We start from the raw sequence: 115,343 nt of genomic DNA, 5'->3' as shown, positions 1-115,343 counted from the left end.
GCCCGCGAGCTGGGCGTGAAGACGGTCGCGGTGTATTCCGAGGCCGACCGCGACACGCTGCCCGTTCGCTACGCCGACGAGGCGGTCTGCATCGGACCTGCGCCTGCCGGCAAGTCGTACCTGGTCATGTCGAATATCATTGCGGCGGCGAACACCACCGGCTGCGAAGCCGTGCACCCCGGTTACGGCTTCCTCGCTGAAAACGCCGACTTCGCTCGCGCCTGCGCCGACAACGATCTCGTCTTCATCGGCCCGTCGCCCGACTGCATCGAACGCATGGGCAACAAGGCGGCCGCCCGCGAGACGATGACCGCTTGCGGCGTCCCCACCGTTCCCGGCTCCGATGGCGTGATCGAAGACGTCGAGGATGCCCGCGCCTTCGCCGATCGCGTCGGCTACCCGGTGCTCATCAAGGCATCGGCCGGCGGCGGCGGCAAGGGCATGCGCGAGGTGCACGATCCGAAGGATCTGGACGGCGCGTTCTCGGCTGCCAAGGCCGAGGCCCAAGCGGCGTTCGGCAACGGAGACGTCTACCTGGAAAAGCTTGTGCTGCGCCCGCGCCACGTGGAAATCCAGGTTCTGGCCGACGACTTCGGCAACCATATCTCGCTCTGCGAACGCGACTGCTCCATCCAGCGTCGCCATCAGAAGCTGCTCGAGGAAGCGCCGTCGCCGGCGCTCACGCCCGAGCTGCGTCGCGCGATGGGCGTCGCCGCCATCAAGGCCGTGCGCGCGGTCGACTACCGCAATGCCGGCACGATCGAGTTCCTGCTCGACGAGTCCGGCAAATTCTACTTCATGGAGATGAACACGCGCGTGCAGGTGGAGCATCCCGTCACCGAGCAGATCACCGGCGTGGACATCATCAAGGAGCAGCTGCGTATCGCTGCGGGCGAACCGATGCGGTGCGCGTCGCGCGCGCCGTTCTCGCCGAACGGACATGCCATCGAGTTCCGCATCAACGCCGAGGATCCGGACAACGATTTCCGTCCGAGCCCCGGCACCATCACGCGTTTCGAGGTGCCGACCGGTCCCGGCGTGCGCATCGAGACATACCTCACCCAAGGCGCGAAGATCTCGCCCTACTACGATTCCATGGTCGCCAAGCTCATCGTCTGGGGATCCGATCGCGAAGAGGCGCTCCAGCGCGCCCGCCGCGCGCTCGACGAATTCGCCATCGAGGGCATCCCGACCACGATCCCGTTCCACAAGCGCGTGCTCGATACGGCCATCTTCCAGGCCGGGGAAGCGCGCACCGACTTCATCGACATCGCGTTCTAGCGCGCATGCGCGTCGAAGCGGCATCTTCGGACGGATAGTCCGTTTCCAGGTCGCCCCGTATCCTTCGAAAAGAAGAGGATGCGGGGCGGCTTTGCATTCACGGCCGCGGTCCAGGCATGGTCGCGGCTCTGCGTTCATGGTTGCGGTCCGAGTATGGTCGCGGTCAGGGCATGGCTGCGGTCAGAGCGTGGCCGTGGCCCGGGCGTGGCTTCGTTCGGCCCGGGCATGGCTGCGGGCGGGCATGGCCTCGGTCCGGGCGATTCGGCCTTATGCGGTTCAGGCGATCCGGCTCCTCATGGTCTTTCTTCATCGAACAGGCGCGCCTTCGATTGCGAGCGGCCGCGTGCGGTACAATGGGCAACTGCGTATATACGGGCTCCATGAAAGGACCAGCCATGAGCGAAGAACTGTATATCGACGGCCTCGGCCTCGCGCCGGGCGTCATGGAAACCATCGTTTCCCTCGCGGCGAAAGACATTGAAGGCGTGGCCAGCGTCGGCGCGTCGTCCCTTTCCGGGCTTCGTTCGCGCTTCGCGCCCAAGAGCGCCCAGCCTGCTCCTGCGGTCGACGTCACGATGGATGACGCGCAGCAGATCAACGTGGCCGTCCATATCGACGTCGAATACGGCAAGGTCATCCCCGAGGTGGCCGAAAAGGTCCGCACGGCGGTCGTGGATGCGGTCGCAACGCAGATCGGCTTCGCCGTCGCGTCGGTCGACGTCTTCGTCGACGGCATCGTCTTCGGAGAATAGGGTCAGCGCCACATGGGAAAAGCCAAGCGTCAAGAACACACCTTCGGCCGCCGTTCGGCCGCCTCGGTGCTGTATCAGAGCGAAATCATCGGTAAGCCGGTGGACCGGATCCTCGAAGAAGGCGATATCCCCGAGGAAGCCGGTCTCAATGAATACGGCCGTCTTCTGCTGCTGGGCTTTTCCGCCCATCGTGCGGAAATCGACCGCATCATCAGCGAACGCTCTGCGAATTGGGCCGTCAACCGCATGCCCATGGTCGATCGCGAGCTTCTGCGCATCACCGTGTACGAGATGAAGTACGTCGACGCGGTGCCGATTCCCGTATCCATCAACGAAGCCGTCGAAATCGCCAAGGAATTCGGCGGAGACGATTCCTACCGCTTCATCAACGGCCTGCTCGGTCGCGTCGCGCGCGATCTGGACGAGCAGGCATCCGGTTCCGGCTCCGATTCCGATGCGGCGTCCGCGCCCGATGATGCCGCGTCCGCCGAGCCGGCGGAATCCCCTGCGGCCGACGGGTCTGAAGATGCGGTCGAATCCGAACCCATCGAAACGGTCAAAGGAACCGCTGCAACTGCCGAACCCGAGGTATCGGCGGCTTTCGTCGCCGACGGCGCAGCTCCGGCTGCTCCCGAGGTCGCCGCCGTTGCGCTTTCGGTCGAGGACTAAGGACGTTTCCCATGGAAGATCAGCGTGGGTTCACGGAGATACGCGATCGTCTGACGGCGATCGACGGCCAGGTCAGGGAAGAGGGCGTGACTCTTGACGAAGCGCTTGCGCTCTATGACGAGGCCGTGAAGCTCGGCATGCAGGCAACTGATCTTCTTGAACAGCTGACCAGCACCGATGATGATGCTGTCGCCGGGAATCCTTCCCCCGCGTCGTCCGAAGCCATCGGCGACGATACGGCGTCCGGTCAATCCGAGAGGAGGGACGGCGACGCGGGCCTGTAGACCTGCCGAACCTTCCGCCTATGGTTATTCGCTTGCTTGACTCGATCGAGTCTCCGGCCGATCTTAAGACGCTCACGGACGATCAGCTCGCACGTCTCGCCCATGAGATTCGCGAGCAGATCATCTACACCACGTCGAACAACGGCGGCCACATCGGCCCGAGCCTCGGCGTGGTCGAGCTCATCCTCGCGTGCCACGCCGTCATGGATTGTCCGACCGACAAGCTCGTCTTCGACGTGGGGCATCAGGCTTATGCGCATAAGCTCGTCACCGGTCGCGCAAAGGACTTCGATACGCTCAGGACTCTCGGAGGCATCTCTGGCTTTCCGAAGCCGTCCGAAAGCCCCTACGACGTGCATCCCTCGGGTCACGCATCCGATTCGCTTTCGGTCGCGCTCGGCTGCGCGATGGCCCGCGACCTGCGCGGAAGCCATGAGAAGGTAGCGGCTATCATCGGCGATGCCGCGCTGTCGGGCGGTATGGCCTTCGAAGCCTTGAACCACATCGGCCAGACGCAGACCCAGATGGCCGTCATTCTGAACGACAATGAGATGTCCATTTCACGCAGCGTCGGCGCCATGGCCAACTACCTCGGCCGCATGCGCGCCTCGCGCGCCTACACCACGCGCAAGGACCAGCTGCAAGAGCGTCTGGAATCGGGCGGGAAGGCGTCGCGCGGCTTCCTGAACATCAGCCGCGGCCTGAAAGACTCCATCAAGCAGTTCATCATTCCCGACGAGATGCTGTTCGAGCAGCTCGGGCTCGTGTGCACCGCTCCTATCGACGGCCATGACATCCCGGCGCTCAAGAGCATCCTTTCCGCCGTGCTGGATTCGGACGTCCCCGTGCTCATCCACGTGGTCACGAAGAAGGGCCGCGGCTACGGCCCGGCCGAGAAGAACCCCAGCATATTCCATGGCATCAGCCCGTTCGACATACGCACCGGCAAGCCCCTTGCATCCAATAATGCCGCCCCGAAGTACACGAACGTGTTTTCCGATGCGCTCGTGCGCGAAGCGAAGGACAACGAAGACGTCGTGGCCATCACGGCCGCGATGAAGGACGGCACCGGCCTGGCGAAGTTCTCGTCCGAATTCCCCGATCGGTTCATCGACGTGGGCATCGCCGAGGAGCATGCCGTCGGTCTTGCGAGCGGTCTTGCCGCGAGCGGCAAGCTTCCGGTCGTTGCGCTCTATTCCACATTCCTGCAGCGCGCCATCGACCAGATGATCATCGACAACGCCTTGCCCGACCTGCACGTGGTCTTCGCCATCGATCGCGGCGGGCTCGTCGGCGACGACGGCCCCACGCATCATGGCGTTTTCGATCTGGTCTATACGCGCATGGTTCCCCATATGCGCGTGCTCGCGCCTTCAGACGAGGCGGAACTCGTATCCGCCCTGCATACGGCCCTGGCGTTGGACGGTCCCGTCGCCCTGCGCTATCCGCGCGGGGCCGGCCGCGGCGTCGCGCTTCCTTCCGAGCCCGAAACCTTCGAGCCGGGCGTGTCGCGTCTGGTGCGGGAAGGCTCCGATGTCGCGCTGCTCGCGTTCGGACGCATGGTGCAGGAGGCCGAGGGCGCGGCCGACGCGCTCGAGGCCGCAGGGCTTTCGGTGCGCGTCGTGGATATGCGTTGGGTGAAGCCGCTCGATATGGAGGCCGTCATGTCCGCCGCGCGCGACTGCAGGCTTATCGTGACCCTCGAGGAAGGCGTCATCCAGGGCGGCGTCGGCGAGGCGGTCATCCACGAGGTCGTCGATCACGCACGCGACCTGGCGCGCATTCCCGACATGATGACCATCGGCATTCCTGACGAGTTCGTTCAGCAGGGCAAGGTGCCGCTGCTGCATCATGCGATAGGCATCGATGCCGAAGGCATCGCGCGATCGGTCGCCGAACGCCTGTCGGTCACGCTCGCATAAGGCTCCTGCGATGTCGCCGCATGCATCGGGCGCGCAGAGCGCTGCGCGCAAGGCGAAGAAGCGCCGGCTGGATGACGAGCTCGTCGATCGCGGCATGTTTCCCGACAGGGAAGCCGTCCTGCGCGCGGTGCTCGCCCGCGAGGTCAAGGTGAACGATGCGTTCGCCGCGAGCGCCGCGGTTCCGGTCGCTCCCGATGCCGACCTATCGGTCAAGGGCCGGCGCAAGTACGTATCGCGCGGAGGCTATAAGCTCGAAGGGGCGCTCGATGCTTTCGAGCAGGCGGTCGAAGGATGCTCCTGCATCGATATCGGCAGCTCGACCGGCGGATTCAGCGACTGCCTCCTGCAGCGCGGCGCGAAGGGCGTCGCCTGCGTGGACGTGAACTACGGCATGCTTGCCTGGCAGGTGCGCACCGACCCGCGCACGCGCGTCTTCGAGCGCACCAATATCCGCACGGCCGACCCTGCCGATCTCGGCGCTCCGTTCGATGTGCTCGTGGCCGACCTCTCGTTCATCGGGCTCGCGTCGCTCGCCGGGGTGTTCGCCCGGCTGTGCCATGCGGGCAGCGTCCTTATCGCGCTCGTCAAGCCCCAGTTCGAAAGCGCGCACGGCGAGACCGACCATGGCATCGTCACCGACGAGGCGGTGCGCCTGCGCACGGTCGAAGAGGTGAAAGCGGCGCTCGCGAAGGCGGGCTTCACCGTCTCGGGCGTCGTCGAAAGCCCCATCACCGGCACGAAGGGAAATATCGAATACCTGGTGCGCGCGACGTTCGCCGTGTAGCGCGGCAGGTTCGAACGGGTAGTCTGTGCGGGTTATCGAAGGAAGCGAGACCGATGGCCATGCCAGCGGCATCGAGGGCGCTGCATAGAGAACGGCGCGGCTGAAACAGGCGCCGCCATCGCCATCGATGCCGCCTTCCCTCGATCCTGAAGCCGACTGAAGGCCGCCGAAGCCGTGCAGGCGGCCGTGCCGACCGATCTTAGATGACGTAGAACCAGGGGTCTTCCTGCTCGCCGGGCTGGCGCACGCGCACTTCCTGGTTCTTGAGCGCCACGCGCGAATTCTTCGGCACCGACGAGGTGACGAAGGCGTTGCCCGCAATGACCGATCCCTCGCCGATCACCGTTTCTCCGCCGAGGATGCTCGCGCCCGAATAGATGGTCACATGGTCTTCGATGGTGGGATGGCGCTTGATGCCCTTGAGCTTCTGCCCTGCGCGCGTCGAAAGCGCGCCGAGCGTGACGCCCTGGTAGATCTTCACGTGATCGCCCACCACGGTGGTCTCGCCGATGACGACGCCGGTTGCATGGTCGATGAAGAAGTATTCGCCGATCGTGGCGCCCGCGTTGATGTCCACGCCGGTGCCGCTGTGCGCGTACTCGCTCATGATGCGCGGAATCAGGGGCACGTTCTGCAGATACAGCTCATGCGCGAGGCGGTAGACGTAGATGGCGAAGAATCCCGGATACGAGAAGATGATCTCTTCCTTGCTCTGCGCCGCCGGATCGCCGTCGAAGGCCGCCTGCACGTCCTTCAGAAGCAGGTCCTGCAACGCGGGCAGGCGGTAGAAGAACGTCGAGCAGATCTCGCTCGCGCGCGTGTCGGCGTCGTGGTAGCCGATCGCATCGCCGTCGCGGAAGAGCAGCGCCTCCCGCACCTGTTCGTGCAGCGCGCATTCCACCTTCGACAGCGTGTCGCCGATGAAGTACTTGGGACCCGAGCCGCACGGGACCTCGTCTCCGAAATAGCGGGGGAACATGACGCGCCGGACGTTCTTCACGATGTCGATGATGGCGGTGCGGCTGGGGAAGTGACGCTGGGGATCGGTGAAGGAGATTTCCTGCACGTCGTATTTCCGGGCGATCTGGTCGACGATTCCGTCGAGCTTCTCATTGAACATCGTATGCTCGTTTCTTCTGGTAGGGAATACGGACGGTCGATGGTGCGAACGAATGCGGCGAAGGCCGGCGCGTCCGAGGCTCTTCGATCGGGCCGGCGCCTCGTCGCACGGGGTGCTACATGGAACGATAGTGCTCCATGACGATGTGCTGGATCTCCTGGATGTTCGGCGGGGTCCAGGAGATGGCGTCGGCGCCGGCTTCGATGGTCGTCAGGATGCTTTCGTCGGTCTTGCCGCCCGATGCGATGATAGGCACATCGGGCAATACGGCGCGCAGCTCGCGCACCACATCGGCCGTGCGCACGCCGGCGGCGACGTTGATGATGCGGGCCCCGGCCTCGATTTTCTCGAGGACGATGTCGTCGAAGTCGGTGACCGTCGCGATGACGGGGATGTCGATCAGCCGCGAGATGCTGCTGATGACCGCGACGGGGGTGGGAGAGTTCACGACGACGCCCGCCGCCCCCTGCATGTCGGATTCGAGCGCGAGCTCGACCGAGCGCGTGCCCGTGGTCTTTCCGCCGGACACGCCGGTGAAGACCGGACGCTCCGATGTCGCGATCAGCGCTTTGGTGATGATGGGCTGACAGGTGAACGGGTAGACGGACAGCACGGCATCGGCGTCGCAGTTGCGGATGACGGCGATGTCGGTTGAGAAGATCCAGGACTTGAGCGTGCGGCCGAAGATGGATATGCCTGCGCAGCGGTCGATGACTTCGGGCACCGGCAGCTCGGCCCTGCGATAGATGCCGCTGATCTGCTTCGGGGCCAGCGGGCGCAGGGTCGAGGCCTCGATGTCTTCGATCGTCTTGAGGTCACGGCGCACGGAATCGTATTCAGGGGCGATGAAATCAGACATGGGTCATCTTCTTTCGTTCGTGCAAAGGGTGCGTCGCCTGCGGCGGACGATCCCCGATCGGCGGGTTCATCAGGGGTCATCGAAGGCATGGCGTTGATGAGCACGTCTATCGGAAGGTGCCGTGCGCGCAGCGGCGCGTGGTTTGGAGGAGCATTATATAATGCGCGTTCGCCTGCGCAGGGCGTCCGTTGCGATTCTTCTCATTTCGTTACGCATCGTTTTCATGCGAAAAAGTGCTACGATTTGAAATAACGTAATACTTGAGGCCAAGCGGAGAAAGGGATGGTCAGAGGGATGCATAGGCGCTCGGTCAGGGAAGGGCCGCGTGCGTGCGCATCTCCGACGGCGCTCCCTCATTGCGCGAGGCCTTCCCGACCGGAAAGGGATGCGCCATGCATATTCCAGAGAACTACCTGAGTCCGTCCACCTGCGGCGTTTTCGGCGCCGTAATGGTCCCCATTTGGGGATTCGCCATCAAGAAGGTGCGCGAGACGGTGCCGCGCGAAAAGATGCCCCTGCTCGGCATCGCGGCGGCGTTCTGCTTCCTCTCCATGATGTTCAATATTCCCATTCCGGGCGGATCGACGGGCCATGCCGTCTGCGCGACGTTGGTCGCCGTGCTGTTCGGCCCCTGGGCCGCCACGATCGCGGTATCCATCGCGCTCATCATCCAGGCCGTGCTTTTCGGCGACGGCGGCATTCTGGCCCTGGGCGCCAACTGCTTCAACATGGCCGTCGTCATGCCGTTCGTGGGCTACGGCGTCTACTCGCTCGTTCGCGGCGGTTCCTCCGACCTGAAGCGCGAGCTCGTCGCCGCAGGCATCGGCGCATACGTCGGCATCAATTGCGCCGCTTTGTGCGCCGCGCTGGAGTTCGGCATCCAGCCCATTCTTTTCACCGATGCCGCCGGCGCGGCCCTGTACTGCCCGTACCCCCTTTCGGTTTCGGTTCCGGCCATGCTCATCGGGCACCTCGCCGTCTGGGGTCCGGTCGAAGTCATCTTCACGGCGGGCATTCTCGCGTTTCTGCGCCGCACGGTTCCCGGATTCGGCCTCGAAGATGCCGCCACGCCGTCCGGGCGCGCGCTCGCGCCGGCGTTCGCGCTGATCGCCGCCCTCGTGGTGCTGACCCCGCTCGGGCTTATCGCCACGGGCGATGCCTGGGGGGAATGGGGTGCGGAAGACCTCGCGGATCTTGTCGGCTACACGCCCGCCGGCTTCGAGGGTTGGGAATGGGCGGCCGCCATGCCCGATTATTCCATCGGCGCCATGCCCGAAGCCGTCGGATACATATTGAGCGCCATCATCGGCGTTGCGCTGCTTGTGATCGCATTCCGCCTGTTCGCGTTCGCGTCGAAGCCCACGGTCGATTTCGACGGCCCTTCGAGCCGCGCATAGCGGCTCGCGGGTTTTTCGCGTATGGACGCGCCGTGCCCGCGCGGCGTAGGTACAATCCGAGCGTGAGGCGCGGCATAGTCCGGCCTCACGCTCGGATACGGATGCGCAGGGGGAATCGTGAAAGATATGAGGGAAGGCGGGGCCGAGGCCGTCTGCGGCGCGCCGCGTATGCGGAACGCCCTGCCGCCATGGCTTCTTGCGTCCGAGGACTTCGTGCCTCCGCATGACCGCGATCGCTACATCTCGGGAAGCATGTCGTCCATCGCGACGGTGCTTTCCCAGTTCAGGCTTGATGACGGCGCATCGGCTCCGTTTTCTCCGACGGCGCCCGTGAAGCTCTTCGTCGCTTTCGCCTGCATTCTCATGACATCGCTTTCGACGAACTTCGTGTTCACGCTCATCGTGCTTGCGGGCGTGCTCGCGCGTCTCTGCCTGCTGCCGGCGGCGCATCTCAAGCGCGTCGTGGGCGTCGCGCTCGTTTCATCGGCGCTCACCTTCGCGCTCATGGCCCCCGCCGCCTTCTTCGGGCAGCCCCACTCGGCCGTTCTGCTGTCCGTCAAGGTGCTCGTATCGGTCTCCATCGCGTTGACGATGGCCGTGACCACGCCCTATAACCAGCTCACATCCGCTTTGCGTACGTTTCGCGTGCCGAGCCTCTTCATCCTGACCATGGATCTGGCGCTCAAGAACATCGTGCGTCTCGGGGAAGTCGCGCTCGAAGTCCTCACCGCGCTGAAGCTGCGCAGCGTGGGCCGTAACGCGCGCAAGGGCGATGCGGTGGGCGGCGTCTCAGGGGTCGTGTTCCTGAAATCGAAGGAATCCGCCGACGTCACCTTCGATGCCATGCGCTGCCGAGGATTCGACGGGGAATACGAGACGCACGCCAAGGGCCCTGCGCGGCCTGCGGTCGATGCATGCTGGATCTGTCTGATCGCGTGCCTTGCGGCCGCGTTCATGTACCTTCAAGGACTGATGCCCCGATGATTTCCGGAACCTATCCCGACGCGGACGCGGAGCCGCCGATCGCGTGGAAGGAATCGGCGCCGGTGCGCTCGACCCGTCCCGATGCGGACAGAGAGCCGCCCGCCCACGACCACGATGCGCCCCATGCATCGCGCACGCCGCTCATGGAATTCCGCGATTTCTGCTTCGCCTACGATGACGAGCCCGTCCTCTCGCACATCGACCTGTCGATCGCCATCGGTGACAGCGCGGTGCTGATGGGGGACAACGGCAGCGGGAAGTCCACGCTTCTGCGCGCGATGAACGGGCTCGTGTTCGCGCAACGCGGAAGCTATCGGTTCGACGGCGTCGAGGTGGATGCGCGCGCGATGAAGGACGCGTCCTTCGCCAAGCGGCTCCACCAGCGCGTAGGGTTCGTTTTCCAGGATTCCGACGCTCAGCTCTTCTGTTCGAGCGTCGAGGATGAGATCGCGTTCGGCCCTCGTCAGATGGGGCTTTCCGAGGCCGAGACCGCGCGCAGGGTCGACGATGCCTGCTCGATGATGGGTCTCGACCGCCTGCGTTCGCGCGCGCCGTACCATCTGTCCGGCGGCGAGAAGAAGAAGGTCGCGATCGCCTGCATCATGAGCATGAATCCCGACGCATACTGCTTCGATGAGCCTCTCAACGGGCTCGATCGGAAAACGCGCCGGTGGCTGCTCGGGTTCTTCAAGGAGCTGAAGGCGGCCGGCAAGACGCTCGTCATCGCGACGCACGATCAAAGCCTCGCGGACGAGGTCGCGGATTACTTCGTCTATATGGGCGCCATGCATGGGTATGTCGACGCGCCTCACGTGCATATCAACACGCGCGCCTGAGCGGGGCGGGGCGACCGCAGGGCAACGTTCCGCGCGCGACGGGCGGCGTTTCGCGAAACGGCGGGAACCGGCCTGCGCATTCGTTCGATCCTGGGAGACGATTCCTTCATAATCCCAGATGAATGATGGATGAAAGACGTTCATTCGATGTATGGCCGCCGCGTTCCCGTTCTTTCGGCCGGAATGTTCCTACTATGGTCGGGCCAACCACTCCTAACAGAAGAGGTAATTCGCATGGGTCTTTCTCGCAACGAGAAGGTCATGGTCATCGTGCTGCTTGCCGGCACGCTGCTCGTGGTCCTCAATCAGACGTTCCTGTCGCCGGCGCTGCCGACGATCATGGCCGACTTGGCTGTCGATGCGACGACGGTTCAGTGGCTGACATCGGGATATGCTCTGGTTGAGGCCGTCGTCATTCCCCTGAACGCATTCTTCGTCGGTCGGTTCAGCACACGCAGGCTGTTCATGGGAGGGCTGTCGATGTTCGCCCTCGGCTCCCTCGTCGCGGCTGCCGCCCCGGCGTTTCCCGTGCTGCTGCTCGGGCGCGTGATGCAGGCGTGCGGAACCGGCGTGGTCATGCCGATGGTCTTCACGCTCATCATCCTGCTCTTCCCGCGCGAGCGCCGCGGTTCGGCCATGGGCATCGTCGGCCTGGTCATCAGCTTCGCTCCTGCCGTCGGCCCCTCGATCTCGGGCATTCTCATCGATTCGGTCGGCTGGCGTGCGCTCTTCGTGATCGTGGTCGTGCTCGCCATCGCCGTCGTCATCGTCGCCGGGTTCTTCCTCGAAAACCGGAAAGGCTTCGAACGCGCATCGTTCGACGTTCCTTCCATCATCCTGCTCGCCTGCGGCATGGTGGGGCTGCTCTACGGGCTTTCCACGTTCGCCTCGGGCAACCCTGTCGTGTCCGCCCTGCTCATGATCGTAGGCTTGGCGCTTCTCGGCGTGTTCGCGCGTCGTCAGCTCGCGCTCGAGTCGCCGATGCTGCGCGTGGGCGTGCTGAAGACCCGCGAATACCGTATCGGCGTCATCGCGGTCGCGCTGCTCCAGGCCGCCGTGTTCGGAGGCTGCTCGGTCGTCGTGCCGCTCTACATCCAAGGCGTGCTTGGTGAATCAGCCACCGTATCAGGCCTGGTCATGCTTCCGGGTGCTGCCATCGGCGCTGGTATGAGCGTCGTTGCCGGCCGTCTGTTCGACAATTACGGCGCGCGCGCCATCGCGCTTTCGGGAGGCGCCGTCGCCGCGCTTGCGGCCTGCGGTCTTGCCGCGTGCGGCATCGACACCTCGATCATCATCGTCGCCGTGCCCTACACGCTCATGGTCATCGGCGTGCAGTGCGTCATGATGCCGATCAACACCTGGGGCATCAATGCGCTGCCCAACGACATGGTCCCGCACGGCAACGCGATCTCCTCCACGATCAATCAGGTGGGCATCTCGTTCGGAACGGCGTTCATCGTGAGCTTGACGGCTTTGGGCGCGACGGTCATGTCCGCATCCGACGCGGCCATGCAGACGTTCGCGGGCGACCGCATGGCGTTCATCGGCGTATCCGCGCTCATGGTCGTCGTCTTCCTCATCATCCTGCTTCTCGTGAAGGATGCGAAGGGCGAAGCTCCTTCCGCCGCCTTCTCAGACGAGGCGCCCGTCGCCGATCTCCGCTCCAAGCCGGCGCTCGAATGGGTCGTTTCCGACGTCATGGACCGCGCCTGCGCGAACGTCCCTGAGGATGGCACGGTGGGCGATGCCCTGGCGATCTTCGCCCAGAGCGGCACGAGCGGCCTGCCCGTCACGGACGGCGCCGGCGCGGTCGTCGGCTTCATCTCCGACGGCGATGTGATGAAGTATCTGGGCAGCGAGGACTTCACGTTCTCCGACGGCTCGACGGTCTTCCGCGTCGGCGAGGATCGCACGTTCCAGGATCGTCTGGATGCGATGCGCAGCCTGAACGTCATGGAAATCGCCACCAAGCGCGTGATCGCGGTCGATGCGGGCATGGCGCTGGAAGACGCCTGCAAGATCCTGGCCGAGCGCCGCATCAAGAAGCTCCCCGTCATCTCGGCCGGGCGCTTCGTCGGATCCATCAGCCGTCGCAACGTCGTGCGCGCGCTGGCCGCCGTGGATGCGGGCCGGCTTCCCGAATGGGTGAGCTAGAAGCCGCTTGAAGCAGGGCGGGCTCGAAGCGGAAACGGCATCGCGCCCGCATGCGCCCTGCGACCGCGCAGCCGCATCCCGGCCGCTTCGCGTAGGCGCCGCGCCTGCATGCGCGTCCTGTGGAACAACCGTGCCCGAACGGCGGGGCGCGGTTGTCTTTCCTTCCGGGAAGGGTATACTGCTTGAGTTTCTATATTTCACATGTCCGAGCGACCCGCCATCCGCGAGTGGCCACCCGAAAAAGGCTGCGGAGCGGGGAAGACCTTGGGCAGAGGCTTAACGAATGGAGAGAGCTATGACGAAAGTCGGCATCAAGACCCTGCTCGACGCAGGCGCGCACTTCGGGCATCAGACCCGTCGCTGGAACCCCAAGATGAAGCCGTACATCTTCGGCCATCGCGGCGATATCTACATCATCGATCTCAAGCAGACCCTCGTCGGCTTGGACAACGCGTACACGTTCGTGTCCAAGACCGCATCCAAGGGCGGCACCATCCTCTTCGTCGGCACCAAGAAGCAGGCCCAGGAATCCATCGCCACGCAGGCCGACCGCTGCGGCATGCCCTACGTCAACTCCCGCTGGCTCGGCGGCATGCTCACGAACTTCGTGACCATCCGCTCCCGCGTCAAGCGCATGGAAGAGCTCGAAGCCAAGGAAGCCGACGGCACCATGGCGCTTCTGCCCAAGAAGGAGCAGACCCTGCTGCGCAAGGAGCTCGCCAAGCTGCAGACCAACCTCAACGGCATCCGCAACATGGCCAAGCTTCCCGACGCCATCTTCGTCGTGGATACCAACCGCGAGCAGCTCGCCATCCATGAGGCCAAGCGCCTCGGCATCCCCGTGGTCGGCACGCTCGACACCAACTGCGATCCCGACGACGTCGAATACGGCATCCCCGCGAACGACGACGCCATCCGCTCGGTCAACCTGCTGTCCACCTTCGTGGCCGACGCCATCGTCGACGCCACGGGCATCACGGGCATCGAAGAGCAGATGACCGCCGCAGCCGAGCCCGAGGCTCCCGCTGCCGCGGAAGCCGCCCCTGCGGCCGACGCCCCTGCCGCCGAATAATCCTGCGGCGCCCTGCACGTCCGTACGTTCGAAATCGCGCCCCGAGCCTCGGGGCGCGTCTCCCTCTGAAAGGATGAAAATGGCAACTATTACCGCCGCTATGGTCAAAGAGCTCCGCGAAATGACCGACGCCGCCATGATGGAGTGCAAGAAGGCCCTGGTCGAAGCTGAAGGCGACATGGAAAAGGCCGTCGACGTCCTGCGTACCCGCGGCCTGGCCGCCGTGGCCAAGAAGGCCGGGCGCGCCACCAACGAAGGCACCGTCATGGCGCTCGTGTCCGATGACGCAAAGGTCGGCGCCCTGGTCGAGCTCAACTGCGAGACCGACTTCGTCGGCATGAACGACAAGTTCAAGGCGTTCGCCGAGAAGATCGCCCGCGCTGCCATCGCCGCCAAGCCCGCCGACCTCGAGGCCCTCAAGGCCGCCGAGCTCGAAGGCGAGACCGTCGAAGCCATCGTCACCGAATGCATCCACATCATGGGCGAGAACACGCAGCTCACCCGCTTCGCCGTCCTCGAAGGCGGCGTGGTCGCCTCCTATATCCACATGGGCGGCAAGATGGGCGTTCTCGTCTCCTTCGACGTGGACGGCATCGACGCCTCCTCCGCCGAGTTCGCCCAGTACGGCCGCGACGTTGCGATGCAGGTCGCTGCCGTCAACCCGATTTCCGTCTCCCGCGAAGACGTCCCCGCCGACGTCGTCGAGCATGAGATGGGCATCTACAAGGCCCAGGCGGCCGAATCCGGCAAGCCCGAGGCCATCCAGGAGAAGATCGCCACCGGTCGCATGGAGAAGTTCTACAAGGAGCAGTGCCTGACCGAGCAGGAGTTCGTGAAGGATTCCGATCAGACGATCGCGTCCTACACCGCCGCCGTCGCCAAGCAGCTCGGCGGTTCCATCAAGGTTACCGGCTTCAAGCGCTTCACGCTTGGGGAAACCGCCTAGGTTTCTTCGCCGGCGCATCGTCGCTGTTGTTTTTGGCGAGGGTCGACCGTCTGGGTCGGCCCTCGTTTCTTTTCTCGTACAATCATCCTATCCGTGCGCAGAAGGCCATGCGGCCTCATCGGGGCGATGCGGCGATGGGCCGACCATCTCGCGAGCTCGTTGCGTGCGAAAAGGGAATACCTAGAAGATAGGAAGGTCATGTCGAAAGAGATGATCGTCGTCGAGGGCGGTACCCCGCTTTCCGGCGAAGTCGAGATTTCCGGCGCGAAGAACTCCGCGCTCAAGCTCGTGGCCGCCTCCATTCTCGGCCAGGGCGAATCCATCATCCATAACGTTCCGCTCATATCCGATATCTCCGTCATGTCGAAGGTGCTCGAGCACCTGGGCGCGTCGGTGACGCGCGAAGGCCACACCCTGGTCATCGACACCGAGGACGTCGACACGTGGAAGACCCCGTACGAGCTGGTCTCCAAGATGCGTGCATCCATCGCGGTCCTCGGTCCGCTGCTCGCGCGTTTCGGACGGGCGCGCGTCGCCATGCCAGGCGGCTGCAACCTGGGCGCCCGCAAGATCGACATGCACATGGCCGGCCTCGAGGCGCTCGGCGTCCATTTCGAGACCGTTCACGGCGATATCGAAGCCACGACGCCGAACGGGCTGCATGGCGCCTACATCGCGCTCGACTTCCCGAGCGTCGGAGCGACTGAGAACACGATGATGGCCGCCGTCACCGCAGAAGGCGAGACGGTCATAGAAAACGCTGCCCGCGAACCTGAGATCGTCGATTTGGCCGACATGCTCAACGCCATGGGCGCGCGCGTCTTCGGTGCCGGATCGTCCACGATCACGGTGGAAGGTGTGACGCTTTCGTCCTTGCATCCCTGCGAGCACACGACGGTGGGCGACCGTATCGAAGCGGGAACCTTCCTCATGGGAGGAGCGCTCATGGGCGGCCCCGTCGTCGCGCGCGGCATCGATCCGAGCTTCCTGCGCATGGCGCTCATGAAGTTCGGCGCAATGGGTTGCGCGGTGGATATCGGCGACGACTGGATCAGCGTCGGGCGCACCCGTCCGCTGCGGGCGGTCGAAATCCAGACGCTGCCGCATCCGGGTTTCCCGACCGACCTCCAGGCGCAGTTCATGCTGCTCGCCGCCGTTGCCGAAGGCAGTTCCGTCATCACCGAGAACGTGTTCGAGAACCGTTTCATGTTCGCTGCGGAGATCGTCCGCATGGGCGCCAATGTCACGATCGAGGACCATCATGCGGTGGTGGAAGGCGTGAGCAGGCTCCAAGGCACAGGTGTGAAAGCGACCGACCTGCGGTGCGGCGCGGCGCTCGTGCTGGCCGGCGTCTTCGCCGAAGGCGCGACGCAGGTGCATAACATCCACCATATCGATCGCGGATACGAAGACTACGTGGGCAAGCTCGCAGCGCTCGGCGCCCGTCTGCGCCGCGAGCCCGACGACGAGTTCGAAGAATAGGCCGGGCCGGGTCCTCCGATGAAACGTCCCTCGAGCTCAGATTTCAAGCGCACGTCGCGCCTGGTTCAGAATGCGACGGTCGACAACACCAAGATTCCGCGCGCACGCAGCCGTCCGTCGATGCTGCCGGGCGATCGCGTCTTTCGCAACGAGCGGCGCGCCCGCGTGGCCCAGCGCGGGGAAATCAATCAGATGCTGCCGCGCGTCACATCGCGCGAGTCGTCGCGCGACTACGCCGAACGCATGTCTCGTCGCGAATACTACGAGCGCGAAAGCGCCGGACGTACGCGCCGCCGGGTGCTGGGAGCCGCGGCTGCGGTGATCGCGGCCCTGATCGTCGCGTCCGTCGTCGGATCCTTCACCTACCTGCGCTCCGTCGATGCCGATTTGAAGGCCCAGGACGCCGAGTCTCTTTCCGCGGCGCTTTCCGCGGACGGTGCGGCCGCCGAGGACGGCGCTCCGTTCTACACGTTGATCGCCGCCGACTTCGCTTCGGGCGAATCCGAGGATGCGACGCGCGCCCTCGTGCTTGCGCGCATCGACCGGGCATCCTCCACGATCACGCTTGTCAACATCCCGACGAATGTCCAGGCGACCTTGGCCGACGGATCCACGTCGACCATGAGCGCGGTGCGCGCCGCCGATGGCGATGCGGGCCTGGTGGATGCCGTCGAGAATCTGACGGGCGTCGAGATCGCGCACTACATGCATGCCGACGATGCAGGGCTTGCGTCCCTGATCGATGAGATGGGCGGCATCGATGCCGATCTGCCGGTCATGGAAGACGCCGGTGCGAAGGCTGCGGCCGACGGAGCCGGCATGGCGGTCGCGCGCACCGAGACCAAGCATCTGAGCGGCCAAGAGGCCGTTTCCGTCTGTCGGGCCCTCGATGTCGGTCGCGACCAGGCGGCGCAGGCGGGCAGCATCGATGCCGTGGCCATGGGGCTCTTCCGCGCGTTTGCCGATGAATCGTCGTTCGGATTCGTCATGAAGCTCGACACGGTCGGGCACAGCCTGACGTCGGACATGAACAGCAAGGATCTGCGCGCCCTCCATGCCGACCTGCGCGGCCTGCGCGATGCGACCGTCTACGAGGCGACGCTTCCCGTCTCCGCATCCGCCGCAGAGGGTGCCTCCACGTTGAAATCGTCCTCATGGGACGACATGCGCTCGCGCATCGACCGGGGGCAGAAGCCCGTGCTCGATGCCAAGGACGTGATCGCCTCGGTCGACGTCTCGTTGTTCACCGTCACGGTGAACAACGGCAGCGGCATCGAAGGCGCGGCCGCCGAGGCGCGCTCCGTTCTCGAATCCAACGGGTTCAAGGTGGAATCCGTCGGCAACGCGTCGCAGGCGGTGTACGACGAGACGCTCGTCGTGTACCAGAACAAGGACAATGCCGAAGAAGCCGCGGCCGTGGTCGCGGCGCTGGGCGTGGGGCGCGCCGTCTACGACCCCGTGTACTATTCCTTCTCGACCGATATCCTTGCCGTCATCGGCAAGGATTGGAATCCCGGTGCCGACCAGGCTGCGGCATCCGCATAGGAGTCTTATGCTGAACGATATCTACCAGGCGCTCGATCCCGTCGCCTTTGCGATCGGCCCCCTGCAGGTCAGGTGGTACGGCATCGCGTACATCCTCGGGTTCCTCTTCGCCGCGGTCGTCGTCTCGCGCATCTCCAAGCGCTGGCGCGTCGCTATCGGCGAAGAATCCCTGTACACGATCATCCTCTGCGTGTTCGTGGGCCTCTACGTCGGCGCGCGCCTCGGATACTGCCTCTTCTACGGCGACGGCGAATACCTGCGCAACCCGATCAAGATCCTCGCGGTCAACGAGGGCGGCATGAGCTTCCACGGCGGCATGGTAGGCGTGCTTCTCGGCGGCGCGGTGGCGGCGCACCTGACGCATATCCCGTTCATGACCCTTGCCGACCTTGGAGCCATCGCCGCGCCGATCGGCCTGTTCTTCGGGCGTTGCGCCAATTTCGTCAACGGCGAGCTTTGGGGATCGGTGACCGATCTGCCCTGGGGCGTCGTCTTCGGCGGCGCGGCGGGCAGCATGCCGCGCCATCCGTCCCAGCTCTACGAAGCGTTGCTCGAAGGCGTCGTCATCTTCATCGTGCTCATGATCCTCGCGCGCAGGAATCCGCCGCTGTTCCGCGGCACGTATCTGGGCGCATTCATGGTGCTCTACGGCTCCTTCCGCTTCTCGATCGAATTCATCCGCCAGCCTGACGTGCAGATCGGCTATCTGCTGGGCGATTGGTTCACGATGGGGCAGCTGCTCTCTCTGCCGGTGCTGGTCGCGGGCGTGGCGCTGCTCGCGTGGTCTGCGCGCATGCGCCTTCCGCAGCAGGGGGCGCCGCAGCCGGCGGAAGACGCGGGCATGACGGAGGCGTAAGGGCCGAGAGACTTCTTTTCCCGCGCCGCTTCGCTGTCGATGGTTTGTGTGCGGCATGCGGGGATGGGGGCGCACGTTCGCAAGTGTGATACAGTTGCCCACGAAATAATGCGGCGCCCCGCGAAGGCTTCGCGCACGGCGCATGAATCAGACTGGAGACGATCATGGAAATCGATAAGAAGCGCGTGTCTCGCGTGCTGGACATGGTGCGCCCGAGCCTTCAGGCCGACGGCGGCGACCTCGAACTCGTCGACATCACCGATGACGGCATCGTGCGCGTTCGCCTGCAAGGCGCGTGCAACGGCTGCGCGCTCAGCTCGCTGACTATCGCCAACGGTGTCGAACGCATCCTGAAAGAGCACGTTCCCGAGGTTGCGAAGGTCATCTCCATTTAATTTCGACTGCGTTTTGATACAGTTTGCGGGCCGGCGCCATGCGTTCGGCCCGTTTTTCGTTGCGGAGCCCTTTTCGGGTTTCGTGCGAATCGAACGGGCCGTCAAGGCAGCGCGTGCGGCGTATCCGATCGGCATTCCTGCGCCATGGACGCCCGAGGGCGCGCATGCATGCGTATGATTGACGTTCTTAATGGGGAAACACGATGTTCGCGAGGTGATTCGCATGGCATGTTGGGATGAGCGCGGATGCGACGCGGACATGCAGAGCTACTGCCCCCATTGCCTGGGACACGATTATTGCCCGGCCGACTGCAAATATGCCGCATGCAAGCTTCCGCAGCATCGCGTGGCCGTCGGTTTCGAGATACTCGACAACCCCGACGTCGATCGCAGCATTCCCGTGAAGGAGCAGTGCCGTTCGTGCATGTTCTTCATCAATCACGGTCCCAAGGTGGGAAGCGGGGCGGTATCCGCGCGCGGCGAAGGCATGCCCGAGCTCGAGGGCGTCTGGGCCCCTATCCGCCATTGATGTCGGCATAGTCCGCAACGAGGGCCGCCAGGCCCTCGTTTTCATGCAAGGAGTGACGTTCATGGATCAAGTCGCAGTCATCGGCGGAGGTGCATCGGGCATCATGGCCGCGATCTGCGCCGGCAGGCAGGGCGCCCAGGTCACCGTCTTCGAGGCGGCCGACCGCATCGGCAAGACCATCCTCGCGACGGGCAACGGGCGCTGCAACCTGAGCAATGCCGACATCATGAGCTCGGATTACAACCGTCCGGATTTCGTGCAGGCCGCCATGGACGCGCTCCCGCCCGAAGAGGTGCAGCTCTTCTTCTCGGATGCGGGGCTTCTGGCCATCCAAGAGGACGAAGGGCGCATCTATCCTTATACGCACAAGGCGGCGAGCGTGCTTGACGTGCTGCGCCTCTGCCTCGACGAGGCGGGCGTGCGCATCAGGTGCGGGCTGCCCGTGCGTTGCGCCGTGCCGCGCGAGGACGGCCGCTGGGATGTGGTTTCGGCCGATGGCGGCAGGGAATCCTTCGATTCCGCCATCGTCGCCGTAGGAGGCGGCCCTGCAGCCGGGCTCGTGCCGAACGATATCCGCGTCAAGAAATGCCAGCCGGTCCTTGCCGCCCTCAAGACCGACACGACCAATATCAAGGGGCTGTCGGGCATCCGTGTCCGGGCGCGCCTGTATATCGACGATGATCCGACGGATTTGCGCGACGCTTGGATGGATGTCGTCGATCCGGATTTCAAGAGCGATTATCACGGTCCTGAAACCTACGGCGAAGTGCTTTTCCGCGACTACGGCATCTCGGGCATCGCGGCCTTCGACATGTCGCGCTACGTCCGCCCCGGCCAGACGGTCTTCATCGATTTCCTTCCCGATATGGAACCGCAGGACAAGGTCGATTTCGTCTTCGGACAGGCGCAGGCGCATCCGACGCGCACGGCCGTCCAGGTCATGGGCGGGCTTTTGCCGTCGCATGTCGCGCGGGCCGTGGTCTCGGCGGCAGGGCTTAACCCCGACGAGCCGATCATCGCCGAGCAGGAGGCCGTGGTGCTCGCCATGGTGTCCGAATCGTTCGGCTTGAAGGTCAAAGGCATCGCCGATCCTAAGAAATCGCAAGTCACACGTGGCGGATACAACGTCAAGGACTTCAATCCGCTGACGATGGAATGCGCGCTGCATCCCGGTCTCTACGTGACGGGCGAAGCTCTTGACGTGGATGGGCGCTGCGGCGGGTACAACCTGCATTGGGCCTGGACGAGCGGCATGCTGGCAGGCAGTGCCGCCGCCGGTGCGCAGCTTCTCTTCGAATAGCGCGGAACCGCCATGCTGGAGATACGCAATCTTGCGCTGCCTCTCGATTTCGGTCTTGAAGGCGGGGAAGGAATCGCGCGTGCGGCCATCGCACGGGTGCTGGGCGTGAAGCCTGCGGCTCTCGGAGGCGTGAGGCTTATGCGTCGCAGCGTCGATGCGCGGAAGAAGGCGCATGTGCGCTTCGTAGGCACGTTCGCGGTCGATGTTCCGGACGCGGTCGAGCGTCGGGTGCTCGCCCGTCCATCGAAGGGTCCGGCGCGCATATCCGCGTACGAGGAACCGACGCCGTATCGCGTGGCCGACGTTTCGAATACGGACGCTCCTCGTCCGATCGTGGTCGGCTTCGGGCCTGCAGGGATGTTCGCCGCGCTTGTGCTTGCCCAGGCGGGGATGCGTCCGATCGTGCTCGAACGGGGCGACGACGCCCATGCGCGCACGAAGGCGGTGCGCGCGTTCGAGGAGGGCGGCGCGCTGGATGCCGAGTCGAACGTCCAGTTCGGAGAAGGCGGGGCGGGCACGTTTTCGGACGGCAAGCTCACGACCAATATCAAGGACCCGCGGTGTCGCACCGTGCTGGAGGCGTTCGCCGCGGCGGGCGCGCCCGAAGAGATTCTATGGAAGGCGAAGCCCCATATCGGCACCGACCTGCTGCCCGATATCGTGGCGAACCTGCGGTTCCGCATCGAGTCGCTGGGCGGAGAGGTGCGCTTCCGCGCGCGCATGACGAAGCTGCCGATGCGCGATGGCGCGGTCTGCGGCGTGGGCGTGCGCGACGGGCGGACGGGAGAGGAATGCACGATTCCCGCGCGCGACGTGATCGTGGCATGCGGGCATTCCGCGCGCGATACCTTCCGGATGATTCACGGCCGGGGATTCGTATTCGAGCGCAAGCCGTTCGCCATGGGCGTACGCCTCGAGCATCCGCAGAAGCTCGTGGATTCGATCCAATACGGGCCTGCGGCCGGGCATCCGGCGCTCGGTGCGGCCGATTACAAGCTTGCGGTGCACCTGCCGAGCGGCCGCGGCGTGTACACGTTCTGCATGTGCCCGGGCGGCCAGGTGGTATGCGCGGCATCCGAGGAGGGCGGCGTGTGCGTGAACGGCATGAGCCGCTTCGCGCGCGACGGCGCCAACGCGAATGCGGCCTTGCTCGTGGAGGTGAAGCCGGGCGATCTGCCGGGCGATGACGTGTTCGCGGGCATCGAGCTGCAGCGGCGCGTCGAGGCGGCGGCGTACCGTGCCGGCGGCGGAGACTATCGCGCGCCTGCGCAGACCCTGGGCGATTTCCTGGAAGGAAAAGGCGCGGCGGATCCACCTCAGACGGTCGTGCCGACGTACGCGCGCGGCGTTGCGTGGTGCGACCTGCATGACGTGCTGCCGGAATTCATTGTCGACGCCATCAGAGAGGCCATGCCTCTGCTCGATGCGAAGATGCGCGGATTCGGCGATCCGGACGCCGTTCTGACGGCCGTCGAGGCGCGCAGCTCGAGCCCCGTGCGCATCGTGCGCGATCGCGCTACGCTCCAGGCGCGCTTGCGCGATACGCAAGGTGCAAGCGGCTGTGCGGTTGGCGTTGCCGCCGACCGCGCCGAGTCAGAGGCAGCAGAAGTATCTTTCGCAGGGCGCACAGAGGTAGGACGCACAGGACTTTTCCCTGCGGGAGAGGGAGCCGGCTACGCAGGCGGTATCATGTCTGCGGCGGTCGACGGCATGCGCGCGGCGGAAGCCGTGATCGCGCAGTATGCGGAAGGATAGATGCGGGCGCATCTGGCGTCAGGCATGGACGCCGGGCGACGACGACCAAAGACGACCAAAGACGACGCGAAGGGATTGGCACCCATGGATGAGCTGGTCAAGAGCCTGAAGGCCATCGTCGGGGACGACAACGTCCTGATCGACGAGCCTATGAACGCGCATACGACGTTCGGAATCGGCGGTCCGGCGCGCTGCATGGTCGTCCCGCATGAGATCAACGAGGTCGCCGACGTCGTGCGCGCATGTCGCGATGCGGGCGTCGAGCTGCGCGTCGTCGGGCGGGGAAGCGACCTGCTCGTGGCGGATGAGGGGCTCGACTGCGTCGTCATGCGCATCGCGGAGAACCTTTCGGATATCCTGGTGACGAAGAACCGCATCTTCGCCAAAGCGGGCGCCACGAACGAAGAGGTCGCTCAGGCCGCGCTTGAGGCGGGCCTTGCCGGCTATGAATTCGCATGTGGAATTCCGGGAACCGTCGGAGGCGCGGCCATCATGAACGCCGGCGCGTACGACGGCGAGTTCATGGATGTGTGCGAGCAGGTCATCTGCGTGACGCCGGAAGGCGAGGTCGTGCCGGTCCCGCGCGGGGAAAGCCAATGGGGGTACCGCCACAGCATGATGGACGATCGCGGCTATGTGGTGGTGTCCGCGATGCTTGCGCTCAAGGAAGGCGATACGGATGCGATTCGTGCGCGCATGGACGATCTGCAGCAGAGGCGCGCGGACAAGCAGCCGCTCGACATGCCGAGCGCAGGGTCGACGTTCAAGCGCCCCAAAGGATATTTCGCAGGCAAACTCATCCAGGATGCGGGCCTCAAGGGATATGCGCATGGCGGGGCGCAGGTGTCCGAGAAGCACTCGGGATTCGTCGTGAATGCAGGCGGCGCGACGGCGTCCGACGTGCGAGCGCTTATCGGCGAGGTGCAGGACGCGGTGGAAGCCGATTCCGGCGTGCGTCTGGAACCCGAAGTCCGCATGTGGGGCTTCGAGGGCGATTCGGTGGCGAGAGGCTGATTCCGCAACGACTGCCGCTTTCCGCGCAGCAAGGAAGATGGTTGAGCTATTTACGATCAATTCGCCCATCGTGCTTTGCTGGCCATTCGAAAGGCAAGGAAATAAGGCTTCGCAAGAAGCGTGCCGAAAACCGTTTTAGAACAACGGCACATCGCCCGAGAGGAAGTCCTCAAGATTCGTTGCTGCAGAACCGACCACCATGGCGCGCGCATGCGGAAAGCGATTCATGAACTCGACGATTCCGCCCGTCTTTTTAACGCGTCCGCTCTTCACCTCTATCGCCAGCGTTTCTCCACCGAAGGACACCACGAAATCGACCTCATGATTCCCTTCGCGCCACCAGTTGACATCGAAGTTCTCCGACTTCGATCGGTTGAGGAGATAGGCACCGACGGCGCTTTCGACAAGATGGCCCCGAGCGCTCGGATCGGTGAGAAGAGTCTTCCTCTTATGACCGTACGTTGCCGTCATAAGACCGGTGTCATAGACGGCAAGACGCGGTGAACTCGCCTTTTGACGAACAAGCTTAGGGTCGTATTTCTGTAGGCCGCACAGCAGGCCTGCATCGGAAAGAAGGTCGAGATAGTGTGCAATCGTCGATGTGTTCCCCTTGTCATCAAGCTGTCCCAGTATCTTGCGATAAGCGACCTCCTGCGCAGAATACGGAGCGCCGAGGTAAAAAAGCCGGCGCATCAGCGCTGGGTTGCGAACATCGGCTAAACCGATGACGTCATTCGCGATGGCAGGATCGATGATCGATCCATTCATATAGGAATACCATCGGGGCTCATCTCCGATGAACGATGACGTTCCCGGATAGCCGCCGAAATATAGGAATTCGTCAAGAGAGTAGCCGAAGGCTTCCCGACATTCTTGATAGGTCCAGTGCGGACAGTGGATGAGTTCGAAGCGGCCTGCAAGGGATTCGCTGAGGCCATTCTGTATGAGCGTTGCCGATGAACCCGACAGCACCACGCGAAGGTCTATGCCTGCACGGGCGTCTTCATCCCACAGCTCCTTTACGACCGCGGACCAATTCGAAACATACTGAATTTCATCCAGCACGAGTACGGCGCGCTTCTGGTCTCCCTGAATGAGGTTGCGTGCCCGTTGCCAGTGTGCGCGCACCCAATCAGGTGATTCGCCTCGAAACGTCACCTCTTCGACGATACGGGGAATATCCGCATGCGCAAGAGCTTGCCAAATCGCCGTGCTTTTGCCCGTTTGACGAGGCCCCATGACGATCTGCATGAAACGGCGGGGTTCGTTCATGCGTGAGGCTATGGTCGATACTATTTCGCGTTCGTAATGCGGCATGGCGTACCCCCTGCCTTCTGGGTTCATGCCTGCATTGTACTCCTAGCTCGCAAATTTGCGAGATAAGCTCTCAAATTTGCGAGCTAGATTCACTATTTGCGCCGATCGAGGGACCTCCGTATACTTGCTCATACAGACTTAGAACTGCTTAGTTCTCTGTTCTTTGCATAAAGAAACGCGCAGGAAAGAGCGGAGCTCTCATGACATATCTCGAGAACCCATTCACGCCCAGCTTCGGCGAAGTTCCCGATCATCTGGCAGGACGGCACGATATCGTGCGGCGTTTCGATCGCGCGTTCTCGGCCCGCCTCCGTCGTCCCGAGCTCACGACCATCCTTACGGGAGCTCGCGGCACGGGCAAGACCACGCTGCTTTCCTGCATCGCCCGTAGGGCGGAGTCGTCGGGTTGGGTATGCGCGGAAGTGACGTGCGGGGAAGGGATGCTCGACGACATCGAGATTCGTTCAAGGCGTGCGGCGGCGCATCTCGTGCCTTCGCCCGATCGCGTTCGCATAACGAGCTTCGGCGTATCCGATGTCGCGTCCGTGGGTTTCGAGTTCGTTCCCGACAAGGACAACTGGCGCCGTCGCATGGAATTGATCCTCGACGATCTGGACAAGACGGAAACGGGCCTTCTCATCACGGTCGACGAAGTCAACGGCAGCCTGGACGAGATGATTCGCCTCGCGACGGTCTATCAGCACTTCGTGAGGGAGGGACGCAAGGTCTCGCTCGTGATGGCGGGGTTGCCGCACAACGTATCGTCCCTGATCAAAGACAAGACCGTTTCATTTCTCCGTCGCGCTCAACGAGAAACGCTCGGCAGGATCGACGATTTCGAGGTCAGAGACGCTCTCAAGAAGACCATTGAAGAGAACGGCAGGACGATCGGAGGTTTTGGCCTCGAACGTGCGGTTGAAGCGGTGGACGGATTTCCCTTCATGCTTCAGCTCGTCGGATATCGGATTTGGGATGAGAGCATCGAAAGCCAGGCCATTTCGGATAATGACGTCGAGCGGGGCATTGCGGCCGCGCGCAGCGAGATGGAATCGAGGATTCTCGGCGCCACATACAACGAGCTTTCGGACGGGGATATCGCATACGTGAACGCCATGCTGGAGGATGAGGGAGACAGCAAAACGGGCGATGTGGCCGCCCGCCTCGGCATCTCGACCTCTCTTGCCGCGCAGTATCGTCGCAGGCTCATCGATGCGGGGGTCATCGGGGGTCGGAGGCGCGGCGTGGTCGGGTTCGACCTCCCGTATTTCCGCGAATTCCTCGAAAGGCGGAGGTGAGCCTCGTGGCTGCTCTTGCAGTCTGCAACGTTTGCCTCTTCCGCGAATCCGAACGATATGGTTGAACATATTCGAAGGGCTTTTAACTCGCTTCCCGCCTTTCCAGAACCGCTCGCGTCGCGAATCCGCCGGCAAGGCCGACCGCGATGCCGAGCACGATGCCTGCCGCGACGTCGGTGGGGAAATGGACGGCGAAATATAGCCTTGAAAATGCGATGACGGCCGCAAGCGCGAACGGCGCGACGCGAAGCGCGGCACGCACAGCCGCGCGCACCTTCGCGTCGTTCGGCACGTCGAGGCCGATCGGCACGAGAGCCAGGAACGCGGCTCCCGCGAACGACGATCCCGCATGCATGGACGGAAACGACGGCGATGCGGGAATCCTCACCACGCTCGTGGCGAGTGCGGAATCGAATAGCGGCGGCCGCGGCCTCATGACGAGGTGCTTCAAGGCGATCTCTCCGAGAACGCCTACGGCCGCAAGCGTCACGAGCATGCCGATTCCCCAGATCCTCGTGTTCTTCCGTGCGGCGAGTACGAGCGCGATCGCGGCCCAGACGGCACCGGCGCTTCCGATGTGCGTGAAGAATGCCATGATCGCATCGAGCGTCGGGTTCGCGAACGCATCATGGATGGCGTGCAGGACGATCGCGTCCCAGGGCGTTATGGATTCAAGCACCGCGCCCCCTACATCGCCTCGAGCGCCTGGGCGACGTCGGCCACCAAATCGTCGGTTCCTTCGATGCCACAGCTCAGACGCACCATCGAAGGCGAGATGCCGGCGCGCACGAGCTCGCCGTCGGTCATCTGGCGATGCGTCGAGCTGGCAGGATGCAAGCAGCAGCTGCGCGCATCGGCCACGTGCGTCTCGATCGCGCACAGCTTGAGCGCGGCCATGAACCGTTCCGCATCGGCGCGTCCGCCCGCGACATCGAAGCTCACGACGCCGCACGTTCCGTTGGGAAGGTACTTCTGCACGAGCGCGTAGTCCGGGTCGCTCTCAAGCCCGGGGTAACGCACGACGGACACCTTGTCGGATGCCTCGAGGAACCGTGCGACGGCCAGGCCGTTTCTGCAGTGCTGCGGCATGCGCACGTGCAGGCTTTCCAGCCCGAGGTTCAGATAGAATGCGTTCTGAGGGCTCTGGATGGATCCGAAATCGCGCATGAGCTGCGATGTCGCCTTCGTGATGAAGGCGCCTGCCAAACCGAACTTCTCTGCATACACGATGCCGTGGTACGACTCGTCCGGCTGCGTGAGGCCGGGGAACCTGTCGCCCTGCGCCATCCAGTCGAATCGTCCGGCGTCCACGATGGCGCCGCCCACGCCGCAGCCGTGCCCGTCCATGTACTTGGTGGTGGAGTGCGTCACGATATCGGCGCCCCATTCGATCGGGCGACAGTTCACAGGCGTGGGGAAGGTGTTGTCGACGATGAGCGGCACGCCGTGGTCATGCGCGGCCTGCGCGAACGTCTCGATGTCGAGCACGGCGAGCGCAGGGTTCGCGATCGTTTCGCCGAAGACGGCCTTGGTGTTGGGCCGGAAGGCCGCGTCCAGCTCTTCGAGCGATGCATTCGGCGCGACGAAGGTGCATTCGATGCCCATCTTGCGCATCGTATGGGCGATCAGGTTGAACGTGCCGCCGTAGATGGTGGAGCTTGCCACCACGTGATCGCCGGCTTCAGCGATATTGAACAGCGCGAAGAAATTCGCCGCCTGTCCCGAGCTTGTGAGCATCGCCGCGCTGCCGCCCTCGAGCGCGCAGATCTTGGCCGCCACGGCATCGTTCGTGGGATTCTGCAGGCGGGTGTAGAAGTAGCCGGCTTCTTCAAGATCGAACAAGCGTCCCATCTGGTCGGACGTATCGTACTTGAAGGTGGTCGACTGGACGATGGGAATCTGGCGCGGTTCCCCGTTGCCGGGTGTGTAGCCGCCCTGGACGCAGGTCGTCTGGATTGATGCGGTCATACGGTCTCCTATCGATTCGAGCGGGTTGCGACGCGATGGGCGCGTGCCGCCTGCAGGTCCGGTTCATGAATACGCGCATTATACGCGCGCTGCCGGGCATGTGCGCGCCATCGCCGACGGTTGGACTACAATGTGCCGCAATGGCTCGGCCGCGCGTCCGGGCCGTGCCCGCCGCTCCTCGATGTGCGGTGCAGCAGGCGCGATGCATCATTCGAAAGGACATGCCATGCCCATCCGCATTCCCGACGCCCTTCCGGCGACGTCCATCCTCGAGAGCGAGAACATCTTCGTCATGACCGAGCATCGGGCCATGCATCAGGACATCCGCCCGTTGCGCGTTCTTCTGCTCAATCTCATGCCCACCAAGGTCACCACCGAAACGCAGATCATGCGCAAGCTTTCCAACACGCCGCTTCAGGTCCATATCGACCTCATGCGCATGAAGAGCCACGCGTCCAAGAACGTGTCCGCCGAGCATCTGGAGACTTTCTACCGCACCTTCGACGAGGTACGCGACGAACGCTACGACGGCCTGATCATCACCGGCGCCCCCATCGAGACGTACGATTTCGAGCAGGTCGATTACTGGGACGAGCTCTGCGAGGTGTTCGACTGGTCGGTCGACCACGTGCACTGCTGCCTCTTCATCTGCTGGGGCGCCCAGGCTGCCATGAAGCATTTCTACGGCGTGCCGAAGTACATGCTCGATGGGAAATGCTTCGGCGTGTTCGAAAACCGTCTGCTCAAGCCTTCGTCTCCGCTCGTGCGCGGGTTCAACGATATCTCCCGCATGCCTCATTCGCGCCATACCGAGGTGCACTACGAGGACATCGTCGCCAACCAGGACCTCGAGGTCGTCGCGTTCTCGGACGCATGCGGCGTGTCCATCGCGAAGAGCACGAACAGCAAGCACATCTTCGTGTTCGGCCATCCCGAGTACGACCGCGACACGCTGAAGCTCGAATACGATCGCGATGTGGCGGCCGGCAAAGACATCGCGGTGCCCGTCAACTACTATCCCGACGACGATCCGACCAAGCGCCCCGTCGTATCGTGGCGCGCAGAAGGCCAGCTGCTGTATTCCAACTGGCTGAACTACTACGTCTACCAGACCACGCCCTACGACCTGGCCGAGATGTAAGAGGCGCGCGTGGAGTTCATGTTCGGATGCGAAGGCGTCCATCTGGAATATCCGACGAAGAAGGTCCTCGACGGCGTGACGCTCGGCGTGCACGAAGGCGACAGGATCGGCGTCGTCGGTCAGAACGGCGAAGGGAAGTCGTCCCTGCTGAAGCTGCTCGCGCGCTCGATCGAGCCTGACGAAGGCGCAGCGACGCGCACGCGTGGGCTGCGCATGGGCGTGCTCGACCAGACCGATGCGCTCGACGATGCGTCCACCGTGAGGGAATCGATCGTCGGCGGCGCGCCCGAATACGTCTGGGCCTCCGACGCGCGCATTCGCGAGGTCGTGTCGAGCCTTGTCGCCGATATTCCGTGGAATACCCAGGTGAGCACGCTTTCAGGCGGACAGCGCCGCCGCGTCGATCTGGCGCGGCTGCTCGTGGGCGACGACGACGTCCTGCTTCTGGACGAGCCGACGAATCATCTGGACATGCGGGCCATATCCTGGCTCGCCGCCCATCTGGCGCGCCGTTGGCCGCGCGGTTCCGGCGCCCTGCTCGTGGTGACGCACGACCGCTGGTTCCTCGACGAGGTCTGCACGCGTATGTGGGAAGTGCACGCGGGGCGCGTCATCCCCTTCGAAGGCGGGTATTCCGCCTACATGCTGCAGCGCGTCGAGCGCGACCGCGTGGAGCGCGTGACCGAGCAGCGTCGCCAGAACCTTGCGCGCAAGGAGCTCGCCTGGCTCTCTCGCGGCGCCCGCGCCCGCTCGACCAAGCCCAAGTTCCACGTCGAAGCCGCCGAGGCCCTGATCAACGACGTGCCGCCGATGCGCGATCCTCTAGAGCTCAAGACGCTTGCGATGCAGCGTCTGGGCAAGCAGGTCATCGACCTGACGGGCGTGAGCGTGTCGTTCGGGGGACGTACGGTCCTCAACGGCGTCGACTGGTCGGTCGGCCCCGGCGACCGCGTCGGCATCCTCGGCGAGAACGGCGCGGGCAAGACGACGCTCCTGCGCGTCGTGCAGCGTTTGCAGCGCCCCGACGCGGGCTTCGTGAAGATCGGCAAGACGGTGAAGTTCGCCGTGCTCTCGCAGCGCCTGGACGAGCTTGCCGAACAGGATGCGTATCGTGTGACCGAGGTGCTTTCGCGCTATCCGGCGCGCGTCGTGGTAGACGGCAAGGAGACCACGCCCGCCAAGCTGCTGGAGAGGCTCGGGTTCTCGTCGAAGGCCCTGTTCTCGCGCGTGGGCGATCTTTCGGGCGGTCAGAAGCGGCGCCTGCAGCTCATGCTCACGCTCATTCAGGAACCCAACGTGCTCATCTTAGACGAGCCGGGCAACGACCTTGATACCGACATGCTCGCGATGCTCGAAGACGTGCTGGATACCTGGGCGGGCACGCTTATCATGGTGACGCATGACCGGCATCTGATGGAGCGCGTGACCGATGACCAGTATGCGCTCATCGGCGGAAAGGTCGTGCATTGCCCGCGCGGCGTGGACGAATACCTGCAGATGCTCGAAGAGCGCGATTCGTCGCGCGGCGTCTCGTTCGCAGACGTGATCGGATCGGGATCCGCCTCTTTGGGTGCGGCGTGTGCGGGTTCGGATGAGGCTGCATCTTCGGGTGCACGCCCGTTCCCAGGGGCCTTCGCATCGTCTGACGCATCCGTGTCCTCGAGTACGTCAGGGGTGCGCGCATTCTCGGATATGTCTGTGTCTTCAGGGGCTTCTGCGCCTTCGGGTGCACGTGCGTCCTTGGATGCATTCGCGTCTTCGGGCATGGCCGCATCATCGGGTGCGCCTGCGTCTCCGCGTCTCTCGAACGCCGAGATGCGCGAGCTGAAGAAACGGCTTTCAAGCCTGCAGCGCCGCATCAATACCGCGTCGAACAAGGTGGATGCCAAACGCGCGGAGATGAGTGCCGCCGATCCGACCGATTTCGTTCTTCTGGGCAAACTGCAGGCTGAGCTCGACGCGCGTGCTGCCGATAAAGAGGCCCTGGAAGACGAATGGCTGGAAGTTGCCGATGCGCTCGGCGAGACATGAGATTCGGGCACGGCGATCGTCTGCGAGATCCGTACGCGAGAAGGACCATCCGACGATTCACCGACATGGGATTCGAGCACGGCGATCGTCCATGAGATTCAAGCCTGATGCAGAACATGCATCATACCAGGTAAAAAGCTGCCGCAACCACTGGATGCGAAATTGAACGGTCGGATTGGTAGTCTGCAACCGCATGTTTTCCTACATTCAGACCATCGAAGGCGCCGAAGGATCCGCATCGTACGAAGCGATGCTGCGGGCAGGTGCGAAGCATCGCTTCGGGAGAAACGGCGCTATGGGAAGATGAAATGAAAGGGAACGATTGCCATGATCCTCGCGGATAAGATCATCATGTTGCGCAAGAAGGCCGGCATGTCTCAGGAGCAGCTGGCCGAGCGTCTCGGCGTTTCTCGCCAGTCGGTTTCTAAATGGGAAGGATCCCAGTCGATGCCCGACATGGACAAGGCCGTCAAGCTGGCCGACCTCTTCGGGTTGAGTCTTGATTCCCTCATCCGCGACGATCTCGATGTGGAGGATGGAGTCGAAGCGCCTTCCGTTTCCACAGATGCCGCCACCTCCGATGCGGACGATGCGCCTATCTCCGTTTCGTTCGACGAGGCAATGCATTTATCGACGCGACGGCTCGTGCGGCGTCTCGCGTGGCCTTCGGCGTCTGCCTGTGCATCCTCGCCTTCGTCCCCATGTTCCTCCTTGTGGGCGCGAGCGCGAACGGCAGCATCGCCCTGACCGAAGACCAGGCTGGTTCCATCGGCATCGCCGTCCTTCTGCCTGTTGTTGCAGTTGCTGTGGGATTGTTCATCGTATCGGGGCATGCGTTGAAGCGGTTCGAGCGCATCAAGAAGAATCCTATCGACACGGCATACGGCGTCGAGGGTATGGTTCGCGAGCGCAAGAACGCCTTTTCCGGAACGCATCTGCGCGAGATGGTGACGGGCGTCGCCCTATGCATCGCGGCGGCCGTTCCCGTGATTGCCGTGAACGCTCTCGAGGAGTCCGAAGCGAACGGCCTGTTTTCCATGGTCGTTCTTTTGATCATCGTTTCTTTGGGCGTCGCTCTCATAGTCCATGCGTCGATCATCTGGGGCGGTTTCGACGCCCTGCTCGAAGAGGAGGACTACCGTCGCTCCGTGAAAAGGTTCAACAGAAGCGTGGCGGGACCGTACTGGTCGGTCGTCCTGGTGCTCTATCTGCTTTCGAGCTTCGTCACGATGCATTGGGAGATCACGTGGATCATCTGGCCCGTCGCCGGCGTCGCGTATTGGATGATGTTCCAGTTCCGCCACGCGTTCAATCGCTGAATGCCCCGGGCGTTTCCGCATGCGGGGTCGAGCGAGTTGCGCGGGGCGTTTCCGCATGCGTTCAACCGTTGAATATCCGAGGCGTTTCCGCATGATTCCTGCCGCCGCCTCGCGGTATGTTGTTCAGTTTTCTATCTATGGGCAGGGGTATAGCCTCGACACCGAGCGCGCCTGTTGAGCCTGTTGTCCGCCGGACGGTTCCATCCATGGATGGGTATAAGATTTTGAGACGGGCAGAGTGGAGAGGGCTCGCAGTTCCATCCATGGATGGGGCGGGGCGTAAGACGCAAGCGTAGCTGATCGGCAATTCTGAATGTGCCATCCATGGATAAAAAGGGTATAGCCAGGATGCACAGGATGAACGTGATGGCTGAGATAGCCTTGATGACTGTGATGACTGTGATGACTGTGATGACTGTGATGACTGTGCAGTACCATCCATGGATGAAAAAAAGGGGGGTATAGCCCCTTTTCGACCATCGAATTCGACGCCGATGTCAAAAAATCGCTGTTTAGAGAATCTCGCGCATCATTTCTGTTGTACCCACAACGAAACTGCCCTTAATCAAGCGTCACTTCGTTGCAATAACAACATATGGACTGAAAATATACCCCTATAGGGTATACTAAGCTTCGATTTTTTGGCATCGAGGAAGGGTTTGACTTACGGCCTTCGGCGCATGACCGCATACGATCCGCACGACCCGCACGACCTGCGCGATCCGCACGGCCCACGCACGACCCGCACGACCTGCGCGGTCGGCACGGCCCATGCAGCCCGCATGACCCACACGCCTGCACGGCCCGCACGGCCACGCGCGACCGCAGAGTGGCCGACCGCAGTGCCTCCGCTAGAATGCGGCGTCGAACGGCTCGCCGACCTCGGGCATCACGGTTCCGCGGGAAAGCTCGGACACGGCGACGGAGAACGCGTCCTGCGTCCCGTCGAGCATGCGCACGCGGCAGGTGACGGCATCCGTCCAGGCGGCGTCCTGCATCTTCGCGCCGGATTCTTCCACGAGCTTCGCGAACTGGTCGTAAAGGGCATAGGGAACGCGGCAGGTCGCGTCCACGCAGCGCGAGATCGTCATGATCTCGGCCCGCGCGACGGCTTCCTGGGCCGCTTGGGAATAGGCGCGCACGAGCCCGCCCGTGCCGAGCAGCACCCCGCCGAAGTAACGCGTGGTCACGCAGACCACGTCCTGGAGCCCGGCACCCTGCAGGACCGAAAGCGTGGGAAGCCCTGCGGTCTTCTGAGGCTCCCCGTCGTCGGAATAGCGCGTCCGTCCAGGCCCTCCGTTCGCATCGCGCATCACGTAGGCGTAGACGTTGTGGCGCGCCATGCGGTTCGCGGCACGCACCTCCTCGATGAACGCGAGGGCTTCCTCTTCGGCCGCGACGTGCGCGAGGCTCGCGATGAAGCGGCTCTTCTTGATCTCGACCTCGGCCGTGGAACGACCGGATATGGTGGCGTATGCGTGCATATGCGGTACTATAGCGCACCGGCGGCAGTTCGACGCAATCTGCAGCGCAGACATGCGTCGTGCCGTTCCTCAGCATCCCCGCGAACGAGGCCGCATCGATTCTCGTGCAGAACGTGATACGTGGTACCATAGCGTGCGGCGCACGTCCTTCACGCCCGCCATCTTCCCAGACCATCGCGCCTTCGAGCGCACAGTAGATTGGATACGCGCATGCCCAACGAAGGCAGCTTCGACGCGAGCCTCAAACGCAGCAACGAGATTCGCGCAGACATCAAGGTCAATCCCGGCAACTATCGCATGCTCACGGGCGACCGCCCGACGGGTCGTCTGCACCTGGGGCACTACTTCGGCAGCATCCAGAACCGCGTCGCCATGCAGGATGCCGGCGTGAATTGCATGATCCTCATCGCCGACTACCAGGTCATCACCGACCGAGATACGACCGAGCACATCCAGGACAACGTCTACAACATGGTGATGGACTACGTGGCCGCCGGCATCGACCCTGCGCGCACGCCCATCTTCACGCATTCCGCCGTGCCCGCCGAAAACCAGCTCATGCTGCCGTTCCTCTCGCTCGTGAGCGAGGCGGAGCTCCAGCGCAATCCCACGGTGAAATCCGAGATGGAAGCCTCGGGCCACGAGCTCACGGGGCTGCTGCTCACCTATCCCGTCCATCAGGCCTGCGACATCCTGTTCTGCAAGGCCAACATCGTGCCCGTCGGCAAAGATCAGCTACCCCATATCGAGGTCACGCGCCAGATCGCCCGTCGATTCAACAAGCGCTACGGCAAGGTGTTCCCGGAACCCGAAGGCATCTTGTCCGACGCGATCGAGATTCCCGGGCTTGACGGCCGCAAGATGTCGAAGAGCTACGGCAACTCCATCATGCTCGGCGCCACGGCGGAGGAAACGGCGAAGCTCGTCAAGAAGTCCAAGACCGATTCCGAGCGCATGATCACCTTCGACAAGGAAGGGCGTCCGGGCGTGTCCGCGCTGCTGACCACGGCGGCGCTCTGCACCGGCCGCACCGAGGCGGACATCGCCGAAGAGATCGGAGAAGGCGGGTCGGGGCAGCTCAAGCGTTATGTCACCGAAAGCGTGAACGAATTCCTCGCTCCGCACCGTGAGCGCCGGCGCGCGTTCGAGGGCGACCTCGACTACATCAAGGACGTCATCCATGAGGGCAACAAGGCGGCCTGCGCCATCGCCGAACAGACGCTCGCGGAGGTCCGCGAGGCCATGGGCATGGTGTATTAGAGGAACGCCTCTCCTAGCCTAGCAGGTCGAGCAGGTCTTCCTTCGTAAGGGATGCGAGCGACGTTCCGCCGCCGCTGCCGACGATGCGGTCGGCCAGGTCGGATTTCGCATCCTGAAGCTTCAGGATGCGTTCCTCGATTGTGTCCTTCGCGATCACCCGGTACACGTTGACGATGCGCGTCTGTCCCATGCGGTGCGCGCGGTCGGTCGCTTGGTTCTGCGCCGCGGCATTCCACCAGGGATCCGCGTGCAGCACCACCGAGGCGCCGGTCAGATTGAGCCCCGTTCCGCCCGCCTTGAGCGAGATGAGGAAAACCGGCGTGTCATCGGCGTTGAAGGCGTCGACGAGCGCGAGGCGCTTCTTCTTGGGCGTCGATCCCGTGATAACGTAATGCTTCACGCCTTGCTCGGAAAGCTTCGCTCCGATGATATCCAGATAACTGGTGAACTGCGAGAATACGAGCACCTTCTCGCCTGAGGCGATGCAGGACGCGATGGTGTCCATGATCGCCTGCTCCTTCGCGCCGCCGCCGCGGTAGTCGGCATAGAGCAGGCTCGGGTCGAGCGCGATCTGGCGCAGGCGCGTGAGTTCGGCGAGTATCTCCACCTTGCTTCGGCCGTCGTCCCCCTCTTCGCCCTCGTGCGCGATCTTCGTGCGAAGCAACTGCTCGTGCGCCTGATAGAGCGCGCGTTGCTCGCCTTCGAGCCGGGCATAGACGACCGACTCCCATTTTTCGGGCAAATCGGTCAGGACGTCCGCCTTCCGGCGCCGCAGGATGAACGGGCCTACGAGGGCGGACAGCCGTGCGGCCGCCTCTTCGTCGCCGCCCATGATGGGCGTCTCGAACCGGTCGCGGAAGCGCGTGTACGATCCGAGCAGCCCCGGCATCAGGTAGTCGAAGATGCTCCAGACTTCGGAGACGCGGTTTTCGATCGGCGTTCCCGTCAGCGCGATGCGATGCGCGGCATCTATGGCCTTCACGGATGCGGCCGCCTGCGTCTCGTGGTTCTTGACGTACTGGGCCTCGTCGAGCGCCTCGCACCAGAAGCGCATGCCCGCATAGTCTTCGATATCGCGCTTGAGCAGATCGTATGATGTGATGAATACATCGGCGTCCGCGCGGCGGCGCGCTTCCGCCCGCGCGTCGGCGTCCCCCGCTACGACCGCGACGCGCAGATCCGGGGCGAACCGTTCGAATTCCGCCGCCCAGTTGTACACGAGCGACGCGGGGCAGACGACGAGGCTCGGTCCTGTCGTCCGCGCCTCGTCGCGGCGCGCAAGCAGCAGGCAGATGAGCTGGAGCGTCTTGCCGAGGCCCATCTCGTCGGCGAGGATGCCGCCGAACCCGAGGTCTATGAGGTGGGACATCCATCGGAATCCGGCCTCTTGGTAGGGGCGCAGCGTCGCGGCAAGCCCGACGGGCACGCGGTAGGCGTCTTCGTCTATGGTCTTGAAGGCGTCCACCCACGCGACGAACGAGGCATCCTTCGCGTCGTCGTCGGCAAGCGCGTCGAGCGCGAACGCATCGAAGGCCGGTGCCGTCGCGCGTCCGGCGTCGAGCTGCGCCTTCGAGGCGTTGATGAGACTCGCGGCCTCGTCGATGCGCGCCAGGTCCACGCCGGCGATGCGGATGAGCGTGCCGTCCTTGAGGCGATGGTAGTCCTTGCGCCTGCGATAGCTTGCAAGCAGGGCGGAAAGCTCGTCGGCGGGCATGCCTTCTACCTCGAAGCTGACGTCGATGAGCGACGACTTCAGCGAGAGGCCGACCGATACGCTCGGGCGGGCGGACGAGGCCAGGCGGTTGAATTCGGGTGTGGCGAACACCTCGCCGATGCGTTGCAGCTCGGAGACGCCCTCGAAGGCCAGGCGGCCGAGCGCGTCCGTCTCGTCGTCGGGGATGATGCAGACGCCGTCTTCCCTGATCTCGGGGAAGTAGCGGCGAACGATGTCGCGCGCGGGAGCCTCTGCCGTCTCATCGGCGTAATCCTGCCGTCCGAGCGTGGCGAAGAGCCCATGGGACTGCGATCCGTATGCTGCGACGGGGCGGCATTCCACGCCGCCGGCTCCGCGATCGATATAGAACTCGAGCGTGCAAGGGCGCGGGCGGAGCTCTTCGAGTTGAGGCGGAAGGTGCACGTCGATGGCTCCGTCGAGCGAGGCGGCGACGAGGGGGACGAAGCGTTCGGCGTCGTCTTCGGTCAACAGGAGCTGGCGCACGGGGCTTGCGTACACGTCGAGCAGGAAGTCTGCAGCTGCACGCATGGCGGGCGAGCAGCGGTAGAACGCGTCGCCCTTCCAGGCGTAGAGCGTTCGGCCGCAGTCCACGAAACGCACCTGGCCGGAACGGACGAGCTCGAAACCGTTTTCGCCAAGGGGTTTGACGACGATGGAAAGGGGCGGATCGGCTTCGACGACGTGCATGGCCCGTCCGCGCGAGGTTTCCTTCGATCCGTCGCGCAGCCGGAAGCCCTCTTCTTCGAAGAGCCGCACGAGCTCGTCTATCTCAGGCGGGGAGATGTGCAGGTCGCGCTCGATGCGGCGCAGGCCGAAACCCCATTGGGCGTGCGCATCCATCGTGCGGCGGGATGCAAGCGCACGGTCGAGGAACGCGAGCACGTCCCGTCCGTGTGCCGAGAACGCGTCGGGCGCATGGACGAATCCGAGCTTCTTGCCGTACGAGACGTACTCGCCCGCCTTCACGTTGTCGAGCACATCGGAGATGCTCGGCAGGATATAGGATCCGTGCGCGCCGCGGATCTTGAAGCGCGCGTTCCATGCGCCGAGGTCGTAGGCAAGTTCGAGAGAGAAGTCGATGCTGCCCCGATCGTCTCCGTCCGTGCCGGCGCGCACGCGCAGGGCGGGTGTCGCGCGGTCGAGATAGTCGGCGATGCACGACGACGTCTTGATGAAGCGGGTGGGGTCGTAGCCTTCGTACGATCTCATGTTGCGGTTGTAGTCGAGCGCGACGGCCATGCAGTGCTTGCAGGGGCCGGTCCTGTCGGCGCGGGCCGCCTCCGCGCATCCGCATGCGTATCCCGCGACCGATCCGTTCGATTCATCCACGGTGATGGATGCGTCCACCGACCCCGTCGACGTCGTCGCGTCGTCGATCGAAGCATGCAGGACGGTGAGATGCTTGCGGTAGGAAAGGCGTCGGTTGAAGATGGGATAGCCGCGCGCGGCGATGGTGCGTGCGCGGTTGAGCGCGAGCGATCCTCCCAGACGTTTAAGAATGTTCTCTGAAATCATCGGCGTCCGATTGCGAGGTCGTCGGTGTCGAGCCAGATGGTGAAAGGTCCGTCGTTTTCCAGTTCGACCTGCATGTCCGCACCGAACTCGCCGGTTTCCACGTGGTCGACGTCGGCGCGGGCCGCGGCGACGAACGTCTCGTAGAGCGGGATGGCCGCATCCGGACGCGCAGCGTTGGAAAACGAGGGGCGCGCACCGCGCCGGCAGTTCGCGTACAGGGTGAACTGGCTGACGATCAGGACGTCTCCTCCGATGTCGGCAAGGGAGAGGTTGGCTTTGCCGTTCCCGTCGTCGAAGATGCGCAGCCGCGCGATCTTGTTCCAGAGCACGCCGACGCAGGCTGCGTCGTCTTCATGCCCGATACCGAGCAGGATGACGTAGCCGCGCCCGATGGAGCGTTCGACATCGCGGTCGATCGTGATGCGTGCGTGCGAGACGCGCTGGATAAGAGCCCTCATGTGCTCCTCCTTACCGGCAAGCAACGGCGGCGTGCAGCCGTCTTCGTGATTTCTTGAACATGATACTCTGCTCGGTATGACCAAGGAGGTTCGCGCATGCAACGACCAGAAGCCGTGCTGTTCGACAACGACGGCACCCTCGTCGATACCTACGATTTGATTCTCGCGAGCTTTCGCCACTGTACCCGCGAGGTGCTGGGCGTCGAGCTTCCGGAGGATGAGCTCATGAGCAACCAGGGTCAGCCGCTCGACGTGCAGATGACGCATCTGAGCGACGACCCTGAGATTCAACGCCTGCTCCTCGACTCATACCGCGCGCATAACCATGCGCACCACGACGCCGCGGTCTCCGCCTTTCCCGGCGTGCGCGAGGGGCTGGCGCGCCTTGCGGATGCGGGCATATCCCTGGGCGTCGTCACGTCCAAGACGCATTGGCTCGCGCAACGCGGTTTCAAGATCCTGGGTCTGGACGGCTTCTTCTCCGCGCTGGTGGGAAGGGAAGACACGGCGCGGCATAAGCCCGATCCCGAGCCGGTCGCGTACGGCGCGACGCTTCTCGGCATCGATCCTCGTCGGTGCGTCTATGCGGGCGATAGCCCCTTCGACGTGCAGGCGGGGCGGGCCGCTCACGCCGCGACCATAGCTGTGAGCTGGGGGTCATTCTCCCATGAGAGGCTTGAGGCCGAGCATCCCGATGCGATCTGCGACACCTTCGACGAGCTTGCGGATATCGTCCTCGCCGGCTTCCCCCGCCATGGCGAGGAAGAAAGGGAGTGAAGATGGAACTGCTCGAACGCATGCGCCGCCATTCTCAGGACATCCCCGATGCGCTTGCGGTGAAGACGTCCGATGGGGAATTCGCCACGTATCGTGCGCATTGGAGCGCCTCCGAAGCCATCGCCGCCTTCCTGCGCACGGCCGATATCGCCGCCCATGAGCCCGTCGTGGTCTACGGGCATACATCGCCTCTTATGACCGAGTGCTTCCATGCCTGCATGAAGAGCGGTCATCCCTACGTTCCTCTCGACTGCCATACGGTTCCGAGCGATCGCGTCGCCAATATCGTCGGCCAGATCGGGAGCCCGACCGTGCTTGCGGTCGAGGATTTTCCCACCGTCGCGACCCGGGGCCTTGTCATTCCTCGCGCGGAGCTTGAGCGCATCGTGGCCGACGGCGTGCGCGCAGGTGCCGTATCCGATGAATCCGCCTGGGTTTCCGGAGAGGATCTCTGCTACATCCTGTTCACGAGCGATGCGACCGGCGCGCCCAAGGGCGTGCAGGTCACGGCCGATTGCGTGGATAGCTTCGCACGGTGGGCGCTGACCTTGGGCGGTATCGGCAAGGAGGGCCTGACCTTCTTGAACAAGGCATCCTTCTCGTTCGATCTCTCGATCTTCGGCCAGGTCATGTCGTTTCAGGCGGGCGGAACGCTCTATAGCCTGACGAAGTCCGCACAAGACGATTTCGTGAAGCAGTTCCGGGCGTTCATGGAATCGAAGGTGGACGTGTGGGTGTCGACGCCCTCGTTCGTCGACGCGTGCCTCGCCGAGAAGACGTTCGACGGCGCGCTGCTCAAGAACCTCAAGCTCTTCCTGTTCAGCGGCGAGACATTGACGAATGCGACGGCCTGTCGTTTGCTGAAACGCTTTCCGAAGGCGGTCATCGTGAACACCTACGGACCCGCGGAATCGACGGTCGCCGTGACGAGCGTCACGGTGACGCCCGAGATGGCCGAGGCCGATGCGCCCCTCGCCGTCGGGCTGCCGAAGCCGGGCACGCGCATCCGCGTCGTGGACGCGCACGGATCGGACGTGCCTGCCGGCCGGCATGGCGAGATCGTCGTCGAAGGCGACACGGTGGCCAAGGGGTATTTCGGTCGTGAGGATCTGACGGCGAAGGCCTTCGGCATTGCGGATCTCGACGGAAGGCCCGTGCGCACGTACCGCACGGGCGACGAAGGCTGGCTGGACGCCGAGGGAATGCTGCATTATCGCGGGCGTCTTGACCTGCAGGTGAAGCTCGACGGCTTCCGCATCGAGCTGGGCGATATCGAAGAGAATCTTCGGAGGCTCGATGCTGTCGAGACGGCTGCGGTCGTGCCTGCGATGCGGGACGGGCGCGTCACGCACCTCGTCGCGCATGTGGTGTCCGCCGAGGCGCGCGTCGAATCCGACTTCCGCGAAGGATTGAAGCTCAAAGGGGCGCTCAAGACGAATCTCCCGCCCTACATGATCCCCCGCAAAATCGTCTTCCACGACGCGCTCCCCATGACGCCGGATGGCGAGGTCGATCGCGTGGCCCTTGCGGCCCTGTAGACGAAGGGGGGCGCATATTCACCGACAACGCGCCTATTGGTTTCGCACGTGCAGCCCTGTAGACGAGGGGCGCCGTTCGGACAAGGCCGGCTGTGGCGCAGAGGGCAGGGAATGGCTTCGCAGGCGATAGGCCGGCTTGCAGGCAGGAAGAGGCTAGGCCCAGGGGTCGCGCTGGAAGACAGGCTCGGGCATGGGCGGCCGGTCGGAGTAGGGATCGTAGCCGTCGTCGTCTTCCTGCTCTGCGCGCGCGAAGGGATCCTGCCGGAGGGCGCTGCAGACGGCGGAGGGATTTGCGGTCTGTTCCGTGCGCGTGCGGGATCGCCGGGGTTCTTCCGCGCCGATGTCCCGTCGTCTGGATTCCTCCGCATGATCCGCCTGGTCGTCAGCTGCGCCGGCCCTGTCTTCGTCCCCGGCTTTGGCATGCAGGGGTTTGCCCGGCGTTTTCTTGCCACGAGAACCAGCGAAGTCCGGTTTTCCGTCTTTGCCGGTCGCAGGTGCGTTGTCCTCGCAGGCCATCCGTTCGAGCAAGGGTTCGACGTAGGCAATAGCGCCGATGCGCACCGTACCGGCCCATGCGAAGGCGAAAGGCGTCGAAAGACCCGGCTTCATCGCGAGCATGGTCACGGTCTCATCGGCCTTGATGCAGGGACGCACCGCGCGTCCCGTCTGGGCGGAAAGGCCGCTCGGCACGTCGGCGGCGATGATGAAGGCGCCCGCGTTCCGCGCGCGCACGGCCGCTTCGATCCACGCGTCGAAAGGCGCGGCGACGGAGCCGCCCGAAAACCCGGTGCCGAGGATGGCATCGATGATGACGGCAGCGCTTTCCAACTCGGATTCAAGCGCAGCGGGATCGGGGGAGACGAGGACGCGTGCGCCATGCTCCTCGAGCGCTGTCAGCGCTTCGATCGCGGCATTGCGTGCCGGCTGGGCGCGCAGGTCGTGCGGCTCTTTCGCGCAGATGACGCTTACAGGCAGGCCGGCATCGGCCAATATGCGCGCCGCGACCCATCCGTCTCCTCCGTTGTTGCCGTTGCCGCAGAGCACGACGATCTTGGATGCGTCGCACGCCCGACGGCGAGCACCGTCATGTCCGGCGCGGGGTTCGTCCGAAGGGTGCGGACAGGAGCGATCGTTCGTTTCGTTCGTCCCGGTCGTTTCGCTCGTCTTGTTAGTCTCGGTCGGTTCCTTCGCGTCGTCGCGCAACGCTTCTATCCTCGCGATGGCGCGATGTGCGATCCATGCCCCCGCTCGATCCATGAGGGTTGAAAGCGGCGTGCCTGCGTTGGCGATCGCCTGCTCGAGCCTCACGACATCGGGCACGTCGAGAAGGGGAGCCTCCGATGCGGCTGCGGCCGCAGCCAGCGGCCGGTATGCGTCCACGAGCGCATCAAGCCCCATGGCGGCGTTCGCGGGGCTCGTGGAGGGAAGCTGCACGCAGGCGATTCCCGTTTTCGGTTCGCTGAAGCGACGATAGGCTTGAGCAGCGGCGGTACCGGTGCAGAAGACGGCCGCGACGGGCGCCGCATCCATGATGCGCGCAAGGTCGTTCGGCACGGCGTCGCGGATGCTCGCATCCTTCGCGCCTGCGATGCGGCATGAGGCGAGCACGTCCCACAGCGCGATATGGTGGCGGAGCAGCTGGTCGATCCGTTCCTCGTTCGTGCGCGCCAACGGTTCGTCGAAGAGCTGCGCGATCACGCGCCAGAACCGGTTGCGCGGATGCGCGTAGTAGAAGCCTTCCTTGCGCGACCGGGGCGAGGGCATCGTTCCCAGCACGAGTACTTGCGACTGTTCGTCGAACACGGGTTCGAACGGATGCGTGACGTCCTGCGCGGCGGGCATGCAGAGCTCCTTCTACGAGATTCTCTTCTCCATGATGCAGTCATCCATGATAAAGCCTGAGCGGGCGGACAGGCTATGGTCGGATTTTCGGAAGGTTTCAGCATGCATGAAGCTTCGGTGCGCGCAGGCATCGCGAGGCATATAGAATGGTTGCGTAAGAATGCTTTGCGAGCGCGAGAGGCGCGGTTCCGTTTTCCGCCGCCTTCTTCCGCATGATCGTGTTTCAAAGGTCGTGGCCCATGCTTGATGAACTGCATGTTCGAAACATAGCCCTCATCGAAGACGCCGATTTCCGTCCGAGCGAGGGGCTGACCGTCGTCACGGGCGAGACCGGTTCGGGCAAGTCCGCCCTCCTGTCCGCGCTGAAGCTGCTGGTAGGGGAGCGGGCCGATACCGCAACGGTTCGCGAAGGGGCACCGTCTGCCCAGGTGGAAGGTCGGTTCTTTTTGAAGGGCGAAGCCGTCGCTCCCGACGGGCACGTCGTCGCGCGCCGCCTCGGCGCTGACGGACGCAGCCGCGTATCCGTCGACGGTTCCATGGCGAGCGTGCGCGAGCTGTCCGAGCGATTCGGCGTCACCGTCGATCTGTGCGGGCAGCACGAGCATCAGCATCTCATGCGCGCCGCGAACCATGCGGCCATGCTCGACGCCTGGGGCGCGTCGACGATCGCACCCGTTCTCTCCGAATACCGGAGTCGTTTCCGTGAAGCCGAAGCCGCCGTTGCGCGGCTCGAAGACCTGCGCGAACGCAGTAGGGTAACGTCTGCGCAAGTGGAAGAGGCCCGCTTCATCCTGAGGCGCATCGATGAGGTGGCGCCCCTGTCGGGAGAATACGAAGAGGTCATGGATCAGCTTCCGCGTGCGGAAAACGCCGAGGAGCTTGCGCGCGCATCCGCCGTGGCGTATGACCGCATCGCCTCGGAGGGCGGTGCGCTCGAGCTCATCAACGAGGCTGCAGGCGCGCTCGAGGCCATGGCCGGAGCCGATCCCGCCTTGGCGGGAAGCGCGGAGTCGTTGCGCGAGGCGGCGTATCTCATCGAAGACGTCGAACGCGACGTGCGCGCATACCGCGATGCGATCGACAGGGACCCGCAGTTGCTTATCGACCTGCAGGAACGAGCCTCGGCGCTCCAGGGGCTGATGCGGGCGTACGGCCCGCGCATGGAAGACGTCTTCGCCGCCCGAGCGCGAGCGGAGGAGATCGTGTCATCCGTGGATCACGGTGCGGAGCTCGTCGCCCGCGCGCAGGCCGACGTCGACGAGGCCGAATCCGCGCTCGTCTCGGCGGCCCATGCACTCGATGAGGCTCGCGAGGCGGCCGCGCCTCTCTTCGAAGCGCGCGTCAACGAGCAGCTCTCCAGGCTCGAAATGTCGGGGGCGCAGCTCGTCTGCCGCGTCGTGCGGCTTGATCGTGCGCGCTGGACCGGCTCGGGTTCGACATCGATCGAATTCCTTTACCGTGCGTCCGAATCCATGACGCCCCGGCCTCTGTCCCGCATCGCGTCCGGCGGCGAGATCAGCCGCGTCATGCTTGCCTGCAAAGTGGCGCTCGGTGCCGTAGACGATCGGGAAACGCTCGTGTTCGACGAGGTCGATGCAGGCGTCGGAGGGTCGGTGGCGACTGCTCTGGCCGATGTGCTCGCCCGCCTTGCGAAGACCCATCAGGTCATCGTCGTCACCCATCTTGCGCAGGTGGCCGTACGTGCCGATTCGCATTACGTGGTGCGCAAGAGCGAAGGCGACGACGGACTTCCCGTTACCAGCCTGTCTGCCGTGGAGGGCGATGCACGCGCCTTCGAGATCGCCCGCATGCTTTCGGGAGGTGCGAGCGCGGCGTCTCTTGCGCACGCGCGCGAGCTGCTTGAGAAGGCGTGATCCCTCGCGTATCGAAGCGCTGGCGAAAGGCAGAAGAAAGCGTCGCATCGAGAAGAATCCCGGCGCGACGCTTTCTATCGATCGACCTGTGCATTGGCTGCTGGGGCATAGGTTCCGAACAGGGAGGGGGCGATCGGAACCTATGAGGCTCTCAACTAGTCGACGCTCAGGCCGTCTTTCGAGTTGTAGCTTGCATGCGCACCGTCGACCGTCATGTCCGCGCTCGCAAGCGTGTATCGGTAGTTTTTCTGCTGGCTGTCTTCGCGGGCGGTGGCAACGTGCACTGCGGCGATGCGTGCCTCGAAGCTGCACGAGCTCAGCTCCATGCCGGAAAGCTGTTCGCTTCCCTTGAGGGCATCGAAGAACTCGCCGAACTTGGGGTCGTCCATGCTGATGGTCGCAGGGCTGTCTTGGTCGGTCAGTCCCAGATCCATGGTGGCGAACAGGTCGATTGCAGCCATGATGACCCTTTTCGCCTTCATGCGGGTGTCGGCCTCGACCTCTTCGGTCTCATGCACGCCCTTCTCCTGCACGATGTCATGCGCGTGCTTCGCGGCGGTCCTGCCTCCGTTGATACATTCGGCCGAAGCGGTTCCGGGTACATCGATCGGATACACGTCGCGGTACAGCATCATGGAGTCGAGGCCGATGCAGAAGACGTTTTCCATTCGGTCGCCATCGGTTTTGACGGGTCGGAAGCTGCGATCGATGGTCACGCCGCCGAGAGGCCCTTCCATGGCTTCGTGGATGCGGGCCAAGGTGAAGGGAGGGGTGACGATGGGGTCGAGGTATTCCGCGTCTTTTCCGAACCATGCGTCCTTGCCTTTTTCGCAGTCGGCATTGTATTCGTCGACGGCTGCCTGCAGCGCCTTGGCGTCGACGCCTGCTTTCTCGGCGAGCTCTGCGATTGAGTCGGCCTGCCAGGCATCTTCGCCTTTCTCGTAGAGGGCCTTCCACTGCTCATCGAGGTCGACCCCCCATTCGGCCGCCTGGTCGGCGAATTCCTTGCTGAGCGAGGTGATGATGTCGGCGTCGCACACCAGATAGGCGTAGCCGTCCTGCAGATGGATGGGTGCAGACTGCGTGATGTTGTTGCCCGTGCGGCGCGCGCAGCTTTCATCTACGAATCGTTCCATATCTTTGTTGACCCATATGCCCTTTCCGCCGGAGCAGAAGGCACCGTAGAAGGGACCGAACGTCGCGATGTCGGCAAGCCTGCCGATGCGGTTGTATTTCAGGTAGCAGACCCCGGTGTATTCCATGCCGCCCGCTGCAAGGATCATATTGATGCCGTCGCCCCAATGCCCGGGTGTGCCGATGAGCTCAAGCATGTCGAGGTTGAAGCCGTGCTTGAGCAGCCTCTTCTCGTCATTTGCGAAACCGCCGGTCGCGACGATGACGGCAGGAGCGCGGAAAACCACCAGGTCGCCGAAGGCGTCCTGTGCATAGACGCCGTTCACATCGCCGTTTTCGTCATAGTAGAACTCGAGTGCGCGACTATTCAGACGGATGTCTACGCCGAGCTCGCGTGCTTTGGCCTCCATGGGGACGAGGTAGCCGACGGCTGCGGCTCCGTCTTTGTACCAATGGAAGGTGTCCACCTTGCCGCCGCCAGCGCCGAAAGGATAATTATCGATGAGACCCGAGTATTCGACGCCGCACTCGTCGGCGAGCCATTCGAGGTTTCCTGCGGAATTGTTGATCAGGTCTTTGTAGAACAACCCATCCACATACCATTGCGGCTTGCCGAGCTCTTCCTGCATGACGACCGATTTGTCGACTTCGATGCCCTGTTCCTTCTGGAAACGGCTGTCGACGGCAAAGGTTCCTTCCACGCCCTGTCCGTTTCCGCCGACGACCGATTGGCCCTCGAGCGCGATGACGCGGTCTCCGTTCATGGCGGCCTGTACCGAGGCTGCAAGGCCGGAAAGCCCGCATCCGACCACGAGGACGCCGCAGTCGATGGTTTCGGTCACGTTGTTCGGGTCGACCACTATCCCCGAACTGTTGATGGTATCGACGGATGCTCCGTCTGCCTTCGCGCCATTCGTTTCCGGTGCGGCGCTTTCCGATTTCGCGCAGGATTGCAGCCCCATGCCGGCCATCGTCGCCCCGGCGAGCCCGAACGCTCCCGTGGCGAGGAAATTACGTCGTGTCAATTCGAATCCCATGATGTTCCTCCCTTTGTGTCGGATGCGTGCGAGGCGTTTCTCCTATGCGCGGCGGAGCTGTCAGCCGTCGTCCGAATCGCCTCGACGCCCTGTCGAGAGAAGCCTATCGAGGCGTGCAGGGGCGGAAAACATGCCTAAATGATGAGAATGGCCGCGAGGAAAAAATCACCCATAAGTAGTTACATGGCATTCACCAGGCGCTTCGCCTGCAATGTCCTGGACGAGCCATCGACCGTTCCCGCCGAAGCCTATACTGTTCGTTCAGCCGCAAGGGAGGAGGCGAGGTGGAATCGCGCATCGCAGACATCAAGAAGGCGTTCACCGGTTCGGCATCTCCGTTGGCCGTATCGGGTGCAAGTCTCTATTGGGCTTGGGTGGACCACGTCGCGTTCACGAACAGCTTCGTTGAAGACGGCGGATCGGGAATTTTCGCGCTCAGCTTTCTTTCTGTGTGCGCGTGCAGCATCCTGATTCTCGGCTTGTTCGCGCTCAGCTCTCGCTTCTCGGGTTTTCTCGTTGGAGGGGGCAACAGGCTTCTGTTTCTTCTGGGCGTGGGAGGAGTGGCGGGAAGTCTCGTGTCGTTCCTGAGCGGCGGAAGCGTCGTGCTTCTCGTATGCGCGTCCTTGCTTACGGGAGCCTGTTTTTCCGGTTATGTTATAGCGTGGGGTGAAATTTGCATTGCAGAGGGGCATCGGAAGGCCTTGCTGCATATTTCGTCTGCCTGGTCTGTAGGACTGGTCGTCAATCTTGCTATCGGGCTCTTGCAGCCTTTCGCTTCGGCATTCGTGCTTTCCCTGCTGCCGATCGCTTCGTACGGCGTGTATCGCATGCTTGCAGCTCGACGGGATGACCCGACGTGCAGGATCATCGTGCCTAAGAACCCTGGAAGGTCCAAGGCCGACCATGGCTTCGACAGCCGCCTTCTCATGCTCATCTGCGCATTCTGCGCGGCGTTCGGCATCATGTATTATTCCCAGATCGTCGTTTCGGCCGACGTTTTTTTCAGCATCCGCGGATTCGATGCCGTCGTGACGCGCGGGTGCATGGCCCTGTTCGTGCTTGCCTTGTATCTGGGCCCTTTGCGCGACAGAATGCATCTTCTGTTCAAGGCTTGCAGCTTCGCGCTTATCGTAGGTCTTGCAGCGATGGTCGTCGGTGTTTTCACCCCGCACGCGAACAGGCTCGGCAGTATTGCCATAGCCGCAGGGTATTGCAGCTTCGACATACTTGTCTGGACCATGATCGCAGCGCATGGGCGCAGCTCGAGGCATGCTCCCTGGAGAATTATCTGCATCGCCATGATTGCCGAGCAGGCAGGCATACTTGCGGGCGCTTCCGTCGGGGCGGCTCTATCTCTTCTCGACGTGTCTTCGGGGGTTCGGATGGCGATTCTGACGGGAATGAACCTGGCGGCCGTGGCCGCCCTTCTAGGATTTACGGAATATGGGTCGCGTCTGTGGATGTTGATGGTGCAAGGTGAGCAGTCGGATGACTCGGCGCCGAATGCGAATCGGGCCGACGACGGCATCCGTGCCTTCGCAGGGGCGTATGGCCTGACCGAACGCGAGACGGAGATACTCGGCCTGTTCGTTACCGGAAGAAGCATGTCTTACATAGCCGAAGAGCTGGTGGTCTCTACGAACACCGTGAAAACCCACATACGGCATATTTATGCGAAATGCGGCGCCCATGGCAAGCAGGAGCTCATAGACATGGTTCAGAAATACAGGCTTCGACCGGGCTCGACTTCTGCATCTCAGCCTGAAAAGTGATTTCTAAGATGAATCTTCCTTAGAAAAAAGTTGAGGCCCGATAGGGAGTCGGGCCTCGAAGGGAGGGGTGTACGGCGGTCATGCCGCCGCTTCTGCTTGGGAAAGCAGGCAAGGGGATAAAGGGATTTGAAAAGGAGGGAGGGAATCCCGCTTGCAGCACGTAGTATAAACGTCGGGTTTCAAGACCGTATGAACCGCCTGTGGACGTCTCATGGAAGCGGTTTCGTCATGAAGTGAAGACGCGTCCCGCCGCTCGCGTCCGGACGGCTGGGATACAATCGAATCCCGACCGGTTCCAGACCCTGCGTTGCATCCGCACGCATTCGATATGACGTCGGCACGTGCAACAGAGGAGGCCGCATGGCAGACATCGAGTTCAGATTCCATCGCGATATGCTGGTCCTTTCCGCTCCGATCGACTATCGTCTGGCCGAGCGCGGGGTGGACGTGGACGCCGACATGGAGTTCATGAGCCTTTTCGAAGACGACACCGTGTCCGATCTCCTGTCCATGGAGCAGATCGCAGGCGCCGCATGCCTGGTCACGAACACCGAGGGAATCTGCCGCGCACGCCTTGCCCATCGCCGCATGGAAGATGCGGCCGCGGATATCGCTTCGAGCGCGCTCGCCGCCGCAACAGGACTTGCCCCTCAGCACGTCATCTGCGCTATCGGACCTTGCGGCCTTCCGCTCGATCCATCTGACGAAGCGTCTCTCGAACGCACGCGCGCCCAATACGAAGGCGCGGTCAGGGCGTTCGGCGGCGCTCCCTTCGACGCTATCCTGCTCGACGGCATGCGCACCGTCCACGATATGGCCTGCGCCATCGAAGGAGCGCGCCGTGCGACGGATCGGCCCGTGCTCGCGTCGGTCACGCTCGGTGCGGACGGAACGTTCGACGGGGCGCCTCTGGAAAACGCCGCTTCATGCATGGCCGCCGCCGACGTCGTCGGCATACGCTCGTCGCTCGGCATCGACGCCTTGACGGATGCCGTCGCAACGCTCGCGCGCGTCTGCACCCAGCCTCTTCTCGTGCAGATCGACGTCGCCCAGCCGACGGAGGCCGAACGCCGCATGCGCAAGCTCGGACGTACGATCGAAGGGAATCCCTACCCCGATCCCGACAGCCTCGCCGATGTCGCCGTCGCCCTGCGTGCGGCCGGGGCCCAATTCCTGCGTGCGGTCGGCGAGGCCACGCCCGCCTACACGGGCGCGCTCGCCGTCGTCTGCGCCGGCGCGCAGTCGGTCCGGTAGGCATCGCCATGGCGCTGCTCGAACGAAGCGAATCCTACGGCGAACTGCAGAAGGTCGTCGATTACCTGTTCCGCGATGCGCGCGTCGTGCGCCGCCTTGACGTCATCATCGCCGCGGAGATCCACGACATCCATCCCGACCTCATGTCCATCTGCGAGCTGCTTCCTCCCGGATCGTTCACGCGCGATGCGCTCTGCGTGCAGCTGAACTCGTCGATCGCGGGGCATGCCTGGGGATACGTCTACGGGACCGTGGAATAGGCCGGCGCATCCATGAACGCACACTATGAGAAGGTCATCGTCGCCTGCGCGTTTCTGACGCTCTTCGTGAACATCGGTTTTCCGAGCACCTCGTTCAACGTCTACATGCCCTATGTGGTCGGCGAGGTGGGCGACGTCGGCGGCTCGCTCGTCCTTGCATTGCGCACCCTTGCCTCCATGGGTGCGGTCATCGTCGTCGATCGGTATTTCCATCTGTTCGACCTGCGGGTCGGGCTTGCGCTCGGGTTCGCGTTCACAGCTACGGGGTTCGCCGTGTACGGCTTCGCCTCCACCCTTCCCGTCTTCCTTGCCGGAGGCGTGATCACGGGCCTCGGTTACGGTCTGGGCGGTATGGTGGGCGTGACCATGCTTATTCGCCGCTGGTACGCATCGGGCTTCAGCGGCGCCATCGGCTTGGCGTCGGTGGGAAGCGGCGTCGCCTCGGTGGTCGTCCCTATCTGCGCGGTGCACCTGATCGAGGGCTTGTCGCTTTCTATCTCGTTTCGCATCCAGGCCTTCGTCGCCCTCGTTATCGGCGTCATCGTGTTCCTGGCCATGCGCAACCGTCCGGCGGACATGGGTATCAAGCCGTTCGAACGCGACGACGGCACCGGCACGGCGAAGCGCGGCATGTCGGGCGCCGGACGCAACGTGTCGCCGCGCACGCGGAAGCTGCTGCTGGTCGCGGTCACCTTCGTCGGCATGCTCTGCGTGGGTGGCCCCAGCTACCTTTCCATCCTCATGGGGGAATGCGGTTTCGATTCGGTCTTCGCCGCCGCCGTGCTCTCTGCGCTCGGCGTGAGCCTGACCATGGCGAAGTTCGTTTCGGGGAAGGTGTTCGACCGGTTCGGCACGGCGCACGGGTCGACCATCTTCTTCATGGCGTTCGTTTGCGGGCCGGGACTCTGCCTGCTCAGCCCTCTGCATCTCGAACCCGTCATGGTGCTTGCCGCGGTGCTCTACGGTGCCGGCGCCGCTCTCGGAACCGTGGGCGTGTCGGTATGGTCGGTCGAATTCGCCGATCCGAAGAACTATGCGCGATCCATCAAGAACTTCCAGCTCGCGTATTCCGCCGGCGGCTTCATCGCGAACACGTTTCCCGGTGCGCTTAAAGAGCTGACCGGCAGCTATATGGACACGTATGCGCTCTTCTTCGTGCTGGCGTCCGCCGCCATGGCCATCGTCGTCGGCATCTACGCGAGCCACAGGCTCAGGAACTGCGCCCGTCCGGCCGCGTAGGCGCGACATGTATGTGAGGAGCGAAACGGTTTCGTTCGCACCCGTCGGCGTCTGTCGAATGAACGAGGGATGCAGGCATGACGCATGCGCAAGGCGCGAACGATCGCGTGGCTTCGCAGTTCGGACGAGCCCCGGACCGCGGACGAGCCCCGGGCATATCAACGCTTTCGTAAGGGCCCGAGCGTCGCATTCGCGCTCGGGAAGGAATGCGGGTATGCTTGCAGGCGTTGCAATCGAGGATCGTCGCCGGAAGAAAGGGGAGGCGCATGCCTTCGTATGACTATCTGATCGTAGGGGCCGGGCTTTCGGGCGCGACGTTCGCGCGCGAGGCGACCGACGCGGGCAAGCGCGTGCTCGTCATCGACCGTCGTCCGCATGTCGCCGGCAACGTCTGCACCGAAGAGGTCGAAGGCATTCAAGTCCATCGCTTCGGCGCCCATATCTTCCACACCTCGTCGCGCGAGGCTTGGGATTACATGAACAGGTTCGCCGAGTTCAACAACTATGTGAACAGCCCCATCGCGTATTTCCGCGGCGAGGTCTACAACATGCCCTTCAATATGAACACGTTCTCGAGGATGTGGGGCGTGGTCACGCCCGACGAGGCGAAGGCGAAGATCGCCGCGCAGATCGCCGACGAAGGCATCGAGAACCCCGAGAACCTCGAGGAGCAGGCGCTTTCCCTCGTCGGGCGCGACATTTTCGAAAAGCTCGTGCGCGGCTACACCGAGAAGCAGTGGGGACGCGACTGCCGCGATCTGCCGGCATCCATCATCCGCCGCCTGCCGTGCCGGTTCACGTACGACAACAACTACTTCAACGATCGCTACCAGGGCATTCCCATCGGCGGCTATACGCGCATGGTCGAGCGCATGCTCGAAGGCATCGACGTGCGGCTGAACGTCGAGTACCGCGACCTCGTGCGCGATGAGCCCGACGTCGCCGCACGCATCGTGTACTGCGGGCCCATCGACGAGTTCTACGACTTCGATCTGGGAACGCTCGAGTACCGGTCCCTGCGCTTCGAGACGGAGGTTCTCGACGAAGAGAACCACCAAGGCGTCGCCGTGGTCAACTACACCGACCGCGAGGTTCCCCACACGCGCGTGATCGAGCACAAGCATTTCGAGTTCGGCCGGCAGCCGAAGACCGTCGTGACGCGCGAGTATCCTGCTTCATGGAAACCGGGGGACGAACCGTACTATCCGATCAACGACGCGCGCAACACGGCGCTGCACGAGAAGTATGCGCATCGCGCGGACGCCGACCCCAAGGTCGTCTTCGCAGGACGCTTGGGCGGATACAAGTACTACGATATGGACAAGGCGGTCCTTGCGGCCCTCGAGCTCGCTCGCACGGAGCTGGGCGCGGCGTCCTGAAGGCATCGCATGCTGAGCATCGAAGGAAGGCATCTATCATGATCAGGCCTGCTACGGCTGAAGACCTCGACGCCATCGTCGCTACCTATGCCGAGCTGCTCGACTATGAAGCCGAGCACGGCAGCTTCTCGAATTGGGAGAAGGGCATCTATCCGACCAGGGACTACGCATCCGACGTCATCGCGAACGGGGATATGTACGTGCTCGAAGAGGATGACGCCATCTGCGCGAGCATGGTGTTCTCGCGCACACAGGCGCCCGAATACGCGGACGTTCCGTGGAAGCACGCGGCTCCCGACGACGAGGTCCTGGTCAGTCGCACGCTCTGCATCCCGCCGTCCCAAGCCCACAAGCACTACGGCCTGCGCATGGTCGAATACGCCAAGACGTATGCGAAGATCCTGGGCGCGACGGTCATTCGCATGGATATATTCGAAGGCAACAGGCCTGCGCAATCGCTGTACGCCAAATGCGGATTCACGGTCGCGGGCACGGGAGAGCTCGCCCTGACTCCTTCCACGTCGCAAACGCAGACGTTCATGGAATGCTTCGTCGGCTGACCGACGTTTTCTAGAAAACCACCGGTCGTTCAAGTAGACTTAAGCGCTATGCCCGCCCCGAAGTGGGCAGAGCGCTTTTTTCGATGACACGACGAAGGGTTGGGAACGTGGACGGAACGCAGCGGGAGCAGTTCGGATCGAGGCTCGGCTTCATCCTCATCAGCGCAGGCTGCGCCATCGGCCTGGGCAACGTCTGGCGCTTCCCCTATATCACGGGGCAGTACGGCGGCGCGGCATTCGTCGTGATGTACGTGCTCTTCCTGATCATGCTGAGCTTGCCGATCATGGCCATGGAATTCGCCGTCGGCCGCGCGAGCCAGAAGAGCACGGCGCGCTCGTTCGACGCCCTCGAGCCGGCCGGTTCCGCATGGCATCGCTTCAAGTGGGTGAGCATCGTCGGGTTCTACCTGCTCATGATGTTCTATTCGACGGTTGCCGGCTGGATGGTCGCCTATATCTTCAAGAGCGGCTCGGGCGCGTTCGCCGGACAGTCCGCCGAAGCCGTCGGCGATGTTTTCAATGCGATGCTCGCAAACCCCGTCGAGCTGGTCTTCTGGACGCTCGTCGTGGTCGCCATCGGCGTCGCCTGCACCGCGGGCGGCCTGCGCGGCGGCGTCGAGCGCGTGACGAAGGTCATGATGGTGGCGTTGCTCGTGGTCCTCGCCGTGCTCTGCGTGCGCGCGGTCACGCTGCCGGGCGCCGAGGCGGGCCTTGAGTTCTACCTGGTGCCCGACTTCGGCAAGCTCTTCTCGGGCGACACGGCGCCGGAGCGGTTCTCGACGTTCATCCAGGCTGCGTACGCAGCATTGGGTCAAGCGTTCTTCACGCTTTCGGTCGGGCTCGGCTCCATGTCCATCTTCGGCAGCTACATCGGCAAGGACCATACGCTGTTCGGCGAGGCGCTGCGCATCGGCGGGCTCGACACGTTCGTCGCGCTCATGGCCGGGCTCATCATCTTCCCGGCCTGCTTCGCGTTCGGCGTCACGCCCGACAGCGGCCCCGGCCTCGTGTTCGTCACGCTGCCGAGCGTCTTCAACCAGATGTGGGGCGGCCAGATCTGGTGCGCGCTCTTCTTCGTGTTCATGAGCTTCGCGGCCCTTTCGACCGTCATCACGGTGTTCGAGAACATCATGAGCTTCACCGTCGATCAGTGGGGCATCTCGCGCAGGAAGGCCGTTGCGATCAACGGCGTCTTGCTCGCCGTGCTCTGCCTGCCCTGTGCGCTCGGCTTCAACGTCTGGTCGGGTTTCGAGGTTCCGGGCCTGGGGAACATCCAAGGCATCGAAGACTTCATCGTCTCCAACAACCTGCTGCCGCTCGGCGCGCTCGTGTTCCTCGCGTTCTGCACGTGGAAGCGCGGCTGGGGTTGGGGCAAGTTCATCGCCGAGGCCGATACGGGCGCGGGCGTCAAGTTTCCCGCGGTGCTGCGTCTGTACATGAAGTATTTCGTGCCCGTGCTCGTGCTTATCGTGATCGTCATGGGATGGATTCCCGTGGTGAGCGCTTGGGTCGGGGCGTAGCATCGGCTCCGTTCGCCAGCGGCAACGACGCAGGCGGGACCGCAGGTATGAGAGATGCGGCTGCGTCGTCTGCGGCTTTCGTCGCGTCGGGCGACGATATGCCGGGCCGCGGCGGCCGCATCGCGTCGGTCGACGGAACGTCGCGCGCGGCATCGGCAGTGGAGTGGTGCCGGTAACGGCAATGGCGCCGTCTCGGCAGTGGCGCCGGCAACGGCAGTTGCGCGGGCGGCGACGGCATCGGTGCCGGCATCGGTAAACGTTCGATTCCCCCTGGGTGCGCCCGGGGCGTTCGAAGGGTTGTGCAATGGAATCTCAAAGGGAACGTTTCGGCTCCCGTCTCGGCTTCATCCTCATCAGCGCAGGCTGCGCCATCGGCTTGGGCAACGTCTGGCGTTTCCCCTATATCACCGGCCAATACGGCGGAGCGGCGTTCGTGCTCATCTACATCCTGTTCCTCGTGATGTTCAGCCTTCCGCTGCTGGTCATGGAATTCTCCGTCGGCCGCGCGAGCCGGAAGGGCATCGCGCGCAGTTTCGACGTGCTCGAACCCGCCGGCACGAGGTGGCATGCGTTCAAGTGGATCGGCCTTGCGGGAAACTACCTGCTCATGATGTTCTATACCGTCGTCGCGGGATGGATGCTCTCGTATGTGCGGCGCAGCGCGGCGGGCACTTTCGAAGGCCTTGACGCGGCGGGCGTCGGCGCCGTGTTCAACCAGCTGCTCGCCAGCCCCCTCGAGCAGGTGTTCTGGCTTGCCGTGGTCGTGGGGATCGGCCTTGCCGTCACGGGAGCGGGGCTGCAGCGGGGCGTCGAACGCGTGACGAAGATCATGATGGGCGCGCTCTTCGTCGTGCTGCTCATGCTCTGCGTGCGCGCGGTCACGCTGCCGGGCGCCGAGGCGGGCCTTGAGTTCTACCTGGTGCCCGACTTCGGCAAGCTCTTCGCAGGGGACGGTCTGGGCGCACAGCTCTCGACCTTCTCGGAAGCTGTGTACGCGGCCATGGCCCAGGCGTTCTTCACGCTGTCCATCGGCATCGGCTCCATGTCCATCTTCGGCAGCTATATCGGCAAGGACCGCTCCTTGTTCGGCGAGGCCCTGCGCATCGGCGGTCTGGACACCGCGGTCGCGCTCGTGGCCGGGCTCATCATCTTCCCGGCCTGCTTCGCGTTCGGCGTCACGCCCGACAGCGGCCCCGGCCTCGTGTTCGTCACGCTGCCGGGCGTCTTCAACCAGATGTGGGGCGGTCAGCTCTGGGGAACGCTGTTCTTCCTGTTCATGAGCTTCGCGGCCCTCTCGAGCGTCATCGCCGTGTTCGAGAACATCATGGGGTTCTCCATAGACCAGTGGGGCTTTTCGCGCCGTCGTGCCGTCATCGTCAACGGCATCGCGCTCTTCGTGCTGTCGGTGCCGTGCATCCTCGGATTCAACCTGTGGTCGGGCTTCGAAGTTTCCGGCATCGGCAACGTCCAGTCTCTCGAGGACTTCCTGCTGTCCAACAACATCCTGCTCGTCGGCGCGCTCGTCTTCCTGCTGTTCTGCGTATCGAAGCGCGGCTGGGGCTGGGAGAGCTTCATCGCCGAGGCCGATACGGGCGAAGGCGCGCGGTTCCCGAGGGCTGCGTATGCCTATATGAAGTTCGTGGTGCCTGCCCTGATCGTCGTCGTGTTCGTGGCGGGCTGGATTCCCGTGCTCGCAACCTGGATGGGGTAGGGAAGCGCTATCATGCACGCGTGGGCGCCATTCCGGCGCGTGCGCATCTCGTCGGAGACGAGCGAGGGGTGGGCTGCTCTCGCGTATCGCAGGCTCTGCTTTCGGGGGATCTCATTATATGAAGGTGAACGCATGAAGGCGCAGAAGGATTCGTTCGCATGCATCGGGCATGCCGTTTCGGCCGTGCTGGTCGTGGCGACCTTCGTTCATGTGGCCGTGTCGTGGGACACGATGCCCGATTCCATTCCCGCTCACTACGGCTTGGACGGAACGCCCGACGCATGGGGCGGAAAAGGTTCCACCCTCGTCGCCCCGTGTGCAATGCTTCTGATATTCGGGATCTTCTTCATCGCCAGTCGTCATCCCGGCTCGTGGAACACGGGCGTGAACATGACCGAAGAGAATCGCGACGCCGTCTACCGCGTGCTCGGCAGGCTGATCGCGTCCATCGAGGCCGTTTCCGCGTTGTGGCTTGCCGCCGTTTCGTTCATCCAGGTGGAAGAGGTTCGGCAGCCGTGGTTCCTGCTGCCTGCGATGCTTATCCTGCTGATCGGCGCGCTGGCGTTCTGGATTCGAAGGCTCTATCGCTTGAAGTAGGCGCTATTCCTCGTCTTCCGCATGGATCTCCGCAAGGCTCTTCGACTTCCGGCCGTTGACGCATGCGGCTACGGTGCCGGACAGCGCGATGAGCGCGATGGCGTTCGGCAGCACCATGAGCTGGTTGAACATATCGGCAAGCTCCCAGACCAGATCGTTCGAGAGCAGCGATCCCAGGAAGATGAAGGCGAGCGCTATGACGAAGAACGGCATGACGCCTTTCTTGCCGAACAGGTATTCGACGTTCAGGCGGGCGAACAGGTTCCAGCTCAGGATCGTCGAGAACGCGAAGAACAGCAGGCAGATGGCGACGAATGCGTTTCCGAAGCCGGTGCCGAAGAATTCGCTGAATGCGTACTGGGCCATGTTGGTCTTATTGATGCCGGCGGCAAGGCCCGTGGCATCCACGGTCAGGGCGCCGTCGCCCACGTAGAGCGCGGAGATGACGACGAGCGCGGTCATCGTGACGACGACGAAGGTGTCGACGAAGACGCCGACCATGGCCGTGACGCCTTGATCGTGGGGATCTTTGACGTTCGCCATGGCGTGCGCGTGCGGGGTGGAGCCCATGCCGGCCTCGTTCGAGAACAGGCCGCGCTTGGCGCCCTGCGAAAGGGCCGCGATGATTCCGAAGGTGACGCCGCCGATGGAGGCGTCGGGGTTGAAGGCGCATTCGAAGATGAGGCCGATGGCGGGAAGGATCTCGTGCGCGTTCATGATGAGCGCGACCAGGCCGCCGACCAGGTAGATGACCGCCATGACGGGCACGAGCTTTTCCGTGACCGACGCGATGCGCTGGATGCCGCCGATGAGGATGAACCCGGCGACCAGCACGATGAGCGCACCGATTGCCCAGGTAGGAATGCCGAAGGCGGTGTTGATCGTCGATGCGATCGAATTGGATTGGACCATGCTGCCCATGAATCCGAGCGCGAGGATGATGGCCACGGAGAAGAATCCGGCCAGGAATTTTCCGCCTGCGCCCTTGAAGGCCGAGCGGATGTAGTAGACCGGGCCGCCGTGCACGGATCCGTCCGCGTCCACGGTGCGGGTCTTCTGCGCGAGCACGGCCTCGGCGTAGTTCGTCGACATGCCGAGGAAGGCGATGAGCCACATCCAGAAGATGGCGCCCGGGCCGCCGACGAGGATGGCCCCGCAGGCGCCGACGATGTTGCCGGTGCCGACCTGGGCGGCGATGGCGGTGGCGAGCGCCTGGAACGAGCTCATGCCGCTTGTATGCCTTCCTCCGTTCAGAGAGAACCCGCCGAACACGCGGCGCATGCCCTCGCCGAAGAAGCGCACCTGCACGAACCGGGTGCGGATAGTGAACACCAGCCCCGTTCCGATGAGCAGGAAGATGAGCACGTAATTCGAAAGGTATTCGTTGATGGTTTGAACGATATGAAGCAATGCGTCCATAGGGGAGCGGCCTCCTTCTGCTCGTGAACTGACGATCTAGAGAAGGCCGTACTGAAAAGCTTGACCGAAGCCGCGGCAGATGAGTTCCTTCGCGGCGCCTCTGTCCGTTTGCCTGAGAGATTCGGCCGGTCGAAAACCTGCCTTGCACCTTCGGCACCCATTTAAGAGATTCTCCAGAGTTTTCTCCACCTTCGGTTTCCCCCTGCAGGGATCCTCAAGGCTTCAACGAAAAATGCCTGGGGCGCATTATGCGCGAGCATCGTCGGTTGCGCAATGGAAAACTTCGACGGTTTCGTGGAACGGGGGTCGGCGGCAGAGCCGTTCGTCGTTCCAGAGCGCTGGACGGCTCTGCCGCAGAGCATGAAGGGTTGCTGCAGCGATATGCCGGCATCCCAGCGTGCTGGACGACTTGGGCCGAGGTCTGCGCCCCATGAGGAAGCGCATCGGAGCCGCATCGGACGATGCGCTATTCGATAACGGTTCGGTAACGAATCGCCGATCACGGTCAACGGGCGATATTGGCAGGGTCGAAAGCCGCGGTTCGCGCCTATACTCATAAGGATTAAGCGTGTCTGAGGAGAGAGAAGACCATGTCGCAGAGAGATTTCGATCGTCCGTCGCATGAGCGTCCGCATGCTCGCGCAGCAGCAGGAAGAAGCGCCTCCACGTATCGGCGTCCGTCAGCCGACCGTCGGCCGTCGCGCACTTCGGCTCCGACGCGACCGGCGTCTTCCCGTGCGGTCGGCGCGCATGGGGTCCAGAGGGCCTCTAGATCCTCGGGAACCTATGGGACGTACGGGGCATCTGGTTCGCGGATCTATTCGCGCCGCGGCTTCCTTGCGGCGGCAGGCGTTGTCGCCGTCGGAACCATAGGCGTGGGAAGCGCGTATGCCTACGCGCATCGGGATATCGCCGTGATGCTGAACGGCCAGGAGCTTACATTTCCCGTCGGCACGACGCTGCGCGCGGCGATGGAATCCGCAGGCATCGCGCCCAAGCCGGGCAACCTGCTTTCCCTGGGCGGCGCCATCGCCGCCGAAGGCGGCGGAACGACCATGACGGTCTCTCTGAACGGGGACGAAGCCGATCCCAACGACGTGCTCGACCGCGAGCTCAAGCGCGGCGATGCGGCGACCGTTTCCGACGGCGCCGACGTGACCGAGGACTTCACGACCGATAAAAAGCAGATCGATCCCAAGCTCGTCTTCAAAGACGACGGATCGGGGCAGTCGGTGCAGTATGTATCGCAGTGGGGCGTGGCGGGAACGCAGGAGATCCGCACCGGCAAGGTGTCGGGCGAGGTCGTCGAAGGCGACATGCTGTCCGAAGCCCAGGACTGCATCGTGACCTCCATCAACGTGAAACCAGACGGCGACGCGAAGATCGTCGGCCTTTCCTTCGACGACGGCCCCAGCGAATACACGCAGCGTTACCTGGACATCCTCAAGGAATTCGGCGCTACGGCGACGTTTTTCAATATCGGGCGCAACATCGATTCCCTCGGCGGCGATCTGCCGGCGAAGGTCATCGCCGCCGGCTGCTCGATCGGAAGCCATACCTATTCGCATCCGCCGCTGACCACGCAATCGTCCGACCAGGTCAAAGATGAGCTTTCGCACACGCGCGACCTGATCGAAGGCGCCACGAACGTGCGCACATCCATGCTTCGGCCGCCTTATGGCGATTTCAGCAAGCAGGTCTGGCTGGAATCGGCAGGATTGCTGACCTCGAGCATCCTTTGGACGCAGGACACGCTCGACTGGAAACAGCCGGGAGCCGACACGATCGCGCATAACGCCCTGTCCGGCATCAGGCCGGGCTCCATCATCCTGATGCATGACGGCGGCGGCAAGCGCGACCAGGACCTCGATGCCCTGCCGAAGATCCTGAAGAGCCTGACCGACGACGGGTACAAGGTGGTGAGCATCCAGGAGCTGCTCGCCTCCGACACCTCCATACCGCACGCGGTGGCGGAAGGCACGGCCGCTTTGCCCGACGGAGCCGTCTGGCCGACCGAAATCGCGTAAAGATCCGCACGGCGGCGGTTATCTACATCACCTGATGTCGCCTGAACGTGCGTATGGATAGAGGCATGCAGGCCGCGAGCAGCGCGCCGTAGAGCAGCGCCAGCATGGAAGGCAGATCGAATACGATCGGGCCTACGGCATAGCTCACCATGGCGGAGAACATATCGTTGAAGCCGGTCATAGGCGTAAGGTCTGCGATCTTGGCCAGGGGGGTGATGAGTTTGCCTAGAATACCGAGGAGGGTGACGGCAAGAGGAACCACGGCCACGGGCATGACGGAGCGCAGCTTCGAGGAAAGCAACAGCGTGAACGCGGTCGCGCCCAGGCAGACGACGTATCCGACCAGCAGGCAGAGACCGCAGACCGCTCCGACGGAATACGGGTAGGGACTCGCGAAGTCGAATATCTGGCAGGGCAGCCCTGCGCCGTCCGGACCGAGCATCGCGAGATAGATGCCGCATATGCTGCCGACGCACAGCAGATAGTACGTCGATACGAACGCCAGAGCCGCGGTCGTCTTCGCTAGCGGCAGCATGCATGTTCCGTTTCTTGTCGGCAAGACGACGGCCGCTGTGCGATTCTGATACTCTCCCGCGTACACGCCCGATACCGCGATGGCGGCGGCGAGGATGACGAGCGCATAGAAGCTCATCCAGTTGAAAATGCCGTCCCATGCGCCGGCATAGCCGTATTCAATGGGCCAGGAGACTTTTTCGGCCTTTTCCGTCCAGTAGTCGTGTTCGGCCTGGGTATAGGGGAAGAACCCGAGGTAGTTGCCCGAAAGCTCGTGCTCGATCGCGGTTTTCGACCCTTCTTCGAGGCTGCGTGCCCGCGTGCCTTGGGCATCGAGGGCGAGAACGGTGTCGAGCCGCTGGTAATAGGAGCTTACAACCACTTTATGCACGTCGTGCCAGAATTCGATGCCGTATCGCTCGATGATCTCTTCGCTGCTCATGCTGTTCAGTTCCGAGGCCATTTCATCCCAGCGGGCGAGCGCCTGGTCGTAGGCGGCGAGGTCGGCGGATATCCGCGCGTCGTCGAGCACTCCGGCCTTCGCCTGCTCGTTCTCGCGAACGGCCTGGTGCGCCGCTATCCCTTCCATCCATGCGCCGGTGTCGCCGTCGCGTGCTCCCGCAGTCATGATGTTCGCCACGGCGATCGCGACGAGCAGGATCCACACGATGATGCATGCCGCCATGCCAGCGCGATTGTCGAGAATCTTCTTGATCTCATAGGTGACGAGGGTTCTCATCGCAGTCATCTTCCTATCTCGTCGTTGCGTCGCGGAATACGTCCAAATACAGATCCTCGAGCGTCGGTTCCACGAGCCGGGCGTCCGGTACAGGCGCGGCATCGGCCACCACGCGCACCACGGCGTGGCCGTCGGCGGCGTAGCGCACATTGGCGACGGCCATGCGTTCGGTCATGGGTTCGACGCGGCTCGCGCCGATGTGGCATTCCCATACTTTGCCCCGCGCCCGCGCGACGATCTGCTCGGGTGTTCCGTCGAGCACGAAGGCGCCTTTTCGCATCACCAGGATGCGACTGGCGATGAATTCAACGTCGCTCACGATATGGGTGGAGAGGATCACGATCTTGTTCTGCGCAAAGCCGGCGATGAGGTTTCGAAAGCGTACGCGCTCTTTGGGATCGAGGCCCGCTGTCGGTTCATCGAGCACGAGTATCGCAGGGTCGTTTATCATCGCCTGCGCTATTCCCAGGCGCTGCTTCATGCCGCCGGAGAAGGTCTTCACCTTGCGCCGCGCGTCGTCGCCAAGGCCGACCTCTTCCAAAAGGAGCATGCCGCGCTTTCGCCCGTCGCGGCCGTCGAAACCTTTAAGGGCCGCCATGTAGCGCATGAAGTCGAGGGCGGTGAAGTTCGGGTAGTATCCGAAGTCTTGCGGCAGATAGCCGAGAAGGGTCCGGTATCCGTCATCCAGCTCCGCGATATCGCGGCCATCGAGCAGGATCTGTCCGCCCGTCGGCCGGAGCACATCGCAGATCATGCGCATGAGCGTCGTCTTGCCCGCGCCGTTGGCTCCGAGCAGTCCGATGACGCCAGGAGAGAGCGTGGCCGACACGCGGTCCACGGCGATGCGCGCCCCGAACTGCTTGGTCAGCCTGTCCAACGTGAGTTCCATGAGGATGCTCCTTCCCTAATTGCAAGTCGATGCGATATGCGGCGCGAAGGAGTCGAGCCCGCCCGCCGCCGATCGCAGGGCGAGAAGCGCCTCGCGCACGAGCCACGCGAGCGCGGCGGCGGCGGCAAGCCCCCAGATGGCGAGCGCAGCCGGGCCGTATATGCCGGGGAACGCGATCGATATCGCGAGCAATGCCGAACAGATAACGGCGATCCAGGCGATCGAAGACACGACCGCATGCGGCGTCCTCGCACGACGGAGGATGGCAAGGGTTCCCGCGCACGAGCAGAAGTAGGGCGGACAGGCCCAGAGGGTGACGGAAAGCGCTCCGATTCCCGTCGCGACGGATGTGCCGGCCACCATGAGCGCGACGGCGAGCGCGCATGAGCATCCGAGGACGATAAGCCGCGCGGCCAGCACGCGGGCGGCGTTGTAGCGGCATGCGCATTCGAGTTCGATCACGCCATGCTGGCTGCTTGAAAAAAGCGGCGGCACGCACACGAGCACCGAGGCGGCCGACATCAGCCCTACCGCCCAGCGTACAGGCGCTGCGTTTCCGCAGGAAAGCGCCGACCAGACCATGAGCGTGACGATGACGAGCTGCGCGCCCCATGACCACGGAGGCACGAAGCGAACCTGGGCGGCGACGAAGCCCGCATCGCCCAGGCGGCGCGCAGGGGCTTCGGAAACGCGAGCGCCTTCCTTCGCCATCAGGCATGCGAGCTCATAGAGCCTCTCGGCCGCAGGAGCCTCTCGTTGCGCGGCGTAATGGCGCATGAGCTCGGTTTCGAGCCCGTTTTCGTCAATTCCGACCATGCGCGTCACCTTCTTCCAATTCTTTTCTCAGCGCCTTCAGCGCGGCGTTGATGCGCCGTCTGGCTGAAAAGCGGCTGATTCCAAGCCCGCGTGCCACGTCGTTCACGCCGAGGCCCGCTCCGAATCGCAACTCCACCGCTTCACGCAAGCCATCGGGCAGCTTCGCAAGCGCCTCGTCGAGCGCCGCTTCCCGTTCGTCGCTTTCGCGCGCTGCCACGTCGAAGTCGAGGCGCACGGTTTCGAGCCTCTTGCGTCGGCTTGCGTCCACGCATGTGCTTCGTGCGATGCGCATGAGGTATGCGATGGGCTTGCCGCGCTCGCGATAGCCATGCGAGCGCGCGAATCGAAGGAACGTCTCCTGCGCGAGATCGGCCGCCTCGCATCCCGCCGGCGCGTGGCGCCTGCAGTATGCCAGCACCTCGCCGTAGCATTCCTCCACGATCGTGCGCGCCCGTTCCGGATCCAGGCGTCCAGAATCGCTTCTCGGCATCCCATCACCTCCTCTACCTACTACAACGCAAGGACCGCTCGAAATGTGCGGCCCTTGCGCGAAAAAGTCTCTATCGATTCTCTCATGCTCGGCATGGGCGCGCCCCCGCGGTTCGGATGAGCCGGCGGGGGCGCGCATGGAAGAAGGAGGGGAGGGAAGGCTTTCGAGGCGTACCTACTTCGCGGCCAGGGCCTTTCCGACCACGTAACCCTGGGTGTAGTTGTGGCCCAGGTTGAGTCCGAAGACCGTGAGCGGATAATCGACGCCGCCGTAGAAGCCGCCCGCCACGTTGCCGATGGCGTAGAGGCCCTCGATCGGGGCGCCTTCGGGCGTGAGGCACTGCAGGTTCTCGTCGACGACGACGCCGCCGGAGGCGATGGCGCTCATGCGCACGTGACGGTGGATGCCGTAGTAGGGCGGGGTGTCGATCTTCTGCAGGTATTCCTTGGGCAGGCCGAAGTCCTCGTCGGCGCCTGCGTCGCAGAGCTCGTTGAAGCGCTTGACGGTCGCCACGAACGCGTCGGCATCGGTGACTTCGAGCTTCTTCGCCAGCTCTTCGAGCGTGTCGGCCTTGTAAGTGTTGAGGTAGCCTTCGATGACGCCCGTACGCTCGACGTTTTCCTCGGGCATCCAGGTCCGGATGGCCTCGGGATCGATGAGCTTGCCGGGGAACGATGCGGCCTTGTCCATATAGGCGCTGTCGAACACCTGGGTGTAGCTGCCCTGGTCTTTCTCACCGAGCAGGTAGCAGTTCATGAGCGACATCTCGACGGTTTCGTTGCAGAAGCGCGTGCCGTCGAGCTTGGTGCGCAGGAAGGGCATGTCGCACATCGAAGCGGGGCCGGCGTCGAAGTCGTGGAGCATCTTGGTGTGGTTGAGGTTTTCCATGCAGCCGCCTGCCCAGACGACCATCTTCTGGCCGTCGCCGGTGCGTCCTGACTGCTTGGGAGCCATGTACCGCATGTCGGGCAGGTAGTAGTAGAGCATCTCGGTGTCGTTCTGGTAGTCGCCGGTCGCCATGACGACGCCCTTGGACGCATTGAACTGGATATGGGAATCCCCGCTCTTGGCGATGACGCCCGTCACCTTGCCGGCGTCGTCTTGGACGAGCTGCTCGGCGGGCGTGCTGTAGAAGATCTCGACGCCGGCCTTCTCGGCCACCGTGCAGAGCGCGGCCATGCCTTCGGCCGTCGTGTAGGGCTTGGGACCGAAGTACGAGGTCACGAAGCTCAGGTTGTAGCCGGTTTTGGCGAGCAGCGGCTTATGCTGCTCGTTGCCCTGGTCGATGACCTGCGCGCCGCCTTCCGCCGCACGATCGACGACCCATTTGACCGCTTCGCCCGACATGCGGGCCCACATCTCGAGAAGCTTGCGGTTGGGGCGATGCTGCGAGTCTTTCATGAGGACGTTCACGAGCGCGGCCACGTCGGCCGGATCGCTGTTCTCGTAATCGATGCCCGATCCTGAATTGCCGTAGGCCGATGCCGTCGCTTCTTTCTGGATAAGCGCGACTTTGGCGCCTGCTTCGGCCGCGGCGAGCGCGCAGGGGACGCCCGGGGCGCCGGCGCCGATGACGACGATGTCGTAATCCTTGGTCTCGGCGACATCCTTGATGGGCGCCGGCTTATCGAAGAACGAAGGCAGCCCCGACCGGTTGTGCCCGGCGGCGGTGGTGACGTCCGCCATCGCCTGCCCGGCAGGCACCGATTCCGTCGTGCCGCATCCTGCCAGCGCGCCTGCTCCCGCCGCTCCGATGGCCGCGATGCCGCCGAACTTGAAGAGGCTGCGTCTGCTGATTCCCTGTTCCATGACCCATTCCCTTTCTCGTATCCGCGATCGGCGCGGAATCCGGAAGCATCGTGCGCCGCCGCCGTCCCTCCAGACGGCTTCATGCCATGTGCGACGCCGCGCTTCGATGCCTGCCATGCTACGCCGCGGGGGATGCGCGGTCTTTCCCCCTGCGGGGTCCGTCCAGGGGGTATTTGCATCACCCGTTCCCTATCACCCTCGCTTGACATGGGACGACGATGGGGTTTCAATGGATGCTTCGAACCTTGGCCACGAGAGGGTGATGCGGGATGGGAAGGGATGCGACCGAAATCGCCGATCCCGATCTGCTCGAATCGTATGCGATTGCGTCGGGAACGAGGCTTCCTGGCGCGTGGATCGTCGACAAGCTGCCCTATGTCCCGCTCGCATTCATCGGGCTCGGCATGTATCGAGCGTGGATCGAGCTCGTGTTCGTGGGCTCGTTCGTGGATTTTCCCTTCTATGCCTTCGCAGGGCATAACGCCTACGATGCGGCCATGATCGCCGTGCTGTTCCTCGGCGCCGCCTTCCATAGGCGCCTCGAGCCTCTGTCCGAACGAGGCTGGGCGTACGGGGCCGCGGCAGGGCTGATGCTTGCGGGCACGGCGTTTGGATGGACGACCGTCTTCAATCCTTCCTTCGCATCGGCCCTGGCCCTTCCGGCGACGATCGTCGGCGGCATGGGCACGGCGGTCATCATCCTGCTTTGGTCGGAGCTCTATGCGTGCCTGAGCCCGTTTCGCGTCGGTCTGTATTACTGCGCTTCCATCGTCGCGGCGGCGCTCGTGATCTACTTCTGCCGAGGGCTGCAGGCGCCGTGGCTGTTCGGAACCTGCATGCTGCTTCCGCTCGCGTCGCTGTTCATGCTTTCCATCGCGAACATATCGCTTGCGCCCGAGGAGCGCAGCCATGCCTCCGACAGACGCTTCTCGTTTCCGTGGAAGCCGACGCTGCTCATGGCCGTCTATGCGTTCGCGTTCGGGCTGCGCGAATCGAGCCAGTATTCGAGCGGGTTCGGCCCCCATTCCGCGTTCGGGACGTTGGCCATGGGGGTCCTGCTGTTCCTGCTCATCTATCGCCAGGGGCGCAGCTTCCAGTTCGCCACGCTCTATCGCGTGGCATTGCCGCTGATGGCATGCGCGTTTCTCGTGCTTCCGGCCTTCGGCTGGTTCAACGCGCAGGTCTCCAACTTCTGCGCCATGGCAGGCTATGCGGCGTTCTCGGTGCTCATCATGCTGCTGATGGCTTCGATGTCGTATCGCTACGGTATGTCGGCGCTCTGGCTGTTCGGGATAGAGCGCGGCGTGCGTGCCTTGGCTACGATCATAGGGCGCAAGGCCTCCGTCGGCATCGAGGCCCTGATCGCCAATCCTGAGACGGCGAGCCTGATCATAGGCTCCATCACCGTCGCCATGGTCATCGTTGCGACCATCCTGTTCGCAAGCGAGAAGGACCTTTTCACGCGCTGGGGAGTCTCGCTGCGCGACGACGGAGACATCGAGGAGGTCGGTGCCCAGGAAGACCTCATGCGCCGATGCGCCACGACGGCGGCCGATCATGCGCTCTCTCCGCGGGAAGCCGAGATCCTTGCGATGCTCGCTTCGGGAAAGACGGGTCCGCAGATCCAAAACGAGCTCTTCATCTCGAAGGATACGGTGAAGACCCATATCAAGCATATCTATCGCAAGCTCGACGTCCATGCGCGCGACGAGCTCGTCGCCCTCGTCGAGGCGACCGAGCCCAAGGCGTAGGCAATGCGGCCGTAGCGTCGAAGGGCCGGCCCCGTACGATCGGCCCTGGCCCTATCCTGCTTCTTGCGGCATGCCGCCTGACGGACGGATTCCCCTGCAGCCTCAGTCGCGCGTGAGCTTGCGGTGCAAGCGGTGGGGCTTGGCGGCCTCGACGCCCAGGCGTTCCGTGCGGTTTGCCTGGTAATCGGCGAAATTGCCTTCGAACCAATGCCAGGCTCCAGGGTTCTCGTCGGTTCCTTCCCAGGCCAGGATATGCGTGGCGATGCGATCGAGGAACCAGCGGTCGTGCGAGGTGATGACCGCGCAGCCGGGGAACGCGAGCAGCGCTTCCTCGAGGCCTTCGAGCGTTTCGGTATCCAGGTCGTTGGTGGGTTCGTCGAGCAGCAGCAGATTGCCGCCCTCTTTGAGCGTGAGCGCGAGGTTCAGGCGGTTCCGCTCGCCGCCGGACAGGACGTCCGAAGGCTTCTGCTGGTCGGATCCCTTGAAGCCGAACGCGCTCACATAGGCGCGGCTCGGTATCTCGGACTCGCCGACGATCATGTAGTCGTTGCCGTCCGAAACCACTTCCCAGACGTTCTTGCTCGCGTCGAGCCCGGCGCGCATCTGGTCGACGTACGAGATCTTGACGGTCTCGCCGATCTCGAGCGATCCGCCCGTGACGCCCTCCTTGCCGACGATCATCTTGAACAGGGTCGACTTGCCGACGCCGTTCGGGCCGATCACGCCGACGATGCCGTTGCGCGGCAGATTGAAGGACAGATCGTCGATGAGCACGCGGTCGCCGAACGCCTTATGCAGGTGCTCCGCGACGATGACCTTGTTGCCGAGACGCGGGCCTGCGGGGATATGGATGTCGGTGTAGTCGACGTTGCGCTGCGCGGCCGCGGCTTCGCGCGCCATCTGCTCGTAGCGTTCGAGGCGGGCCTTGTTCTTCGCCTGGCGGGCCTTCGGAGAGCTGCGCACCCATTCGAGCTCGGAGCGCATCTTCTTCGCGCGCTTCTCGGCCTGCTGGCCCTGCGCGGCGAGGCGCGCGGCCTTCGTCTCGAGGTAGGTCGAGTAGTTGCCCTTGTAGGGGTAGAGCGTTCCGCGGTCGACTTCGCAGATCCATTCCGCGACGTTGTCCAGGAAGTAGCGGTCGTGCGTGACGGCGAGGACGGCGCCCTGATAGTTCTTCAGGAACTGCTCGAGCCACAGCACCGATTCGGCGTCCAGATGGTTGGTGGGCTCGTCGAGCAGCAGCAGGTCGGGTGCTTCGAGCAGCAGCTTGCAGAGCGCGACGCGGCGGCGTTCCCCGCCCGAGAGGATATCGATGGGCGCTTCGGGGTCGGGGCACTGAAGCGCATCCATGGCCTGCGTGATCTGGCTGTCCAGATCCCAGCCGTTCACCGCGTCGATTTCATCCTGGAGCCGGCCCATCTCGGCCATGAGCGCGTCGAAGTCGGCATCGGGCTCGCCCATGAGCATGCCGATCTCGTTGAAGCGCGAGACCTTGGCGAGCGTCTCGCCGAAGGCGGCCTCGACGTTCTCGTAGACGTTCTTCGTCTCGTCGAGCGGCGGTTCCTGCTCGAGGATGCCCACGCTGTAGCCTGGGGTGAGGCGTGCGTCTCCGTTGGAGACCTCTTCCATGCCCGCCATGATCTTGAGCAGCGTGGACTTGCCCATGCCGTTCGGACCTACGACGCCGATCTTGGCGCCGGGGTAGAACGCCATCGTGACGTCGTCCAGGATGACCTTGTCGCCGTGCGCCTTGCGCGCCTGGTACATCTGGTAGATGAATTCCGCCATGAGGTGTTCGCCTTTCTATCAGGTGTGCGTTGCGGGATGGATGGTTCTATAGGCCGGGCTGCTCGTCGAGGTTCTGCACGACGATGCCGAGCAGGCCCGGGCCGGTATGCACGACGAGCGCGGGAGAGAGGCTTCCGGCATCGATGACCTCGGTCGCATCGGGGAAGTACTCCTGGGCGCGCGCGAGCAGGGCGTCGAGTTCCTCGCGCGCGATGCCTTCGGCCATGGCCACGCGATAGCGCCGCGGCGCATCGACGCCTTTCTGCGCAAGCTCGACGAGCTTCGCGATGGATTTCTTGCGTCCGCGCGCCTTCCCGATGACCGCATACGTGCCGTCGTTCGGGGTGCAGGTGATAAGCGGGCGCAGGTTGAGCGCGCTTCCGAGCGAATAGACGGCCTTTCCGATACGCCCTCCCTTGTACAGGTATTCGAGGGTGTCGGGCAGGATGAATATGCGCGTCTGGGCGGCGACGCGGCGCGCCCGTCGCGCGATATCGGCGAACGCGACGTCCTGCTCGAAGAGCTCCATCGCGCGCATCGCCGTCATGCCCGAACCGACGCCTATGTTGAGCGTGTCGATGATTTCGCACGTCAGATGAGGAAAGTTGAGCGAAACCGTTTCGAAGATCGCATGCGTGGACGAAAGGCCCGACGAAATGGTCACACAGATCACGTGCGTGAAGCCGGCGGCTTCGACCCGCTCGAAAGCCCGATGCACGTAGGCGGGCGTCGGCGTGGACGTCTTGGGGATCTCCTCGTCGAAGCGCGCGAAGACCTCGGCGGGCGAGATGGTCTCGCGGTCGAGGAACGATTCCTCGCGGTAGTTGATGAGCATCGGGACGACGAAGACCGGGTACTTCTCTTTATAGGCCGGCACCACGTCGCAGCACGAATCGACGATGAAGGCGATGTTCTCCCCGTGGGAATTCGTGCAGGCGCGCGCGTCGGGGGCGGCGCCGGTCGCGACGCCGTCGATCGGCTGGGGGATGGTCGATGCCGTCGACGCTTCGACGGGGATGTCGGGCAGAGGGGTCTCGTAGGCGTAGCGCGCGTCCGTGCCGGGTTCGCCCCCGCGTTCGGATTCGGTGCGCGATGCGGCTTCGAATGCGGCTCCGGCGAGGTCTCCGGCCTGGGTTTTGAGGGCCGCGGCCTGCCGCGCGAGCTGCGATGCGCTTTGATTGAGTTTAGAGATGAAATCTGGCATGACGCTCCGTTCCGGCGGCGTTCGAAGGAATCGCCCGCGCACGAGGCGCCGGGCGCACGGTTCATTCTAATATACGTTCCGCATGCACGGCAGAATTGCAGATGCATTGCAAATGCTCACGCTCCGCGTCGGTAATGCTATCATTCATAAGCTATGAAATGACGGGGGCGCCTTGCGCCTTGGGCACGTTTGAACGGCGGCATATGCTCAATACATTGCGTGAGATACTGCAGGAGAACTGGCAGTGGCGCAACCAAATCATGAACCTCGCGGTGATCGACCTGCACAAGACCGTGCGCGGCGCCGTTCTGGGCTGGATTTGGCTGCTCGTGAAGCCCGTAACGTATATCGCGGTCTTCTGGTTCGCCCTTGAGCTGGGCCTACGCGCCTCGAGCGGCGTTACGGAATACCCGTACATCCTCTGGCTGTCCTGCGGCCTCATTCCCTGGTTCTTCATGAGCGACCTGCTCAACACCGGCGCCAACATATACCGGCGCTATCCGTTCCTCGTGAACCGCATCCATTTCCCGCTCTCGTCCATATCGCTGTTCTATGCGCTTTCGCAGTTCATCATCTTCCTGATGCTCATGGCTCTGCTGCTGATCGCGTGCGTCGTGAAGGGGTATGCGCTGTCCGTCTACGCGTTGCAGCTCGTGCCCGTGTCGCTGCTCATGCTCGTGTTCTGGACGATGTTCTCGGTCATGGTCTCGGGGTTGTCGGCCTTGAGCAAGGACTTCCTCAATCTTCTGAAGGCCGCGACCCAACCGCTCTTCTGGATCTCGGGCGTCATCTACAATCTGAGCAACCTTCCGTATCACACGGTCACCAAGATCCTCGCATTCAACCCCGTCACGTTCTTCTGCGAGGCGTTTCGCGCCTGCCTGTGCGATAAGTACTGGTTGTGGGACAAGCCGTCGCTGCTCGTGCCCTTCCTCATCGCATTCGCTCTGACGCTCGTCGTCATGCTGTGGAACTACAAGAAGCTCAGGAAGGACGTGGCCGATGTCCTCTAACGAAGCAGCCATCGCCGTGCCCGAGGAATTCGTCGTCCCCTCTGCGGTACGTGACGAGGATTCCGCAGCCGATGTGGCCATTCGGTTCGAGCACGTCACCAAGATGTACAAGCTGTTCTCGAGCGACAAGGCGCGCTTCGCGGCCACGTTCTCTAAGAGGATTCCCTACAAGGAGATCCTCGCCAACAAAGACCTTTCGTTCACGATTCATCGCGGCGAGGCCGTCGCGTTTCTGGGCAGCAACGGCGCCGGCAAGTCGACGGCGCTCAAGATCATCACCGGCGTCGCGTATCCGACGCACGGCCGCGTCACCGTGCATGGCCGCGTAAGCGCCCTGCTCGAGCTTTCCGCCGGCTTCGATTACCAGCTTAGCGGCCGCGAGAACATCGCGCTGCGCGGGCAGCTCTGGGGGCTTTCCAACCAGGATCTGCGCGACCTCGAACCTAAGATCATCGAGTTCGCCGAGCTGGGCGACTATATCGACCAGCCTATGCGCACGTATTCGAGCGGCATGAAGGCGCGTCTCGGCTTCGCGTTCGCGAGCTCCATCGCACCGGACATCCTCGTTGTCGACGAGGCGCTGTCCGTCGGCGACCGCCGGTTCCAGCGCAAGTGCCTCGCACGCGTGCGCGAAATCATCTCGGACTCGCGCGTCACGGTGCTGTTCGTCACGCATTCGTCTAGCTCAGCAAAGGAATTCTGCAAGCGCGGCATCGTGCTTGAGCAGGGCGGCAACATCTTCGAGGGCGACATCAAGGCCGCCGTCGAATTCTACGAGAAACGCAACTAGGTGATTATCAGCGCAAATATCGGGCACCTTCTGGTGTTGGGCGTCATCTCCCTCGCGGTGACGCTGCTGATGGTCCCCGTCGTCAAGCGGCTCGCGTTCCGCCTGAACGCGATCGACTATCCAGGCGCGCGCCGCGTCAACACGATTCCCGTCGCGCGCATGGGCGGCGTCGCCATGTTCGTCGGCGTGATCGGGGCGCTCGTATTCGAAGTCTTCGCCGAGCATCTGCTGAACTGGCATGGTTTCGAGCGCTCGTCCTGGGTGCTTGCGGTCAATTACAAGGGCGTGCTCGTCGGTCTCGCGGTCACGATGCTCGTCGGCGCCGTCGACGACGTGAAGTCCCTCAAGCCCTCGACGAAGCTGCTCGGCCAGATCGTCGGTGCTTCCATCATCGCCGCGTCCGGGGTTCTGCTTTCGTCGATCAACAACCCTCTCGGGGCGGGCTATATCGAATTCGGTTGGCTTTCGTATCCGCTGACGGTGTTCTACCTGGTGGCGTTCATGAACGTTATCAATCTCGTGGATGGCCTCGATGGTCTGGCCGCGGGCATCGTCGGCATCGCCGCGCTCACGCTCTTCTTCATCGGTATGGGCAAGCTCCGCCTCGAAGTCGCCATGTTCGCTGTCGTGCTCCTGGGCGCCTGCCTCGGGTTCTTGCGTTACAACTTCAATCCCGCGAGCATCTTCATGGGGGATTCGGGATCGCTGTTCCTCGGCGCCATGCTCGGCGTCATCTCGCTTCTGGGCGTCATCCGCTCGTCCACGCTCGTGGTCATGGTCGCGACCATCGTCATCGCGGCCATTCCCATCGCGGATACGCTCGTCGCCATCATCAGGCGCGTGCATAACCATCAGCCTATCCAGCAGGCCGATGCGAAGCACCTGCACCACAAGCTCCTGCGCGAAGGGTACTCGGTGCGTAAGTCGGTGCTGATCGTCTACGGCTGGACGGCGATGCTCGCGTTCGGCGCGTTCGTCATCTCCAACCTCTCGGGCATCAAGGCGCTGATCGTCTTCGTCGTGCTTGCGGCGGCATCGTTCGCCATCCTGCTGCGTCTCGGCATCTTCGAACCGGTGCTGCGCCATCACTACAACCGGCGTCGCGGCCCTATAGCCCACCATCATGACGACGAAGAGGCCGGGGCGGATGCGTCCGGCGAATCCGATGCGTCCGGCGAAGCGGGCGAATCCGATGCGCCCGATGGAGCAGACGAATCCGGCGCGGCCGATACGGCCGATGGAGCAGGCGGATCCGACGCGCCCGACGGGACCGGCGCAGCCGATCGGTCGGGGAAAGCCGACGAGCTCGCCTAGATTTCGGCGGGGTCCACGGGCTCGGCGGGGCTTCCGATCGCCTTTCGAGGACTACGAAGTGCGGATTCTTCCAAACCGCGCCCTCCGCTACTTGAGGTAGTGCTTCGGGAACTTCGTCAGGTAATGGAAATACGTGATATGGCTCCAGAGCCAGTGCGCGAAGGTGTCGCGCGCGCCGAAGGTAGGGCAGCCATGCGCCTTGCGCGCGACGAGCGCGAGCGCCTTCGATTTGAGCGGTTCGTCCACGTAGTCGCGCACGAGCTTGGTCGGCACGACCTTGAACAGGAACGGGCGGTCGAGGTCGCGCTTGGCGACGGTCTTTCCCTCCACGAACTGCTCGACGATCGGCTTGACGAAGTTCTCCCCTGCAAGCGTGAGGTAGTAGGAGTTGCGTCCGGGGCGGGCGTTCATCTCGAGGAACCGATACGTGTCGCTGCGCGCGTCGTACATGACGTCGAAATTGCCGTAGCCGTGATAATCGAATTCCTTGACCAGGCGTGTCGCCGCATCGATCAGATGCCGGTGGCACGGCTCGTCCACGGTGCTCATGATGCAGACGGGATTGCCGAGCGCCGAGGGGTCGTGATCCTGAAGCAGCACATGGCCGACGCAGATGATGCGCACGTCGCCGCGGTCGCAGAAGACCGTGATGCTGTAGATGACGGTGTCGTCGCCGGGGATGCGGTCCTGCAGGAGCAGCCCTCCTTTGTAGGACGAGCCTTTGATGGCCTCGAACATCTTCTCGAGACCGGCGCGATCGGCGATCTCGGCAACCTTCTCTTTGCCGGGGAATTCCGCATAATGCCAGGCTGCGGAGTCGGAAGGCTTGCAGATGATGGGATAGCCGCCGAGTCCGAGCTCCTCGTCGGACGGCAGCTCGGTCGCCGTGGACATGTCCAGCTCGAAGGTCAGCGGACGATCGACGCCGGCGCGATCGCAGGCGGCGTAGAATTCGTCTTTATGCATGATGCTTTCGAACTTCTCCAAGGGCAGGTACGGCACGACGCATCGCGCGTCTTCGCCGCATGCCGCGATGAGTTCGTCTTGGTATTCGCAGAGAAAGCGCGCGTACCAGTCGCCCGACCCGAGCAGCACGGGAATATCGCCTGCGGCCGCTACCTGCGCGACGGTCTTCTTCGCCAGGCCGAGCAGATAGGCGGTGTCTTCGATCCCGTGGTCGACGATCGCATCGAGGAACTTCGACGAGGTGACCATCTTGACATCGTTCGAGCAGATCACAAGGCTGCGCACGCCGTAGGCCTCGTGCATGCAGCGCGCGTAGGAGTAGGCGAGGATGTCTCCACCGAAGATGACGGGCTTGATGTTCATGGCGATCTCGATCCTTTTTCGTTCGTATGCGCGGAGTCGCACGGATTTCCAGGCTCCGGGATTGGATTCTCGGATTCCGGGATTATACGCGGGAAGCATGCGCACGTCTTCGCCGCGCGCGGAGTCGCACGGAATAAAGGGAAAGCCGTCGTTATAGGGAAAAGCCCTCGCGAAAGGGGAGGGCTGTCGCTGAAGAGGGGTTTCCCGAAGGAAGGGTATGCGGCCCCATCGCGGTTCAGCACCCGCGGAGGAAGGGCCTGCGGCCCCATCGCGGCTTAATCGACGCGTTTTCCGAGGTCGTCTCCAAGGTAGGATTTCAAATCCTCCCACTGCAGCGCGGCCTGGCGGTATCCCTGTTCCCACAGGTCGAAGAGCTTCTGCCGGTCATGCTCGATATTGCCGATGGTCACGGGCTCGGGCGGCTGGATCACGAATGCATGCCCCGCCTTGTGCAGCTCGCGCGCCCAGCGATACGTGCAGTTGTAGTCCACATGGCGATGGCGCACGCGCTCGAGGAACTTCGGGTGATCGCGATACACGCGTTCCATCAGGCGCATAAGCTTTTCTTCCTTGCGCACGAACGACGCGTCGCGCGTCAGGACCACGATATGCTTGCCCGATCCGCCGAGCGTCATGGAAAAGCCCAGGGGCACGCTGTCGCAGGTGCCGCCGTCGAGCAGCTTCTTGCCGTCCACCTCCACGATCTTGGTCATGAGAGGCATGCTGCAGGACGCCTTCAGGTAATCGATATCTGCCATGGATTCGATGCGGTGGTAGTCGGCCTGCCCGGTCTCGATGTTGCTCGACACGGCATAGAGGTTCATGGGCGACGATTCGAATGCGGCCACGTCGAAAGGATCGGTCTCGAGGATGCCTTCGAAGACGAAGCCGTCGCCGAACACCGTGCCGTAACGCGCGAAGTTGTTGAAGGACAGGTAGCGCGGATCGGGGCCGTATTTGACGTTGACGAAGCAGGTGCGCCCGACTTCGCCGGCCAGATAGTCGTAGCCGTTGAGCGATCCGGCGCTCGTGCCGACGACGTTTTCGCACCAGACGTCGTGATCCATGAGGAAATCGAGCACGCCCGCCGTGAACTGGCCGCGCATCGCGCCGCCTTCAAGGACGAGGTTCGCGCGCGTAAGCTCCTTGCCGGCGTATGCAGGCGCGGCATCGCCGACGGTTTCAGGTGAATATGCCTCGTACATGGGAAAGCCCTTTCGTTCGTCAGAGAAGCCTCATCGTCGGGCAATTCCGCCGTCGCGTCAAGAAGCCGTGCACGGCGGCGTCGCGAACCTGCGGCCGCAGGTTGCGCGGGCGGCCGTCAGCGCCGCATCGCATGCGATTCGCCGCCCCATACGTCGTTGCGGGCCATGCCGGCCGGCACGCGCGGGCTCTCCGCATCTTCTTCAAGAATCGCGATAAAAGGTTGCGCACAATGTAATTGCATGATAGTATTCACGCCGTAAGAGAGAGCCGGCACGAAGCCCGGCGCCGCGAGCCCGCATGCGGGCGCACACGAAAGGGGTCAGACATGGCCGAGATCATCAATGCAGCGAATTTCGAGGAAAAGGTCCTCAAGAACAGCAAGCCCGTCCTCGTGGACTTCTTCGCCACCTGGTGCGGTCCGTGCAAGATGATGTCTCCCGTCATCGACGAGATCGCCGCCGAGAAGGCCGGCGTCGTCGACGTTTTCAAGATCGACGTCGACGAGAACCAGTCCATCGCTCAGAAGTACCAGGTCATGAGCATTCCGACTCTCATTGTTTTCGAGCATGGCCAGGTCAAGAAGCAAACGCTGGGCGCTCAGCCCAAGGCTGCGGTGCTCGACCTGCTCGCGTAAGGCAGCGCGGCATCCCATGAAAGGCGCGTCTCCGGACGCGCGTCCAACGTATCGGGGGGTTCGGTTGTCGCCGGCCCCCTTTTTCTAGAGAGGAACGAACATGAGCGAAGCGAACCGCTTCAACGTTGCCATCATCGGCCAGGGTCCGGCAGGCATGACCGCCGCGCTGTACGCGGGTCGGGCCGGCCTTTCGACCGTATCGTTCGAACGTATGGGGCCGGGCGGCCAGATGACCACCACCGACGCCCTCGACAACTATCCTGGATTCGCCGAAGGCGCGGAGCCCTTCGCGCTCTCGTTCGCGATGAGCGCGCAGGCCGCCCGCTTCGGCGCGCAGGCCAAAACCGACGAGGTTGTCGGGCTCGACCTCGCGTCGGCGCCGAAGCGCATCGTGACGGCTTCGGGCGAGGAATACGCCGCCGACGCCGTCATCCTCGCGATGGGCGCCGCCCCGCGCCCGCTCGGCATCCCGCATGAGGACGAGCTGCGCGGCAAGGGCATCTCCTATTGCGCGACCTGCGACGGCGGGTTCTTCAAAGACAAGGTCGCCGTGGTCGTGGGCGGGGGGAACACCGCCGTGGAAGACGCCATGTACCTGGCGAATATCTGCACCGAGGTGCATCTGGTCCATCGCCGCGACACGCTGCGCGCCGATGCGATCTACGCCAAGCCGCTCGACGAGCTCAAGAACGTTACCAAGCACATGAGCGCCGCCGTGGACGGCGTGCGCGAGGAAGACGGACGGGTCGCGGGCGTGCTCATTCGCGACCTTGCGACCGGCGAGGTCACGGACCTGGACGCAAGCGCGCTCTTCGTCGCCGTGGGGTCTCTGCCCAAAAGCGACATCCTGCGCGACACGGGCATCGAGCTGGACGAGCGCGGCTACGTCGTTGCGGGCGAAGACGGCAAGACTTCCATTCCGGGCGTATTCGCGGCCGGCGACGTGCGCACCAAGCAGCTGCGCCAGGTGGCCACCGCCGTGGGCGACGGGGCGAATGCGGCGGCATCCGCCTTCGAGTTCCTGTCGTTCGAATAAAAACCGTATAATGTACTCTCCCGCAGCGGACCGGCTGCGGGAGAGGGAATCTTCGGGCGTCGCGGTGCGGCGCCCTCTTTTAACGTCAACGCCTCGCTTCGGCGGGGATCCTTGCGATGAATCGGAGGCAGCCATGGGAAAGAAACTCGTATCGATATTCGTCGCCGTATGCGCGTTCGCGCTCGTCGGCGCGTTGGCCGGATGCTCGTCGAACGCATCGTCCGCCGAGGACGGATCTGCGCCTGCGATGCGCATCGGCACGATGCAGACCGAAGACGCGCTTCCGTTCTGGATCGCGCAGCAGGAAGGCCTCTATGATGCCGAGGGCGTTTCGGTCGACATCGTCACGTTCCAGAGCGCCCAGGAGCTTTCGGCCGCCTTCGCCTCGGGCGATATCGATGCCGCCATGACCGATGTCCAGACCGCGGCCACGCTCAAGGCGTCGGGAACCGACGTGAGCCTTGCGTGGGTCACGCTCGGCGCCGATGCGAGTCAGGGCCGCTTCGGCATCATGACCTCTCCTGAAAGCGGCATCACCTCGCTGGCGGACCTTGCAGGCACGCCTATCGGCGTCGGGTCGAACACGGTTCCCGAATACGTCATGGACCGTCTCATGGAGAAGGCCGGCGTGCCGGACGACCAGATCGTCAAGGAAGAGATCAAGAAGCTTCCGGTCCGCTTCGAATCCATGACGAACAATCAGGTCGCCGCAGCGGCCCTTCCTGGCAGCCTGCTCGCCCTCGGCGAGTCGTCGGGGATGGTCCTTCTCGCGGACGATTCCCAGGGCGACAACATCAGCCAGTCGGTCCTCGCCGTGCGCGCGGACTGGGCGTCGGGCGAAGGGGCCGATGCGCTTTCCAAGGCATCGGCGGCGTGGGACGCCGCCGTCGATCGCGTGAACGCCGACCCCGAGTCCTATCGCAGCCTGCTCGTCGAAAGCGCGAACCTGCCTGCGCCCGTCGCCGAGACGTATCGCATCTCGACGTATCCGAAGGCGAGCACGCCTGCGGCCGCCATGGTCCAGCCCGTGCTCGACTGGATGCTCGAAAAGGGATACCTGTCGTCGGCCATGGCCTACGACGAATCGACCGGCGCCTTCTCCTAGCCCTCGGATAGAGTTTTGACGTACCGCGCCGCGCAGGCGCGTCGTGCGCTCGCGCGGCGTGGTACCATCATCGGCCGACCGACGACATCCGAAGCTACGGGCCCCGTCATGCGACGCGGCCTTTCGCCTTTCAAGAGGGAACGAACCATGGACGAAGATTTGAGAGAGAAGCTCACGAAGATCATCGAGGGCTATGCGGAGATCGAGGAGAAGCTCGGCGATCCGGCCGTGCTTGCCGACCAGCGGGAATACACGCGTCTCTCGAAGGAATTCGCGAATCAGGCGGCGCTCGTGGGCAAGGCGAACGACTATCTGCAGGCATGCCGGGACATCGACGACGCGAAGGAGATGCTCGGCGACCCCGATATGCGCGAATTCGCCCAGGAAACCATCGCGGAGTCGGAAGCTAAGCTGCCTGCGCTCGCAGAGACCATCAAGGTCATGCTCATTCCCGACGACCCGGCCGACGAGAAGGACATCATCGTCGAGATACGCGGAGCGGCGGGCGGCGACGAGGCGGCCATCTTCGCAGGCGATCTGTACAAGATGTACGTGCGCTTCTGCGAGTCGCGCGGGTGGAAGGTCGAGAATCTCGACGCGTCCGCATCCGAGGCGGGCGGCTTCAAGAAGATCGAGTTCAAGGTCAAGGGCGACCACGTCTATTCGCTCATGAAGTTCGAGTCGGGCGTCCATCGCGTCCAGCGCGTTCCCAAGACCGAAAGCCAGGGGCGCATCCAGACCTCGACGGCCACCGTCGCGGTCCTGCCCGAAGCCGACGAGATCGACGTGGAGATCAACGAAGGCGACCTGCGCATCGACGTGTATCGCGCAGGCGGCCCGGGCGGCCAGTGCGTCAACACGACCGACTCCGCCGTGCGCATCACGCATCTTCCGTCCGGCCTGGTCGTGCAGTCTCAGGACCAGAAATCGCAGCTCCAGAACAAGATCGCGGCCATGGCCGTCCTGCGTGCCCGCCTGTATGAGAAGATGCTCGCCGAGCAGCAGGCCGCCGAAGGCGCCGAACGCCTCGCGCAGATCGGCTCGGGCGATCGCGCCGAGAAGATCAGGACCTACAACGCCCCTCAAGACCGCGTGACCGATCATCGCATCGGCTACAACGGCACATACAACGGCGTGCTGCTCGCCGACGGCCTGGCCGACCTCATCGTCGCGCTTCAGGCCGCCGATCGCGCCCGCAAGCTGGAACAGGCCGTCTAACCTCGTGAACGACGTTTGGACGATACGTGCGACCCTCGATTGGTGCGAGGGCTATCTTGCGCGCGCGCAGGACGTCAATCCGCGCGTGTCCGCGCAGCATCTGCTGTCGTTCGCCACAGGGCTTTCCCGCATCGAGCTCTACGCGCATCACGACCGCCCGCTTTCTCCCGACGAGCGCGATACCTTACGCGACGCCGTGCGCAGGCGCGCTGCGGGGGAGCCGCTCCAATACATCCAGGGCACGGCCCCGTTCCGTTTTATCGAGCTCGAAGTGGCGCCCGGCGTGCTCATTCCGCGACCCGAGACGGAAGTGCTCGTCGACGAGGCGTTTCGCGAGCTCAAAAACTTAGGTGCGTATGCGGTGCGGCGTCCGGGCCCTCATGCGGGAGAACCGTCGCTTCCGCCTTCGGAAGGCGCCGCGGCGTCCGGGTCGGCACGCCCAGGCGTCGCCGCAGAGGCGAACGGCACGCACGCGGGCGGCCTCGTCGTCGCCGATGTCTGCACCGGTTCGGGCTGCATCGCCTGCGCCATCGCTTCGGAACATCCCGACGCGCGCGTCGTCGCGACCGACATCTCGCCCGATGCCGTCGCGCTCGCGCGGCGCAACGTCGCGCGGCTCGGCCTCGGCGATCGCGTGGACGTGCGCGAAGGCGACCTCTGCGCGCCGCTTGCCGCCGATGCGCCGTTCGATCTCGTCATCTCGAATCCGCCGTACGTTCCGACCGCTGTTCTGAACGATATGCCCCGCGAAGTGTCCGTCTTCGAGCCCGCGCTCGCGCTTGACGGGGGATGCGACGGGCTCGATGCGTTCCGGCGTCTGATCGATGAAGCCGTGCCCCTGCTGTCCTTCCCGGGGGTGCTTGCCTGCGAGCTGCACGAGGACTGCCTGGACAAGGCGGCCGATCTTGCGCGAAGCGCGGGTCTTGCACGCGTACGCATAGCATCTGACCTGGCAGGAAGGTCGCGCGTCCTCATTGCGGCGAAGGCTTCCTGATCCGCGTCGGCGCCATCGTTTCCGGGAGGCGCGCGTGGTTTTCGCGCGTGCCGCCCGACCGTATCGGAGGATTCCCGCGCATGCCGTTCGACCGCATCGGAGTTGTGTGTGCATACGCGCAAGGCATCGGGCGCTTCAACCGCCGTATGCTAGAATGACTGCCCGTATATATCAGATATTACAAAAGGAAAGCCTACATGCCGCTGTCCGATATCTTCAGCAACCTCGGGGGCAGTTTCGGGGGAGCAACGTCGCGCGATCTCGCCATCGACCTCGGCACTGCCAATACGCTCGTGGCCGTGACCGGGGAAGGCGTCGTCCTGAACGAGCCGTCGGTCGTCGCAATCGAACGCAGCACCCATCGCGTGCTCGCGGTCGGCCATGAAGCGAAGCAGATGATCAACCATACGCCCGATGCGTTCTCTGCCGAACACCCGCTGCGCGACGGCGTCATCGCCGACTACGACGTGACCGAGGCCATGCTCTCCGCCTTCATCAACAAGGCCATCGACCGTCGGTATCCGTGGCAGGTCAAGCCCCGCATCGTCATCTGCATCCCCTGCGGCGCCACCTCGGTCGAGAAGCGCGCGGTCTTCGAAGCGGCCATCCAGGCCGGTGCGCGCCAGGCCTACCTGATCGAGGAGCCTATGGCGGCCGCCATGGGAGCCGAGCTGCCCGTCACCGAGCCGACCGGCTCGATGGTGGTGGACATCGGCGGCGGCACCACCGAAGTCGCCGTCATCTCGCTCGGCGGTATCGTGACGTCGTCTTCCCTGCGCCTTGCCGGCAATAAGATGGACGAGGCCATCGCCATGCACCTGCGCGACCTGCTCGGCATCAAGGTGGGCGAGCGCACGGCGGAAATCATCAAGATCAAGATCGGTTCGATCCTCCCGTTCGAAGACGGCCGTGAGAAGGACATGATCATCTCCGGCCAGGACGTCGTCACCGAGCAGCCGCGCGAGGTCACCATCCAGTCCGAAGACGTGCGCACGGCCCTTCAGCCTCCCATCGAGGAGATGGTCGTCCATATCAAGGAAACCTTCAAGAAGACCAACCCGGACTTGGCCAGCGACATCATCTCCAACGGCATCCTGCTGACGGGCGGCGGCGGCCTGCTTTCGGGCCTCGACCGCTTCCTCACGCAGCGCCTCGAGATTCCCGTCTGGACGAGCGACACCGCCCTGACCAACGTGGCCATGGGCTGCCTGAAGGTCCTCGAGACGCCGTCCGCCCTCAAACAGACGCTCATGCGTTCCAAGTAATCGCGCGCCATGGCTTCGCCTGAAGATCCCAAGCGTTCGAAGCTGCCGCGCGGGAACGCTCTGCTCGGCGTGCTTCTTATCGCGTCAGCCCTGATCGCCGGCCTCTACGTGCATGAAGGATCGGCGGGACCGGTGCATGCCGTGCGCGGCGGCATCGCGGCCGTCCTCTCTCCGGCGACGCTGCTCGGCGGCGCCGTCTCGGGCGGGGAATCCGCCGCATCTGACGCGCTCGAGAACGCCGCGGCCGACGACGCGAGCTATTCCGAGCTCAAAGACGAGAACGCCCGCCTGCGGGCGGCCGTGATCGAGATGGAGGAGTACCGCCAGGAGGCCGACCGCCTTCAGGGGCTGCTCGATCTGCAGGACCAGTACGAGCTCACGATGGTGACGGGACGTGTCATCGGCACGCAGCCGAGCGCGTGGAACCAGGTCATCACCCTGAACGTCGGCACGGACAACGGCGTCGAGGCGGGGCTTCCCGTTATCGGGCCGTCGGGGCTGCTCGGCCAGGTCGTTTCGGCCACGACATCCACGTGCGACGTGCGCTTGATCACCGATCCCCAGAGCGGCGTGTCGGTCTATATCCAGGGTTCGCGCGTGACGGGCGTCGTGCGCGGATCGCTCGACGGGCTGATCTATCTCGAAGACGTCGATCCCTCCGTCGCGGTCAAGGCGGGCGACGTGCTCGTCACCTCGGGCCTCGGCGGCGCCTACTTCGGAGGCCTTCCCGTCGGAACCGTCTCGAACGTCGAGACGCGGGCGGGCACGACCGACCGCACGATCGTCGTCACGCCGCTTTCCGATGTCACCGCCTTGCAAGAGGCGAGCGTCATCGTGCAGACCACGTCCGAGAGCCAGGCGACCGAGCCGTCCTCTTCGAGCAACGGCCAGGCGAATGCGACCAAGAAGGGAGGCAGGTAGAAATATGCGCGAGAATCTCGGGCTCATCATCGGCGGCATCGTCGCCCTTATCCTGCAGGTCGCCCTGGCGCCGAACGTCGCCATCCTCGGCGCGCAGCCGAACTTCATCCTCGTCTTCATCGTCGCGGCGTCTCTTTTCAACCGCGGCGACGCGGTCACGGTGCTCGCCTTCGTGCTCGGGCTCGCGTCCGATGCGTTGAGCACGCATCCGTTCGGCCTGATGGCCGGGATTCTGCTCCTTGCCACATTCGTCTCGTCCCGCGCCTTCGCCTTGCTCGACAACGATTCGCCCATCGTCCCCGTGGTCGTGTCCATGGTCTGCGCGGCGCTGGTCGAATGCGCGTACGCGGTCGCCTACGTCCTGTTGGGCGCCGATCTGGGATTCGGCGAAGCCGTCGTCTTGCGCGCGCTTCCCTGCGCCCTGTACGATTGCGCGATGACGCTCATCCTCATCCCCTTGCTCTACCGCGGCGCTTCCGGTCGCAAAGGCGGTGGGTCGGGAACGGCGCTGCATGTCTCGAGCAGCTCGACGACCATCAGCAACGTCAGGTAGGGATCGTTGTGGCAGCGGCGGTTATCTCGTTCGTTCTCGTGCTGGTCGCGGCAGCCGCGGCCTTCGTCATCGTATCCATGCGCCGTTCCGGCAAGGATCGCGTCGCCGTCTCGCGCGATGTCGCCTCGATCGGCACGTCCGCGCCGCTGCGCGGTGCGGAAACCGGCAAGGACGCCCAAACCGCCACGGCGTCGGGAACGGCGAGCGGCCGGTCGCCCTACGACCGCATCAAGAACCGCTTCGCCGCGCTCGGCGTGCTCATCGCGGCCGTCTTCGGGTCGCTTGCGGTCAAGCTCTGGATCATGCAGGTCTTAAGCGCCGACCGCTATCGCACGCAATCCGAGGACAACCAGCTCACCACGATCAAGACGCCGGCATCCCGCGGCCGTATCTTCGACGCCGACGGCATCGAGCTCGTCGGCAACGAAACGGTGCCGACGGTCCTGGCCGATGCCTCGGTCGCGAACGACCACAACGTGCTCGTGCGCCTTTCGGCCCTGCTCGGCATTCCTTACAGCATCGTGCGCCAGCGCATCCAAGACGCCTCCGGAGGCGCGCAAGCCCAGCGCGAAGTCGCCACGCACCCGCGCGAGCGCGATGTCGCGTTCATCTCGGAGCATCCGGACGCATTTCCCGGCATCACGATCGAGAACCGCTCGCATCGCACCTATCCATACGGCGCTCTGGCCTGCCAGCTGCTCGGATACTCGGGAACCATCGCGGCCGAAGAGCTCGAACGCATGCCCGTGGGAACCGACTACCAGAGCGGCGACGAGGTAGGGAAGTCCGGTGTCGAAGCGGCCTTCGAGAACGTCCTGTCCGGCGAGCATGGCGAGCGCGTCGTCGTCGCCGACGTGGACGGCACGGTGCATTCCGTCGAACGCGAGACACGTCCGACCCAGGGCAACGACGTGCATCTGACCATCGCCGCCCGCGTCCAGCAGGCCGCGGAAAACGCGCTCATCGGCATGATCGCGCCGGAAGGCGTCATCGGCGGGGGCACGGGCACGGCGGGCGCCATCGTCGCGATGGACGTGACGAACGGCGACGTGCTCGCCATGGCGAGCTTCCCCAATTACGATCCTGCCAACTTCATCGGCGGCATCTCCCAGGACGACTGGGATCGCTACAACGCGGACCTGGCGCGCAAACCCCTCATCAACCGCTGCATCGCCGGAACCTATCCGGCCGCCTCCACGTTCAAGGCCTTCGTGGGCATGGCCGCGCTCCATTACGGCATCGCGTCTTCGGACAGCGGCTGGAACTGCACGGGCACCTGGACCGGATTCGGCGACAAGTACGCGCAGAAATGCTGGAAGGAAGGCGGCCACGGGTACCTCGATCTCAGGGGAGGCGTCGTGAACTCGTGCGACGTCGTTTTCTACGACATCGCGGCCCAGTTCTACTATCGCTCCGACGATCTGGGCGAAACGCCCATGCAGGATTTCGCGATGAAGTTCGGCATGGGGTCGAAGACGGGCATCATCCTCTCGGGCGAAGAGGCCGGCAACGTGCCTACGCCCGAATGGAAGAAGAAGCACTACGCCAACCAGCCCGAAGAGGGGCAGTGGGTTCCAGGCGACATGACGAACACCGCCATCGGCCAGGGCAACGTGCTCGTCACGCCGTTGCAGCTCGCCGTCGGGTACGCGGGCGTGGCCACGGGCAAGCTCCCGACGCCGAACCTGCTCAAGGAGGTCCGCAATTCCGCAGGCGAGACCGTCGTCACCGGCACGTCCAAGCTTTCCGACATCGAAGGCGTCAACGACGCCGAATACTCGTTCATGCGCGACGCCCTGCGCGGCGTGGCCCTGGAGGACGGCGATGTGCCCGAGACGCTTGCGAAGGCGGGCGGCTTCCAATGCGCCTGCAAGACGGGCACCGGCGAAGCCACCGGCGATCGCGACGCCTATTCCTGGTTCGTCATGTACGCGCCCTACGATGATCCGAAGTACGTCGTGTCCTGCGTCATCGAAGACGGCGGCTACGGCGCCGACACCGCCTGCCCCGTCGCGGCCGATGTCATGGAGGCCTGCGTGGAATACGGCGCCGGCACGCTCGATGCCGAACTGACCTACGTCTCCGAAATCACGCGCTCCATCGAATACGTCGCCAAGGGCATGGCGAAAGGCGGCGAGTAGTATGGCATCTTCGGGATACAACCAGGTCGAGCATCTGCGGTTGCCGCACGATCCCGACAGCCGCCGGTCCCGCTCCTCGCGCCCGTTCATGCAGCAGGATTCCGCAGGCACGACGCCCTTGCAGCTTCTCGGCGTGCTCGCGTGCCTCGTGGCCTACGGGCTCGTCGTCGTGTATTCCGCCGTGCAGGGCAACGAAACCTATTCGTTCACCCGCCAGCTGACGGGCATCGGCATCGGCGCCATCCTGATGCTCATCATCAGCCGCATGGACTATCGCCAGCTCGCCGGCTACACGACGCTGCTGCTCATCGTGAACATCGTGCTCATCCTCTCCCCGCATCTGCCTGTGATCGGCGTCGAAAGCCACGGCGCGCGCAGCTGGATCAATCTCGGCATGCGCCTGCAACCGGGCGAGTTCGCCAAGATCACGGTCATCCTGCTTGATGCCGGGCTGATCGCGCGCTACGGTGCGCAGCTCGACGATTTCCGGGAATACCTTAAGGTGCTCGGCATCATGGCCGTGCCGTTCCTCTGCATCATGACGCAACCCGACTTGGGCACCGGTCTTGTGTACCTGTTCATCGACGCCGTCGCGCTCGTCATGGGTGGCGCGCGCCTGCGCCATCTGCTCATCACGCTCGCGGCCTTCATCGCGCTCATCGCCGCGGTCTTCGCTTTGGACGAGGTTCTCAAGGGCGCGACCGGCCAGTACCATCTGCTCAAGGATTACCAGCGCAGCCGCCTGTTCGTGTTCATGAACCAGGGCGAAGACTCCTCCGATAGCGGCTACAACCTCAAGCAGGCCATGATCGCCGTCGGATCGGGCGGCTTTCTGGGGAAGGGTTTCGGCAACGCGACCCAGTCGAGCCTCGGTTTCGTGCCTGAAGCTCCGACCGATTTCATCTTCTGCGTGCTCGCCGAGCAATTCGGATTCGTGGGAGCCGTTGCGCTTCTCGGGCTGTATCTGGCGCTCGTCATCTTCAGCATCCGCATCGCGCGCAACGCCGCCGATCTGCATGGAACGCTCATCGTCGCATGCATCGTCGGGATGTGGCTTTTCCAGATCCTCGAGAACGTCGGCATGAACATCGGGCTCATGCCCATCACGGGCATCCCATTGCCGTTCATGAGCTATGGAACGTCGTTCATGCTTGTGAATTTCATGCTCGTCGGCCTCATCTGGTCGGTGTATGCTCGCAGGGGAGCATGACGTTCGACGCCATGGTTCTCGGTGGCTTTCGTCTATGTTCGCCGTTGCGTCGTTTTCGGCCGACGTTGCTGCTGCGTCGGCTTGAAGCAGGAACCGAGGGCGGCCGCCGGGCCGGTTCGATACCAGGAAATCGGAGGATTGCATGAACATCCCTATCGATATCAAGACGCTGCTTGCCGGGGTGACCGACGTCGAGGCCGCCCGCATCGTGCCTCTGTCCGTATCGGTTCTGATCGACGACTCCGCGCCCGCCGATCTTGCCGCATTCGTGCGTTCGAGCTTCGCCTCGGCATCTCCTCAGGCGCGCGTCTCGCTCAACTACTTCCATGACGGTCGCGCGCTGTTCGATCCCGAAAGCGACATGGTCGTCATAGCCGCAGGCACGACGCCTGAAGTGGGCCAGGTGGCGGAAGACGTCCGCCGTGCGCGCATCCCCGTCATGGTGGTCACCGCAAGCCCCGCGGCGGTTCGGTCGGCGGCCGAGGCCGCGGGCGTCCCGATTGCGCCTGCCGATCTCATCGCTCCTGATCAAGTTGCCGGGTCTGACGTGATTCCGCTGTCTCGGCCTGTGGTCGTGCATTCCGGAGCCGTCGCGGTTGCTGCTCCCGATGCGGCCGTTGCGCCCCGCGGCATCGCATCGGATGCCGCCATGGCCGGCGCTGCTTCTTTCGAGCCCATTCCGCTCTCGGTCGACATGATGGAACGCCTCGCGCTGCGCATGGGCGAATGGGTCGTCGCGACGTTCAAGGAGACGCGGCTGTCGTATGCCCAGGCATTCGATTTCGTCCGCCGTCCGCTCGCGCTCGAATCGGTGCGGTCCACGGCCGCGCAGAACGCGGGAGTCGGCCTCGTGGTCGTCATCCCCGGTGCCGACATGCCGGTCATGACCGCGAATCAGGCGAAGATGGTGCTCGAGATCGCCGCCGCCTACGGGCAGCCGCTCACGGCCGACCGAATCAAGGAGCTTGCGGCCATCGTCGGCGGAGGCTTCGCCTGGCGCGCCGTCGCTCGTCAGATCATCGGCGTGGTCCCAGCGCTCGGATGGGCCGTGAAGGCCGGCATCGGCTACGGCGGCACGGTGGCCATGGGCACGGCCGCCATCGAGTATTTCGAACACGGCGGCACCGTGGGCGGACTCATCGGCGCGTTGAACGAGGCGCGCGGAAAGGCCGTTCGCGCCTTTGCCTCGACGTCGGCCGGTCGCGGCATGAAAGATCGTGCGCGCGCCGCCGGGCGCACCGTGGCACGCAATGCCGCAGCGAGCGCAGGGCAAACGGCCAAGAATGCGGGACAAGCTGCCAAGGATGCGCCTGTCAGGCTTGCGCGCGCAGCGAAATCGGTCGCCGCGGCCGCCGCGACGGCGGCGATCGGCTCGCTTCCTGGAGCCGGCGCTCGTCGCTAACCAATCGCCTTCCCAGGGCTTCAAGACCACGATTCGAAAGAGCAGAGCGCATGACAGACCTTTGGCCTCGCGTCGAGAGGCTGCTTCGCGAAAGCGGGCGTGCCATCGAGCGTCCCGCACGCTATCTGAACCATGAATGGGGATGCACCTACAAGCCTGAAGCATCCTACCGCTTCGTGATGACGTATCCCGACACCTACGAGCTCGGGCAGGCGAACCAGGCCATCCGCATTCTGTGCAACTGCGTGAACGCCGTGGAGGGCATGGCGGCTGAACGCGCGTACCTGCCGGCGGACGACATGTGCCGCGCGATGCGCGACGCGGACCTGCCTGCGTTCTCCCTCGAAAGCTGCGCGCCTATCGGCGAGTTCCAGGCGGTCGGCATCACGCTCCCGCATGAGCTGGCGGCTACGAATGTGCTCGAATTCCTCGATCTTGCGGGCATCCCCCTGCGCGCCGATGCGCGGGCGGCCGCCGAAGCCGCCTCTGCTGCCGCAGGACATCCGTACCGTTTCCCGCTCATCGTCGCGGGCGGCCCCTGCACGTTCAATGCCGAGCCCTACGCCCCTTTCTTCGACGTCATGCTCATCGGCGAAGGCGAGGAATCCCTTCCCGAGCTGCTTTGCCTCGACCGCGGCATGCGTGTCTCCGGGGCATCGCGCGAAGACATCCTGCGCGCGATGTCGCACGTGCGCGGGGTCTATGTGCCTTCGCTCTACGACATTGTTGACGAAGAGGAGGCGCAGGCCACGGGTTCATGGGCGCATCCGCGATTCGCGGACGTGCCCGCCGTCGTCGAGAAACGCGTATGGGAGGCCTTCGCGCAATCCGATGCGTACGAGCCGGTCATCGTACCGTATGCCGAGCTCATCCACGACCGCCTGAACGTCGAGGTCCTGCGCGGATGCGCGCGCGGCTGCCGGTTCTGCCAAGCGGGTATGATGTATCGCCCGGTGCGCGAGCGCTCTGCCGACAACATCGTCGCCGCCGCGATCCGCGGTCTGGCTGAAACGGGGTACGACGAGGTCAGCCTCACGTCGCTTTCCACGACCGACCACAGCCAGATCGAAGAGATCCTGCGGCGCCTGAACCGCGCGTTCGAAGGCAAGGGCATCTCGGTCTCGGTGCCGAGCCAACGCCTCGATTCGTTCGGCGTGGAGATGGCCGAACTCGTCGCCGGCGGCAAGCGCGGCGGCCTGACGTTCGCCCCCGAGGCGGGCACGCAGCGCCTGCGCGACGTCATCAATAAGAACGTCACCGAGGAAGACCTGTTCGGAGCCATCTCCGCCGCGTTTTCCGCCGGCTGGCGCCGCTGCAAGCTCTATTTCATGATCGGCCTTCCCACCGAAACCGACGACGACATCAAGGGCATCGCGAGCCTCGTGCAGCGCGCTTACGACGTGGCGAAGAAATCGGTGCCCGAGGACCAGCGCGGCAGCGTGCGCATGAGCGCCTCCTGCGCGCTGTTCGTTCCGAAGGCCCAGACCCCGTTCCAGTGGGACGGGCAGATTCCGCCCGAGGAAGCCTATCGCCGCATCGGACTGCTGCGCCGCTCGGTGAAGTATCGGGCGGTGGATATCCACTGGCACGAGCCCGACGGGTCGATCGTCGAGGCCATGATGAGCCGCGGCGGACGGGAGGTCGCCGACGTCGTGGAGACCGCCTGGCGCATGGGCGCCAGGTTCGATGCCTGGACCGAGTTCTTCTCTCTGGAAACCTGGCGCGCGGCCTGCGAAGCCTGCGGCGTCGACATGGACGCCGTCGCCCAGACCGATTTCGACACCGACCGCGTCCTTCCCTGGGCGCATCTGTCGGCCGGCATCCGCACGCGTTTCTTCCAGCGTGAGCGCAGGCTGGCGGCGCAGGAGCGCACGACGCCCGACTGCACGTTCGATACCTGTTCGGCCTGCGGCATCTGCATGGATTACGGCGTCGGCAACGAGATCTGCGAGGTGCGCTCATGATGGAAGGCGAATTCCGTATCCGCGTGACCTATGCGATGACGGGGCGGCTCGTCATGCTTTCCCATCTTGAGACGGCGCGTGCCATCGAGCGCACCGTGCGCCGCTCCGACCTGCCCTTCGCGGTCACGCAAGGGTTCTCTCCCCATATGAAGCTCGCATTCGGCTCGGCGCTGCCGGTCGGCGTCGGCGGGCTTGCCGAGATCTTCGACGTCACGATGACCGCATTCGTCCCGCCTGCCGAAGCGCTTGCGCGCCTGCGGGCCGCGAGCGCGCCCGACCTCATGCCGTGCGATGTGCGGTATATAGATAAGACGGTGAAGGCGGCGAGCGTCGCGTATCCGTTTTCCACGTATCGCGTCGAGCTCGCGGACGGTGCGGACGCATCCGTGCTCAAGGTGCCGGAAGAGATCATCGTCGTGCGCAAGAAGAAGGAAAGGCACCTGATCCCGACCGATTTCCTGGTCGGCGGCATGCATGCGGACGGCGGCGCTCTCACCTTCACGCTCGAGTCGAAGCCAAGCGGAAGCCTGCGTCCCGACGTGCTTGTGCAGACGATGCTCGATGCGGTCAGCCATGCGGCGGGCGAGCCGGCCGGCGCATCGGCCTCCGAGCCCTTGCACGTGGCGTCCCTCATGCGCGTCGCCCAGTCCGAGAATGCGTCTGCCGACGGCAGGCCGTGAGGAGGAACCGATGATCAAGCGATTCTGCATGCATCCTCTGTGGGAGGTCACGCGCACGCTCGTCGACGTGGCCCAAGGCAGGCGCGCGGCCGACGTCGTGGTGCGCGGGGCGACGCTCGTCAACGTGTGCACGGCCGAGCTTCAGGAAGGCATCGACATCGCGATCGCCGAGGGCCGCTTCGCGTATATCGGCGCAGATGCCGCCCATTGCATCGGCAAGGGCACGAAGGTCATCGATGCGCATGGGCTCTTCGCCGCGCCGGGGTTTCTCGACGGGCACATCCATGTCGAGTCGTCCATGATGGGCGTGACCGATTATGCGCGCGCCGTCGTGCCGCACGGCACCGTCGGCATCTACATGGATCCGCACGAGATCTGCAACGTTCTCGGCCTTGACGGCGTGAAGCTCATGGACGAAGACGCCCGTCGCGTGCCGCTTAAGACCATGATCACGACGCCCTCGTGCGTGCCGGCGGTTCCCGGGTTCGAAGACACCGGCGCCGAGCACATGACCGCGGCGATGATGGCCGAGACGATGGACTGGGATTCCGTCGTGGGCATGGGCGAGATGATGAACTTCGTCGGCATCCTCGCGGGCGACGAGAACGCGCATGGGGAAGTCGCCGCCACGCTCAAGGCCGGGCTTACGCCCACGGGCCACTACGCGGTGCCCGAAACGGATCGCGGGCTTAACGCCTACATCGCCTCCGGCATCACGAACTGCCATGAATCGACGCGCGCCGAAGATGCCATAGCGAAGATGCGTCTCGGTATGTGGACGTTCTTCCGCGAGGGGAGCGCGTGGCGCGATCTGCACCAGCTGGCGCCCGCCATCACCGAGCGCTCCGTGGACACGCGCTTCGCCTGCCTGGTATCCGACGACAACCATCCCTACACGCTGCTTTCCCAGGGCCATGTGGACCACCTGATCAGGCGTGCCATCGAAGAAGGAATCGACGCTGTGACGGCCATCCAGATGGCGACCATCAACACGGCGACGTGCTTCCGCATGGATAACGACCTCGGATCCGTCACGCCGGGCAAATGCGCCGACCTGGTGCTTTTGGGAAGCCTCGGAGACATCGACGTGCAACGCGTCCTGATCGACGGCGATGTGGTCGCCGAGGAAGGGCGCGCGCTCTTCGATCCCGAGCCGTTCGTCTATCCCGACTGGGCCACGCATTCGGTGCATGTGGGGCGCACGATCGACGAGGACTCGTTCATCGTTTCGCCCGATGGGCTCGCTGAGAATGCGACCGAGGCGACGATCCGCGTCATCGAGGTGGCATCGGGCACGGTTCCCGACTTCGAACGGCGCGCGACCATCCCCGTGCGCGAGGGAAGGCTTGAATCGGATGTTTCTCAGGACGTGCTCAAGACCTTCGTGTTCGAGCGCCATCACGAGACGGGCAAGTTCGGCGTCGGTTTCGTGAAGGGCTTCGGCATCAAGGGCGGGGCCATGGCGTCCACGGTCGCCCATGATGCGCATAACCTGCTGGTCGTCGGAACGAACGATGCCGACATGGCGCTTGCGGCCAATACGCTGATCGCATCCCAGGGCGGCATGGCGGTCGTGCGCGACGGGAAAGTGCTCGGGCACGTGCCGCTGCCGGTGGCGGGACTCATGAACGCACGTCCGGTCGAGGAGATGGGCGAGCTCGTCCATGCGCTCGAAGATGCGTGGGAGGCGATCGGGTGCACGATGACGAGCCCGTTCATGACCATGGGGCTTATTCCACTTGCCTGCATTCCCGATCTGCGCCTGACCGATCGCGGGCTTGTGGATTGCACCACGTTCGAGTTCGTCGACCTGTTGGCGGAGGACGAGGCTTAAGCCGTCATTCGCGGCAGAGCCGCGTCATGAGAAGCGCGCTTCCGAAGCGTATCGTGCCGCCCGACTTCACGGCGCGACGCACCCGCTCCACGTCTCCGACGACGCTGCCGGCCAGCATGTTCACGCCGTGCTCGAAGAGCATCGGCGACATGACGACCGACGGGCCGACCAGGGTCACGTAGGCGTTGCGCGCCAGTTCAAGCAGACGGGGCGCGGTCTTGTTCTCGAAGGTCACCCCGGTCATGAAGACGAAGTCCGCCTCGGGCAGCACGTATTCGCAGGCCGGATCGGGCGTATCAAGCTCGCTTCGGCAGTTGCGCTCCAGCACGGTCAACCTCGCGTATTCGGCGATGCGATCGACGTGGGGGAAGTGTCCGATGACGACGACGTGCGCATCGCCTTTCGCCTCTATGCGCGGGCGCACGAGCTCGAAGGCGTCCATCTTGCGGATGCTTCCGTCGGGAAGCTCCTCGCGCTCCTCGTATTCCGCGCCCAAGGGGTCCAGCAGCCTGCGCTGCCCGTACCAGGCGTTCAGGGCGGCTGTGCCGAGCGTGGCCTCTTCGAAGCTCCATGACTTCGCAAGCTCGGCCATCTCGCGTAGCGGCAACCCCCGGAAGTCGCGTTCCTCGCTGTTGCGCGCGCCGCCTCGGCATGTGTAGGACACCCCGCAGCCGCTTTCCGCCTCCACGTAGGACCAGCCGATGCCGAGGCAGTAATCCTTCGCGAGCACGTCGCCGGGAATCCCTTCGATCAGCGCGTCATACAGCCTCCAGGTCATAACGCCTTCCTTTCAATGGGCGGACGATGCGTCTTACAGTATAGAGGACAGCCTGATGGATGCCTCCGTTCATGCATCTTCCAGGACGTGCGAACGGGTTTGCGCGACATGGGTTCGCGATGGCGGTGAGACGAGCGACGAACGATGCGGTTCGTTGCGGAAGCGGCTTCGAAGAGGTTGTGTCGCGAATCCGCGCCCCGGCATCTTTTTTCGAAAAAATCCTTGTGCGTCCGAATGATTCAAGATACTATATCCAAGCTGCTTTGAGAGAAGCACGCAGATGGGGTGTTAGCTCAGTTGGTTAGAGCGCCGGCCTGTCACGTCGGAGGTCGCGAGTTCAAGTCTCGTACATCCCGCCATCGAACGCAAAAGCCGCTCTTCGGAGCGGCTTTTTTGATGCAAGGATTTCTCGGTTTCGAGCTTTTGGAAAAAGAGCGTTCTCCGATTAAGAGATGGAAAGACTCACGTTTATCCCGTTTTTCGACCCAAACGAGCATGCATTTCATCAGAAGGGTTGCGGGGGGGGGGTCATCCGATATCCTCTGCCCGTTATCGCTTGAGAGACGCAGGGTAGAGGAATGGCTCTCTTAAGCTTGCAGATAGGGAGAAAGGGAAAGAATCATGTCGGATTTGAACGTGAATATCGAAAAGAAGCCAACCTCGGGCCTTGCCATCGCAGGTCTCGTCTTGGGAATACTCGCCATCGTGACCTCTCTCATTCCCATCATCAATAACGGATCGTTCATTCTTGCGCTCATCGGCCTCGTGCTCGGCGTGGTGGGACTTATAGGCATTCGCAAGGGGACTAAGGGCGGAAAGGGAATCGCGATAGCGGCTATCGTCCTTACGATCGTTTCCATCGTCCTTGTGCTTATTTCTCAGCAGGTTTATTCCGCCGCCATAGACAAGGCCTTGGACAATTCGATGTCCGAGGCGAACAGCGCTTCCAGCACGGATGAAACCAGCGCTTCGTCGGATGCTGTTGCAGCTGCTGACAAGACCTCGTCCAAGTATCAGGTATCGATCGATAACGCGATGGTGACGACCGACTACAACGGCGATAAGGCCATCGTCGTAACGTATTCTTGGACGAATAATTCCGACGACACCACGAGTGCCATGGTCGCGCTGAGCGAAAAAGCCTTCCAGGACGGCGTCCAGCTGGAAACAGCATTCGTGAACGACCTTGATAACGACGGACATATGGCAGACGTGAGGCCCGGAGCCGGTACGACCTATCAAGTGGCCTATTCCCTCAAGAGCGATTCCGATGTCGAGGTAGAGGTTGCAGAGCTGTTTTCCTTCTCCAAGGAGAAGATCGCGACTGCGACTTTCAGCGTAGCGTAGCTCGATCGCGTCGATTCACCTAATCATCCATACGCGAGGTTCGTCAGCTTAAAGTGGCGAACCTCGCTTTCGTTCCTATATGATATAAATAAACATACATATAAGGGAAGTAGGTTGATACTGAGAGAATTCATATCGAGTCGCATTCATTCCATACTGCTCGCGATAAGATGGTACATGTACGATAAAGACGTAATCTACCTGGATTTTAGTATCGTATACCCGTATCGACCGCTTGCCGAGTCCAATGTACGTTCAAGCATACTTTTAATGAAAACGTTGTACGTACAGCATGAATAGCGTATAGTATCCGCAATTACTCGGCAAACCCGTCGAAAGGCGGCGACGCAAAGCTACAGGGCCTTTCATATGGCAGCCAGCTGCAACTCTCGTAAAGGTTGCGGCTGGCTGCCGTTTTGTATAGCGAAGGAGGAGGCATGGGGGGGGGTTCTCCGCTTTTAGAGCTCACTGCCTCGCTGCGTGCAGCGGTTGTTCCCATGCCCTTCGATTTTTTGCGCACATTCCGATATTTCTCAAGGGCCTTTTCTGCGCCCTCATTCCTTTGCTCCCCCTCCATCTCTGGCAATGCTATTGCCCCTGGCATGCCGGAAGGGGTTCTTTCGCGTCGTTCCTCTTCCTCTGCGTGATGCATACGGTGCGCAGGGAATGCATGCGGAAGCTGACCCCGACATGATGCGAGCCGGCGGAGATCCGCCCCGCTTCCACCGCATCGGACGGGGTTCCGTCCTTCGGGCCGCCTCCCTGCGCGGCCCGAAGGGCTTATTCGTTTTCTTGGCGGGAAACGGGATTTGCAGGGTATTTCACAAGGGTCATGGCCGCACGGAGGCGCGCCATGCGCAGGATACGACCATTCAAGGAAGGGAAGGCATGAAGAAGACGATACGCTACCTGATGAGCGTCATTCTGGCGCTCGGGATCTGCATTTCGGGAGGTGCGTTGCAGGCGGCTTTCGCCGACGGGGGCGTTCCTGTGAACGTCACCATCACCAAGTTCCAGATTCTGAATATTAATAAAGAAGAAGTGCACTCAATCTATCAGAGCGATAGGTTCTATCTCGCGATGGATTGGGACGCCAGCGCCGCCGGGACGAACATCCACGAAGGCGACTACTTCGACATCACCCTTCCGGATAACATGAAGTTCCCAGCCGGCACGACCGCGCAAGATTTCGATTTGGAAGACGCCGATGGGAACGTCATTGCGAAGGCCCACGTCACTCCCGGGCCGGGCGATGTTGGCGGCACGGTGCACGTCACCTTCACCAAGGCGGCGGAGAACAAGTACAACGTCAAGGGCACGATGTATCTGGCCGCTCAGTTCGATGAAACGAAGATAATAAAAGACGCGGAAAATATCTTCACCATTACGGTGAATTCTCAGGCGTTCAGCGGTAGCGTGATTGTCGAGGGGAGCAAGCCGCTTCAGGACGAGCCTCTGGCCAAATGGGGCAAGCCCGTACCTGGTCATGAAGATCAGGCCGAATGGAACGTCCGCATCAACCATAAGAAGGCCAATCTTCCCAATGCGGTGATTTCCGACAGCCTGTCCGGCGGCAACGGTGACGAGCGCTATATCGCGGACAGCTTCAAGCTTCTCGAGGTCGAGTTCAACGAATACGGGGGTATCGCTCAAGAGATTCAAACAATCGATCTGACAGACAAGCTGCAGATAGCCCCCGACGGCCGGTCGTTCACCATCAATCTGGGGAACGTGAACGGCAAGCAGTACCGTTTGTATTACAAGTCGACGTACCATGCGGGCACGGTTCTCAAGAATAAAGCGACCCTTGATGCGTCGTCGTCTCATAGCGAGGCCTCTTATAGCTACCAGTCCGCCAACTCCGGCGGCACCGCCGGCGGCGACCTGGCGAGCAAGATCAAGCTGACCAAGGTCGACGCCGACGACAACGCGGTCGTGCTCAAGAACGCCGTGTTCACGGTGACCGCGCCCGACGGATCGACCTTCGAGCTCACCACGGGCGCCGACGGCACCGTGACCTCGGGCGTCCTCACGCAGGGCACCTACAAGGTCAAGGAGAAGACGCCTCCCGACGGATACGAGCTCAACGACGAGGAGTACACGCTCGAGGTCACGCCTGCGGGCGGCGCGCTCAAGACCATTACCGACAAACCCATCAAGATCGACGTCGGCGTGACCAAGAAGTGGGTCGGCCCCGAGGGCGGCGAGGTCACCGCGCACCTGCTCGCCGACGGCGCGGACACCGGCAAGGAGCTCAAGCTCAACGCCGGCAACGGCTGGAAGGGCACCTTCGACGACCTGCGCAAGTACAAGGCCGGCACGGCCGACGAGATCGCCTACACCGTGAAGGAAGACCCGGTGCCGAACTACGACGGCGCCGTTACGGGCGACGCGGCCTCCGGCTTCACCATCACCAACACGAACACCGAGACCGTGGACGTCTCCGGCACGAAGTCCTGGGAAGACGACGACGACCGCGACGGCGTGCGCCCCGCCTCGATCACGGTGAACCTGATGAGGGACGGCGCGAAGGCCGACTCCAAGACGGTGACGCCCGACGCCTCGGGCATGTGGGCCTACGCCTTCACGGGCCTTCCCAAGTACGATCCCGCCGACGGCCACGAGTACGCCTACACCGTGACCGAGGAGGCGGTCCCGAACTACGAGACCGAGGTGAACGGCACCGACATAACCAACTCCTACACGCCCGGCAAGACCTCGGTCACCGTGACCAAGGCGTGGGCCGACGCCAACGACCAGGACGGCCTGCGCCCGGCATCGATCAAGGCCCAGCTCTACGCGAACGGCAAGCCCTTGGGCGATCCGGTGGAGCTCTCCGAGGCCAACGGATGGACCCACACCTGGACCGGCCTGAACCTGAAGGAGGCCGGCAAGGCCATCGCCTATACCGTCAAGGAGGCCGGCGTGCCGAGCGGCTACGACGTCGCCGTGGCCGGCGACGCGACGGCGGGCTACACGGTCACGAACACGCATACGCCCGCGACCGTCGACGTCCCGGTCGAGAAGAAATGGGTCGGGCCTAAAGGCTCCGAGGTCACCGTCCGCCTGTTCGCCGACGGCAAGGACACGGGCAAGGAGTTCAAGCTCGACGCCGATAACAACTGGTCGGGCGCGTTCTCGGGTCTGCCCAAGTACGACCACGGCCGCGAGATCGCCTACACGGTGACCGAGGCCGAGGTCGCAGGCGTCGATAGCTCCAAGTACGGCACCGCCGTGGCCGGCGACGCGGCCTCCGGCTTCACCATCACGAACACGAACAAGGAGACCGTGGACGTCTCCGGGACCAAGTCCTGGGACGACGATAGCGACCGCGACGGGGTCCGCCCCGCCTCGATCACGGTGAACCTGATGCGCGACGGCGCGAAGGCCGACTCCAGGACCGTGACGCCCGACGCCTCCGGCGCGTGGGCCTACGCCTTCACCGGCCTTCCCAAGTACGCCGCGGACGGCCACGAGTACGCCTACGCCGTGACCGAGGAGGCGGTCCCGAACTACGCCACCGAGGTGAACGGCACGGATATCGTCAACTCCTACACGCCCGGCAGGACCTCGGTCACCGTGACCAAGGCGTGGGCCGACGCGAACGACCGGGACGGGATGCGCCCCGCGAGCGTGAAGGCCCAGCTCTACGCGGACGGCAAGCCCCTGGGCGATCCGGTGGAGCTCTCCGAGGCCAACGGCTGGACCCACACCTGGACCGGCCTGTTCATGAAGGAGGCCGGCAAGGACGTCGCCTACACCGTCAAGGAGGTCTCGGTCCCCAAGGGCTACGAGGCCTCGGTGGCGGGCGACGCCAAGGCGGGCTACACGCTGACCAACGCCCATGAGCCCGAGACCGTGTCGGTCCCGGTCGAGAAGAAATGGGTCGGCGGCGAGGGCGGCGAGGTCACCGTGCGCCTGCTCGCCGACGGCAAGGACGCGGGCAAGGAGCTCAAGCTGAACGAAGGCAATAACTGGAAGGGCTCCTTCGACGGGCTTCCCGCCTTCGAGGGCGGCAAGCGGATCGCCTACGCCGTGGCCGAGGACGCCGTGGAGGGCTACTCCTCCGAGGTGACCGGCGACGCCTCCAAGGGCTTCACCGTCACCAACACCAAGGACGGGAGGCCCGAGGCCCCCGCCCCCGGCGGCGGCAGGAAGGCCATGCCCAAGACGGGCGACGGCACGGGCGCCATGGCGCTCGGGGCCGGCCTCGCGGGCCTGCTCTCCCTGGGCCTGCTCGGCTTCGCCTTCCGCGGGCGCAGGGCTGAATAGCCCGGCGCGGCCCGCAGGGGCCTGACGCCGCTGCGGGCGCCTGACGGAGACGCGTCATGCGAAGAGGCCCGGACGATTTAAACAGCCTCCCATTTCTTAGACAATGAGAAATGGGAGGCTTCTTTATGGCGGGAAGACTATCTTGGGAGGCGGCGAAGATGAGAGGTTAGGAGCGGGTTTTTTCATCCATCTTGCCTGCCCTGCTTAACGTCATGGCATGCATCTTCGATCCTGTCTATTAATTCTTGCCTTGAGTGGACGCCTGCTTTGACATAGATGGATTTCACATAGCCCTTTACCGTGTTACGCGTAAGGAACAGCGTTTCGCAGACATAGGCGGTATTGCGCCCGCGAGCCAGAAGTTCGAGCACTTCTGTTTCACGTTTGGTCAGATTGCATGTGCATCCAAGCATGCGGCATGCCTGCATATACCCTTCTTCCGAGACCTTGACGGCGGATTGGGCTTGTCGTCGTTCCTGCTCTTCCTTCATACGAAGGCGTTCCTTCGCGGTTCGTAGCTGACTGCTGCGTTGGCGGCTGTCTATCAGGTAAAAGGTTCCGAACATCGCATAGGTCAAGATAAGAATCAGCGATGTGGAGTGAAGGAGCATGTGATATGACTCGACGCCGAAGGCGGATGGCAAATGCAATCCGAACAGGAATAGAATGCGTGATGCTCCGAAACTCCATGCGATTACCGTGATAGCACGACGTCGGGAGCTGCCAAGTTCATCGATGACGAGTGAGTATAAGAGCAATCCGCTAAGCTGAAATGAGAGAGAAAGGATCAGGGTCACTCCAACGAAGGGAAGAATGAGCAGTGCGACGGCAAGTACGGCGAACACGACCTTGACAGCAAGGTCGTAGCTTCTTTTGCGGCCGAATTGCTGCCAGAAAAGGAAGATGACAGCTCCAATCGGTGCTCCTATCGCAGATGCATAGAAGCCGAACGCAGGACCGTCTTGCGTCATCGCCATAGCCTCGACGACTCCGTAGGCCAAGGAGACAAGCACAAGTCCGGCGAAAGGGAAGGCTAGGGATTGGGGCAGGGTGACACGGTTATCTGTCAGCCATGGATGGGGCTTGAATACGTCGCCAAGGTAAGACTCGTTGTCTGCCAGGTCTTTCGTTGCAAGTCTCCAGGCGAAAACGCCTAATGTTCCCGACACGACCACGGAGCCTGTTGCTGTTATAGCCATGCGATCACTCAGAATGGACCATAGAATGATGAATGCAAGCTCACCGATGAGGGCCTGCCATCCTTGGGTAAGAGCAGCTCTGTGTTCGGTCAAGCAAGTAAGTAAGCCGAACCAGAAGAACATTGCGAGCGAAAGTCCCGCTCCGCATGACATTCCCGCTGCGAGAAGCGAGGCATCGGACTCGTTATAACCTACCGTGGTCGAAAGCAGGATTCCTATGAGCGCGAGCGCATATCCGGTTAGAGCGGATAGCGGAATGAATCGGCTTCGTAGGCGCAGGATTGAGGCGCCGTAGATTATCGATGTTACGAGCGATGCCCAGGCAGCGCCTGCATTGAACGTACGGTAAGCCCATTCTGGAGCATCGGGCATGAGTGCGTGAGGGAAGAAGCAAACAACGTTTGCATAGCATAGGAGTCCGAATCCTACGAGCATCGTCAAGAACATCTTGCTAGTTCCGGATTTCACGAACTTTCTCCTTGCTTCCTTCCGCGTGTCCGTCCTTGCTCCCATGTTCGCTGCAGTGTCTCTTCATTTCACTTTCACGCATCGGCATGGATGCCTTTCAAGGAAAGGTTTAGGCCGCATTTTCAAGTCTACCGCTTTCATGCTTTGAAATACCCCCTGCCGGGGTCTACTCGGACACGTTCGCGAAGAGTAGGGTCTTCCACCAGAACCGCATATGGATGCGGAGAAATGATCGCTATGCCGAGCATCGCGACAGGTTATCCAGGGCAAGAATCTCGGAACAAAGGAGGAGTGTATGGATAAGGGAATTTCGCGTCGAAGCTTCTTAACGGGTGGCTCTGCCATTGGCGCCCTTGCAGCTTTTGGGATCACGGGATGTGCCTCTGAAGTGGGATCGGAAAGTCGATCGGCTGCAGACGAAGCCGATTGGAAGCAGTCTCTCAACGTCGATATCGCATCAACGTTGCCGGGGAATACAGACGAATCGGTGGACGTGTCCAAGACCGTGGAATGCGACGTGGCGGTCATCGGGGCCGGATGCTCCGGCATCAACGCCGCCGTGCGCGCCGCCCAGGAAGGTTTGAGCGTCGTGCTTATCGAGAAAACCGACACAATTGGCGGTGCGAGCTTGGACTCATGGGCTCCGTCGGCCTATAACAGCTCGTACGCTCAAGAGGCGGGGGTCGTTACAGATACTGACCCGATCATCGAGGCGTGGGTTGCAGACTGCCATTGGAGGGTTGATGCGTCGGCTGTTCGCCAACTTGTCAACACTTCGGGCGAAGCGGTCGATTGGATGAGGGAGAACGGCTGGGATTTCAAATATGTGGGCATGGGGTCCGATATTACCGCGCTTCCCGACTACGATACGCGCGAGCCTTTGTTCAGGGAGATGCTACGCGATAGTGTCGAACAGAACGGCGAGGTCATAACCGGTACAGCCGCAAAACACCTGGTTATCGATTCGTCCGGTGCAGTTATCGGCGTGGTTGCAGTTGATGGGTCGGATGAGGGAATCCAGGTGAATGCGCGAGCTGTCGTTATCGCAACAGGCGGATACGGCGCCAATGCTCCCATGGTCAAGAACGCTTTTGGCTTCAAGGGCGTATTCGCAGGACTGCCGCAGAACATCGGAGAGGGTTTGGAGATGGCATGGGCCGTCGGCGCGCAGAAGCCGCAGAATTTCGGAGGCCAGATGCTTCATCAGACTCTTGCGCGAGCCACGAGCAAGCTCGTATCGGAATTCGATGCGTTCCCTGCAAAGTACCCCATGATTCTGACCTATGTCGCCAATCTTTTGAATGTGGGCTCGACAGGGAGACGTTTTCGCAACGAGTCTCTTGTTCTGAATGCGGTTCCTTCGGCAAATTCGAGTGCATACCAGGGATCATTCCACTATGTGATTGTTTCCCGAGGCATTATGGATGCGCTTGAGAAGGGTGGTCTCGCGGAGCTTGGCGTGGACTATACTCCGGGACTGCCTCCAGAGTACAGACCCGAATATGCTTTGGATACGCCTTGGAAGGGCATAACCGACGTGTTCGATCGGATGGTAGCAAACGGGGACGGATACAAGGGAGATACGCCAGAAGAGCTTGCCCAGTCGGCCAGAATGGATGTAGACGTTTTCGCCGGCCAGCTCGCGCAGTACGATGAGGCATGCGCTTCCGGTATTGACGCTCAGTTCGGCAAAGCGCAGAAATACTTGAACGCTTTAGGAAGCGGTCCGTACTATGCTGTCATTGCCGAGGAGAACAACCTCTGTTCATGGGGCGGATTGCTTACCGATGCGGATTATCAGGTGCTTGACGGTGATCGTTTGCCTATTAGGGGTCTGTACGCCGTGGGCAACGAAGCAGGCGGCAATCTTTACAACGACACCTATGTCGGTTTCGGTTATGGCATGGGTAATGCTATAACTTCTGGATACATCTGCGGCAGCAAGCTCGCAACATCGATGGGACGATAAGGACTGTCTGTTTGCGGCATCGTATAAGGTGAGCTTCGTGGTTTGTCGCCTCGAAGCTCACCGGTGGATGTGCGCTTTACGAAGACAGAGCTGCAGGCGATGAGGCCGAGTCTTATATATGGCGCGCATCGAGCGTTACCGTCCTTCTATCCGGAGGCTGAAGTCGCAGCAATCGTCGCCGCGCCCCAGGGTCTTCGTTCTATGCCAGATGAGTTTGGGATGAAGGTCTGCATAGCAGATATCGTCGCTGTCGCAGAAGCAGCCGCATAGCTCGGGGCACCCATATGCCCCGCAGACGTCGTAGTAGGGGCATTTTGCCATATCGATGCGCCAGACCCCATCGCCGATCTGGATCTCGTCCGCCTCGAATCCCGCCGCCTCGTTGAACGATGCACGTGTTCCCTTGGCGAACACCCAAGGCATCAGACGATACATGCCGGGGACGTGCATGAGTCTCTCGAAACCCTTGCGTTTCTTCCACGCATTCGACTCGACACATGCGTGGATGGCGAGGAACGCCTCTTCCTTCGGCATCACGTCCTGCAGCGTCTCGTATGCGGCGATGCTGGGAAGAATCTGCGATTCGAGGTGTCTCATCCTCTCCTTCGACGCGTCGGCATTCTCTCGTCTCAGGACGCTCAAGCGTTCTTGCATCTTTCGAACGAGGGCATCTGCCCGGTCGGCGCTTGCCTCGCGCGCCATCTCATCGAAGCTCTCCTCGATATAGCTTCTTTTCACGGGAACCACGTCCTTCCCATGTGGCTTTTCACGCTATGGGGGATGGTGCATCCTGCTTTATTGTACGGCTTGATGACGAAAAGACGCAACGAGTTCGCAATGTTGGGCAGCGCACCGCCCGGTCCTTTCCCCGTCTCGTCGAATGTGCGCGTGCTCGCGATATACCAACAAGTTCAATAGGTATTTGAACTGCGGAAACAATCGAGTCTCGGAAGAAGATTCTTCGCATTCGCCGTACGATTCATGGTACTCTAGAACATCGGGGGACCGCCATACGGCCGGGCGGAGGGATGCCGATGCTCTTCGGCATTCGAACCTCAAGAGGGGCGCCGACAACATTGTCGGTATATGCATTGCAGGGGGGATCGACGTGGGTCTGAGTGCATTCGCGAAGGCGATTGCAGGGGGCATCATCGGCTTTCAAGCCGTCATGTATGCGATGCGCGAGCCGCAAACGTTCATCAGACCTCCGGGGGCGAAGGACGATAGCGACTTCCTCGCCCGTTGCGTGCGCTGCGGAAAATGCCTCGAAGCCTGCCCCTATGAATCGATCCGCATGGTCAAGGACCCTCTCGACCCGTCTTCGGGCACCCCATGCATTTCCGTGCGGGAAAAGGCCTGTCGCATGTGCGAAGACCTTCCCTGCGTGAAGGCATGTCCGACCGGCGCCCTGCGCGACTGCGAAGAGCGCGAGGACATCCGCATGGGGATCGCCGTCATCAACGAGAGGACGTGCCTTTCCTACAAGGGCATGCGATGCGAGGTCTGCTACCGCGCCTGTCCGCTGCTCGACCGGGCGATCGCGATCGACTACCGCATGCGCGAAGGTGACGATCGTCATTCCGTATTCGCGCCGGTCATAGACCCGGAGGTCTGCACCGGGTGCGGATGGTGCGTCGAGCGCTGCGTGACGGACGAACCAGCCATCGCGATCGTGCGCGACAAGGCCGATGCCGAGGGCTATTGGGACGTCTACAACGTCGAACACGGCTACGCCTCGGACGAAGATCCTGCCGCATGGTCGGCCGCGTCAGGCACAGCGGCGGCCACCAAGGCGTTTTCCGAATAAGCGCATGGAGCTCTTCTCGGTGTCGTGCAGCGCTGACGAAGGTGCACGGCGGATGGAAGAGACGGACGAAGAAGGAGGGCAAGAAGACGGAGGGAAGAGGCAAAAGAGCAAGGGAATAAAAGAACGAGGGGAACGAAAGAACGAGGGGACTACCGGAAAGGGAGGAATGAATGGAAGTCTCGAGACGACAATTCGTGAAAGCCACGGCCGTATCGCTCGCGATGGCCGCTGCCGGCATGGGCACGGCGACGCTCGCCGGGTGCGCGCCTTCTGGGGGAGAAGGCGCTTCCGGAAGCGGGGAATCCACCTTCACCTCGGGCGTCTGCCGCTTCTGCGGCACCGGCTGCGGCGTGATCTGCGAAGCCAAGAACGGCAGGCTCGTGTCGGTCACGGGCGATCCCGATAATGGGAGCTCGCGCGGCCTCAACTGCGTGAAGGGCTACTATCTGAGCAATGTGCTCTACGGCGAGGACCGCCTGACGGTGCCGCTCATCCGCGACGACCCGTACACCAAGGGCACGGACGAGGGCCTGCGCGAAGCCACTTGGGAAGAAGCGCTCGACCTGGTTGCGGACAAGCTGAAGACGGCCTACAAGAACGATGTCAGCCGCATCGCGTTCTGGGGAAGCGGCCAGCAGCCCATCGCCGAGGGCTATCTGACGGCGAAGTTCTGGAAGGCGGGCCTGCTTTCCAACAACATCGATCCGAACGCGCGCCTATGCATGGCGAGCGCCGTCGTCGGCTTCATGAACGTGTTCCAGACCGACGAGCCTGCGGGCAGCTATGACGACCTCGAGAATGCAGACGTGTTCGTGACCTGGGGTGCGAACATGGCAGAGGCGCATCCCGTCCTGTATTCGCGCCTGACCGCGCACAAGCTTTCGGGCGAAGGCGTCAAACATTACGATCTGACCTGCTATCGCACCCGCACCTCGGAATCAGCCGACAAGGTGCTCATCTTCAGGCCGGGCAGCGACATCGCCGTGGCGAATGCCATCTGCAACTACCTGATCCAGAACGACCTGTACGACCACGCCTTCGTAGAGGACCATCTGCAGTTCAAACAGGGCACGGAGAATCTGGGAGACGCCTTCGACGACGGCTACGACAAGAGCGAGGTCGGCTCCAAGGTCGATGCGGTGGAAAGCATCGGCTTCGAAGACTTCGCCGCTCGGCTGGAACCCTACACCTTGGAATACGCCTCGGAGCTTTCGGGTGTGCCGGTCGACGACATCCGCGAGCTGGCCGATGTGTTCGCCGATCCCTCCAAGAAGGTCATGAGCCTGTGGACCATGGGCGTGAACCAGCATAACCGCGGCACATGGATGAACCACTGCATCTATAACATCCACCTGCTCGTCGGCAAGATCGCCAAGCCCGGCAACGGCCCCTTCAGCCTGACCGGACAGCCTTCCGCCTGCGGCACCGCGCGCGAGGTGGGCACGTTCTGCCATCGCCTGCCGGCCGACCTCGTCGTCGCCAACCCGCAGCATCGCCGCTTCACCGAGGCGATATGGAACCTTCCGGAAGGGTACCTGGATCCCATCTCCAAGCCCGGGTTCCACACCACCAAGATGTTCCGCGAGATGAGCAAGGGCAACATCGACTTCATGTGGACTGCCCACAACAACTGGGCCGTCTCGGCGCCCAACCTGACGCGCGTGCTCGGCGTCGACCCTGCGTACCAGGGCATCTACAGCACGTTCATCGTGGTCGACGAGGTGTATCCCACCAATTCGACCCGCTATGCCGACGTCGTGCTTCCTGCGGCTCTCTGGGTCGAGCGTGAAGGCCAGTTCGGCAACGGCGAGCGCCGCACCACCATCTTCGAGAAGGCGGTCGATCCTCCGGGAGAGGCGAAATGGGACCTGTGGATCCTCCTCCAGGTCGCCATGCGCGTGCTCGAGGGAGAGACCATCGACGGCGAAGACGCCTTCAACCGTCTGTTCGGATTCGTGTTCGATAAGGAAAAGGGCGATTTCATCTCGGATGACGAGAAGGAGATCAACGGCCTTATCTGGGAAGAGTACCGCACGTTCAGCAATCCCGAGCTCAACGAGCGCGCCCAGGCCATCAACATGGATGCCGACGGAACCTTCGAAGCCAAGCTCAAGATGGAGGCCAAGCAGCTGGCTCCCTACGAGGAGTATCGCTCCGCGCATGGCCTGACCTGGCCTGTGCGCGAAGTCGATGGGAAGTGGCTGCCGACGAAGTGGCGTTTCGCCAACGGTTCCCAGGAAGAAGGCTTCGATCCCTACGGCGTCGAGAAGTACGGCAAGACCGGCCTGGCCAACGACGTGTGCTTCTACAAGGCCAAAGACCTGAAGCCCTCCGTGGTGTTCCGTCCGTACGAGCCGCCCGCGCAGGAGCCGAGCGAAGACTATCCCTTCTGGTTCAGCACCGGCCGCCTGCTCGAGCACTGGCATACCGGTTCCATGACGATGCGCGTGCCCGAGCTCAAGCGCGCGCTGCCCGAGTCGCTGCTCTACATGAACAAGCAGGACTGCGCCGATCTGGGCATCAAGGACGGCGACACGGTGCGCGTCACCTCCACGTACGGCACCTTCGAGATCAACGTCTCCACGAGCGGCCGCGTCGATCCCGATCCCGGCATGACGTTCGCGGCGTTCTTCGACGAGAAGAGGCTCATCAACCTTGCGGTGGAGGATATCTACTGCCCGCTGTCCAAGGAGCCCGACTTCAAGAAGACCTGCGTTCGGATCGAAAAGGCGTAAGGGGGGGGCGCACATGAAGACGAAGAAAACCGCCGCATTGGCGATGCTGGTCGCGACGGCCCTCTGCTCGGCCGCGCTGAGCGGGTTCATGCTCGTGTCATGCGGATCGGGAGGACCGGCCGCTCAAGACGATGCCGCCCTCAAGGCTCCGCCTCTGCAGCCGGCTGAAGACCATCAGGGCATCTGGGAGTCGAAAGGTTCCGAAGGGTGCTACGGCTGCCACGGCGTCGACGAGAACGGCGCACGGAAGGTCGAGGCTGCTCCGGCTCTGCCCGAAGACCATTACGCTGCGGGCGATATCTCCAGCATGAAGATCGATCCTGAGCGCGATCAATGCATCATCTGCCATCCGGTAGGATAGGCGGCACCGCGCTTTCGCCGCATGGTAGCACGTCCTTTCGCAGGGCGCGCGACCTGCGAAGCGGAAGAGCTGTGGCGCGTGCGTGCGATGCAGGCGCGCATGCCGGTCGAACGCGAGTACGTCATGAGGAAGAGACATGGTTATTTCCAGCTTGGTAGTGAATGCCGTCGCCGATAAGGCATCTACGGCGGCCGAGGCCTTGGCGGCCATCCCCGGAGTCGAGGTCCACGGATGCGAGGAAGGCAAGATCGTCGTCACCATCGAGGCCGAGACCTCCGTCGAATCCCATGACATCGCGGCGACCTTCATGGACATCGAAGGGGTGTACGGCGTCGGACTCGTGTATTTCAATTTCGAGGACGATCCGACGGTGAACCCTTCGCGCGTGTCGGGCGATCGGTCGCCCGCCGAGTAGCCGACCGGCTTCACCTGCGGAAAAAGAGGGGAGAAGGCAGAGGGAATGACTGCACGGCCTGGAAAGAACGTCAAGGGAAGAATCGGCATAGCGCGCCGCATCGTGCAGATCGCGGTGCTGGAGCTCTTCTGCGCGCCCGTGATCGTATCGGGAACGGGCCTGTTCGGGCTCGTCAGCGGCAAGGAAGAGCTTTCGGTCGTTCCTTCGGACCTGCCGTTCTTCGGGTCGCTTGCCTCCTCGTCGGTCGTCGGCGTGAACGTGCTCGATCCGTATGCCCTGCTAGAGGTTCTGGCGGCGAGCGCGAGCATCACGGCCGGGGCGGTGCTTGCCGCCGTGCCGCCCCTGCTTGTGTACGGGCTTGTGCGGGGGCGTGCGTTCTGCGGGTGGATCTGCCCAGCCAACCTGGCGCTCGAAGGTGTCGATTGGCTACGTCGCAAGCTGGGGCTTTCGGTCGCCGTCCATGCGCTTCCCCGGCGCACGAAAATGATCGTCTCCATCGTGGTGTTGGTTATCTGCGCGATCACCGGCATGCTGGTATTCGAGATGTTCAGCCCGATCGCGTTTCTGAACAGGGGCATGCTCTTCGGATCGTTGGCGGGCGGCTTCACCATGGCCGCCATTGTGGTGGCCGAGCTCTTCTGGGCCGAGCGCGTATGGTGCCGGGCGCTCTGCCCCCTGGGTGGCTTCTACGAAGCGATCGGCACGTTCGGTCTGGTCAGCGTCAAGATGGATGCTGAGCGCTGCGTGCACTGCGACGCGTGCCGCGCCGTGTGCCTCTGCGACCCCGAGATCCTCGACGGCGTTCTGGACGAAGGCGCCGATCATGTAAGTGCGGGGGATTGCATGCTGTGCGGACGGTGCATCGACGTCTGTCCGACGGATGCGCTCAGCATAGGGCCTGCGGTTCCGTTCCCGAAGCCGCAGGCGGCGGAAGGCGCTTCGCTGAGCCGCCCCGGCCGTTTGCGCGAATGATACCGATCGCATGGCATTTCCTGGTATCCTGCGGGGCAGGAGGTGCACGATGAATCATACGTTGATAGTCCTTGCCGTCCTGCTGGTCGCAGGAGCGGCGCTTGTTGGTTGTTCAGGTTTCTTGAGCGGTGGCACCGCAGGAAACGATTCAGGGTTTCGCCAGGTTACAGCTCAAGAAGCAAAAGAGCTGATGGATTCCGAACAGGATTACGTCATCCTGGACGTGCGCACGGAGGGCGAATACGCCGAAGGGCATGTGCCTGGTGCGACCCTGCTTCCCCTGAACGACGTCGCCAGCAAGGCGGAAAGCGTTCTTACGGACAAAGACCAGCTGATCCTCGTCTATTGCCGCAGCGGCAACCGCAGCAAGCAGGCGGCCAAGACGCTGGCGTCGCTCGGCTACACGAACGTTGTCGACTTCGGCGGAATCTCGAGCTGGCCCTACGATATCGAGAAGTAGCGCACTTCAGGCATGAACCGACTTGCTCGCAGAGCCTTCGCCGCGTGTTTCGGCGAAGGCTCGTTCATAGTGCGGCGTCTCGCTTCGACGCTTTCCATTCGCTCGGGCTCTGCCCTGTGAGGCGCTTGAACATAAGGCTGAAATTGCTCTGATGCTTGAAGCCGACATCCGCAGCCACCTCGGCGATGGTCTTATCCGACTGTATGAGCAGGTCTTGGGCTCGTGTTAATCTCGCGCGGGCGAGATAAGATCCTATGGTCATGCCGTTTGCCCGCATGAATGCCTGGCATAGTTTCGTTTTGCTGACGAGCAACGCTGCTGCGAGGTCGTCGAGCGAAGGCGGTCGTGCGACGTCGTCGGCGATGCATATCTTGACGCGGTTCGATATCTCAAGGTCGGTCAGGGAACCTTCCTGTCTTCTGTCCGATAGATGGAAATCGATGGTATCGGCCATGGCTTGGCGCACCTTTCCTGACAGGTACAACCGGGCGCCCGGCAGTTCCATTCTTCCGATTGAAAAGGATCCGAGCGTCTTACGGAGTTCAAGCGCGCGATCGAGCGAGCGTGTGTGCCGCAGGGCCTTCTTCAGGTCGCTGGGCGATGTTAGAAGATCCCGTCCTATCCTCTCGAGGAATGTCGGGAGCAGGTTGATGCTGCATGACTGATAGGAGTTGCCTTCCTTCAGCTGATACGCATGCATGCCGGGGGCCATCTCGTAGGCCAGCAGGTGTTGCTTCAGCTCGGGAGATAAAGGTTCTTTCAAGTCGTCGACGGGAACTCTCTCGGCGCGTCCCTCAGGCGTCTTGAGGAATGTTTCGGCGCTTATGCTCGTCAGAAGGGATAGGCACCAGTACCGGCTCGACGGCCGTTCGATCAGCTCCATATCGCGCTTCTGGAGAAGCCTCTTCATGGTTACCAGGCATCCTTCTTCGCTGTTTCCTGCCCAGAACCATCCCAGGGAGTCCTCCGTGTCTATTCTTGTCAGCAGGCCGTAGGCTATGGGATATGGTTCGGCCTTCAGTTGGCGCAGCTGCTCGGCAAAGATCGAGCGCTCTTCGTGCGTGAAGCGGTTAAGGGCATTATCGAGTTCCATCCGAAGAGTCCTTTTCTGTAAGAATTTATTTCAAATTCCATTATTCATATTTCAAATTACAGATGAGGGCGCATGCACGTCAATGGATTCATGGCGAAAGTTAGCATCGACTAACACAAGAGGAGGGTTCGCTCATGGCTTCTCTTTGAGGAGGCATGCTCCTCGAAGCGGCAAGGGAGAAAGGATCGTCATGCCAGATAAGGAAACGGAAACGATGCCGGCGGAAACGGCGGAGCCGGTAAGAGGCGTCCGCCTTTCGGTGAGGGACTTCGCGACGATAGGTATATTCTGCGCCATTATGTTCGTCGTGTTCATGGCATACTCTATTCTTACGGGCGCTTCGCTGTTCTACTCGATGATCTTCAATGCTGCCGGCGCGGCATTGATTCTATCTCCATTCTACGTGTATATGTGCATGAAGGTCGGCACGCATGGTCCGGCATTCGTGTATAACCTGATGTGGGCGATTGTCGCTGGCCTCATGATGGGGCCGTTCATGGTGCCGTGGTTTATCGGCGGAGGAATCATCGCCGAGCTGTCCATGATTGGCGCCAGCTCGTACCGGAGTATCAAGAGGATTGCTATCTCTTGGGTGATATGCGCCCTCGTTCGCGCCATGCATGGCATGTCTGAGATCTGGTTCTTCCACGACGCCTTCCTGGCCACGGGCGTCAGCGATGCCCAGATTCAGGTTCAGACGCAGTTCTACACCGATCCCTTCTGGGTGTGCGTCAGCCTTGCCGTGACGGTCGTGCTTGCGGTGCTCGGTTGCGTCATCAGCAACAGGATCGTTGTCAAGCATTTCAAGAAGATGGGATCGGTCAGGTAGATGATCCCGAAGGCAGACGTTCACTTCGACTTTCGTGCGAAGCTTGTCGTCGCGGTTCTGGTGATGTCGCTCGTCGCTTTGTTGACGAGCGACATCACCCTCTATGCCCTTATGGTGTTTCTCGTCCTGTACCTGGCGATTCAAGGTCTGGGCCGCCATGCGCTCATCTATGCGCTCATTGCGTTGGTGCTCGGCATGATGAGGGTCGTCTCAAATGGGAACGGTCTTACCTTCCTTCTTCCTGAGATGTTTCTATTCATTCTCGTGAGAACGACGATCATGCTTATGGCCGCCGAGCCCCTCTTGGGCATGCCGCCTGGCGAGGTCGTCGCAGTTTGCAAGAAAATGCGCGTGCCCGATATGGCGGCGCTCCCACTGACGTTCATGCTGCGCTTTCTTCCAGCAGTGGAAGGTGAGTTCAGAGATGTATTCGAGGCTCTTGGAATGAGAAGACTGCTTTCGTTTCGTCATCCTCTCAGAACGTTCGAGCATGTGGTAACGCCTGTAATGCTCAGATCATCCAGGATTGCAGAAGAGCTCGCCGCTTCGGCGGAAAGCAGGGGCATCTCGTCGCCGGGGGAACATACCTGCCGACGTGCCATCAGGTTCGGCTGTCATGACGCGGCGCTTTCGATCATTTCCATGGCGATTGCATTCTCATGCGTCGTTTTCGATAAAGGATTTCTTGCATGAGCGATTCTGCGGCGATACGGCTCGATGGGATATATCTTTCGTATCCCGCTTCGCATACCCCTGTCCTGACGGATGTCTCTTTTTCTATTTCGTCTGGCGAAGCGGTGGCTATCGTGGGTCCCTCAGGTTGCGGGAAGACTTCGGTGACGCGTGTCGTAAACGGTCTCGCGGAGGCATACTATGGGGGATCCCTTGCAGGATGCGTCCAGGTAGGGTCCCTTGACGTGCGTACAGCTCGGTTGAGCGAGATCGGACGTGTGGTCGGATCCGTGTTCCAAGATCCTCGCAGCCAATTCTTCGCGAGCCTGACTGAAGACGAGGTTGCGTTCGGCATGGAAAACTATGGGGTTGCGCACGAGCTCCTTGATGCGCGAGTCGATGCGGCGCTCGCTTTCGTGAAGGCCGAGACTTTGAAGGGGCGTTCGATACACCCGATGTCGAATGGCGAGAAGCAGAAACTCGCCATTGCGTCGGTGAATGCGGTGAAGCCTTCCGTCTACGTGTTCGACGAGCCGTCATCGAATCTTGACATGGCATCTGTCGAAGCATTGTCATGCCTGATGGCAAGGCTCAAAAATCAGGGTTGCACCATTGTGGTGGCCGAACATCGGATCCATTACCTCATAGGCGTCGTCGACCGATTCATCTACATGGACGGTGGATCTATAGTCGCGACCTATACCTCTTCCGAGTTGATGGCACTTGCTGAGAATCGTCGCGCTGAGCTCGGCATCAGATCGCCTCGCTTGGATAGGCTTCGCGCCGGCGCTCGTTTCTTTACGACGACGGGATCAGGTCTCGCGATACGGGGTCTTCGTTATTCGGCGGCATCCCGCGTCATATTCGAGGGTCTTGATTTTGAAGCGAGATCCGGCTGCATTACGGCAATCGTCGGACGAAACGGCATCGGAAAGACGACGCTTGCGAAGCTTGTCTGCGGCCTTCTGAAAGAGAAGGGAGGAAGCATCTTCATTCGCGACGTCCCTATGTCCCGGAAATCGCGGCGGCGGGCGGCATACTTCGTCATGCAGAACACCGATTGCCAGCTATTCGGTGACAGCGTTTGGGATGAGCTGCGGATGAACGCACCCCGCTTGCCGGAAGATGACCTGCGTGCGATTCTAGATGATTACGGGCTCTTGAGCTTCAAAGACGTTCATCCAATGGCGCTTTCGGGAGGCCAGAAGCAGCGGTTGACCATCGCTGTCGCCGAACTTATCGATGCTCCCGTCATAATATTGGATGAGCCGACTAGCGGATTGGATTATCGAAGCATGCGTAAGGTCGCCGCTCGCCTTAGGGCGCTTGCATCGAAGGGAAAGGCTGTTCTGGTCATCACGCATGACTTCGAATTCATCATGGAGTCATGCGACAAGGCGATTCACATCAAGGGGTCGGGACAGGCTATCTGTTTTGATGTGGGAAGCTGCCAAGAACGCATCTTGGCAGCTTTGGCATCTTAAAACGGCTTTTGTGCCAAGCCTTGCTTTTCAGGACAGAAAACGTGACGATGTGCCGAAAATCGTTATCGGCAAGACGACGAGCGATGCGGCGCTCGTCGATTCGACCCTATGCGACGTATCGAGCGCGATCGCCATCCTTCGATTTTTTCTCAGATGTTGTTGCGACAACATAAAATTTCTTCGTGCCGTGATAGAAGTTAGCTCAAGCTAATACCATTACGGAAAGGATACGCGGCATGGAAGATATGAAGAAGCATCTCGGCCAGGTGGACGTGGCGAAGGTCAAGCTGATGGTCCGTGTCGAAGAGGATTACGAGAACGGCAAGCTCTCGTTCGACGAGGCGCGCGCCACGCTCGAAGAACGCGTCGGATCCTGCACGCCGGCAGAGATCGCCCTCGCCGAGCAGATGTTCACCGAGGAGGATCCCGACCAGTGCCGCAAGGAAGACATCCAGGGCAAGCTCGCACTGTTCGAAGG

The 115,343-nt window shown here is 62.9% G+C and carries 94 protein-coding genes, 1 tRNA gene and 2 riboswitches (2 of these 97 cut by a window edge); of the genes, 71 read left to right on the top strand and 24 right to left on the bottom strand.

Annotation, left to right across the window (positions count from 1 at the left end; translation table 11 throughout):
• The 6 genes from accC to HMPREF0762_RS03230 form a co-directional block, all read left to right on the top strand.
• Positions 1-1,281 carry the 3' portion of an acetyl-CoA carboxylase biotin carboxylase subunit gene (gene accC, locus HMPREF0762_RS03255; protein ID WP_006361997.1) on the top strand. 60 nt of this gene lie to the left of the window's left edge, so 1,281 of the gene's 1,341 nt are visible here — the last part of the coding sequence; the start codon falls outside the window, past its left edge; its stop codon occupies positions 1,279-1,281.
• Positions 1,282-1,676: 395 nt separating this feature from the next.
• Complete coding sequence (locus HMPREF0762_RS03250; RefSeq protein WP_006361996.1) at positions 1,677-2,033, top strand: Asp23/Gls24 family envelope stress response protein; 357 nt, start codon at positions 1,677-1,679, stop codon at positions 2,031-2,033.
• A gap of 12 nt (positions 2,034-2,045) precedes the next feature.
• Positions 2,046-2,702: a transcription antitermination factor NusB gene (gene nusB / locus HMPREF0762_RS03245; RefSeq protein ID WP_006361995.1), complete on the top strand. Its 657-nt coding sequence runs from the start codon at positions 2,046-2,048 to the stop codon at positions 2,700-2,702.
• Positions 2,703-2,713: 11 nt separating this feature from the next.
• Positions 2,714-2,986: an exodeoxyribonuclease VII small subunit gene (locus tag HMPREF0762_RS03240; protein ID WP_006361994.1), complete on the top strand. Its 273-nt coding sequence runs from the start codon at positions 2,714-2,716 to the stop codon at positions 2,984-2,986.
• A 20-nt stretch (positions 2,987-3,006) separates the two neighbouring features.
• The gene (dxs, locus tag HMPREF0762_RS03235) at positions 3,007-4,908 is read left to right on the top strand and encodes a 1-deoxy-D-xylulose-5-phosphate synthase (protein WP_006361993.1); all 1,902 of its coding nucleotides are present in this window, start codon (positions 3,007-3,009) and stop codon (positions 4,906-4,908) included.
• Between the two features lie 10 nt (positions 4,909-4,918).
• On the top strand, positions 4,919-5,692 hold the full coding sequence (locus HMPREF0762_RS03230) for a TlyA family RNA methyltransferase (protein WP_006361992.1): 774 nt from the start codon (positions 4,919-4,921) through the stop codon (positions 5,690-5,692).
• 199 nt (positions 5,693-5,891) lie between these two features.
• On the opposite strand, the gene epsC is transcribed toward HMPREF0762_RS03230, so the two are convergent.
• Both epsC and HMPREF0762_RS03220 read right to left on the bottom strand, forming a co-directional pair.
• Positions 5,892-6,812 (bottom strand): serine O-acetyltransferase EpsC, encoded by a 921-nt coding sequence (gene epsC, locus HMPREF0762_RS03225; RefSeq protein WP_006361991.1) that lies wholly within the window; start codon positions 6,810-6,812, stop codon positions 5,892-5,894.
• Between the two features lie 115 nt (positions 6,813-6,927).
• Positions 6,928-7,671 (bottom strand): beta/alpha barrel domain-containing protein, encoded by a 744-nt coding sequence (locus HMPREF0762_RS03220; RefSeq protein ID WP_006361990.1) that lies wholly within the window; start codon positions 7,669-7,671, stop codon positions 6,928-6,930.
• A gap of 392 nt (positions 7,672-8,063) precedes the next feature.
• On the opposite strand from HMPREF0762_RS03220, the gene cbiM reads away from it, so the two are divergent.
• The 14 genes from cbiM to murB all read left to right on the top strand — a co-directional run bounded on the left by cbiM (position 8,064) and on the right by murB (position 23,936).
• Positions 8,064-9,068 carry a cobalt transporter CbiM gene (gene cbiM / locus HMPREF0762_RS03215; RefSeq protein WP_006361988.1) on the top strand — a complete coding sequence of 335 codons (1,005 nt, stop codon included), beginning with the start codon at positions 8,064-8,066 and terminating at the stop codon, positions 9,066-9,068.
• Positions 9,069-9,194: 126 nt separating this feature from the next.
• Positions 9,195-10,052 (top strand): energy-coupling factor transporter transmembrane component T family protein, encoded by an 858-nt coding sequence (locus HMPREF0762_RS03210; RefSeq protein ID WP_006361987.1) that lies wholly within the window; start codon positions 9,195-9,197, stop codon positions 10,050-10,052.
• Positions 10,049-10,888 carry an energy-coupling factor ABC transporter ATP-binding protein gene (locus tag HMPREF0762_RS03205; protein ID WP_006361986.1) on the top strand — a complete coding sequence of 280 codons (840 nt, stop codon included), beginning with the start codon at positions 10,049-10,051 and terminating at the stop codon, positions 10,886-10,888. The genes HMPREF0762_RS03210 and HMPREF0762_RS03205 overlap by 4 nt, the downstream gene beginning before the upstream one ends.
• A gap of 234 nt (positions 10,889-11,122) precedes the next feature.
• Positions 11,123-13,042 (top strand): MDR family MFS transporter, encoded by a 1,920-nt coding sequence (locus HMPREF0762_RS03200; protein WP_040618958.1) that lies wholly within the window; start codon positions 11,123-11,125, stop codon positions 13,040-13,042.
• 295 nt (positions 13,043-13,337) lie between these two features.
• Positions 13,338-14,114 carry a 30S ribosomal protein S2 gene (gene rpsB / locus HMPREF0762_RS03195; protein WP_040618956.1) on the top strand — a complete coding sequence of 259 codons (777 nt, stop codon included), beginning with the start codon at positions 13,338-13,340 and terminating at the stop codon, positions 14,112-14,114.
• Positions 14,115-14,193: 79 nt separating this feature from the next.
• Entirely contained in the window at positions 14,194-15,060 is an 867-nt protein-coding gene (gene tsf, locus HMPREF0762_RS03190; RefSeq protein WP_040618955.1) for a translation elongation factor Ts, read from the top strand.
• Positions 15,061-15,258: 198 nt separating this feature from the next.
• Complete coding sequence (gene murA / locus HMPREF0762_RS03185) at positions 15,259-16,542, top strand: UDP-N-acetylglucosamine 1-carboxyvinyltransferase (protein WP_009077032.1); 1,284 nt, start codon at positions 15,259-15,261, stop codon at positions 16,540-16,542.
• Positions 16,543-16,560: 18 nt separating this feature from the next.
• Complete coding sequence (locus HMPREF0762_RS03180; RefSeq protein ID WP_040618892.1) at positions 16,561-18,087, top strand: LCP family protein; 1,527 nt, start codon at positions 16,561-16,563, stop codon at positions 18,085-18,087.
• Between the two features lie 7 nt (positions 18,088-18,094).
• Positions 18,095-18,943, top strand: a complete 849-nt coding sequence (lgt, locus tag HMPREF0762_RS03175; RefSeq protein ID WP_006361978.1) for a prolipoprotein diacylglyceryl transferase — start codon at positions 18,095-18,097, stop codon at positions 18,941-18,943.
• 164 nt (positions 18,944-19,107) lie between these two features.
• Positions 19,108-19,338, top strand: a complete 231-nt coding sequence (locus HMPREF0762_RS03170) for a NifU family protein (protein ID WP_006361976.1) — start codon at positions 19,108-19,110, stop codon at positions 19,336-19,338.
• A 223-nt stretch (positions 19,339-19,561) separates the two neighbouring features.
• Positions 19,562-19,867 carry a hypothetical protein gene (locus HMPREF0762_RS03165; RefSeq protein WP_238319064.1) on the top strand — a complete coding sequence of 102 codons (306 nt, stop codon included), beginning with the start codon at positions 19,562-19,564 and terminating at the stop codon, positions 19,865-19,867.
• A 61-nt stretch (positions 19,868-19,928) separates the two neighbouring features.
• Entirely contained in the window at positions 19,929-21,167 is a 1,239-nt protein-coding gene (locus tag HMPREF0762_RS03160; protein ID WP_040618890.1) for an aminoacetone oxidase family FAD-binding enzyme, read from the top strand.
• A 12-nt stretch (positions 21,168-21,179) separates the two neighbouring features.
• Positions 21,180-22,922, top strand: a complete 1,743-nt coding sequence (locus HMPREF0762_RS03155; protein WP_006361967.1) for an NAD(P)/FAD-dependent oxidoreductase — start codon at positions 21,180-21,182, stop codon at positions 22,920-22,922.
• 84 nt (positions 22,923-23,006) lie between these two features.
• The gene (murB, locus tag HMPREF0762_RS03150) at positions 23,007-23,936 is read left to right on the top strand and encodes a UDP-N-acetylmuramate dehydrogenase (protein ID WP_040618888.1); all 930 of its coding nucleotides are present in this window, start codon (positions 23,007-23,009) and stop codon (positions 23,934-23,936) included.
• Between the two features lie 135 nt (positions 23,937-24,071).
• Here the strand turns inward: murB and HMPREF0762_RS03145 are convergent, their stop codons facing one another.
• Positions 24,072-25,280 (bottom strand): ATP-binding protein, encoded by a 1,209-nt coding sequence (locus tag HMPREF0762_RS03145; protein ID WP_006361965.1) that lies wholly within the window; start codon positions 25,278-25,280, stop codon positions 24,072-24,074.
• Between the two features lie 173 nt (positions 25,281-25,453).
• On the opposite strand from HMPREF0762_RS03145, the gene HMPREF0762_RS03140 reads away from it, so the two are divergent.
• Positions 25,454-26,548 (top strand): ATP-binding protein, encoded by a 1,095-nt coding sequence (locus tag HMPREF0762_RS03140; RefSeq protein ID WP_006361964.1) that lies wholly within the window; start codon positions 25,454-25,456, stop codon positions 26,546-26,548.
• An 82-nt stretch (positions 26,549-26,630) separates the two neighbouring features.
• Here the strand turns inward: HMPREF0762_RS03140 and HMPREF0762_RS03135 are convergent, their stop codons facing one another.
• Together HMPREF0762_RS03135 and HMPREF0762_RS03130 are read right to left on the bottom strand one after the other, a co-directional pair.
• Positions 26,631-27,227, bottom strand: coding sequence for a phosphatase PAP2 family protein (locus HMPREF0762_RS03135; RefSeq protein WP_006361963.1), 597 nt, complete (start codon positions 27,225-27,227; stop codon positions 26,631-26,633).
• 8 nt (positions 27,228-27,235) lie between these two features.
• Positions 27,236-28,516, bottom strand: coding sequence for an O-acetylhomoserine aminocarboxypropyltransferase/cysteine synthase family protein (locus HMPREF0762_RS03130; RefSeq protein ID WP_006361962.1), 1,281 nt, complete (start codon positions 28,514-28,516; stop codon positions 27,236-27,238).
• Between the two features lie 226 nt (positions 28,517-28,742).
• Here HMPREF0762_RS03130 and metA point away from each other — a divergent pair, with 226 nt between their 5' ends.
• The 4 genes from metA to HMPREF0762_RS08960 all read left to right on the top strand — a co-directional run bounded on the left by metA (position 28,743) and on the right by HMPREF0762_RS08960 (position 33,007).
• Positions 28,743-29,657: a homoserine O-acetyltransferase MetA gene (gene metA / locus HMPREF0762_RS03125; protein WP_006361961.1), complete on the top strand. Its 915-nt coding sequence runs from the start codon at positions 28,743-28,745 to the stop codon at positions 29,655-29,657.
• Between the two features lie 18 nt (positions 29,658-29,675).
• The gene (locus tag HMPREF0762_RS03120; protein ID WP_006361960.1) at positions 29,676-31,688 is read left to right on the top strand and encodes an ABC-F family ATP-binding cassette domain-containing protein; all 2,013 of its coding nucleotides are present in this window, start codon (positions 29,676-29,678) and stop codon (positions 31,686-31,688) included.
• A 327-nt stretch (positions 31,689-32,015) separates the two neighbouring features.
• Positions 32,016-32,435, top strand: coding sequence for a helix-turn-helix transcriptional regulator (locus tag HMPREF0762_RS08965; protein WP_006361958.1), 420 nt, complete (start codon positions 32,016-32,018; stop codon positions 32,433-32,435).
• Positions 32,348-33,007 carry a hypothetical protein gene (locus tag HMPREF0762_RS08960; protein WP_160150963.1) on the top strand — a complete coding sequence of 220 codons (660 nt, stop codon included), beginning with the start codon at positions 32,348-32,350 and terminating at the stop codon, positions 33,005-33,007. Before HMPREF0762_RS08965 ends, HMPREF0762_RS08960 begins: the two co-directional genes overlap by 88 nt.
• A gap of 851 nt (positions 33,008-33,858) precedes the next feature.
• Here the strand turns inward: HMPREF0762_RS08960 and HMPREF0762_RS03110 are convergent.
• A complete protein-coding gene (locus HMPREF0762_RS03110; RefSeq protein WP_245935482.1) occupies positions 33,859-34,545 on the bottom strand; it encodes an IMPACT family protein in 687 nt (228 codons plus the stop codon).
• Positions 34,546-34,701: 156 nt separating this feature from the next.
• Here HMPREF0762_RS03110 and trpS point away from each other — a divergent pair, with 156 nt between their 5' ends.
• Positions 34,702-35,751, top strand: coding sequence for a tryptophan--tRNA ligase (gene trpS / locus HMPREF0762_RS03105; RefSeq protein ID WP_006361951.1), 1,050 nt, complete (start codon positions 34,702-34,704; stop codon positions 35,749-35,751).
• 13 nt (positions 35,752-35,764) lie between these two features.
• Here trpS and HMPREF0762_RS03100 read toward each other — a convergent pair whose 3' ends face one another.
• Positions 35,765-39,001 (bottom strand): DEAD/DEAH box helicase, encoded by a 3,237-nt coding sequence (locus tag HMPREF0762_RS03100; RefSeq protein WP_006361950.1) that lies wholly within the window; start codon positions 38,999-39,001, stop codon positions 35,765-35,767.
• Positions 38,998-39,459 (bottom strand): D-aminoacyl-tRNA deacylase, encoded by a 462-nt coding sequence (gene dtd / locus HMPREF0762_RS03095; protein WP_040618882.1) that lies wholly within the window; start codon positions 39,457-39,459, stop codon positions 38,998-39,000. Before dtd ends, HMPREF0762_RS03100 begins: the two co-directional genes overlap by 4 nt.
• Before the next feature lie 96 nt (positions 39,460-39,555).
• On the opposite strand from dtd, the gene HMPREF0762_RS03090 reads away from it, so the two are divergent.
• Both HMPREF0762_RS03090 and dltA read left to right on the top strand, forming a co-directional pair.
• Positions 39,556-40,236 (top strand): HAD family hydrolase, encoded by a 681-nt coding sequence (locus HMPREF0762_RS03090; protein ID WP_006361948.1) that lies wholly within the window; start codon positions 39,556-39,558, stop codon positions 40,234-40,236.
• 2 nt (positions 40,237-40,238) lie between these two features.
• Positions 40,239-41,774 carry a D-alanine--poly(phosphoribitol) ligase subunit DltA gene (gene dltA / locus HMPREF0762_RS03085; protein ID WP_040618880.1) on the top strand — a complete coding sequence of 512 codons (1,536 nt, stop codon included), beginning with the start codon at positions 40,239-40,241 and terminating at the stop codon, positions 41,772-41,774.
• A 153-nt stretch (positions 41,775-41,927) separates the two neighbouring features.
• Here dltA and HMPREF0762_RS03080 read toward each other — a convergent pair whose 3' ends face one another.
• Positions 41,928-43,616 (bottom strand): DNA-deoxyinosine glycosylase, encoded by a 1,689-nt coding sequence (locus HMPREF0762_RS03080; RefSeq protein WP_006361946.1) that lies wholly within the window; start codon positions 43,614-43,616, stop codon positions 41,928-41,930.
• 239 nt (positions 43,617-43,855) lie between these two features.
• Here HMPREF0762_RS03080 and HMPREF0762_RS03075 point away from each other — a divergent pair, with 239 nt between their 5' ends.
• A complete protein-coding gene (locus HMPREF0762_RS03075; RefSeq protein WP_040618878.1) occupies positions 43,856-45,490 on the top strand; it encodes a DNA repair protein RecN in 1,635 nt (544 codons plus the stop codon).
• Between the two features lie 155 nt (positions 45,491-45,645).
• Here HMPREF0762_RS03075 and HMPREF0762_RS03070 read toward each other — a convergent pair whose 3' ends face one another.
• Positions 45,646-47,661 (bottom strand): FAD-dependent oxidoreductase, encoded by a 2,016-nt coding sequence (locus tag HMPREF0762_RS03070; protein ID WP_006361943.1) that lies wholly within the window; start codon positions 47,659-47,661, stop codon positions 45,646-45,648.
• Positions 47,662-47,945: 284 nt separating this feature from the next.
• On the opposite strand from HMPREF0762_RS03070, the gene HMPREF0762_RS03065 reads away from it, so the two are divergent.
• The 9 genes from HMPREF0762_RS03065 (at position 47,946) to HMPREF0762_RS03020 (ending at position 57,953) form a co-directional block, all read left to right on the top strand.
• Entirely contained in the window at positions 47,946-49,433 is a 1,488-nt protein-coding gene (locus tag HMPREF0762_RS03065; protein ID WP_006361941.1) for a helix-turn-helix transcriptional regulator, read from the top strand.
• A 360-nt stretch (positions 49,434-49,793) separates the two neighbouring features.
• Positions 49,794-50,687 (top strand): homocysteine S-methyltransferase family protein, encoded by an 894-nt coding sequence (locus HMPREF0762_RS03060; RefSeq protein ID WP_006361940.1) that lies wholly within the window; start codon positions 49,794-49,796, stop codon positions 50,685-50,687.
• Between the two features lie 8 nt (positions 50,688-50,695).
• A complete protein-coding gene (locus tag HMPREF0762_RS03055) occupies positions 50,696-50,947 on the top strand; it encodes a hypothetical protein (RefSeq protein WP_006361939.1) in 252 nt (83 codons plus the stop codon).
• A 12-nt stretch (positions 50,948-50,959) separates the two neighbouring features.
• The gene (locus HMPREF0762_RS03050) at positions 50,960-52,186 is read left to right on the top strand and encodes an MFS transporter (RefSeq protein ID WP_006361938.1); all 1,227 of its coding nucleotides are present in this window, start codon (positions 50,960-50,962) and stop codon (positions 52,184-52,186) included.
• Positions 52,187-52,452: 266 nt separating this feature from the next.
• Positions 52,453-53,565 carry a UDP-galactopyranose mutase gene (glf, locus tag HMPREF0762_RS03045; RefSeq protein ID WP_040618876.1) on the top strand — a complete coding sequence of 371 codons (1,113 nt, stop codon included), beginning with the start codon at positions 52,453-52,455 and terminating at the stop codon, positions 53,563-53,565.
• A gap of 38 nt (positions 53,566-53,603) precedes the next feature.
• Positions 53,604-54,125, top strand: a complete 522-nt coding sequence (locus HMPREF0762_RS03040) for a GNAT family N-acetyltransferase (protein WP_006361935.1) — start codon at positions 53,604-53,606, stop codon at positions 54,123-54,125.
• Between the two features lie 83 nt (positions 54,126-54,208).
• Complete coding sequence (locus HMPREF0762_RS03035; RefSeq protein WP_006361934.1) at positions 54,209-55,645, top strand: sodium-dependent transporter; 1,437 nt, start codon at positions 54,209-54,211, stop codon at positions 55,643-55,645.
• Positions 55,646-55,949: 304 nt separating this feature from the next.
• A complete protein-coding gene (locus HMPREF0762_RS03025; RefSeq protein WP_006361932.1) occupies positions 55,950-57,356 on the top strand; it encodes a sodium-dependent transporter in 1,407 nt (468 codons plus the stop codon).
• A 132-nt stretch (positions 57,357-57,488) separates the two neighbouring features.
• On the top strand, positions 57,489-57,953 hold the full coding sequence (locus HMPREF0762_RS03020) for a DUF1648 domain-containing protein (protein WP_115314202.1): 465 nt from the start codon (positions 57,489-57,491) through the stop codon (positions 57,951-57,953).
• Positions 57,954-57,956: 3 nt separating this feature from the next.
• On the opposite strand, the gene HMPREF0762_RS03015 is transcribed toward HMPREF0762_RS03020, so the two are convergent.
• Complete coding sequence (locus HMPREF0762_RS03015) at positions 57,957-59,372, bottom strand: alanine/glycine:cation symporter family protein (RefSeq protein WP_006361930.1); 1,416 nt, start codon at positions 59,370-59,372, stop codon at positions 57,957-57,959.
• A 90-nt stretch (positions 59,373-59,462) separates the two neighbouring features.
• Positions 59,463-59,559: riboswitch (glycine riboswitch) on the bottom strand.
• A 688-nt stretch (positions 59,560-60,247) separates the two neighbouring features.
• On the opposite strand from HMPREF0762_RS03015, the gene HMPREF0762_RS03010 reads away from it, so the two are divergent.
• A complete protein-coding gene (locus HMPREF0762_RS03010) occupies positions 60,248-61,399 on the top strand; it encodes a polysaccharide deacetylase family protein (protein ID WP_006361928.1) in 1,152 nt (383 codons plus the stop codon).
• 22 nt (positions 61,400-61,421) lie between these two features.
• On the opposite strand, the gene HMPREF0762_RS03005 is transcribed toward HMPREF0762_RS03010, so the two are convergent.
• The 5 genes from HMPREF0762_RS03005 to HMPREF0762_RS02985 form a co-directional block, all read right to left on the bottom strand.
• Positions 61,422-62,651: an ABC transporter gene (locus HMPREF0762_RS03005; protein WP_115314201.1), complete on the bottom strand. Its 1,230-nt coding sequence runs from the start codon at positions 62,649-62,651 to the stop codon at positions 61,422-61,424.
• A 13-nt stretch (positions 62,652-62,664) separates the two neighbouring features.
• Entirely contained in the window at positions 62,665-63,540 is an 876-nt protein-coding gene (locus tag HMPREF0762_RS03000; protein ID WP_006361926.1) for an ABC transporter ATP-binding protein, read from the bottom strand.
• Between the two features lie 15 nt (positions 63,541-63,555).
• Entirely contained in the window at positions 63,556-64,356 is an 801-nt protein-coding gene (locus HMPREF0762_RS02995; protein ID WP_006361925.1) for a hypothetical protein, read from the bottom strand.
• Positions 64,343-64,846, bottom strand: a complete 504-nt coding sequence (locus tag HMPREF0762_RS02990) for an RNA polymerase sigma factor (protein WP_006361924.1) — start codon at positions 64,844-64,846, stop codon at positions 64,343-64,345. Before HMPREF0762_RS02990 ends, HMPREF0762_RS02995 begins: the two co-directional genes overlap by 14 nt.
• A 174-nt stretch (positions 64,847-65,020) precedes the next feature.
• Positions 65,021-66,655, bottom strand: coding sequence for an FAD-dependent oxidoreductase (locus HMPREF0762_RS02985; protein WP_006361923.1), 1,635 nt, complete (start codon positions 66,653-66,655; stop codon positions 65,021-65,023).
• A gap of 269 nt (positions 66,656-66,924) precedes the next feature.
• Between HMPREF0762_RS02985 and HMPREF0762_RS02980 the strand changes: the two genes are divergently transcribed.
• Positions 66,925-68,406: a helix-turn-helix transcriptional regulator gene (locus HMPREF0762_RS02980; protein ID WP_006361922.1), complete on the top strand. Its 1,482-nt coding sequence runs from the start codon at positions 66,925-66,927 to the stop codon at positions 68,404-68,406.
• Between the two features lie 102 nt (positions 68,407-68,508).
• Here the strand turns inward: HMPREF0762_RS02980 and ettA are convergent, their stop codons facing one another.
• Positions 68,509-70,191: an energy-dependent translational throttle protein EttA gene (gene ettA / locus HMPREF0762_RS02975; protein ID WP_006361921.1), complete on the bottom strand. Its 1,683-nt coding sequence runs from the start codon at positions 70,189-70,191 to the stop codon at positions 68,509-68,511.
• A 46-nt stretch (positions 70,192-70,237) separates the two neighbouring features.
• A complete protein-coding gene (locus HMPREF0762_RS02970) occupies positions 70,238-71,395 on the bottom strand; it encodes a DegV family protein (RefSeq protein ID WP_006361920.1) in 1,158 nt (385 codons plus the stop codon).
• Between the two features lie 203 nt (positions 71,396-71,598).
• On the opposite strand from HMPREF0762_RS02970, the gene HMPREF0762_RS02965 reads away from it, so the two are divergent.
• Genes HMPREF0762_RS02965 through HMPREF0762_RS02955 form a run of 3 tightly spaced genes read left to right on the top strand, consistent with a single transcriptional unit; the run spans position 71,599 to position 74,512 of the window.
• Complete coding sequence (locus HMPREF0762_RS02965) at positions 71,599-72,408, top strand: ABC transporter permease (RefSeq protein ID WP_009079407.1); 810 nt, start codon at positions 71,599-71,601, stop codon at positions 72,406-72,408.
• Positions 72,398-73,198 (top strand): ABC transporter ATP-binding protein, encoded by an 801-nt coding sequence (locus tag HMPREF0762_RS02960; protein ID WP_006361917.1) that lies wholly within the window; start codon positions 72,398-72,400, stop codon positions 73,196-73,198. The genes HMPREF0762_RS02965 and HMPREF0762_RS02960 overlap by 11 nt, the downstream gene beginning before the upstream one ends.
• Positions 73,199-74,512, top strand: coding sequence for an undecaprenyl-phosphate alpha-N-acetylglucosaminyl 1-phosphate transferase (locus HMPREF0762_RS02955; RefSeq protein ID WP_006361916.1), 1,314 nt, complete (start codon positions 73,199-73,201; stop codon positions 74,510-74,512).
• 87 nt (positions 74,513-74,599) lie between these two features.
• Here the strand turns inward: HMPREF0762_RS02955 and HMPREF0762_RS02950 are convergent, their stop codons facing one another.
• Both HMPREF0762_RS02950 and HMPREF0762_RS02945 read right to left on the bottom strand, forming a co-directional pair.
• Positions 74,600-75,841, bottom strand: coding sequence for a carboxylate--amine ligase (locus tag HMPREF0762_RS02950; RefSeq protein WP_006361915.1), 1,242 nt, complete (start codon positions 75,839-75,841; stop codon positions 74,600-74,602).
• Between the two features lie 275 nt (positions 75,842-76,116).
• Positions 76,117-77,046 carry a patatin-like phospholipase family protein gene (locus HMPREF0762_RS02945; RefSeq protein ID WP_006361914.1) on the bottom strand — a complete coding sequence of 310 codons (930 nt, stop codon included), beginning with the start codon at positions 77,044-77,046 and terminating at the stop codon, positions 76,117-76,119.
• Positions 77,047-77,372: 326 nt separating this feature from the next.
• Between HMPREF0762_RS02945 and trxA the strand changes: the two genes are divergently transcribed.
• The 14 genes from trxA to ade all read left to right on the top strand — a co-directional run bounded on the left by trxA (position 77,373) and on the right by ade (position 94,004).
• Positions 77,373-77,681 (top strand): thioredoxin, encoded by a 309-nt coding sequence (gene trxA, locus HMPREF0762_RS02940; RefSeq protein WP_006361912.1) that lies wholly within the window; start codon positions 77,373-77,375, stop codon positions 77,679-77,681.
• A gap of 100 nt (positions 77,682-77,781) precedes the next feature.
• Positions 77,782-78,717, top strand: a complete 936-nt coding sequence (gene trxB / locus HMPREF0762_RS02935; RefSeq protein WP_006361911.1) for a thioredoxin-disulfide reductase — start codon at positions 77,782-77,784, stop codon at positions 78,715-78,717.
• A 133-nt stretch (positions 78,718-78,850) separates the two neighbouring features.
• Complete coding sequence (locus tag HMPREF0762_RS02930; RefSeq protein WP_006361910.1) at positions 78,851-79,822, top strand: ABC transporter substrate-binding protein; 972 nt, start codon at positions 78,851-78,853, stop codon at positions 79,820-79,822.
• Positions 79,823-79,969: 147 nt separating this feature from the next.
• Positions 79,970-81,040, top strand: a complete 1,071-nt coding sequence (gene prfA, locus HMPREF0762_RS02925; protein ID WP_006361909.1) for a peptide chain release factor 1 — start codon at positions 79,970-79,972, stop codon at positions 81,038-81,040.
• A 4-nt stretch (positions 81,041-81,044) separates the two neighbouring features.
• The gene (locus tag HMPREF0762_RS02920) at positions 81,045-82,034 is read left to right on the top strand and encodes a N5-glutamine methyltransferase family protein (protein ID WP_006361908.1); all 990 of its coding nucleotides are present in this window, start codon (positions 81,045-81,047) and stop codon (positions 82,032-82,034) included.
• A 197-nt stretch (positions 82,035-82,231) separates the two neighbouring features.
• On the top strand, positions 82,232-83,299 hold the full coding sequence (gene mreB, locus HMPREF0762_RS02915) for a rod shape-determining protein (protein ID WP_006361907.1): 1,068 nt from the start codon (positions 82,232-82,234) through the stop codon (positions 83,297-83,299).
• Between the two features lie 9 nt (positions 83,300-83,308).
• Positions 83,309-84,220 carry a rod shape-determining protein MreC gene (gene mreC, locus HMPREF0762_RS02910; RefSeq protein WP_006361906.1) on the top strand — a complete coding sequence of 304 codons (912 nt, stop codon included), beginning with the start codon at positions 83,309-83,311 and terminating at the stop codon, positions 84,218-84,220.
• A gap of 4 nt (positions 84,221-84,224) precedes the next feature.
• A complete protein-coding gene (gene mreD, locus HMPREF0762_RS02905) occupies positions 84,225-84,773 on the top strand; it encodes a rod shape-determining protein MreD (RefSeq protein WP_006361905.1) in 549 nt (182 codons plus the stop codon).
• A gap of 8 nt (positions 84,774-84,781) precedes the next feature.
• Complete coding sequence (gene mrdA / locus HMPREF0762_RS02900) at positions 84,782-86,914, top strand: penicillin-binding protein 2 (RefSeq protein WP_006361904.1); 2,133 nt, start codon at positions 84,782-84,784, stop codon at positions 86,912-86,914.
• Between the two features lies 1 nt (position 86,915).
• A complete protein-coding gene (gene rodA / locus HMPREF0762_RS02895; protein WP_050759672.1) occupies positions 86,916-88,124 on the top strand; it encodes a rod shape-determining protein RodA in 1,209 nt (402 codons plus the stop codon).
• 142 nt (positions 88,125-88,266) lie between these two features.
• On the top strand, positions 88,267-89,526 hold the full coding sequence (locus tag HMPREF0762_RS02890; RefSeq protein ID WP_006361902.1) for a DUF697 domain-containing protein: 1,260 nt from the start codon (positions 88,267-88,269) through the stop codon (positions 89,524-89,526).
• Between the two features lie 50 nt (positions 89,527-89,576).
• Entirely contained in the window at positions 89,577-91,490 is a 1,914-nt protein-coding gene (locus tag HMPREF0762_RS02885; RefSeq protein ID WP_006361901.1) for a TIGR03960 family B12-binding radical SAM protein, read from the top strand.
• Positions 91,487-92,170: a TIGR03936 family radical SAM-associated protein gene (locus tag HMPREF0762_RS02880; protein WP_006361900.1), complete on the top strand. Its 684-nt coding sequence runs from the start codon at positions 91,487-91,489 to the stop codon at positions 92,168-92,170. The genes HMPREF0762_RS02885 and HMPREF0762_RS02880 overlap by 4 nt, the downstream gene beginning before the upstream one ends.
• A 10-nt stretch (positions 92,171-92,180) precedes the next feature.
• Positions 92,181-94,004, top strand: coding sequence for an adenine deaminase (gene ade / locus HMPREF0762_RS02875; RefSeq protein WP_040618867.1), 1,824 nt, complete (start codon positions 92,181-92,183; stop codon positions 94,002-94,004).
• Between the two features lie 4 nt (positions 94,005-94,008).
• Here the strand turns inward: ade and HMPREF0762_RS02870 are convergent, their stop codons facing one another.
• On the bottom strand, positions 94,009-94,782 hold the full coding sequence (locus tag HMPREF0762_RS02870; RefSeq protein ID WP_006361898.1) for a DUF364 domain-containing protein: 774 nt from the start codon (positions 94,780-94,782) through the stop codon (positions 94,009-94,011).
• Between the two features lie 282 nt (positions 94,783-95,064).
• Here HMPREF0762_RS02870 and HMPREF0762_RS02865 point away from each other — a divergent pair.
• From HMPREF0762_RS02865 to HMPREF0762_RS08955, 3 genes are all read left to right on the top strand, one after another.
• A tRNA-Asp gene (locus HMPREF0762_RS02865) sits at positions 95,065-95,141 on the top strand.
• A 262-nt stretch (positions 95,142-95,403) separates the two neighbouring features.
• A complete protein-coding gene (locus tag HMPREF0762_RS02860; protein WP_006361896.1) occupies positions 95,404-96,129 on the top strand; it encodes a DUF5067 domain-containing protein in 726 nt (241 codons plus the stop codon).
• Positions 96,130-96,441: 312 nt separating this feature from the next.
• Positions 96,442-96,517: riboswitch (cyclic di-GMP riboswitch) on the top strand.
• Positions 96,518-97,017: 500 nt separating this feature from the next.
• Positions 97,018-100,401: a Cna B-type domain-containing protein gene (locus HMPREF0762_RS08955; RefSeq protein ID WP_115314200.1), complete on the top strand. Its 3,384-nt coding sequence runs from the start codon at positions 97,018-97,020 to the stop codon at positions 100,399-100,401.
• 182 nt (positions 100,402-100,583) lie between these two features.
• Here HMPREF0762_RS08955 and HMPREF0762_RS02845 read toward each other — a convergent pair whose 3' ends face one another.
• Entirely contained in the window at positions 100,584-102,068 is a 1,485-nt protein-coding gene (locus tag HMPREF0762_RS02845; protein ID WP_160150962.1) for a helix-turn-helix transcriptional regulator, read from the bottom strand.
• 295 nt (positions 102,069-102,363) lie between these two features.
• Between HMPREF0762_RS02845 and HMPREF0762_RS02840 the strand changes: the two genes are divergently transcribed.
• Entirely contained in the window at positions 102,364-104,037 is a 1,674-nt protein-coding gene (locus HMPREF0762_RS02840; RefSeq protein WP_006361893.1) for an FAD-dependent oxidoreductase, read from the top strand.
• Between the two features lie 135 nt (positions 104,038-104,172).
• Here the strand turns inward: HMPREF0762_RS02840 and HMPREF0762_RS02835 are convergent, their stop codons facing one another.
• Positions 104,173-104,634, bottom strand: a complete 462-nt coding sequence (locus HMPREF0762_RS02835; protein WP_245935481.1) for an L-2-amino-thiazoline-4-carboxylic acid hydrolase — start codon at positions 104,632-104,634, stop codon at positions 104,173-104,175.
• A gap of 511 nt (positions 104,635-105,145) precedes the next feature.
• Between HMPREF0762_RS02835 and HMPREF0762_RS02830 the strand changes: the two genes are divergently transcribed.
• From HMPREF0762_RS02830 to HMPREF0762_RS02805, 6 genes are all read left to right on the top strand, one after another.
• On the top strand, positions 105,146-105,844 hold the full coding sequence (locus HMPREF0762_RS02830) for a 4Fe-4S dicluster domain-containing protein (RefSeq protein WP_006361891.1): 699 nt from the start codon (positions 105,146-105,148) through the stop codon (positions 105,842-105,844).
• Positions 105,845-106,014: 170 nt separating this feature from the next.
• The gene (locus tag HMPREF0762_RS02825) at positions 106,015-108,579 is read left to right on the top strand and encodes a molybdopterin-dependent oxidoreductase (RefSeq protein ID WP_006361890.1); all 2,565 of its coding nucleotides are present in this window, start codon (positions 106,015-106,017) and stop codon (positions 108,577-108,579) included.
• A 13-nt stretch (positions 108,580-108,592) separates the two neighbouring features.
• Positions 108,593-108,940 carry a hypothetical protein gene (locus HMPREF0762_RS02820; RefSeq protein WP_006361889.1) on the top strand — a complete coding sequence of 116 codons (348 nt, stop codon included), beginning with the start codon at positions 108,593-108,595 and terminating at the stop codon, positions 108,938-108,940.
• Between the two features lie 136 nt (positions 108,941-109,076).
• Positions 109,077-109,355: a chaperone NapD gene (locus HMPREF0762_RS02815; protein WP_006361887.1), complete on the top strand. Its 279-nt coding sequence runs from the start codon at positions 109,077-109,079 to the stop codon at positions 109,353-109,355.
• A gap of 45 nt (positions 109,356-109,400) precedes the next feature.
• Complete coding sequence (locus tag HMPREF0762_RS02810; protein ID WP_006361886.1) at positions 109,401-110,327, top strand: 4Fe-4S binding protein; 927 nt, start codon at positions 109,401-109,403, stop codon at positions 110,325-110,327.
• A gap of 49 nt (positions 110,328-110,376) precedes the next feature.
• Complete coding sequence (locus HMPREF0762_RS02805; protein WP_040618861.1) at positions 110,377-110,787, top strand: rhodanese-like domain-containing protein; 411 nt, start codon at positions 110,377-110,379, stop codon at positions 110,785-110,787.
• 64 nt (positions 110,788-110,851) lie between these two features.
• On the opposite strand, the gene HMPREF0762_RS02800 is transcribed toward HMPREF0762_RS02805, so the two are convergent.
• Positions 110,852-111,880: a helix-turn-helix transcriptional regulator gene (locus tag HMPREF0762_RS02800; RefSeq protein ID WP_006361884.1), complete on the bottom strand. Its 1,029-nt coding sequence runs from the start codon at positions 111,878-111,880 to the stop codon at positions 110,852-110,854.
• A 190-nt stretch (positions 111,881-112,070) separates the two neighbouring features.
• Here HMPREF0762_RS02800 and HMPREF0762_RS02795 point away from each other — a divergent pair, with 190 nt between their 5' ends.
• From HMPREF0762_RS02795 to HMPREF0762_RS02780, 4 genes are all read left to right on the top strand, one after another.
• Positions 112,071-112,709, top strand: coding sequence for an MptD family putative ECF transporter S component (locus HMPREF0762_RS02795; RefSeq protein WP_006361883.1), 639 nt, complete (start codon positions 112,071-112,073; stop codon positions 112,707-112,709).
• Positions 112,710-113,402, top strand: a complete 693-nt coding sequence (locus tag HMPREF0762_RS02790) for an energy-coupling factor transporter transmembrane component T family protein (RefSeq protein WP_006361882.1) — start codon at positions 112,710-112,712, stop codon at positions 113,400-113,402.
• Positions 113,399-114,865: an ABC transporter ATP-binding protein gene (locus HMPREF0762_RS02785; protein WP_006361881.1), complete on the top strand. Its 1,467-nt coding sequence runs from the start codon at positions 113,399-113,401 to the stop codon at positions 114,863-114,865. Before HMPREF0762_RS02790 ends, HMPREF0762_RS02785 begins: the two co-directional genes overlap by 4 nt.
• Before the next feature lie 236 nt (positions 114,866-115,101).
• On the top strand, positions 115,102-115,343 hold the start of the coding sequence (locus HMPREF0762_RS02780) for a DUF438 domain-containing protein (protein ID WP_006361879.1). The gene runs 1,015 nt beyond the window's last position; only the first 242 of its 1,257 coding nucleotides appear in the window; the start codon lies at positions 115,102-115,104; its stop codon lies beyond the right edge, outside the window.

The organism is Slackia exigua ATCC 700122 (assembly GCF_000162875.1).
Classification (GTDB): Bacteria; Actinomycetota; Coriobacteriia; order Coriobacteriales; family Eggerthellaceae; genus Slackia; species Slackia exigua.
The sequence above is the reverse complement of the archived record's forward strand: the minus strand, read 5'-3'. Positions and strand labels throughout refer to the sequence as shown.

What these genes read in the sequence shown, in the direction of transcription:
- HMPREF0762_RS02880 (WP_006361900.1), top strand. Translation starts at nt 91,487, where the DNA reads ATGATGGAAGGCGAATTCCGTATCCGCGTGACCTATGCGATGACGGGG.
- HMPREF0762_RS03145 (WP_006361965.1), bottom strand. Translation starts at nt 25,280, where the DNA reads ATGAACCCAGAAGGCAGGGGGTACGCCATGCCGCATTACGAACGCGAA.
- HMPREF0762_RS03155 (WP_006361967.1), top strand. Translation starts at nt 21,180, where the DNA reads ATGCTGGAGATACGCAATCTTGCGCTGCCTCTCGATTTCGGTCTTGAA.
- HMPREF0762_RS08955 (WP_115314200.1), top strand. Translation starts at nt 97,018, where the DNA reads ATGAAGAAGACGATACGCTACCTGATGAGCGTCATTCTGGCGCTCGGG.
- HMPREF0762_RS02840 (WP_006361893.1), top strand. Translation starts at nt 102,364, where the DNA reads ATGGATAAGGGAATTTCGCGTCGAAGCTTCTTAACGGGTGGCTCTGCC.
- HMPREF0762_RS02995 (WP_006361925.1), bottom strand. Translation starts at nt 64,356, where the DNA reads ATGGTCGGAATTGACGAAAACGGGCTCGAAACCGAGCTCATGCGCCAT.
- HMPREF0762_RS02810 (WP_006361886.1), top strand. Translation starts at nt 109,401, where the DNA reads ATGACTGCACGGCCTGGAAAGAACGTCAAGGGAAGAATCGGCATAGCG.
- HMPREF0762_RS03000 (WP_006361926.1), bottom strand. Translation starts at nt 63,540, where the DNA reads ATGGAACTCACGTTGGACAGGCTGACCAAGCAGTTCGGGGCGCGCATC.
- prfA (WP_006361909.1), top strand. Translation starts at nt 79,970, where the DNA reads ATGGACGAAGATTTGAGAGAGAAGCTCACGAAGATCATCGAGGGCTAT.
- murB (WP_040618888.1), top strand. Translation starts at nt 23,007, where the DNA reads ATGGATGAGCTGGTCAAGAGCCTGAAGGCCATCGTCGGGGACGACAAC.
- HMPREF0762_RS03100 (WP_006361950.1), bottom strand. Translation starts at nt 39,001, where the DNA reads ATGATTTCAGAGAACATTCTTAAACGTCTGGGAGGATCGCTCGCGCTC.
- HMPREF0762_RS03075 (WP_040618878.1), top strand. Translation starts at nt 43,856, where the DNA reads ATGCTTGATGAACTGCATGTTCGAAACATAGCCCTCATCGAAGACGCC.
- trxB (WP_006361911.1), top strand. Translation starts at nt 77,782, where the DNA reads ATGAGCGAAGCGAACCGCTTCAACGTTGCCATCATCGGCCAGGGTCCG.
- HMPREF0762_RS08965 (WP_006361958.1), top strand. Translation starts at nt 32,016, where the DNA reads ATGATCCTCGCGGATAAGATCATCATGTTGCGCAAGAAGGCCGGCATG.
- nusB (WP_006361995.1), top strand. Translation starts at nt 2,046, where the DNA reads ATGGGAAAAGCCAAGCGTCAAGAACACACCTTCGGCCGCCGTTCGGCC.
- HMPREF0762_RS03015 (WP_006361930.1), bottom strand. Translation starts at nt 59,372, where the DNA reads ATGGACGCATTGCTTCATATCGTTCAAACCATCAACGAATACCTTTCG.
- HMPREF0762_RS02965 (WP_009079407.1), top strand. Translation starts at nt 71,599, where the DNA reads ATGCTCAATACATTGCGTGAGATACTGCAGGAGAACTGGCAGTGGCGC.
- HMPREF0762_RS02885 (WP_006361901.1), top strand. Translation starts at nt 89,577, where the DNA reads ATGACAGACCTTTGGCCTCGCGTCGAGAGGCTGCTTCGCGAAAGCGGG.
- HMPREF0762_RS02890 (WP_006361902.1), top strand. Translation starts at nt 88,267, where the DNA reads ATGAACATCCCTATCGATATCAAGACGCTGCTTGCCGGGGTGACCGAC.
- HMPREF0762_RS03025 (WP_006361932.1), top strand. Translation starts at nt 55,950, where the DNA reads ATGGAATCTCAAAGGGAACGTTTCGGCTCCCGTCTCGGCTTCATCCTC.
- HMPREF0762_RS02835 (WP_245935481.1), bottom strand. Translation starts at nt 104,634, where the DNA reads ATGAGACACCTCGAATCGCAGATTCTTCCCAGCATCGCCGCATACGAG.
- HMPREF0762_RS02825 (WP_006361890.1), top strand. Translation starts at nt 106,015, where the DNA reads ATGGAAGTCTCGAGACGACAATTCGTGAAAGCCACGGCCGTATCGCTC.
- glf (WP_040618876.1), top strand. Translation starts at nt 52,453, where the DNA reads ATGCCTTCGTATGACTATCTGATCGTAGGGGCCGGGCTTTCGGGCGCG.
- HMPREF0762_RS03070 (WP_006361943.1), bottom strand. Translation starts at nt 47,661, where the DNA reads ATGGGATTCGAATTGACACGACGTAATTTCCTCGCCACGGGAGCGTTC.
- HMPREF0762_RS02930 (WP_006361910.1), top strand. Translation starts at nt 78,851, where the DNA reads ATGGGAAAGAAACTCGTATCGATATTCGTCGCCGTATGCGCGTTCGCG.
- HMPREF0762_RS03230 (WP_006361992.1), top strand. Translation starts at nt 4,919, where the DNA reads ATGTCGCCGCATGCATCGGGCGCGCAGAGCGCTGCGCGCAAGGCGAAG.
- HMPREF0762_RS02820 (WP_006361889.1), top strand. Translation starts at nt 108,593, where the DNA reads ATGAAGACGAAGAAAACCGCCGCATTGGCGATGCTGGTCGCGACGGCC.
- murA (WP_009077032.1), top strand. Translation starts at nt 15,259, where the DNA reads ATGTCGAAAGAGATGATCGTCGTCGAGGGCGGTACCCCGCTTTCCGGC.
- HMPREF0762_RS02790 (WP_006361882.1), top strand. Translation starts at nt 112,710, where the DNA reads ATGATCCCGAAGGCAGACGTTCACTTCGACTTTCGTGCGAAGCTTGTC.
- HMPREF0762_RS03220 (WP_006361990.1), bottom strand. Translation starts at nt 7,671, where the DNA reads ATGTCTGATTTCATCGCCCCTGAATACGATTCCGTGCGCCGTGACCTC.
- trxA (WP_006361912.1), top strand. Translation starts at nt 77,373, where the DNA reads ATGGCCGAGATCATCAATGCAGCGAATTTCGAGGAAAAGGTCCTCAAG.
- dltA (WP_040618880.1), top strand. Translation starts at nt 40,239, where the DNA reads ATGGAACTGCTCGAACGCATGCGCCGCCATTCTCAGGACATCCCCGAT.
- HMPREF0762_RS03035 (WP_006361934.1), top strand. Translation starts at nt 54,209, where the DNA reads ATGACACGACGAAGGGTTGGGAACGTGGACGGAACGCAGCGGGAGCAG.
- metA (WP_006361961.1), top strand. Translation starts at nt 28,743, where the DNA reads ATGCCCATCCGCATTCCCGACGCCCTTCCGGCGACGTCCATCCTCGAG.
- HMPREF0762_RS02950 (WP_006361915.1), bottom strand. Translation starts at nt 75,841, where the DNA reads ATGAACATCAAGCCCGTCATCTTCGGTGGAGACATCCTCGCCTACTCC.
- HMPREF0762_RS03180 (WP_040618892.1), top strand. Translation starts at nt 16,561, where the DNA reads ATGAAACGTCCCTCGAGCTCAGATTTCAAGCGCACGTCGCGCCTGGTT.
- HMPREF0762_RS02800 (WP_006361884.1), bottom strand. Translation starts at nt 111,880, where the DNA reads ATGGAACTCGATAATGCCCTTAACCGCTTCACGCACGAAGAGCGCTCG.
- HMPREF0762_RS03110 (WP_245935482.1), bottom strand. Translation starts at nt 34,545, where the DNA reads ATGTCTGCGCTGCAGATTGCGTCGAACTGCCGCCGGTGCGCTATAGTA.
- trpS (WP_006361951.1), top strand. Translation starts at nt 34,702, where the DNA reads ATGCCCAACGAAGGCAGCTTCGACGCGAGCCTCAAACGCAGCAACGAG.
- HMPREF0762_RS03120 (WP_006361960.1), top strand. Translation starts at nt 29,676, where the DNA reads ATGTTCGGATGCGAAGGCGTCCATCTGGAATATCCGACGAAGAAGGTC.
- rpsB (WP_040618956.1), top strand. Translation starts at nt 13,338, where the DNA reads ATGACGAAAGTCGGCATCAAGACCCTGCTCGACGCAGGCGCGCACTTC.
- HMPREF0762_RS02795 (WP_006361883.1), top strand. Translation starts at nt 112,071, where the DNA reads ATGCCAGATAAGGAAACGGAAACGATGCCGGCGGAAACGGCGGAGCCG.
- ettA (WP_006361921.1), bottom strand. Translation starts at nt 70,191, where the DNA reads ATGGCGGAATTCATCTACCAGATGTACCAGGCGCGCAAGGCGCACGGC.
- HMPREF0762_RS03250 (WP_006361996.1), top strand. Translation starts at nt 1,677, where the DNA reads ATGAGCGAAGAACTGTATATCGACGGCCTCGGCCTCGCGCCGGGCGTC.
- HMPREF0762_RS03210 (WP_006361987.1), top strand. Translation starts at nt 9,195, where the DNA reads ATGAGGGAAGGCGGGGCCGAGGCCGTCTGCGGCGCGCCGCGTATGCGG.
- HMPREF0762_RS03055 (WP_006361939.1), top strand. Translation starts at nt 50,696, where the DNA reads ATGGCGCTGCTCGAACGAAGCGAATCCTACGGCGAACTGCAGAAGGTC.
- HMPREF0762_RS02970 (WP_006361920.1), bottom strand. Translation starts at nt 71,395, where the DNA reads ATGCCAGATTTCATCTCTAAACTCAATCAAAGCGCATCGCAGCTCGCG.
- HMPREF0762_RS02805 (WP_040618861.1), top strand. Translation starts at nt 110,377, where the DNA reads ATGAATCATACGTTGATAGTCCTTGCCGTCCTGCTGGTCGCAGGAGCG.
- HMPREF0762_RS03140 (WP_006361964.1), top strand. Translation starts at nt 25,454, where the DNA reads ATGACATATCTCGAGAACCCATTCACGCCCAGCTTCGGCGAAGTTCCC.
- HMPREF0762_RS02985 (WP_006361923.1), bottom strand. Translation starts at nt 66,655, where the DNA reads ATGGAACAGGGAATCAGCAGACGCAGCCTCTTCAAGTTCGGCGGCATC.
- HMPREF0762_RS03240 (WP_006361994.1), top strand. Translation starts at nt 2,714, where the DNA reads ATGGAAGATCAGCGTGGGTTCACGGAGATACGCGATCGTCTGACGGCG.
- HMPREF0762_RS03080 (WP_006361946.1), bottom strand. Translation starts at nt 43,616, where the DNA reads ATGCCCGCCGCGCAGGACGTCACGCATCCGTTCGAACCCGTGTTCGAC.
- dxs (WP_006361993.1), top strand. Translation starts at nt 3,007, where the DNA reads ATGGTTATTCGCTTGCTTGACTCGATCGAGTCTCCGGCCGATCTTAAG.
- HMPREF0762_RS02980 (WP_006361922.1), top strand. Translation starts at nt 66,925, where the DNA reads ATGGGAAGGGATGCGACCGAAATCGCCGATCCCGATCTGCTCGAATCG.
- HMPREF0762_RS02945 (WP_006361914.1), bottom strand. Translation starts at nt 77,046, where the DNA reads ATGTACGAGGCATATTCACCTGAAACCGTCGGCGATGCCGCGCCTGCA.
- HMPREF0762_RS03205 (WP_006361986.1), top strand. Translation starts at nt 10,049, where the DNA reads ATGATTTCCGGAACCTATCCCGACGCGGACGCGGAGCCGCCGATCGCG.
- epsC (WP_006361991.1), bottom strand. Translation starts at nt 6,812, where the DNA reads ATGTTCAATGAGAAGCTCGACGGAATCGTCGACCAGATCGCCCGGAAA.
- tsf (WP_040618955.1), top strand. Translation starts at nt 14,194, where the DNA reads ATGGCAACTATTACCGCCGCTATGGTCAAAGAGCTCCGCGAAATGACC.
- HMPREF0762_RS03165 (WP_238319064.1), top strand. Translation starts at nt 19,562, where the DNA reads ATGGCATGTTGGGATGAGCGCGGATGCGACGCGGACATGCAGAGCTAC.
- ade (WP_040618867.1), top strand. Translation starts at nt 92,181, where the DNA reads ATGATCAAGCGATTCTGCATGCATCCTCTGTGGGAGGTCACGCGCACG.
- HMPREF0762_RS03060 (WP_006361940.1), top strand. Translation starts at nt 49,794, where the DNA reads ATGGCAGACATCGAGTTCAGATTCCATCGCGATATGCTGGTCCTTTCC.
- HMPREF0762_RS03170 (WP_006361976.1), top strand. Translation starts at nt 19,108, where the DNA reads ATGGAAATCGATAAGAAGCGCGTGTCTCGCGTGCTGGACATGGTGCGC.
- dtd (WP_040618882.1), bottom strand. Translation starts at nt 39,459, where the DNA reads ATGAGGGCTCTTATCCAGCGCGTCTCGCACGCACGCATCACGATCGAC.
- HMPREF0762_RS03005 (WP_115314201.1), bottom strand. Translation starts at nt 62,651, where the DNA reads ATGAGAACCCTCGTCACCTATGAGATCAAGAAGATTCTCGACAATCGC.
- rodA (WP_050759672.1), top strand. Translation starts at nt 86,916, where the DNA reads ATGGCATCTTCGGGATACAACCAGGTCGAGCATCTGCGGTTGCCGCAC.
- HMPREF0762_RS03050 (WP_006361938.1), top strand. Translation starts at nt 50,960, where the DNA reads ATGAACGCACACTATGAGAAGGTCATCGTCGCCTGCGCGTTTCTGACG.
- HMPREF0762_RS02990 (WP_006361924.1), bottom strand. Translation starts at nt 64,846, where the DNA reads ATGCCGAGAAGCGATTCTGGACGCCTGGATCCGGAACGGGCGCGCACG.
- HMPREF0762_RS03090 (WP_006361948.1), top strand. Translation starts at nt 39,556, where the DNA reads ATGCAACGACCAGAAGCCGTGCTGTTCGACAACGACGGCACCCTCGTC.
- HMPREF0762_RS03020 (WP_115314202.1), top strand. Translation starts at nt 57,489, where the DNA reads ATGAAGGCGCAGAAGGATTCGTTCGCATGCATCGGGCATGCCGTTTCG.
- HMPREF0762_RS02960 (WP_006361917.1), top strand. Translation starts at nt 72,398, where the DNA reads ATGTCCTCTAACGAAGCAGCCATCGCCGTGCCCGAGGAATTCGTCGTC.
- mreB (WP_006361907.1), top strand. Translation starts at nt 82,232, where the DNA reads ATGCCGCTGTCCGATATCTTCAGCAACCTCGGGGGCAGTTTCGGGGGA.
- mreC (WP_006361906.1), top strand. Translation starts at nt 83,309, where the DNA reads ATGGCTTCGCCTGAAGATCCCAAGCGTTCGAAGCTGCCGCGCGGGAAC.
- HMPREF0762_RS03040 (WP_006361935.1), top strand. Translation starts at nt 53,604, where the DNA reads ATGATCAGGCCTGCTACGGCTGAAGACCTCGACGCCATCGTCGCTACC.
- HMPREF0762_RS03130 (WP_006361962.1), bottom strand. Translation starts at nt 28,516, where the DNA reads ATGACCGCATCAATCCAGACGACCTGCGTCCAGGGCGGCTACACACCC.
- mreD (WP_006361905.1), top strand. Translation starts at nt 84,225, where the DNA reads ATGCGCGAGAATCTCGGGCTCATCATCGGCGGCATCGTCGCCCTTATC.
- HMPREF0762_RS02870 (WP_006361898.1), bottom strand. Translation starts at nt 94,782, where the DNA reads ATGACCTGGAGGCTGTATGACGCGCTGATCGAAGGGATTCCCGGCGAC.
- lgt (WP_006361978.1), top strand. Translation starts at nt 18,095, where the DNA reads ATGCTGAACGATATCTACCAGGCGCTCGATCCCGTCGCCTTTGCGATC.
- HMPREF0762_RS02815 (WP_006361887.1), top strand. Translation starts at nt 109,077, where the DNA reads ATGGTTATTTCCAGCTTGGTAGTGAATGCCGTCGCCGATAAGGCATCT.
- HMPREF0762_RS02860 (WP_006361896.1), top strand. Translation starts at nt 95,404, where the DNA reads ATGTCGGATTTGAACGTGAATATCGAAAAGAAGCCAACCTCGGGCCTT.
- HMPREF0762_RS03200 (WP_040618958.1), top strand. Translation starts at nt 11,123, where the DNA reads ATGGGTCTTTCTCGCAACGAGAAGGTCATGGTCATCGTGCTGCTTGCC.
- HMPREF0762_RS02785 (WP_006361881.1), top strand. Translation starts at nt 113,399, where the DNA reads ATGAGCGATTCTGCGGCGATACGGCTCGATGGGATATATCTTTCGTAT.
- cbiM (WP_006361988.1), top strand. Translation starts at nt 8,064, where the DNA reads ATGCATATTCCAGAGAACTACCTGAGTCCGTCCACCTGCGGCGTTTTC.
- HMPREF0762_RS03160 (WP_040618890.1), top strand. Translation starts at nt 19,929, where the DNA reads ATGGATCAAGTCGCAGTCATCGGCGGAGGTGCATCGGGCATCATGGCC.